The organism is Halobacillus karajensis, assembly GCF_900108515.1.
Classification (GTDB): Bacteria; Bacillota; Bacilli; order Bacillales; family Halobacillaceae; genus Halobacillus; species Halobacillus karajensis.
The window spans coordinates 57,672-173,014 of sequence record NZ_FNWW01000002.1; the positions used below are offsets into that span (position 1 = coordinate 57,672).

At 40.4% G+C, this 115,343-nt stretch carries 108 protein-coding genes, 1 other RNA gene, 4 pseudogenes, 2 riboswitches and 4 other annotated features (2 of these 119 cut by a window edge); of the genes and pseudogenes, 96 read left to right on the top strand and 17 right to left on the bottom strand.

Annotated elements, in window-relative coordinates:
* From clpX to BLW54_RS05275, 6 genes are all read left to right on the top strand, one after another.
* Positions 1–273: the 3' portion of an ATP-dependent protease ATP-binding subunit ClpX gene (clpX, locus tag BLW54_RS05250; protein WP_035509465.1), read on the top strand. 1,005 nt of this gene lie to the left of the window's left edge; only the last 273 of its 1,278 coding nucleotides appear in the window; the start codon falls outside the window, past its left edge; its stop codon occupies positions 271–273.
* A gap of 274 nt (positions 274–547) precedes the next feature.
* Positions 548–2,878, top strand: coding sequence for an endopeptidase La (lon, locus tag BLW54_RS05255; RefSeq protein ID WP_035509462.1), 2,331 nt, complete (start codon positions 548–550; stop codon positions 2,876–2,878).
* Positions 2,868–3,458 carry a ribosome biogenesis GTP-binding protein YihA/YsxC gene (gene yihA, locus BLW54_RS05260; RefSeq protein ID WP_035509460.1) on the top strand — a complete coding sequence of 197 codons (591 nt, stop codon included), beginning with the start codon at positions 2,868–2,870 and terminating at the stop codon, positions 3,456–3,458. Before lon ends, yihA begins: the two co-directional genes overlap by 11 nt.
* Positions 3,459–3,852: 394 nt before the next feature.
* On the top strand, positions 3,853–4,683 hold the full coding sequence (locus BLW54_RS05265; protein ID WP_035509458.1) for a transporter substrate-binding domain-containing protein: 831 nt from the start codon (positions 3,853–3,855) through the stop codon (positions 4,681–4,683).
* Between the two features lie 82 nt (positions 4,684–4,765).
* On the top strand, positions 4,766–5,431 hold the full coding sequence (locus BLW54_RS05270) for an amino acid ABC transporter permease (protein ID WP_139254108.1): 666 nt from the start codon (positions 4,766–4,768) through the stop codon (positions 5,429–5,431).
* Between the two features lie 30 nt (positions 5,432–5,461).
* Positions 5,462–6,184 carry an amino acid ABC transporter ATP-binding protein gene (locus BLW54_RS05275; protein WP_167358791.1) on the top strand — a complete coding sequence of 241 codons (723 nt, stop codon included), beginning with the start codon at positions 5,462–5,464 and terminating at the stop codon, positions 6,182–6,184.
* 104 nt (positions 6,185–6,288) lie between these two features.
* Here the strand turns inward: BLW54_RS05275 and BLW54_RS05280 are convergent, their stop codons facing one another.
* A complete protein-coding gene (locus tag BLW54_RS05280) occupies positions 6,289–6,768 on the bottom strand; it encodes a LiaF transmembrane domain-containing protein (RefSeq protein WP_035509456.1) in 480 nt (159 codons plus the stop codon).
* Between the two features lie 252 nt (positions 6,769–7,020).
* Between BLW54_RS05280 and hemA the strand changes: the two genes are divergently transcribed.
* The 7 genes from hemA to BLW54_RS05315 all read left to right on the top strand — a co-directional run bounded on the left by hemA (position 7,021) and on the right by BLW54_RS05315 (position 14,508).
* Positions 7,021–8,394: a glutamyl-tRNA reductase gene (hemA, locus tag BLW54_RS05285; protein WP_035509454.1), complete on the top strand. Its 1,374-nt coding sequence runs from the start codon at positions 7,021–7,023 to the stop codon at positions 8,392–8,394.
* A 12-nt stretch (positions 8,395–8,406) separates the two neighbouring features.
* On the top strand, positions 8,407–9,225 hold the full coding sequence (locus tag BLW54_RS05290) for a cytochrome c biogenesis protein (RefSeq protein WP_035509453.1): 819 nt from the start codon (positions 8,407–8,409) through the stop codon (positions 9,223–9,225).
* An 18-nt stretch (positions 9,226–9,243) separates the two neighbouring features.
* Entirely contained in the window at positions 9,244–10,173 is a 930-nt protein-coding gene (gene hemC, locus BLW54_RS05295; protein WP_035509451.1) for a hydroxymethylbilane synthase, read from the top strand.
* Positions 10,173–10,946, top strand: coding sequence for a uroporphyrinogen-III synthase (locus BLW54_RS05300; RefSeq protein WP_035509450.1), 774 nt, complete (start codon positions 10,173–10,175; stop codon positions 10,944–10,946). Before hemC ends, BLW54_RS05300 begins: the two co-directional genes overlap by 1 nt.
* A 2-nt stretch (positions 10,947–10,948) precedes the next feature.
* Entirely contained in the window at positions 10,949–11,926 is a 978-nt protein-coding gene (gene hemB, locus BLW54_RS05305) for a porphobilinogen synthase (RefSeq protein WP_035509448.1), read from the top strand.
* A 31-nt stretch (positions 11,927–11,957) separates the two neighbouring features.
* Complete coding sequence (hemL, locus tag BLW54_RS05310) at positions 11,958–13,244, top strand: glutamate-1-semialdehyde 2,1-aminomutase (protein WP_035509446.1); 1,287 nt, start codon at positions 11,958–11,960, stop codon at positions 13,242–13,244.
* 265 nt (positions 13,245–13,509) lie between these two features.
* Positions 13,510–14,508: a LysM peptidoglycan-binding domain-containing protein gene (locus BLW54_RS05315; protein WP_035509444.1), complete on the top strand. Its 999-nt coding sequence runs from the start codon at positions 13,510–13,512 to the stop codon at positions 14,506–14,508.
* On the opposite strand, the gene BLW54_RS05320 is transcribed toward BLW54_RS05315, so the two are convergent.
* Positions 14,505–14,693 carry a YszA family small membrane protein gene (locus BLW54_RS05320; RefSeq protein ID WP_035509441.1) on the bottom strand — a complete coding sequence of 63 codons (189 nt, stop codon included), beginning with the start codon at positions 14,691–14,693 and terminating at the stop codon, positions 14,505–14,507. The genes BLW54_RS05315 and BLW54_RS05320 overlap by 4 nt on opposite strands.
* A 135-nt stretch (positions 14,694–14,828) precedes the next feature.
* Positions 14,829–15,055, top strand: a binding site (T-box leader).
* A gap of 55 nt (positions 15,056–15,110) precedes the next feature.
* Between BLW54_RS05320 and BLW54_RS05325 the strand changes: the two genes are divergently transcribed.
* The 11 genes and pseudogenes from BLW54_RS05325 to BLW54_RS05375 all read left to right on the top strand — a co-directional run.
* Positions 15,111–17,753, top strand: coding sequence for a valine--tRNA ligase (locus tag BLW54_RS05325; RefSeq protein WP_035509439.1), 2,643 nt, complete (start codon positions 15,111–15,113; stop codon positions 17,751–17,753).
* Between the two features lie 57 nt (positions 17,754–17,810).
* On the top strand, positions 17,811–19,091 hold the full coding sequence (locus tag BLW54_RS05330; RefSeq protein WP_074733410.1) for a bifunctional folylpolyglutamate synthase/dihydrofolate synthase: 1,281 nt from the start codon (positions 17,811–17,813) through the stop codon (positions 19,089–19,091).
* 609 nt (positions 19,092–19,700) lie between these two features.
* Complete coding sequence (locus tag BLW54_RS05335; protein WP_074733411.1) at positions 19,701–20,459, top strand: prepilin peptidase; 759 nt, start codon at positions 19,701–19,703, stop codon at positions 20,457–20,459.
* Between the two features lie 255 nt (positions 20,460–20,714).
* Positions 20,715–21,527: an SPOR domain-containing protein gene (locus BLW54_RS05340; RefSeq protein WP_035509430.1), complete on the top strand. Its 813-nt coding sequence runs from the start codon at positions 20,715–20,717 to the stop codon at positions 21,525–21,527.
* 163 nt (positions 21,528–21,690) lie between these two features.
* Positions 21,691–22,257 (top strand): Maf family protein, encoded by a 567-nt coding sequence (locus tag BLW54_RS05345; protein ID WP_035509428.1) that lies wholly within the window; start codon positions 21,691–21,693, stop codon positions 22,255–22,257.
* Positions 22,258–22,289: 32 nt separating this feature from the next.
* Positions 22,290–22,874 carry a RadC family protein gene (radC, locus tag BLW54_RS05350; protein WP_035509814.1) on the top strand — a complete coding sequence of 195 codons (585 nt, stop codon included), beginning with the start codon at positions 22,290–22,292 and terminating at the stop codon, positions 22,872–22,874.
* 544 nt (positions 22,875–23,418) lie between these two features.
* Positions 23,419–24,849, top strand: coding sequence for a reverse transcriptase/maturase family protein (locus BLW54_RS05355; RefSeq protein ID WP_051744263.1), 1,431 nt, complete (start codon positions 23,419–23,421; stop codon positions 24,847–24,849).
* A 233-nt stretch (positions 24,850–25,082) separates the two neighbouring features.
* Positions 25,083–25,223, top strand: a pseudogene (locus BLW54_RS05360) (JAB domain-containing protein); the annotation flags it as partial.
* A 322-nt stretch (positions 25,224–25,545) separates the two neighbouring features.
* Positions 25,546–26,376, top strand: a complete 831-nt coding sequence (locus tag BLW54_RS05365) for a glycerophosphodiester phosphodiesterase (protein WP_035509426.1) — start codon at positions 25,546–25,548, stop codon at positions 26,374–26,376.
* A 241-nt stretch (positions 26,377–26,617) separates the two neighbouring features.
* On the top strand, positions 26,618–27,094 hold the full coding sequence (locus tag BLW54_RS05370; RefSeq protein ID WP_035509423.1) for an SRPBCC family protein: 477 nt from the start codon (positions 26,618–26,620) through the stop codon (positions 27,092–27,094).
* Positions 27,095–27,419: 325 nt separating this feature from the next.
* Positions 27,420–27,834, top strand: a pseudogene (locus BLW54_RS05375) (GrpB family protein); the annotation flags it as partial.
* A gap of 520 nt (positions 27,835–28,354) precedes the next feature.
* Here BLW54_RS05375 and BLW54_RS05380 read toward each other — a convergent pair.
* The 4 genes and pseudogenes from BLW54_RS05380 to BLW54_RS21130 form a co-directional block, all read right to left on the bottom strand.
* Positions 28,355–29,959 carry an ABC transporter permease gene (locus BLW54_RS05380; protein WP_035509421.1) on the bottom strand — a complete coding sequence of 535 codons (1,605 nt, stop codon included), beginning with the start codon at positions 29,957–29,959 and terminating at the stop codon, positions 28,355–28,357.
* Complete coding sequence (locus BLW54_RS05385; protein WP_035509419.1) at positions 29,959–30,876, bottom strand: ABC transporter ATP-binding protein; 918 nt, start codon at positions 30,874–30,876, stop codon at positions 29,959–29,961. The genes BLW54_RS05380 and BLW54_RS05385 overlap by 1 nt, the downstream gene beginning before the upstream one ends.
* 18 nt (positions 30,877–30,894) lie before the next feature.
* Entirely contained in the window at positions 30,895–31,320 is a 426-nt protein-coding gene (locus tag BLW54_RS05390) for a TetR/AcrR family transcriptional regulator (protein WP_244153482.1), read from the bottom strand.
* 18 nt (positions 31,321–31,338) lie between these two features.
* Positions 31,339–31,503 (bottom strand): annotated as a pseudogene (locus tag BLW54_RS21130) (TetR/AcrR family transcriptional regulator); the annotation flags it as partial.
* A gap of 768 nt (positions 31,504–32,271) precedes the next feature.
* A riboswitch (TPP riboswitch) is annotated at positions 32,272–32,386 on the top strand.
* Positions 32,387–32,524: 138 nt separating this feature from the next.
* Between BLW54_RS21130 and thiC the strand changes: the two are divergent.
* The 7 genes from thiC (at position 32,525) to BLW54_RS05430 (ending at position 39,660) form a co-directional block, all read left to right on the top strand.
* The gene (gene thiC, locus BLW54_RS05395) at positions 32,525–34,309 is read left to right on the top strand and encodes a phosphomethylpyrimidine synthase ThiC (protein WP_035509415.1); all 1,785 of its coding nucleotides are present in this window, start codon (positions 32,525–32,527) and stop codon (positions 34,307–34,309) included.
* Between the two features lie 300 nt (positions 34,310–34,609).
* Positions 34,610–35,272, top strand: a complete 663-nt coding sequence (locus BLW54_RS05405; protein ID WP_035509414.1) for an HAD family hydrolase — start codon at positions 34,610–34,612, stop codon at positions 35,270–35,272.
* Between the two features lie 479 nt (positions 35,273–35,751).
* Positions 35,752–35,862, top strand: a riboswitch (TPP riboswitch).
* Positions 35,863–35,961: 99 nt separating this feature from the next.
* A complete protein-coding gene (locus BLW54_RS05410; protein WP_035509412.1) occupies positions 35,962–36,564 on the top strand; it encodes a thiamine phosphate synthase in 603 nt (200 codons plus the stop codon).
* Entirely contained in the window at positions 36,557–37,690 is a 1,134-nt protein-coding gene (thiO, locus tag BLW54_RS05415) for a glycine oxidase ThiO (RefSeq protein WP_035509411.1), read from the top strand. Before BLW54_RS05410 ends, thiO begins: the two co-directional genes overlap by 8 nt.
* Positions 37,674–37,877 (top strand): sulfur carrier protein ThiS, encoded by a 204-nt coding sequence (thiS, locus tag BLW54_RS05420; RefSeq protein ID WP_035509409.1) that lies wholly within the window; start codon positions 37,674–37,676, stop codon positions 37,875–37,877. The genes thiO and thiS overlap by 17 nt, the downstream gene beginning before the upstream one ends.
* A complete protein-coding gene (locus tag BLW54_RS05425; RefSeq protein WP_139254110.1) occupies positions 37,874–38,641 on the top strand; it encodes a thiazole synthase in 768 nt (255 codons plus the stop codon). Before thiS ends, BLW54_RS05425 begins: the two co-directional genes overlap by 4 nt.
* A gap of 2 nt (positions 38,642–38,643) precedes the next feature.
* Complete coding sequence (locus BLW54_RS05430; RefSeq protein WP_035509407.1) at positions 38,644–39,660, top strand: ThiF family adenylyltransferase; 1,017 nt, start codon at positions 38,644–38,646, stop codon at positions 39,658–39,660.
* A 408-nt stretch (positions 39,661–40,068) separates the two neighbouring features.
* On the opposite strand, the gene BLW54_RS05435 is transcribed toward BLW54_RS05430, so the two are convergent.
* Together BLW54_RS05435 and BLW54_RS05440 are read right to left on the bottom strand one after the other, a co-directional pair.
* Positions 40,069–40,794, bottom strand: a complete 726-nt coding sequence (locus BLW54_RS05435) for a DUF421 domain-containing protein (RefSeq protein ID WP_035509406.1) — start codon at positions 40,792–40,794, stop codon at positions 40,069–40,071.
* A gap of 85 nt (positions 40,795–40,879) precedes the next feature.
* The gene (locus BLW54_RS05440) at positions 40,880–41,554 is read right to left on the bottom strand and encodes a YetF domain-containing protein (RefSeq protein ID WP_035509405.1); all 675 of its coding nucleotides are present in this window, start codon (positions 41,552–41,554) and stop codon (positions 40,880–40,882) included.
* 321 nt (positions 41,555–41,875) lie between these two features.
* Here BLW54_RS05440 and BLW54_RS05445 point away from each other — a divergent pair, with 321 nt between their 5' ends.
* The 5 genes from BLW54_RS05445 (at position 41,876) to BLW54_RS05465 (ending at position 46,733) form a co-directional block, all read left to right on the top strand.
* Entirely contained in the window at positions 41,876–42,511 is a 636-nt protein-coding gene (locus BLW54_RS05445) for a GNAT family N-acetyltransferase (RefSeq protein ID WP_051744265.1), read from the top strand.
* On the top strand, positions 42,511–43,473 hold the full coding sequence (locus BLW54_RS05450; protein ID WP_035509403.1) for an alpha/beta hydrolase: 963 nt from the start codon (positions 42,511–42,513) through the stop codon (positions 43,471–43,473). The genes BLW54_RS05445 and BLW54_RS05450 overlap by 1 nt, the downstream gene beginning before the upstream one ends.
* A gap of 390 nt (positions 43,474–43,863) precedes the next feature.
* Positions 43,864–44,436, top strand: coding sequence for a YkoP family protein (locus BLW54_RS05455; RefSeq protein WP_035509401.1), 573 nt, complete (start codon positions 43,864–43,866; stop codon positions 44,434–44,436).
* 366 nt (positions 44,437–44,802) lie between these two features.
* Complete coding sequence (locus BLW54_RS05460) at positions 44,803–45,597, top strand: mechanosensitive ion channel family protein (protein ID WP_035509398.1); 795 nt, start codon at positions 44,803–44,805, stop codon at positions 45,595–45,597.
* Positions 45,598–45,905: 308 nt separating this feature from the next.
* A complete protein-coding gene (locus BLW54_RS05465; RefSeq protein ID WP_035509396.1) occupies positions 45,906–46,733 on the top strand; it encodes an oxidoreductase in 828 nt (275 codons plus the stop codon).
* Between the two features lie 200 nt (positions 46,734–46,933).
* Here BLW54_RS05465 and BLW54_RS05470 read toward each other — a convergent pair whose 3' ends face one another.
* On the bottom strand, positions 46,934–48,499 hold the full coding sequence (locus BLW54_RS05470; protein ID WP_035509394.1) for an alpha-amylase family glycosyl hydrolase: 1,566 nt from the start codon (positions 48,497–48,499) through the stop codon (positions 46,934–46,936).
* 508 nt (positions 48,500–49,007) lie between these two features.
* Here BLW54_RS05470 and BLW54_RS05475 point away from each other — a divergent pair.
* The 8 genes from BLW54_RS05475 to BLW54_RS05510 all read left to right on the top strand — a co-directional run bounded on the left by BLW54_RS05475 (position 49,008) and on the right by BLW54_RS05510 (position 57,595).
* The gene (locus BLW54_RS05475) at positions 49,008–49,667 is read left to right on the top strand and encodes a helix-turn-helix transcriptional regulator (protein ID WP_035509392.1); all 660 of its coding nucleotides are present in this window, start codon (positions 49,008–49,010) and stop codon (positions 49,665–49,667) included.
* 184 nt (positions 49,668–49,851) lie between these two features.
* The gene (locus tag BLW54_RS05480; RefSeq protein ID WP_035509391.1) at positions 49,852–51,336 is read left to right on the top strand and encodes a sodium:solute symporter family protein; all 1,485 of its coding nucleotides are present in this window, start codon (positions 49,852–49,854) and stop codon (positions 51,334–51,336) included.
* A gap of 14 nt (positions 51,337–51,350) precedes the next feature.
* Positions 51,351–52,442, top strand: coding sequence for an alanine racemase (locus BLW54_RS05485; RefSeq protein WP_035509388.1), 1,092 nt, complete (start codon positions 51,351–51,353; stop codon positions 52,440–52,442).
* Between the two features lie 12 nt (positions 52,443–52,454).
* Positions 52,455–54,068 (top strand): N-acyl-D-amino-acid deacylase family protein, encoded by a 1,614-nt coding sequence (locus tag BLW54_RS05490; protein WP_035509387.1) that lies wholly within the window; start codon positions 52,455–52,457, stop codon positions 54,066–54,068.
* 5 nt (positions 54,069–54,073) lie between these two features.
* Positions 54,074–54,535, top strand: coding sequence for a RidA family protein (locus BLW54_RS05495; RefSeq protein ID WP_035509384.1), 462 nt, complete (start codon positions 54,074–54,076; stop codon positions 54,533–54,535).
* Between the two features lie 1,114 nt (positions 54,536–55,649).
* On the top strand, positions 55,650–55,934 hold the full coding sequence (locus BLW54_RS05500) for a DUF1292 domain-containing protein (protein ID WP_035509382.1): 285 nt from the start codon (positions 55,650–55,652) through the stop codon (positions 55,932–55,934).
* A gap of 250 nt (positions 55,935–56,184) precedes the next feature.
* A complete protein-coding gene (locus tag BLW54_RS05505) occupies positions 56,185–56,919 on the top strand; it encodes a gamma-glutamyl-gamma-aminobutyrate hydrolase family protein (RefSeq protein WP_035509380.1) in 735 nt (244 codons plus the stop codon).
* 43 nt (positions 56,920–56,962) lie between these two features.
* Positions 56,963–57,595 (top strand): hypothetical protein, encoded by a 633-nt coding sequence (locus BLW54_RS05510; protein ID WP_035509377.1) that lies wholly within the window; start codon positions 56,963–56,965, stop codon positions 57,593–57,595.
* Between the two features lie 509 nt (positions 57,596–58,104).
* Here the strand turns inward: BLW54_RS05510 and BLW54_RS05515 are convergent.
* Entirely contained in the window at positions 58,105–58,869 is a 765-nt protein-coding gene (locus BLW54_RS05515) for an alpha/beta fold hydrolase (RefSeq protein ID WP_074733413.1), read from the bottom strand.
* Positions 58,870–59,348: 479 nt separating this feature from the next.
* Here BLW54_RS05515 and BLW54_RS05520 point away from each other — a divergent pair, with 479 nt between their 5' ends.
* Positions 59,349–59,534, top strand: a complete 186-nt coding sequence (locus tag BLW54_RS05520; protein WP_035509376.1) for a small acid-soluble spore protein H — start codon at positions 59,349–59,351, stop codon at positions 59,532–59,534.
* Positions 59,535–59,782: 248 nt separating this feature from the next.
* Here the strand turns inward: BLW54_RS05520 and BLW54_RS05530 are convergent, their stop codons facing one another.
* On the bottom strand, positions 59,783–59,980 hold the full coding sequence (locus BLW54_RS05530; protein ID WP_035509375.1) for a hypothetical protein: 198 nt from the start codon (positions 59,978–59,980) through the stop codon (positions 59,783–59,785).
* A gap of 175 nt (positions 59,981–60,155) precedes the next feature.
* Complete coding sequence (locus BLW54_RS05535; RefSeq protein ID WP_081866952.1) at positions 60,156–61,634, bottom strand: aldehyde dehydrogenase family protein; 1,479 nt, start codon at positions 61,632–61,634, stop codon at positions 60,156–60,158.
* A 529-nt stretch (positions 61,635–62,163) separates the two neighbouring features.
* On the opposite strand from BLW54_RS05535, the pseudogene BLW54_RS21380 reads away from it, so the two are divergent.
* The 29 genes and pseudogenes from BLW54_RS21380 to yajC form a co-directional block, all read left to right on the top strand.
* Positions 62,164–62,366, top strand: a pseudogene (locus BLW54_RS21380) (4-aminobutyrate--2-oxoglutarate transaminase); the annotation flags it as partial.
* 233 nt (positions 62,367–62,599) lie between these two features.
* Complete coding sequence (locus BLW54_RS05540; protein ID WP_074733414.1) at positions 62,600–63,991, top strand: APC family permease; 1,392 nt, start codon at positions 62,600–62,602, stop codon at positions 63,989–63,991.
* A 307-nt stretch (positions 63,992–64,298) separates the two neighbouring features.
* On the top strand, positions 64,299–65,339 hold the full coding sequence (locus BLW54_RS05545) for a rod shape-determining protein (RefSeq protein ID WP_035509372.1): 1,041 nt from the start codon (positions 64,299–64,301) through the stop codon (positions 65,337–65,339).
* An 11-nt stretch (positions 65,340–65,350) separates the two neighbouring features.
* Positions 65,351–66,232 (top strand): rod shape-determining protein MreC, encoded by an 882-nt coding sequence (gene mreC / locus BLW54_RS05550; protein ID WP_035509370.1) that lies wholly within the window; start codon positions 65,351–65,353, stop codon positions 66,230–66,232.
* Entirely contained in the window at positions 66,229–66,756 is a 528-nt protein-coding gene (gene mreD / locus BLW54_RS05555; RefSeq protein WP_051744267.1) for a rod shape-determining protein MreD, read from the top strand. Before mreC ends, mreD begins: the two co-directional genes overlap by 4 nt.
* A gap of 36 nt (positions 66,757–66,792) precedes the next feature.
* Positions 66,793–67,479: a septum site-determining protein MinC gene (minC, locus tag BLW54_RS05560; protein WP_035509365.1), complete on the top strand. Its 687-nt coding sequence runs from the start codon at positions 66,793–66,795 to the stop codon at positions 67,477–67,479.
* Positions 67,472–68,269, top strand: a complete 798-nt coding sequence (gene minD, locus BLW54_RS05565; RefSeq protein ID WP_035509364.1) for a septum site-determining protein MinD — start codon at positions 67,472–67,474, stop codon at positions 68,267–68,269. Before minC ends, minD begins: the two co-directional genes overlap by 8 nt.
* A gap of 113 nt (positions 68,270–68,382) precedes the next feature.
* The gene (locus tag BLW54_RS05570) at positions 68,383–69,150 is read left to right on the top strand and encodes a M23 family metallopeptidase (RefSeq protein WP_035509363.1); all 768 of its coding nucleotides are present in this window, start codon (positions 68,383–68,385) and stop codon (positions 69,148–69,150) included.
* Positions 69,137–69,994, top strand: a complete 858-nt coding sequence (locus BLW54_RS05575; protein WP_035509360.1) for a site-2 protease family protein — start codon at positions 69,137–69,139, stop codon at positions 69,992–69,994. Before BLW54_RS05570 ends, BLW54_RS05575 begins: the two co-directional genes overlap by 14 nt.
* Before the next feature lie 11 nt (positions 69,995–70,005).
* Positions 70,006–71,430, top strand: coding sequence for a ribonuclease E/G (locus tag BLW54_RS05580; protein ID WP_035509359.1), 1,425 nt, complete (start codon positions 70,006–70,008; stop codon positions 71,428–71,430).
* Between the two features lie 36 nt (positions 71,431–71,466).
* Positions 71,467–71,539, top strand: a sequence feature (ribosomal protein L21 leader region).
* Positions 71,540–71,552: 13 nt separating this feature from the next.
* Positions 71,553–71,861: a 50S ribosomal protein L21 gene (gene rplU, locus BLW54_RS05585; RefSeq protein WP_035509357.1), complete on the top strand. Its 309-nt coding sequence runs from the start codon at positions 71,553–71,555 to the stop codon at positions 71,859–71,861.
* Between the two features lie 12 nt (positions 71,862–71,873).
* Positions 71,874–72,203 (top strand): ribosomal-processing cysteine protease Prp, encoded by a 330-nt coding sequence (locus BLW54_RS05590; RefSeq protein WP_035509354.1) that lies wholly within the window; start codon positions 71,874–71,876, stop codon positions 72,201–72,203.
* A gap of 14 nt (positions 72,204–72,217) precedes the next feature.
* Positions 72,218–72,508 carry a 50S ribosomal protein L27 gene (rpmA, locus tag BLW54_RS05595; RefSeq protein WP_035509352.1) on the top strand — a complete coding sequence of 97 codons (291 nt, stop codon included), beginning with the start codon at positions 72,218–72,220 and terminating at the stop codon, positions 72,506–72,508.
* A gap of 255 nt (positions 72,509–72,763) precedes the next feature.
* On the top strand, positions 72,764–73,282 hold the full coding sequence (locus tag BLW54_RS05600; protein ID WP_244153484.1) for a Spo0B domain-containing protein: 519 nt from the start codon (positions 72,764–72,766) through the stop codon (positions 73,280–73,282).
* A 14-nt stretch (positions 73,283–73,296) separates the two neighbouring features.
* Positions 73,297–74,580, top strand: a complete 1,284-nt coding sequence (gene obgE / locus BLW54_RS05605; RefSeq protein ID WP_035509348.1) for a GTPase ObgE — start codon at positions 73,297–73,299, stop codon at positions 74,578–74,580.
* A 15-nt stretch (positions 74,581–74,595) separates the two neighbouring features.
* Positions 74,596–75,045 (top strand): transcriptional regulator ThrR, encoded by a 450-nt coding sequence (thrR, locus tag BLW54_RS05610; RefSeq protein WP_035509347.1) that lies wholly within the window; start codon positions 74,596–74,598, stop codon positions 75,043–75,045.
* A 13-nt stretch (positions 75,046–75,058) separates the two neighbouring features.
* Positions 75,059–75,934, top strand: coding sequence for a prephenate dehydratase (pheA, locus tag BLW54_RS05615; RefSeq protein ID WP_035509345.1), 876 nt, complete (start codon positions 75,059–75,061; stop codon positions 75,932–75,934).
* A 171-nt stretch (positions 75,935–76,105) separates the two neighbouring features.
* A complete protein-coding gene (safA, locus tag BLW54_RS21135) occupies positions 76,106–77,146 on the top strand; it encodes a SafA/ExsA family spore coat assembly protein (protein ID WP_074733415.1) in 1,041 nt (346 codons plus the stop codon).
* Positions 77,136–78,095 carry an aminoglycoside phosphotransferase family protein gene (locus BLW54_RS05625; protein WP_035509340.1) on the top strand — a complete coding sequence of 320 codons (960 nt, stop codon included), beginning with the start codon at positions 77,136–77,138 and terminating at the stop codon, positions 78,093–78,095. The genes safA and BLW54_RS05625 overlap by 11 nt, the downstream gene beginning before the upstream one ends.
* Before the next feature lie 34 nt (positions 78,096–78,129).
* Positions 78,130–78,867, top strand: coding sequence for an NAD(+) synthase (gene nadE, locus BLW54_RS05630; protein WP_035509338.1), 738 nt, complete (start codon positions 78,130–78,132; stop codon positions 78,865–78,867).
* 70 nt (positions 78,868–78,937) lie between these two features.
* Complete coding sequence (locus BLW54_RS05635) at positions 78,938–79,486, top strand: YhcN/YlaJ family sporulation lipoprotein (protein WP_035509337.1); 549 nt, start codon at positions 78,938–78,940, stop codon at positions 79,484–79,486.
* A gap of 99 nt (positions 79,487–79,585) precedes the next feature.
* Positions 79,586–80,338 (top strand): YebC/PmpR family DNA-binding transcriptional regulator, encoded by a 753-nt coding sequence (locus BLW54_RS05640; protein ID WP_035509334.1) that lies wholly within the window; start codon positions 79,586–79,588, stop codon positions 80,336–80,338.
* Positions 80,339–80,418: 80 nt separating this feature from the next.
* Positions 80,419–80,982 carry a BofC C-terminal domain-containing protein gene (locus BLW54_RS05645; RefSeq protein WP_035509331.1) on the top strand — a complete coding sequence of 188 codons (564 nt, stop codon included), beginning with the start codon at positions 80,419–80,421 and terminating at the stop codon, positions 80,980–80,982.
* A 140-nt stretch (positions 80,983–81,122) separates the two neighbouring features.
* Complete coding sequence (gene ruvA, locus BLW54_RS05650; RefSeq protein ID WP_035509329.1) at positions 81,123–81,740, top strand: Holliday junction branch migration protein RuvA; 618 nt, start codon at positions 81,123–81,125, stop codon at positions 81,738–81,740.
* Between the two features lie 18 nt (positions 81,741–81,758).
* The gene (gene ruvB / locus BLW54_RS05655; protein ID WP_035509806.1) at positions 81,759–82,760 is read left to right on the top strand and encodes a Holliday junction branch migration DNA helicase RuvB; all 1,002 of its coding nucleotides are present in this window, start codon (positions 81,759–81,761) and stop codon (positions 82,758–82,760) included.
* Positions 82,757–82,954, top strand: a complete 198-nt coding sequence (locus tag BLW54_RS05660) for a DUF2905 domain-containing protein (protein WP_035509327.1) — start codon at positions 82,757–82,759, stop codon at positions 82,952–82,954. The genes ruvB and BLW54_RS05660 overlap by 4 nt, the downstream gene beginning before the upstream one ends.
* Positions 82,955–82,985: 31 nt before the next feature.
* The gene (queA, locus tag BLW54_RS05665; protein WP_035509326.1) at positions 82,986–84,011 is read left to right on the top strand and encodes a tRNA preQ1(34) S-adenosylmethionine ribosyltransferase-isomerase QueA; all 1,026 of its coding nucleotides are present in this window, start codon (positions 82,986–82,988) and stop codon (positions 84,009–84,011) included.
* Positions 84,012–84,045: 34 nt separating this feature from the next.
* Positions 84,046–85,182: a tRNA guanosine(34) transglycosylase Tgt gene (gene tgt, locus BLW54_RS05670; protein ID WP_074733416.1), complete on the top strand. Its 1,137-nt coding sequence runs from the start codon at positions 84,046–84,048 to the stop codon at positions 85,180–85,182.
* Positions 85,183–85,197: 15 nt separating this feature from the next.
* On the top strand, positions 85,198–85,455 hold the full coding sequence (gene yajC / locus BLW54_RS05675) for a preprotein translocase subunit YajC (protein WP_035509322.1): 258 nt from the start codon (positions 85,198–85,200) through the stop codon (positions 85,453–85,455).
* A 55-nt stretch (positions 85,456–85,510) separates the two neighbouring features.
* Here yajC and BLW54_RS05680 read toward each other — a convergent pair whose 3' ends face one another.
* The gene (locus BLW54_RS05680) at positions 85,511–85,897 is read right to left on the bottom strand and encodes a TIGR04086 family membrane protein (protein WP_035509320.1); all 387 of its coding nucleotides are present in this window, start codon (positions 85,895–85,897) and stop codon (positions 85,511–85,513) included.
* 125 nt (positions 85,898–86,022) lie between these two features.
* On the opposite strand from BLW54_RS05680, the gene BLW54_RS05685 reads away from it, so the two are divergent.
* Positions 86,023–87,312, top strand: a complete 1,290-nt coding sequence (locus BLW54_RS05685; protein ID WP_035509317.1) for an ArsB/NhaD family transporter — start codon at positions 86,023–86,025, stop codon at positions 87,310–87,312.
* A 129-nt stretch (positions 87,313–87,441) separates the two neighbouring features.
* Complete coding sequence (locus tag BLW54_RS05690; RefSeq protein WP_081866996.1) at positions 87,442–88,023, top strand: DUF421 domain-containing protein; 582 nt, start codon at positions 87,442–87,444, stop codon at positions 88,021–88,023.
* A gap of 21 nt (positions 88,024–88,044) precedes the next feature.
* Here the strand turns inward: BLW54_RS05690 and spoVB are convergent, their stop codons facing one another.
* Positions 88,045–89,601 carry a stage V sporulation protein B gene (gene spoVB / locus BLW54_RS05695; protein WP_035509313.1) on the bottom strand — a complete coding sequence of 519 codons (1,557 nt, stop codon included), beginning with the start codon at positions 89,599–89,601 and terminating at the stop codon, positions 88,045–88,047.
* A gap of 115 nt (positions 89,602–89,716) precedes the next feature.
* On the opposite strand from spoVB, the gene BLW54_RS05700 reads away from it, so the two are divergent.
* From BLW54_RS05700 to dtd, 7 genes are all read left to right on the top strand, one after another.
* On the top strand, positions 89,717–90,010 hold the full coding sequence (locus BLW54_RS05700) for a post-transcriptional regulator (protein ID WP_035509312.1): 294 nt from the start codon (positions 89,717–89,719) through the stop codon (positions 90,008–90,010).
* 172 nt (positions 90,011–90,182) lie between these two features.
* Complete coding sequence (gene secDF / locus BLW54_RS05705) at positions 90,183–92,462, top strand: protein translocase subunit SecDF (protein ID WP_035509310.1); 2,280 nt, start codon at positions 90,183–90,185, stop codon at positions 92,460–92,462.
* 127 nt (positions 92,463–92,589) lie between these two features.
* Complete coding sequence (locus BLW54_RS05710; protein ID WP_035509309.1) at positions 92,590–92,922, top strand: LapA family protein; 333 nt, start codon at positions 92,590–92,592, stop codon at positions 92,920–92,922.
* 56 nt (positions 92,923–92,978) lie between these two features.
* Complete coding sequence (gene recJ, locus BLW54_RS05715) at positions 92,979–95,306, top strand: single-stranded-DNA-specific exonuclease RecJ (protein ID WP_035509307.1); 2,328 nt, start codon at positions 92,979–92,981, stop codon at positions 95,304–95,306.
* Positions 95,296–95,808 carry an adenine phosphoribosyltransferase gene (locus BLW54_RS05720; RefSeq protein ID WP_035509302.1) on the top strand — a complete coding sequence of 171 codons (513 nt, stop codon included), beginning with the start codon at positions 95,296–95,298 and terminating at the stop codon, positions 95,806–95,808. The genes recJ and BLW54_RS05720 overlap by 11 nt, the downstream gene beginning before the upstream one ends.
* Before the next feature lie 137 nt (positions 95,809–95,945).
* On the top strand, positions 95,946–98,150 hold the full coding sequence (locus BLW54_RS05725) for a RelA/SpoT family protein (RefSeq protein ID WP_035509300.1): 2,205 nt from the start codon (positions 95,946–95,948) through the stop codon (positions 98,148–98,150).
* Positions 98,151–98,170: 20 nt separating this feature from the next.
* Entirely contained in the window at positions 98,171–98,617 is a 447-nt protein-coding gene (dtd, locus tag BLW54_RS05730) for a D-aminoacyl-tRNA deacylase (protein ID WP_035509298.1), read from the top strand.
* Positions 98,618–98,723: 106 nt separating this feature from the next.
* Here dtd and BLW54_RS05735 read toward each other — a convergent pair whose 3' ends face one another.
* On the bottom strand, positions 98,724–100,235 hold the full coding sequence (locus BLW54_RS05735; protein ID WP_035509296.1) for an N-acetylmuramoyl-L-alanine amidase family protein: 1,512 nt from the start codon (positions 100,233–100,235) through the stop codon (positions 98,724–98,726).
* 159 nt (positions 100,236–100,394) lie between these two features.
* Positions 100,395–100,612: a binding site (T-box leader), on the top strand.
* 69 nt (positions 100,613–100,681) lie between these two features.
* On the opposite strand from BLW54_RS05735, the gene hisS reads away from it, so the two are divergent.
* From hisS to ssrS, 3 genes are all read left to right on the top strand, one after another.
* Complete coding sequence (hisS, locus tag BLW54_RS05740; protein ID WP_035509295.1) at positions 100,682–101,962, top strand: histidine--tRNA ligase; 1,281 nt, start codon at positions 100,682–100,684, stop codon at positions 101,960–101,962.
* A gap of 1 nt (position 101,963) precedes the next feature.
* The gene (gene aspS / locus BLW54_RS05745; protein WP_035509293.1) at positions 101,964–103,745 is read left to right on the top strand and encodes an aspartate--tRNA ligase; all 1,782 of its coding nucleotides are present in this window, start codon (positions 101,964–101,966) and stop codon (positions 103,743–103,745) included.
* Between the two features lie 66 nt (positions 103,746–103,811).
* A non-coding RNA gene (gene ssrS, locus BLW54_RS05750) (6S RNA) lies at positions 103,812–104,004 on the top strand.
* Between the two features lie 224 nt (positions 104,005–104,228).
* Here ssrS and BLW54_RS05755 read toward each other — a convergent pair.
* Together BLW54_RS05755 and BLW54_RS05760 are read right to left on the bottom strand one after the other, a co-directional pair.
* Positions 104,229–104,876 (bottom strand): RsfA family transcriptional regulator, encoded by a 648-nt coding sequence (locus BLW54_RS05755; protein WP_035509291.1) that lies wholly within the window; start codon positions 104,874–104,876, stop codon positions 104,229–104,231.
* An 83-nt stretch (positions 104,877–104,959) separates the two neighbouring features.
* Positions 104,960–106,237 (bottom strand): replication-associated recombination protein A, encoded by a 1,278-nt coding sequence (locus BLW54_RS05760; RefSeq protein ID WP_035509288.1) that lies wholly within the window; start codon positions 106,235–106,237, stop codon positions 104,960–104,962.
* A gap of 118 nt (positions 106,238–106,355) precedes the next feature.
* Here BLW54_RS05760 and BLW54_RS05765 point away from each other — a divergent pair, with 118 nt between their 5' ends.
* The 10 genes from BLW54_RS05765 to alaS all read left to right on the top strand — a co-directional run.
* A complete protein-coding gene (locus BLW54_RS05765) occupies positions 106,356–107,039 on the top strand; it encodes a YczE/YyaS/YitT family protein (RefSeq protein WP_074733417.1) in 684 nt (227 codons plus the stop codon).
* Positions 106,993–107,412: a cysteine metabolism transcriptional regulator CymR gene (cymR, locus tag BLW54_RS05770; protein WP_035509285.1), complete on the top strand. Its 420-nt coding sequence runs from the start codon at positions 106,993–106,995 to the stop codon at positions 107,410–107,412. The genes BLW54_RS05765 and cymR overlap by 47 nt, the downstream gene beginning before the upstream one ends.
* 18 nt (positions 107,413–107,430) lie before the next feature.
* Positions 107,431–108,570: a cysteine desulfurase family protein gene (locus BLW54_RS05775; RefSeq protein WP_035509282.1), complete on the top strand. Its 1,140-nt coding sequence runs from the start codon at positions 107,431–107,433 to the stop codon at positions 108,568–108,570.
* A 17-nt stretch (positions 108,571–108,587) separates the two neighbouring features.
* Positions 108,588–109,700, top strand: a complete 1,113-nt coding sequence (gene mnmA, locus BLW54_RS05780; RefSeq protein ID WP_035509280.1) for a tRNA 2-thiouridine(34) synthase MnmA — start codon at positions 108,588–108,590, stop codon at positions 109,698–109,700.
* Positions 109,701–109,786: 86 nt separating this feature from the next.
* Positions 109,787–110,446 (top strand): tetratricopeptide repeat protein, encoded by a 660-nt coding sequence (locus BLW54_RS05785; protein ID WP_035509278.1) that lies wholly within the window; start codon positions 109,787–109,789, stop codon positions 110,444–110,446.
* Positions 110,447–110,461: 15 nt separating this feature from the next.
* Positions 110,462–112,786 carry an SF1B family DNA helicase RecD2 gene (gene recD2 / locus BLW54_RS05790; protein WP_035509276.1) on the top strand — a complete coding sequence of 775 codons (2,325 nt, stop codon included), beginning with the start codon at positions 110,462–110,464 and terminating at the stop codon, positions 112,784–112,786.
* 23 nt (positions 112,787–112,809) lie between these two features.
* Positions 112,810–113,622: a TIM barrel protein gene (locus tag BLW54_RS05795; RefSeq protein ID WP_035509274.1), complete on the top strand. Its 813-nt coding sequence runs from the start codon at positions 112,810–112,812 to the stop codon at positions 113,620–113,622.
* Between the two features lie 54 nt (positions 113,623–113,676).
* A complete protein-coding gene (locus BLW54_RS20635; RefSeq protein WP_089652618.1) occupies positions 113,677–113,853 on the top strand; it encodes a YrzR-like zinc ribbon domain in 177 nt (58 codons plus the stop codon).
* A 6-nt stretch (positions 113,854–113,859) separates the two neighbouring features.
* Complete coding sequence (locus BLW54_RS05800) at positions 113,860–114,927, top strand: AI-2E family transporter (protein ID WP_035509272.1); 1,068 nt, start codon at positions 113,860–113,862, stop codon at positions 114,925–114,927.
* Between the two features lie 44 nt (positions 114,928–114,971).
* Positions 114,972–115,181, top strand: a binding site (T-box leader).
* Positions 115,182–115,264: 83 nt separating this feature from the next.
* On the top strand, positions 115,265–115,343 hold the 5' portion of the coding sequence (gene alaS, locus BLW54_RS05805) for an alanine--tRNA ligase (RefSeq protein ID WP_035509270.1). 2,558 nt of this gene lie beyond the right edge of the window; only the first 79 of its 2,637 coding nucleotides appear in the window; its start codon is at positions 115,265–115,267; its stop codon lies beyond the right edge, outside the window.

Genomic DNA, 115,343 nt, shown 5'->3' on the forward strand with positions numbered 1-115,343 from the left:
CAAATCGACCATGTCGAATTAGAAATGGAAGAAGATGCTTTGCGTGAGATCGCGCGACTGGCTATTGAACGTAAAACAGGTGCCCGTGGTCTTCGTTCCATCATCGAAGGTATTATGCTAGATGTGATGTATGAACTTCCGTCTCGTGATGATATTGAGAAGTGTATTATTACTCAAGAGACAGTTACGGCTGAAAATGGTCGTCCAAAACTAATTTTGACAGACGGCACTGTTGAAGATGAGAATAAACAGTCTCCTAAAGAGAGTGCGTAATAATCTTTAAGGAATATTCAAGAAGCCGTGCTACGAGATCATGTAGCGCGGCTTTTGTTATATTAAGAAGATAGCAGCTTAACTAAGAGTTCCCCTGCTACATAAGCATGAAAGGCTGTTTTCTGTTCATAATATGAGTAGCATAGGAAGATCCCCTTGGCAGCTTCTGTTAAGGGATTTCGGTGTTGGTATCATTTGGTGCCGTTTCGTTTACTTTCCAAGTATATTTATATATGATTAGAATACGTAGCTGCATTTATCGGAGGTGCAAGAAATGACAGACAAACAGAGAAAAAAGATACCTCTACTTCCTCTTAGAGGGTTGCTGGTATACCCTTCCATGGTCTTACATCTTGATGTTGGCCGTGAGAAATCAGTTCAAGCATTAGAGCAATCCATGATGGTTGACAATGAAATTTTTCTCGTATCACAAAAAGAAGTCAACATTGACGAACCATCTAAGGATGATTTGTATGATATGGGAACAATCGCACGTGTTAAACAGATGGTTAAGTTGCCAAATGGAACAAACCGTGTATTAGTAGAAGGTTTGTATAGGGCACAAATAGAAAATGTGACGGATGATGATGATTTTTATCATGCGGATATCTTAACAATCGAAGATGAGCATGTAGAAAAGAATGAAGAAGAAGCTCTCATGCGCACATTAATGGATCAATTCGAGAAATTTGTGAAAGTTTCCAAAAAGGTAACCCAGGAAACATTTAATACCGTGTCTGATATTGATGAGCCAAGTCACATGGCTGATATCATTGCTTCTCATTTGCCTATTAAATTAAAAGAGAAACAAGCGGTGTTAGAAACAGCAAATGTAAAAGATCGACTTCAAAAACTCGTGGATATGATTGGTAATGAGCGTGAAGTTCTGCAAATTGAGCAGAAAATCGGGAAAAGAGTTAAAAAATCCATGGAAAAAACGCAGAAGGAATACTATTTGCGTGAACAGATGAAAGCCATCCAAAATGAACTTGGTGATAAAGACGGGAAATCTGGTGAAGTAGCCCAACTCAAAGAAAAAATCGAACAGGCTCAAATGCCAGAGCGTGTAGAAGAAGTAGCGTATAAGGAGCTCGGCCGCTATGAGAAGGTTCCGCAAAGCTCTGCTGAGAGCTCTGTGATTCGTAATTATATTGAATGGCTTGTCTCTTTACCTTGGTCGAAAGAGACCGAAGATAATTTAGATGTTAATCGCGCAGAAAAGATTCTCGATGAGGATCACTATGGACTGGAAAAGGTGAAAGAACGTGTGCTGGAATATTTAGCCGTTCAGAAGCTGACTCAAACTATTAAAGGTCCAATCCTATGTTTGGCAGGCCCGCCAGGTGTAGGGAAAACCTCACTGGCAAAATCGATTGCGCGGTCCATCAATCGTAAGTTTGTCAGGGTGTCCTTAGGTGGCATTCGTGATGAAGCGGAAATACGGGGGCACCGACGGACGTATATCGGTGCGATGCCGGGGCGGATTATACAAGGAATGAAGCGGGCTGAAACAGTTAATCCTGTTTTTCTCCTTGATGAAATTGATAAAATGGCCAGCGATTTTAGAGGGGATCCCTCGTCGGCTATGCTGGAGGTACTAGATCCGGAACAGAATGGTACATTCAGCGACCACTTTATTGAAGAACATTATGATCTGTCCAAAGTAATGTTTGTAGCTACAGCAAATAATGTCTCCAATATACCTGGCCCTTTACGTGATAGAATGGAAATTATCACAATCGCAGGTTATACAGAAGTTGAGAAAGTGCATATTTCTAAAGAACATCTTTTACCTAAGCAAATCAAAGAAAATGGCTTAAAAAAAGGTCAGCTTCAACTTCGAGATGACGCCCTTCTTAAATTAATCCGTCGATACACAAGGGAAGCTGGTGTACGTGGATTGGAGCGTGTATTGGCGAGTTTATGTCGAAAAGCTGCCAAAATAATTGTTTCCGGAGAAAAGCAGCGTGTTGTAGTGACAGAGAAACAGTTGGAAGAGCTTCTGGGACGTCCAAAATTCCGCTATGGCCGTGCAGAGCTGGAAGATCAAATTGGAGCAGCTACGGGGCTGGCTTATACGACTGCCGGTGGCGACACTTTATCAATTGAGGTTTCAATTTATCCAGGTAAAGGAAACTTGACGTTAACTGGAAAATTAGGAGACGTGATGAAAGAATCTGCCCAGGCAGCTTTCAGTTACATTCGATCACGAGCAAGCGAACTTCATATTGACCCTGAGTTTGTAGAGAAGAATGATATTCACGTTCACGTACCCGAAGGCGCTACACCTAAAGACGGGCCATCAGCTGGTATAACTATGGCCACAGCGCTGGTTTCGGCATTAACAGGACGTCCTGTACGTAAAGAAGTAGGGATGACGGGTGAAATCACCTTAAGAGGGCGTGTGCTCCCTATCGGAGGTTTGAAAGAAAAATCACTAAGTGCGCATCGCGCGGGACTTACGAAGATTATCATCCCTGACCAAAACGAAAAAGATTTGGAAGATATTCCGGACAGCATTAAGGAAGGATTAACGTTCGTTCCTGTGAAGCATTTGGATGAAGTCTTAGAACAAGCATTAACGGAGGCAGTACATGAAGGTTAATTCTGCAGATATCGTCATCAGTGCGGCGAGTAAAAAGCAATACCCGAAAGAACCCATGCCTGAAATCGCATTGGCAGGGAGATCTAATGTTGGGAAATCATCGTTTATTAACAAGATGATTCAACGTAAAAACTTGGCTAGAACTTCCTCAAAGCCGGGGAAAACGCAAACACTAAATTTTTATATTATAAATGAACGATTTCATTTCGTCGATGTTCCCGGTTATGGCTATGCGAAAGTTTCAAAGAAAGAGCGTGCCAAGTGGGGAGAAATGATGGAAGAGTATTTTGCTGAACGTGAACAATTGAAGGCGACAGCATTGATTATTGATATTCGTCATAAACCTACAGAGGATGATCAGTTAATGTATGATTATTTAAAGCATTTTGATCTTCCAGTGATGGTTATAGCCACGAAGCTTGATAAAATAAAAAAAGGCCAACGTAAGAAGCAATTAAAAATGATTCAGGATGTTTTGGAAATGGAAGAGGAAGATGCATTGATTCCTTTTTCATCTGAAACAGGGGAAGGCAAGGATTTAGCATGGAGGACGATGCTTTCCCATTTGGGTTTAAAATAAGGCGAAACCACTTCTCAAATAAGAGGAGTGGTTTTTATTTTTGTCTAGCTTATTTGAATAATAGAAGTTTCAATCTTTATAGAAGGGGACGACCATCCCGGGAGTTCCTCCCCTATCATTTTGTGACCAAAATTTTGAGGGCGGTTTAAGTAGATGAAGGGTGATCCAGATCATCTTCGGTTCTTATTATTGTGTGAATTTTCATTATGTTAAAGCAATTCAACGCATTTATACGAAAAATTATCTATTTTATCGGTCAACCTTTCAAGGGGCTGATTTTAGCTAGTAATCATCCTTTTTTAATTTTGGGAATTGTTAGATAAATAGATATAATTTAAAGTATCGCCTATATTACAGAAAGATGACAAATTGTTGAAGGGGAGGATTTTTGGTTATGAAAAAGTATTTACTTTTGATTGCTCTGAGTACCATCATGCTAATTACACTTGCTGCATGTGGCAGCAGTGAAGAAAGTGAAGGCACATCAGGAGATAGTAATGAAAGTGATTCCAATGATTCAGCAGAGGAAACAGAATATGACCTGGTAGAAGAGGGGAAATTTACGTTTGCGGCTTCCGGTGAATTCCGCCCGTTCAGTATGACCGATGCCAGTGGGGAAATGACAGGATTTGATATTGATGTTGCTCATGCCATCGCCGAAGAGCTTGGGTTGGAGCCAAATCCTCAGAAACAGAAATTCGCAAGTATTGTGGAGGGTGTAAAGACAAATCGTTTTGATGCAGCGGTTGCTAGTCATACGATAACAGAAGAGCGCCAACAAGAAGTAGATTTTTCTACTCCTTATTATTATTCCGGCGCACAAATTTTCACTCGTCCGGACAGTGATGTTGAAACATTAGAAGATCTTGAGGGATTAGAAGTTGCTCTTTCTAAAGGGTCTACGTATAGTACGTATGCTGAAGAAGTAACCGATAATATTAAAACGTATGATAGTGATGTTGTAGCCTTACAATCTCTTGCGAAAGGTCGTCATGATGCTGTAATTACAGACTTTCTTACTGGTAAAGAAGCTTCTGGGGAAGGGCTGGAAATTGAAGCGAAAGAAATGATTGAACGCAGTGAACAAGCTGTGGCTGTATCTAAAGAGAACGAAGCTTTGCTTGAAGAAATCAATGCAGCTCTAGAAACACTTCGTGAAGATGGAACCCTTGCTGAAATTAGTGAAGAGTACTTCGGAGAAGATATCACGACCCTGCCGGAGTAATAAATTTTCAGTAAATAACCGAAGTCAAAAAGAGTGCGCAATGAGCGTACTCTTTTTGACATTATAGAGGAGTTGAGATGAATTGTATTTGTATTCTGCAAACTTTTGGACAGCACTTATTGATAGCAGAGGAATCTTTTTTGAAGCGGCTCAAATGACGCTTGCTCTTACAGCGGTTTCTATACTAATTGCCATTTTCATCGGCCTTTTGTTCGCTTTTATGAAAATTTCTAAAATCAAACCACTGGAATGGCTTGCAAATATTTATATATATGTAGTAAGGGGAACCCCTTTAATTGTACAGATTTTTGTCTTTTATTATGGGTTAACAGAGATTTGGATGATTAGCGGTTTTTGGTCAGTTGCCCTTGGGCTCGCATTTCACAATGGGGCTTATATTGCAGAGATTTTCCGGGGGGCGATTCAGTCAATTGGAAAAGGCCAGACGGAAGCTGGGCGTTCACTTGGAATGAGTGGAAATTTAACCATGCGCCGGGTTATTTTGCCGCAAGCATTCAGACGTGCATTGCCTCCTTTAGGGAATCAGTTTATTATTGGTTTGAAAGATTCATCTTTGGCTGCCTTTATTGGCGTTTCGGAGATCTTTGCGGTTGCAACCACGCAAGGGGCCAATACGTTCGACTACATGACCTGGTTACTCGTAAGTGCGGTATGGTATTTAATTCTCGTCTTCCTACTGACTCTTGTTGTCAGTGCAATAGAGAAAAAAATGGCTGTGAGTGACTAACAGAGGAGGAAACACAAATTGTCAGATAAAATGATCGAAGTAAATAAATTAAATAAGTCTTTTGGTGATCTTCATGTATTGAAAGATATTGATTTTCAAGTAGAAGAAAGTGAAGTAGTTGTATTGATTGGAGCTAGTGGGTCAGGGAAAAGTACGATGCTTCGCTGTTTGAATTTCCTTGAAATGAAAAACAGCGGAGAGGTTTATATTAAAGGAAAGCAAATCGACCCCAAAAAAGATAATTTAAACCAAGTTCGTCAGCAGGTAGGAATGGTGTTTCAACATTTTAACCTCTTCCCTCATATGACTGTTCTGGGAAATGTGATTGAAGCGCCAACCCAAGTTAAGGGTGTCTCTAAAGCCCAGGCGAAAAAAGATGGTCAAGAGCTTTTAGAGAAAGTTGGCCTCGGAAACAAGGCGAATGACTATCCTTCAAGGCTTTCGGGCGGGCAAAAACAGAGAGTGGCTATTGCTAGGGCACTTGCTATGAAACCCGAAATCATGCTTTTTGATGAACCGACATCAGCTCTTGACCCTGAACTCGTTGGTGAAGTTCTTGCCACGATGAAGGACCTGGCACAAGAAGGGATGACAATGGTGGTTGTGACCCATGAAATGGGCTTTGCCCGAGAAGTAGCGGATCGAGTAGTCTATATGCACGACGGGAAAATTGTTGAAACAGGAGCACCTAAAGATCTTTTTGAAAATCCTAAAGAAGAACGAACGCAAGCATTCTTGAGTTCCATTTTATAGACTTTCATAAACTTCAGATTCTGAAAAAAGCACCCTGTAAAGCAGAACAATAAAATGTTTGCTTTACAGGGTGCTTGTGTATGGAGATTAAGAAGAAAATTCTGTTATTTTTTATTCAATAAATAGACTCCGAAAATAATGAGGACAAGCGGCCAAAAGCGCTCGATCAACAGGAAAATTTCCTGTATCCATTGAAACCAATCTGGATTTGTAGGAGCAAACAGGGCAAAAAGCCCGATCCCTAACAAGGACAGAGCTGGAACTAACCCTTTTTTCGCTTTTTTATAATGAAAAAGAAATGCTGCCCCTATAATGATCAGGTAGATCCCCCAATGGTCTTCCCAAAAAGGCATATGCTTGATGGCTAAAAAGTGAAAGCCAAACCCGGCGATTATGATACCGGTAAACAATGTAGAATGATCTTTTGCCCAATAGCTATGTAACAAAAAAGCCAAGCCAATAATAGATACAAGCGCGGGCCATGAGTAAAAAGGGGCCAGTTCGGGTATATTGAGATGGCGTATAAAAAAATAAATACCGATTCCAATTAATAAAAAGCCTACTAAAGAATTTTGTTTGTTCAAGACGATCTCATCCTTTTCTATCTTATATAATGTCGGATCCTTGCGATTAACGGTGGGTTTTGGTATATTACAAACGGATTATAATTTAGATTTCTTATAAATAAGCCGTTGTGATTTTTATTTTGAACGTAATCTTATCCTATCATAAGGATTCAAAATCTGTTCATAATTCGAATGAAAAATGAACGGGTTTTTGTGCTATAATAACGGATATGTGATTAGATATGAACGTTTAATGGGGGTAGAAATGAAATGCACATTTTAGCTGTCGGTCTTAATTACAAAACAGCCCCTGTGGAAATCCGCGAGAAGCTCACATTTTCTGAGAATCAACTTACAGAAGCGATGCAGCACCTTAATACTCAAAAAAGTGTTCTGGAGAATGTGATTATTTCTACATGCAATCGGACGGAAATATATGCAGTGGTGGATCAAATTCATACGGGGCGCTATTATATTAAACAGTTTTTAGCTGAATGGTTTGATGTGGCCAAAGAGGAATTTTCTCCATTTCTTTCCATTTATGAAACAGACGGGGCCATCGAGCACCTTTTACGTGTGACATCAGGGCTTGATTCCATGGTGCTTGGAGAAACACAAATTCTTGGGCAGATGAAGCAGTCTTTTTTACAGGCGCAGGAAGCAGGTACAACAGGAACAATTTTCAATCAATTGTTTAGACAGGCTGTTACCATGGCCAAAAAAGCTCATAAGGAAACTGAAATAGGGGAAAACGCAGTCTCTGTAAGTTATGCTGCTGTTGAACTTGCACGTAAAATTTTCGGTGACCTTGTCCATAAGCATATTGTCATTTTAGGTGCTGGTAAAATGGGGGAACTGGCTGCGAAAAACCTTCACGGTTCTGGTGTACGGAAAGTGTCAGTCGTCAACCGCACCTTATCTAAGGCTCAAACTGTAGCAGCTCAGTTTAATGGTCAAGCGCGGACGATGGACGAGCTGGACACGATATTAGCAGATGCGGATATCGTTATCAGTTCAACAGGAGCTACAGAATACGTCATTACGAAAGAAAAGATGGAACCCATCCACAAATCGCGGAAAGGGAAGCCGTTATTTTTTGTAGACATCGCTGTTCCAAGAGATTTGGACCCCGCAATGGAAACGTTGGAAAGTGTATTTTTATATGATATTGACGATCTTCAAGGCATCGTGGATGCCAATCTGGCCCTTCGCAAACAAGCGGCGGAAGAAATTGAAGTTATGATTGAAGCAGAAATCGTTGCCTTTAAACAGTGGTTGCAGACAATTGGTGTGGTACCTGTTATTTCTGCCCTCCGTTCAAAAGCTCTTCATATTCAGGCAGAAACTATGAAAAGTATTGAACGAAAAATGCCTGAGTTGTCTGATCGTGAACGTAAGGTATTGAACAAACATACCAAAAGTATTATTAATCAAATGTTGAAAGAGCCGATCTCTCAGGCCAAAGAAATGGCGGCACAACCTGACTCAGAGGAAACGCTCCAACTATTCACGCAAATTTTCGGTATTGAAGAGCAGGTTAAGAAAGAAGCGGAAGAACAAGAAAAAAAGAACAGCGCTAAGGTGAAGCACAGTTCAGAGGCACATGACCAGGTCTCTATCATCAGCCCTGTAGCCCACTCATAAGGTGGAAGTTAAATGCTTGAATTCAAATGGGTGTACGAACTTATCCTATTCCTTTATGGACTTAGTCTTGTTGGATACTTCATCGACTTTGTACAAAATAACCGGAAGGCAAACGTAACCGCCTTCTGGTTACTTAGTATGGTCTGGGTTTTACAGACATTTTTCTTGTTAACCCAAGTGTTTATAAAAGAAGATTTTCCGATCATGACCGTTTATGACGGATTATATTTTTATACTTGGATTCTCGTAACGTTTTCACTCATTATCAACCGACTGTTCAGGATGGATTTTCTCGTGTTTTTCACTAATGTGGTCGGCTTTTTGATTATGATTATTCATTTATCGACCAGGGCTCAAACCGTGCTCGAAAACCGTGGAGTAGCTCTTGTTGATGAACTCCTCGTTATTCATATTAGTTTAGCTATTATTTCATATGGATTTTTCACCTTATCCTTTATATTTTCTATCATGTATTTACTTCAGTATCGATTGTTAAAGAAAAAAAGATGGGATGCGAAACTATTCCGATTGGGCGATCTGACGAAGCTTGATCACTTCTCATATGTGGCCATCATTCTAGGCGTTCCTCTTTTATTAATAGCTATTATTCTCGGAGTTGTCTGGGGATATGTCTCGACAGCCACTTTTTACTGGTATGATTCTAAAACATTAGGTTCACTGCTCGTTTTAGTTGTTTACGTTGTTTATTTAACTTTGAGGGTAGTAAAAGGTTATCAAGGGAGAACGATATCAATCTTCAACGCAGGAGCCTTTCTGTTTCTACTGATTAATTTCTTTTTATTTGGATCTTTATCTAACTTTCATTTTTAGTGACGAGGAGGAAATGTTGTGAGAAAAATCGTAATTGGCTCACGCAAAAGTAACTTAGCTATTACTCAAACAGAGTGGGTGATCGACCAGTTGAAGCAGATTGATTCATCCTATGATTTTGAGATAAAGCGGATTTCCACGAAAGGAGATCGTATTGTGGACGTTACACTTTCTAAAGTTGGCGGGAAAGGACTTTTCATCAAAGAGATTGAACAGGCTATGTATGATGGTGAAATAGATATGGCTGTCCACAGTATGAAAGATATGCCTGCTGTTGTTGCCGAAGGCTTAATGGTAGCAGCCGTTCCAATTCGTGAGGATCACAGGGATGCCTTTGTTTCAAATGGGAATGTAAGCCTTAAGGATCTCCCTGAAGGAGCTGTAATTGGAACAAGCAGTCTAAGACGTGGATCTCAAATTAAAGCTGTTCGTCCAGATGTTGAGATTAAATGGATTCGCGGAAATATCGACACACGCCTTCGCAAATTGAAGGATGAAGACTATGATGCCATTGTGCTTGCAGCAGCTGGACTGAAACGCATGGGATGGGATGATGATGTGGTCACAGAATACTTGGAGCCTGAGGTATGTGTTCCAGCGGTCGGACAAGGCGCCCTCGCCATTCAATGTCGGGAAAATGATTCAGAGCTACGAGGCTTTCTTGAGAAGTTAAACCATGAATATACGGAAACTACAGTGGCATGTGAACGGAAGTTTCTCCATGATTTAAATGGCGGGTGTCAAGTTCCAATTGGTGGTTATGCTTACCGTAAAGGTGAAGAAATTGTATTGACCGCTTTGGTTGGTACACCTGATGGTCAGACGATTCTGCATGAAACGGTGGCAGGAACAGATCCAATTGAAGTTGGAAAAGAAGCTGCTGACCGTTTGAAAGCCCGGGGGGCACAGGAGATTGTTGATCATGCTAAAGAGGAGTATGACCAGTAATGATAGCATTGCAAGGGAAACGTATTCTCGTTACGAGAAGCAAGTCCCAAGCGAATCCATTGATTAAGAAAATAGAAGAGGAAGGCGGAGTGCCTTATCACACTCCCCTTCTGAACTTTCAATTGAATGCCTCAGAATCACATGAGGGTATTCTTAACAGACTTCACGACTATTCTTGGGTGTTTCTAACTAGCGCCAATGGCGTGAAGTTTTTTTTCAAGCTTTTAAAAAGAAAAAATGTCTCACTTCCTAAAGGTTTGAAGTTTGCGATTGTCGGATCTAAAACAGAGCGTGCTTTAAAAAGATTTGGTTATCAAGCAGACTTTATCCCATCAAGGTATAGGGCTTCTACAATGGGAGAGGAGTTTTTTGATATCCATCCTGATCCAGGGATGATTCTCTACATACGAGGCAACCGTTCACGTGATGTATTACCCGATATATTTAAAGATAAGGGTGTATTTTTCCAATCCATGACCGTATATGATACGCTACTGGTGAAAGAGACAAAGGATGATATCATCCAATGGGTGGAGGAGCATAGCTTGGACGCCTTAACCTTTACGAGTCCATCCATTGTCCATGCCTACATGATTATAGTAAAAGACATCAAAGAAAAAGGTCTTGATATCCCTTGCTTCTGTATAGGACCAACTACTGCAAAAACTGCAAAAGAACATGGGTTCCGTCACATTCATGTGCCTGATCAATATACCATGAACCATATGTTCAACCAGATGATTCACTATTTTTCTAATGAAGGGAAAAGATAAGGATGAAAGATATTCAATTCAAACGTCACCGTCGCCTGCGGCGGACGGAATCCATAAGAGCGCTTGTTAGAGAGACATACCTGCGTACAGAAGATTTAATCTATCCGATTTTTGTCGTCGAAGGAGAGAAAATAAAGAATCCAGTAGCCTCCATGCCTGGAGTCCATCAAGTTTCTCTTGATTATTTAACGGAAGAGATGGAAGAACTCGTAAACTTGGGTATAAAATCTGTTATTGTATTTGGTGTACCTGCAGAGAAAGATGATGTTGGAAGCCAAGCGTACCATGAAGAGGGGATCGTGCAACGGGCAATTCGTCAAATTAAAGAAGAAGTTCCTTCTTTGGCTGTGATTGCAGATACTTGTCTTTGTCAATTTACCGATCATGGTCATTGCGGTATTGTTCGTGATGGAGATATAGCAAATGATGAGTCCCTTACTTATATTACAAAAACAGCTGTTACCCAGGCAGAAGCAGGGGCAGATGTAATTGCCCCATCCAATATGATGGATGGTTTTGTTGCAGCTATTCGCCGCGGTCTGGATGAAGCGGGTTACAGTCATATCCCTGTTATGTCCTACGCTGTGAAATATGCTTCTTCTTTTTATGGTCCTTTCCGTGATGCAGCGCATAGTTCTCCGCAATTTGGAGATCGACGAGCTTATCAAATGGACCCTTCCAACCGTCTTGAGGCTCTAAGGGAAGCGGAGTCTGATGTAGAAGAAGGAGCAGATTTTCTCATTGTAAAACCGGCCTTATCCTACTTGGATATTATAAGAGAAGTTAAAGATAGATTTCATTTACCGCTTGTCGCTTATAATGTCAGCGGAGAATATTCAATGATCAAGGCTGCGGCACAAAACGGTTGGGTGAATGAAGAAGAAATCGTTCTTGAAAAATTGACTTCGATGAAGCGAGCAGGTGCAGACCTTATTATTACTTATTTTGCTAAAGATGCAGCTAAATGGCTGAACCAATAGTCAGAGGTGAATGATAGAAAGGGTGTCGGTAATGAAAAAATATGAACAGTCTCAACAAGCATATAAGGAGGCAGTCAATTTAATGCCAGGGGGAGTGAATTCACCTGTACGAGCGTTTAAATCCGTTAATATGGATCCGATTTTCATGGAAAAAGGAGAAGGCTCGAAACTGTATGATATGGATGGGAACTCTTACATCGATTATGTACTGAGCTTCGGACCTTTGATTCTCGGACATGCCGATGAACAAGTAACGAAAGCACTTACTGAAGTGACAGCTAACGGTACAAGTTTTGGTGCTCCTACAAAAGTCGAGAATCAATTGGCAGCGCTCGTTAAAGAACGCGTCCCATCAATTGAAATGCTTCGTATGGTTAATTCTGGAACAGAAGCAACCATGAGTGCCTTGCGAGTTGCCCGTGGTTATACAGGGCGGGACAAGATTCTGAAATTTGAAGGAAACTATCATGGTCATGGGGATTCATTATTAATTAAAGCTGGATCTGGGGTAGCTACATTAGGGTTGCCAGATTCCCCGGGTGTACCTGAATCCATTGCTCAGAATACAATTACCGTCCCATATAATGACTTGGAGAGCGTAAAGTATGTATTTGAGCAGTTTGGCGATGATCTGGCTGCAGTTATTATTGAGCCGGTTTCTGGCAATATGGGTGTCGTTCCGCCCAATGAAGGATTCTTGCAGGAGTTAAGAACTTTGACTGAGAATAATGGCACAGTTCTTATCTTTGATGAAGTGATGACAGGCTTCCGGGTTGGTTACCATAGTGCACAAGGACATTTTGGTGTGACACCTGATATGACTTGTCTAGGGAAAGTTATTGGCGGTGGTCTTCCTGTTGGCGCGTATGGTGGAAAGCGAGACATTATGGAACGAGTAGCCCCTGTTGGTGATATCTACCAAGCAGGTACTCTCTCAGGAAACCCACTTGCAATGACAGCAGGGTTTGAAACAATTTCTGCCATGACTAAAGAGGCGTATGCGTCCATTAATAAAAAGGTAGATCGTCTAATAGAAGGCTACTTAAATGCAGCTGAAACACATGGAATTCCATTGACCGTTAATCGTGCCGGTTCCATGGTTGGTTTCTTCTTTACGAATGAACCTGTCACGAATTTTGAAACGGCCAATCAATCAGACCTAGAATTGTTCACACGTTACTTTCAAGGAATGATCCAAGAAGGGATTTATTTGCCACCATCTCAGTTTGAAGGATTGTTTTTATCTGTTAAACATACGGATGAAGATATTGAGAAAACCATTCAAGCTGCTGATCGAGTTTTCTCTAAAATTAAATAAAAAAGATGAAGCGCATGAGCCTTTCTCATGCGCTTTTGTTATTGATTAGGAGATTTTAAAATCATTTCCTGAGAAATGATTGGATTCACTCCCTGGCGTTTTAACACCATCGATAAGAATTTCCACTTGATGTCTGTAACCCACTTTTAGGAGAAGCCATGTTCTCTTGCTGCTGTACGTCCGTGTTTCTCCATGTATAATACCCTAACTCCCGCATAAGGTGTTAGTAGAGAATAGTGTTTAACCTTAGGGAGGGGACCAAACTTTGCAGAATAAACAAAATGTATTTTCTTTTTATTTAGATGAATCCATATGGTTTAAGGAAGGACAGGGCGTACGTGAATTACTTGGTATATCTTTGGAGCCAGAGATCACTATTGAAGAACTTGGCGATGAAGTAAAGATGAAAGGGACTGTGGATCTTGCTGGGGAGTATATTCCAACTGGGTCCGAGGATGCTCAAGACGAAAGCCCTTTATCTCCGTCTATGCGTGTTATGGATCAAGTCGAGCCTTCAGACGACGGTTTGCATACTTTCTCTCACGCTTTCCCTGTAGATATAACCGTTCCTCTGGAGAGAATATCCAGTTTAGAAGATGTTTTGATTGATATTGAAAGCTTTGATTATGAGCTCCCGGCCAACCGTCAGCTTCGCCTTCATGCCCATGTAAATATTAATGGTGTAGAAGAAAAACAGCAAGAAGCATCAAATGAGCCTGCATTCGATGAGACGGCTCAGGTGGGACCTGTTAATTTTCCAGAACAAGGAGATCCAAAAGAATCTCCTGTTTTCCCTGAGAGAGAGGTACCGATCTTTCGACTTGATGATGATAATAATGAGAATGATGAGCAGAATGAAAAATCAGAAGATGATGGGCGATGGTTTTATAAGAAATCGCAGAGTTTTCCTGAGTTTTTTGGTCAGGAACAGGAGGTTAAAAAACTCCCTGAGGAACCTTCGTATGACAGCAGCGTGAATTGGGGTGATGTTAGCGTGGATGATGTAGAAGAATCAAATGGAGAACAGTCCAGCGACGAGAGTGCACAGGCCCCTGGAGGCATGGACGGAATCAAACAAATATTTAAACACTTGTTCCCAAATAGAGAAGACACGTACACACAAATGAAAATGTATATTGCCCAGGAAGAAGAAACGCTTTCGTCAATTGCGGAAAAGTATGATGTCTCTGTGAAACAATTAGAACGAGTTAATGATTATAAAGATGATGTCTCTCCTGGGCAGATCGTCTATATACCGAATTAAATCCATTTATATTTAAAAGCAAGAAAGATACCCAGGACTAAACCGAGGAGGAAAATGTCTAAGGTGGTCGGGAAAATAATTGTTCTTATGGCTTGGAAAATCACAATGGGAAGCATGGATTTTTCAATGACATTAAGCCACGTTCTACACCAAGGAGGCAGTCGGTAACGATAGAGACGGCTCATGATGTCACCTCTCTTCTATAGGATAGGATGAAGGGGAGCTCCTGAAAATGAACCAGGGGCTTTCGCTTTTTTTTTTGGACATAGTTGACTAAACACGTCTTTTCTATATACAATATGTAATATAGTCTATATACGTGAAATGCTTAGATAGGGAAGAGTACATGAACAAATCCTTCAGAGAGGAAAACATTTGCTGAGAGTTTTCTAGGAACCCTGTTAATGGAAGGTCCCCCTTGATGCAGCTTCTTTGAACTTTAAGTAGGAGAAGCCGGTTAGAAGCCGTTATTTATTTTGAGTGTACAGGAATGTCTTCCTGTAAATTAAGGTGGTACCACGGAAAATAATCCCTTTTCGTCCTTTGTTGGATGGAAAGGGATTTTATTTTTAGATAAAGTGAATAGAAGGAGGAAGATCGAAATGGATCAAAAAGATCTTTCGATGCCTACAAAGTATGATCCGGCAGCTGTTGAAAAAGACCGGTATCAGTACTGGGTAGATGGTAAATTTTTTGAAGCAACAGGGGATAAAAATAAGGAACCCTATACAATTGTTATTCCACCTCCAAACGTTACGGGTAAGCTGCACCTAGGACACGCATGGGATACGACTCTGCAGGATATACTTACTCGCGTGAAGCGAATGCAGGGGTATGATGTGCTGTGGCTTCCAGGAATGGATCATGCGGGAATTGCTACACAAGCGAAAGTAGACGCTAAACTGCGTGAAGAAGGGCTGTCACGTCATGATTTAGGACGTGAAAAATTTCTAGATAAAGCTTGGGAATGGAAACACGAATATGCTAAATTCATTCGAGCTCAGTGGGAAAAGCTTGGCTTAGGACTCGATTACTCCCGGGAACGTTTTACCCTTGATAATGGACTTTCTGATGCGGTTAAAGAAGTTTTTGTAACATTATATGAAAAAGGTTTAATTTACCGTGGTGAATATATAATAAACTGGGACCCGGCAACACAGACGGCTTTATCAGATATTGAAGTAGAATATAAGGACGTACAGGGTGCGTTTTACCATATGCGTTACCCATTAAAGGATGAAGAAGGTACTATTGAAATCGCCACCACCCGTCCGGAGACAATGCTGGGGGATTCAGCTGTTGCTGTTCATCCAGAAGATGAACGATACAAGCACCTGATCGGTAAAAAAGTTATCCTTCCAATTGTGGGCAGAGAAATCGAAATTGTGGCTGATGACTATGTCGATATGGAATTTGGTTCTGGCGCTGTAAAAATCACTCCTGCCCATGACCCGAACGACTTTGAGATTGGAAACCGTCATGATCTTGCCCGCATTCTTGTTATGAATGAAGATGGGACGATGAATGAAAATGCAGGTCAATATAAAGATATGGACCGTTTTGAATGTCGTAAACAGATTGTTAAAGACCTTCAAGAGGAAGGAGTTCTTTTTGAAATTGAAGAGCATATGCATTCCGTCGGTCATTCTGAACGAAGCGGCGCGGTAGTAGAGCCCTATCTATCCACACAATGGTTTGTGGATATGAAACCATTGGCAGAGGCCTCCATTGATTTACAAAAAGGGGACAATCAAGTCCAATTCGTTCCTGATCGCTTTGAAAAACCTTACTTACACTGGATGGAAAACACAAGAGATTGGTGTATTTCCCGGCAACTATGGTGGGGGCACCGGATTCCTGCTTGGTACCATAAAGAGACAGGAGAAGTATATGTAGGCAAAGAAGCACCGAAAGACTCTGAAAACTGGAAACAGGAGGAGGATGTGCTTGATACATGGTTCTCATCTGCTCTATGGCCTTTTTCTACAATGGGCTGGCCGGATGAAGAAAGCGATGATTATAAACGCTATTTTCCAACTAACGTACTCGTTACTGGATATGACATCATTGGTTTCTGGGTAAGCCGGATGATCTTCCAATCTCTTGAATTCACAAATGAGCGGCCGTTTAAAGATGTTCTCATCCACGGTTTGGTCCGCGATGCTGATGGACGTAAGATGAGTAAATCCCTTGGTAACGGTGTTGATCCAATGGATGTGATTGATAAGTACGGGGCAGACTCTCTGCGTTACTTCTTATCCACAGGTTCTTCTCCGGGACAGGATTTGCGTTTCCATTGGGAAAAAGTAGAGTCAACATGGAACTTTGCCAACAAGATATGGAATGCCTCCCGTTTCGCTCTCATGAATATGGGAGACTTGAAGTATGAGGATATTGATATTAGTGGAGAGAAATCTGTGGCTGATCTGTGGATTTTGACTCGTCTGAACCAAACAATTGAACAAGTAACTACGAATATTGATAGATATGAATTTGGAGAAGCAGGTCGTCATCTTTACAATTTCATTTGGGATGATTTCTGTGACTGGTATATTGAAATGGCAAAATTACCGTTATATGGGGATGATGAAGCGAGGATTCATACCACACGATCGGTCCTAGCCTATACATTAGATCAAACCATGCGTATGCTTCATCCATTTATGCCATTCATTACAGAAGAAATTTGGCAGCATCTCCCACATGAAGGAGAGTCTATTACACAGGCATCTTGGCCGGTTGTAAAAGAGCACTTCCATAATGAACAAGCGGTCGAGGAAATGAACCGCTTAGTATCCATCATCCGTTCTGTTCGAAACATCCGGGCGGAAGTTGATACACCAATGTCTAAGGAAATCCAATTGTTAATTCAAACGAAAGATGAAGAGGTAGTCAATGAACTTGAAAAGAACCGTCATTACCTTGAGAGGTTTTGCAATCCAAGCGAATTGACGATTGCAGAAAAATTGAAAGTCCCTGAAAAAGCAATGTCTGCAGTAGTGACAGGAGCAGAATTGTACCTTCCACTGGCCGGTTTAATCAATATTGAAGATGAAATTAAACGCCTTGAAAACGAATGGAAGAAGTGGGATCAAGAAGTAACGCGTGTTCAGAAGAAGCTGGCTAATGAAGGTTTTGTAAATAAAGCGCCTGAACATGTAGTTGAGGAAGAACGTAAGAAAGAAACGGATTATCTTGATAAGCGCTCCAAAGTGGAAGAGCGGATTAAAGAGTTAAAAGCATAAAGTGTGAAGGAGGGTATTCTACGGAGTACTCTCCTTTTTTGAAAAGAGGGAAAAGAAATGAATTACGAAGAAGCTATTAACTGGATTCACTCTAGAGAGAAATTCAAAGTGAAACCTGGGTTGAAACGTATGGATTGGATGATGGAACGTCTGAACCACCCGGAAAGGAAAATTAACGCTGTTCATATCGCAGGGACAAATGGAAAAGGATCCACTGTCTCATTTCTCAGACATATCCTAGAGAAACAAGGGTTATCAGTAGGTACATTCACTTCTCCTTATATAAAAAAATTTAATGAACGTATCAGTATAAATGGAGAGCCTATCGATGATGAAGTTATGGCTGATCTTGTGAGCAGAATTAAACCATTGGCTGAAGAATTAAGCTATACCCCATTAGGAGAACCGACTGAATTTGAATTGATCACCGCGATGGCTATGATCTATTTTTCAGAAAGCCGGTTGGATTTTGTCTTGCTAGAAACAGGACTTGGAGGTAAGTATGATTCAACTAACATTATCACCCCTGTTCTTTCGATTATTACGAATATTGGTCATGACCATATGAACATTCTTGGTTCCACTGTTGAAGAGATTGCCGAGGAGAAGGCCGGCATTATTAAGGATACAATTCCTGTTATTACAGGAGTTCACCAGATGGAAGCAAAGAGGGTAATTAGTGATAAGTCTAAAGAATGTGATGCAGAAATATATGTGTTAGGAAAAGACTTTAATATTCAGCATAAACGTAGTAGCGAAGAAGGAGAAGTATTTACTTTTTCCAATCCTGAATTTCAGTCTTCAGAACTTTTAAGCAGGATGAAAGGCAAGCATCAAGTGGAGAATTCTTCTATAGCCATTCAAGCTTCTGAAGTTTTGAATGCTAGGGGAACCGAAATGGATCGACGTTTATATGGAGAAGGGATAGCCAGCACCGTTTGGCCGGCAAGGTTTGAAGAAGTAAGGAAAACACCTTTAACGATTATAGATGGCGCTCATAATGAAGAGGGCACGCAAGCACTTGTAGATACGGTGAAGCGTCATTATGGAGATAGGAAAATTGTTCTCGTTTATGCGGCTTTGGAAGATAAACCTGTAAGTAAAATGATGGGGCAGTTGGAAGAAATCGTGGATATTGCTTATATGACTACTTTTGATTTTCCTAGAGCTTTAAAGGCAGAGGATCTTGCTGGATATTCAAATATAAGGAAGACATTTGCTATGGAAGATTATCAAGCAGCCATCATTGAAGCCTCGCGTGTTGTTGGAAATGATGGACTCTTACTTATTACAGGATCTCTTTACTTTATATCAGAAGCAAGAAAATATTTTGAATAAAATGGAAAACGTGGTAATATATTAACGGTCTAAACATTTTCACGGTCACAAAGTATCGATAGGAGGTAGGTCATTAGACCGGGGTGGCAGGATGATGAACCAAAAGAAATTGCCAGGATGTATGGTGTGGACAATTGCTTTGCCTCTAGGTTTTATTTTCTGATTTCAAGGGCCACCCCTGTAGTTAAGAGAATTTATCGTCATGGATTAGTTGAGCGATGTGTTCTTCTTTTCCGTTGCATCTTACGACCACATATCGAATTTGGCTACATAATCTTGGGCCTTGTGAAGAGGCCCCTGGATTTAATTCATCAGGATGACCGCTGACCGAGTAAAAGGAAAAGATAGAGTGGCTGGCTATAGAGAAATGAATCGAGTCTTATTTGCAAGGATTGCTTTATTGTTGAGCTGTCTTTAGTCCGTTGCTGACGTAGAAGTCTTAAAGTAACAATATTATTATTTGGCCACCATTTGTCTAGGACATCTTGTTTATTCTACTGAAATAAAAGAAGGGAGGAAGTCCAGGTTTTTGTGAAGAGAAATTATCGATCATACTTCAGCGGCCACTTACTGAATTTCTTTTCAATTCTAATAAAAGGAGAAAAATAGATGAACATTATTATTTCCATGTATGTTTTCTTTACGGGCACGATTTTAGGCTCCTTTTACAACGTTGTAGGGCTGCGATTACCTAAAAACCTCCCTTTCGCGATCTCCAGATCCTATTGTCCCCATTGTTTAACCCTTCTCCAAGCTAGAGATTTAATCCCTTTGCTATCTTATTTTCTATCCAGAGGCAAATGCAGACACTGTGCCAAGAATATATCCTATACTTATCTACTCGTTGAATTTCTGACAGGTATCCTGTTTTTATTAGCGTACTTAAGATTGGGGTTATCTTCCGTATTTATAGGGGCTTGTTCTCTTATATCCCTAGCTGTGATTGTATCTGTCAGCGATTTGAAATACATGGTCATTCCAAATCGGCTTTTACTATTTTTTGGTTTGTTTTTTGTGGTTTATCGTTTTATTTATCCTCTAAACCCTTGGTACGATTCTATTTTAGGGGCGGTTACAGGTTTTGGATTGATTTTCCTCATTATTTTTATCAGTAAGGGAGGCATCGGGGCAGGAGATATGAAGCTCTTAGGTACATTAGGGATTCTTTTAGGAATGAACCTTACTCTATTGACATTCTTTTTAGCAGTAATTTTAGGTACGGTCATTAGTTTTAGTTTACTCATTTTTAAGGTAATTGGTAGAAAAGACCCCTTCCCTTTTGGTCCATCGATTGTAGGCGGATCAATGGTTAGTTATCTTTTTGGGAATTCTATGCTGACCTTTTATTTTGAAGCCTTTTATTTTTAAATAAGAAAATTGTATATGAGATTTAGGGAAATATTACATTTTATGTTCGGAGTATTATATTCAAAGAGTTTTCTGTTTTTCTCATCCTTATGGGATGGTGATCTGAAGAAAATAGCGAGTGGAATAAACTTAGAAAGAAGTAAAAGGAGATCAGCCCTATAGCTGAAATTGTCGAAGTGGTACTGACAAATTTCTGCGTTGTTTTTAACCCACCTGTGATAGGGTTGGGACAAACCTTGCAGGAGTGATTAATCCATGGATTCCAAAAACAAAATCTCAATTTCATTCCGTAATGAAGATCAACAGGAAACAAAAAACGAAGTTGTCCGTACCCAGAAGGAACAAGCGGCTGCGGTGGAGGAAGATAAAAAAGGGGACCGCCATGAAACTCGAGTATATCAAATTCCTCTTAAAAAAATGAAGCGATTTTCATCACCGGTAAGACCTTTCCTCGCTACGGCATTAACTGCTTTGATTATTAGTTTAGGTCTGGGATTTCTACTGTTGCGTATGTTTGTATCTTTAACTGATCAAACAGATGCCAGTAGTCAAACTTCCCAAGTAACGGGGGACCCAGTTAATTCTGAAGCTACAGCTAGTAACAATGATGAACAGGGTACTGAATTACCGAGTGGGACCCCTCAAACTTTGGATAGTTATATTGTTCAAGCGGGGGCTTTTTCCACTGAAGGTAAAGCAAAGGAGTGGCGTAGTAAATTGACCGCTTTGCTCGTTCCTTCCGTTATTTGGCAGCGAGACGGTCAATATTTTTTGTTTGTCGGAAGTGCGAATAGTAAAAAGGAAGCTAATGTAATTGCTGATCGATTGGCGGAAAAAAGTATAGAAACATATGTGAAGCCATTTGCTGTAACAATTGAAAAAGAAGTACCGGAGGAATTGATCACATCCTTACAATCACATGAGCTGGGAAAATTGTCAGAGAACGAGAGACAGGGCTTCATTGAAAAAGTGGGAAATGACACAACTCTCGGTAAGGTATTGACAGATTGGGAGTCCCAGGATGATTCCAATATTAATTGGCTTAAAGTTGCTCAATCACTTGAATAAGGAGAATGGGAGCATGTTCAAGGTGAAAAAGGGGATTCCTATTAGGAATGCTCCTTTTTTTAATGTTTTTTCTATTATAAAATTTATTTTTACTATACTCTTTAATTCTGTGAATTCTAGTAATATAAAGATAACCCCATGTATGGAAAGGATGTTGCCAAGAATGAAACGCTTAATTTTAGGTTCTCAGTCTCCAAGAAGAAAGGATCTGTTGCATCTAGCAGGGTATGATTTTGAAGTCCGCCCATCTAGAGCAGAAGAAATAATGGAGAAGACGCTGTCTCCGGATGAAGCTGTACTTTATTTGGCAAGGTTTAAAGCAGAAGCCATTTCCTTAAAGGAGAATGAAGTGTTGCTCACCTCTGATACGGTGGTGGTTCAAGATAATGAGATCCTTGGAAAACCTGCAGACCTTCAAGAAGCAAGAAATCACTTAAAACGCTTGAGTGGAAGGACGCACCAAGTTTATACAGGGGTGTGTATAAGCACGGTGGAAGAACAAAAAGAATTTTTTGTCCTTACTGACGTGACCTTTTTTCCATTAACAGATGATGAAATTGACGATTATATCGAGACAGGGGAGGTTTGGGATAAGGCCGGATCTTATGGTATTCAAGGAAAGGGAGCCCTCTTTGTGGAGAAGATCCATGGAGATTATTATAGTGTGGTAGGGCTTCCGCTAGCACGTGTAGTACGAGAACTTAAGACGTTTGGTATTGTTGGCAGTTGATTCCTTTTGCCATGGGGATTTGGAAGGAAAGGATGCGAATTAAACCATTGAATCAAACCAGTATAATGATTAAAGATGTCCCAATGCAGGATCGACCTAGGGAGCGCCTGATTGAACTGGGGGCTTCCCAGTTATCAAATCAGGAACTTTTATCTATTTTATTGGGAAGTGGTACGAAACGGGAATCAGTTATGGAACTGTCCAATCGCTTACTTGTTCATTTTGAAGGAATTATGCTGCTAAAGGATGCAACCGTGGAAGAATTGACGGCGATCAGAGGAATTGGGACAGCAAAAGCCGTGTTACTCTTGGCTGCGATCGAAATGGGCAAGCGTATGCAAAAAATGAAACCTGTAGAACGTTACATGATCCGCAGTCCGGAAGACGGAGCAGATTTTATTATGGAAGAAATGAGAGATTTAAAGCAGGAGCATTTTATTTGCTTGTTTTTGAATACAAAAAATCAAGTCCTCCATCGACAAACCATATTTATTGGAAGCCTGAATGCTTCTATCGTCCATCCCCGTGAAGTGTACAGGGAAGCCGTTAAACGGTCCGCTGCCTCCATCATTTGTGCCCACAATCACCCGTCAGGAGTGCGCCTGCAAGGTGCGTAATTTTAGTGATTATAATCTAGAACTCCTTACACTGTTCTATGGTCACCATCTTACCTTGAGGGGAAACCCATATAGGGAAAAAAGCATGATGAGAAAAGGAGAAGAGACGACAACGCTATCTAATGTCGAGTCCGTTCTTCAGACCAAGTGATGCATGGTAAAAGCTATACTGCTTGAATCCTAGACGAATGAGCGATAGGTGCGCCATAGTCTACGATAGCTAATAGGCAATGAGAGCAAAATGGGAGACACTTCATTATTAGTGTCTGTTGGGAATCTCCTGATCCCTGCCCATAGTAGGGTTTGTTCTTCACTCCTCAAGTTGAGGAAACCGTCGAAAGGGATACCTAAACATCACGTAACTAAAATTATGTCATAATGCAGGGATTACCTAAAATCAATAGCTATAGCTATAATGCCGAAATCTATAGATATTGCTTATGGTAACGGAGTCTCCATAGTACCCAACGTTTGCTTGTAATGAGTGGAGCAGGGGGAAGGGAGACAGGTTGATGCTGACGCCAATGAGAAAGGAGTCATGAATATGGCAACAAATCCATTTCAACAATTGGACGTTATAAGGAACGCTTCTCAAAATGGTAAAACGATAACAGATTGCTATCGACTTATGTATAAAAAGGAATTATGGATGGAAGCCCATGCACAGTTATATCCGAATGGACGAAACCCGACCAATAAAAATGAAAAAATAAAAAATAATTTTCGTTTGCAAAAAATGAATGAATGGATTGAACAACTTAAGGGTGGGGTGTTTCGCTTTGATCCTATAAGAAGGGTTTCAAAAGCAAATGGAAAAGCAAACCTTTTAGAGAACACCGACTTTAAAGATAAAATCGTACAGGAAGTAATGAGAATGGTTTTGGAGAGTATATATGAACCTGTTTTTTCGAATCATTCCCATGGATGGAGAGAACAGAAAAACTGTCACACGGCACTATCTCAAATCAAGAATACGTGGAGAGGCTTCACATGGTGTATAAAAGGAGATCTAAATACATCCCCCGTCCATTTCAACCCTTCTGAATTATTAAACCTCCTATCAAAGAAGATCGATGACCACCGTTTTCTTTTACTTATGCATAATGCTCTGTCTAGTGGTGTGTTAGAGGAGCGGGCTTATCATCACACCTATAGTGACAAATCAAAGAAGGGTGAATTTTCATCTTTATTAGCTAATATCTACCTTCATGAATTTGATTTATTCATGGAACAGCACATGAAAGGAGGATTCATAGAAACAATAGTTCCTCTTAAGCTTAACCTGAATGTCCCTCTAAGTTGTCCCTCTAAAACTAATTCTGATTCAAGAATGAATTATGTTCGTTTTGAAGATGAATTTTTAATCGGATTAGCTGGTTCCAAAGACAATGCATTAAAGATAAAGAAAATGGTGAAGAGGTTTCTAAATCAAAAACTCCATCTTGAATTAAATGAGGAGAAGATACACATTACCCACCTGCAAAATCCAATCCCTTTTTTAGGGTACGAATGTTGCAGGCAAGAGGAGAAAAGCAGAAGGGTTTCATTGAATAGCCACTCGATGAAACAGAGAACTCACTTAGAAGCTATTCTATTGAGAATTCCCAAAAAGAAAATGAGGGAATTTGTGAGATTGAATGGATATGGCCATCTGGATAATTTTAAAATTATGCATCGAGCCAATCTCGTGAACCATACTGAATCAGAAATTCTGTCCACTTATAATGCTGAACTACGTAAAATGGCAAACTACTATAAGCTAGCGAGTAATTACCATCATTTAGAACGGGTGTTTCATTTAGCAGAGAGTAGTTTTCTTAAAACGATTGCCCACAAGCGTAAAAGCACCTCAATGAAGGTTGCTTCAAATATGAGGGTACCCAAACAAGGAGTTTTGAGTATAGTCACCAAAGATAAAAGCGGGAATGAAAAACTCCATCATTTTTTGAAATTAAAGGATTTACCTAACGGCTAAAGCAACCCGGGTCTAGGTCAGGTAAAATGAATTTTCAAAAAAGATAGTTAGTTCTATCGGTGGAATAGAAAGACAATGATCCAGTGTGTTCAGTGATCGTACCTACCATGAGAAGGCAGATTCCGATTAGTCAACTGGCGAGCCGTATACGCTGAAAGGTGTACGTACGGTTCTGAGGGGGAGACATGAAACCTACTTTGGTTACAAGGAAAGGCGCCTGTTCTCTACCCTACGATCCGACCCCATCCCAGGAAGATATTCAAGTCACACGCAGATTAAAGGAATGTGGGAAAATGATCGGCATTGAATTACTAGACCATCTGGTCATCGGAGATCGTCGATTTATCAGCCTTAAAGAAAAAGGATATCTGTAAGACCCTCCTTTTTCTATGAAAATGAGGGGGTTATAAATCTCACTATTTTTTATTGTTGGGAAATCAGCAACTTACTAGACACAACGATAACCTAAGGATTTCATATAGAAATACTAATTTGGAGTCTTCCACACAGTGGCACTTATCTGAAGAAAGGTAAGTGCCATTTTTTGATGAATTGGGTAGTAGAGTTGAAAAAGCAAGAGAGAAGATTGTATGTTATTAATGCAATTTTCATTCATTTACAAAAATCTACATACTTAGTTAACATTTCTTTTCTATACTTAATGTGAATACATATTGTAGATAGGAGATGGAGAAAATGAGCAAAAAATTAGTATTAGGTGTAGGGATAGCTTTTTCGGTGTTGATTAGTCCTTTTAGTCAGGTGTTTGCTGATGATCTAACAGGAGGCGAAAGAAAACAGGTGGATAATGTAGCACACCGTGGTGCAGCAGGTTATGCACCTGAAAATACAATCGCTGGTTTTGATCTTGCCGTCGATATGAAAGCAGACTATATTGAGATCGATGTTCAAAAAAGTAAGGATGGGGAATTAGTAGTGATCCATGATACAACAGTGGATCGTACTACTGATGGAACAGGCAAGGTAGGGGATTTAACATTGAAACAGCTTAAAAGCCTTGATGCCGGTAGTTGGAAAGACGAAAAATTCGCAGGAGAACCAATCCCCACGTTTGAAGAGATTCTTGACCGTTACTATGGAAAAGTTGGAATTTTAATAGAATTAAAGGCCCCACAACTTTACCCTGGTATTGAAGAACAAGTGGCAGAAGCTTTAAAAAAACGAAATCTCGATAAGCCACAAAACGAAAAAATTATTATTCAATCATTTAACTTCAAATCTATGAAAAAAATGAACAAGCTTCTTCCGGAAGTTCCAATCGGTGTATTGACTTCCAACCATACGGATACAACAACGGAGGCTTTACAGGAATTTTCTACTTATGCGGATTGGTTTAACCCGAATTATGGAAACGTTTCAAAAGAATTGGTTAACCAAGTTCATTCTCTTGATATGCAAATTGGATCATGGACGGTACGTAGTCAAGAAGCAGCAGACCTTCTATTCGAAATGGAAGTTGACGCGATTATTTCTGATTATCCGGATTATGTAGATCCTAGAAACTAAAATTATTGGAAGAGAGTTAAAAAAAGGAGTAGTTGCTACTCCTTTTTTTGTTTTGATTTATGGTTGTAAAAGAAAAAAAGGGTTGCTACAGCAACCCTTTTCTCTTATACGCATAAAAGGATAACAAGTTTGCTTAAGTGATTGATATTAATTCATTCATTTGAAATAATTGTAATCAGTAATAAGGATGAATGATGAATAAAAAGGTTCAACGGATGTAAAAGAAGGAGGACATTGAACAATGAATAAATATGGAACACTACATGAGACAAATGGCCGTTATACTTTAAGATATAAACGCTTCTTCTCCTATAAATCCGAGGATGTTTTCCGTGTTCTTACGAATCCTAGCTATTTCTCTCAATGGTACCCTTTTGCAACAGGGAAGATGGACCTCAGGTTAGGAGGTAAGATTGCCTTTGATGACGGTGAAGGGTCGACATATGAGGGTATTATAACTGGATTAATAGAGCCTCATACATTTGAATTCCGTGAGGTTGATGATTTAATAAAAATCTCATTCCTAGAGGAGGAAGAAGGATGTCAAATGATCTTCACCCACACTTTTGACGATAAGGAAGTGGTGATGTATGTTGCTGCAGGTTGGCATAGATGTCTTGATGCATTTGAGCAGATCGTTAATGGGCAACCCGTTGAATGGGAAGATAATTCAGCTGAGTTAAGAGAATTATATAGGGAAGTATTTGATCTGAATTAGTTCATAATTTTTGTATAGCTATGGTTAAGAAATACTAAAAAATCATACTTTCAAAAGAGGTTGCATAAAGAAGGGGAGCCTCATATTAGAGTATATAATTAATTTATGGTACGTACTAAGACAGTGGGTTATTTAAACTCTCTTAATTTAGTGGTCTGGATGCGAGTATCTATTTTTATACCCTCTTCTTTTTGCTTTTAAAGAAATGAATGGAACAATACTTGAATAAAAAATAGAAACCTTCTGTGTTCCTGTTGAACTTGGAAGGCTTTTTATATAACCTTTTAAGCTGACGAGCAGTCTTTTTTCAGAAAGGTGTGGTCCTATGAGAAAAGTCGAAGTACACTCACACAATCAAAAGTGGTCTTTAAAGTTTGCAGAAGAAGTTGAAAAACTTACATTCATTTTCGGATCTGAAATTGTAGATATCCATCATATTGGAAGTACATCCATTCAAGGTCTAAAAGCCAAGCCAATAATAGACATCATGCCTGTAGTTAGAGACATAGAACTTGTTGACAAGTACAACCAGGCGATGCGGGACATTGGATATGAACCCAAAGGTGAAAATGGAATACCTGAACGAAGGTATTTCCAAAAAGGTGGTGACAAACGGTCTCATCATGTACATTTTTATCAGTTCTGATATAACAAGACACTTGGCTTTTCGTGATTATCTAAGAAAACACACTGTTGAAAAGAAGAAATACGGGGAACTAAAAGAAAAGCTAGCGAAGCAGTATCCCTATGATGTTGAGTCATACATAAATGGTAAGGAAAAACTGGTTAAAGAGATAGAAGGGGAAGCATTGAACTGGTTTAAAGAGAATTCTCCTGAGTAGTAAATAAATTAATTTATTCAGTGCAATTTCCTTCAGTTTTATGGGGGGGGGGTTCTATTACTGGCTTCCAGTCTAATGAGGATTGAATGAGATGGTTCCACGTTTGGTGTGGTGGAGGTGTAACCGAGAGGGAAGTCCCATCCTCGGAATTGAAAGTCGTTATGAATAATGTTTTTTATACTAGGAAAGCGCAACAATAATCAAATGCATTTATCATCATGAAGTAACTCTTTAAATAAAACACAGTGGCAAAACGCTTCGGACCTTTAATTACCCTCTCCATCTTAGCTGCCAAGGATATCCTTGGCAGCTAGATGAGGAATAAAAGGATACAGTATTAACCACTGATTTTTCAACAATGACTATTTCCCAGCCTACTCTCTGGTAGTGCTGGCGATGATTTAGACGATCGCTTTAATTATTGGCTTTCCAAATCGCGCTTTCGGAAGCCAATAAATCCTAGGATGATAAGAACCACGGACACTGCATTTAGTAAGAAAAGAGGCAAAAAGGTTATGTCTTCTAAAGGGGCTTGCGGAATATGACCGAAGGGAGAAAGATTCCCTATCCATTCCGGAAATTGCATCAATCCCCCTAAATAAAGAACAAAAAATGAATAAACCAGATACACCCAAATCATCGCTGTAAGTTTTGGAAATAAACCAATCAAAAATACAGTAAGGCCGATCATGGTGAATAGAGCCGGGTAGTACGCCAACACTGCTTCATAAATGGTCCATAACTCAAATCCATCTTCCATTACAGTGGCGCTGGCGCCCCACAGGCCAAGAGCACTAAGGGACAGCATGACAAAGCCGACAATGAGTGATAACAAGAGATAGCCCCCTAATAGGCGGGGGCGGGAGACCGCTCTTCCTAATAAATGCTCAATCCGGTCCTTATTCTCTTCGCCACGAAGTTTGGTCATCGCCATGATCGTGGGAACGGCAGATATAATCGCTATGATTATAATTAACATGGGGATAAACTGCTCCGTCAACGACACGTCAGCTGTAGGCTGCAACATTTGTTGCATCATTTCATTACCTTCAAAAAAAGATTCCATATCACCCAAAACTGATCCATAGGAAGCACCCACCACAAAAATTCCCAATGCCCAGCAGAACATCCCAGTTCGTTGAAGACGAAAGGCAAGGCCAAGCGGACTAAGCAGGAATCGGGAGGCATGCTTTTTTCCTGGTTTGGAAGGAAGGAATCCTCTTTCTAAGTCACGGATCGAATGCAAATAGTTCGCAAATATAAACAAAAGCAGAGAAATACCGATCATTAATAAAACAGGGCTCCAGTTATTTGCGGAATACGCCTCCGTCTTGGTTACCCAACCCAGAGGAGACAACCAGGAAAGGGCTTCATTGCTTATATCCGTCACCGCCCTGAAGAGATAGGTAAAAAGCAGGATAGCGACAGACAATCCAATCGTACCGCGAGAGCTTTCGGATAATTGAGCAAAAATCGCGGTTACCCCTGCAAACACCAGCCCGGTTCCGCCCAGTCCGGCCCCATAAAGCAAGGAACCTTCCAGATTCATGCTATCTATACCCAAAATATATAACCCTATTCCGGTCACCAACGACAATGTTAGACATATACCGATTAGCATGAGGATCGAAGCATTTAAATACGAAAGACGTCCCGCAGGCAAGGACCGTATCATTTCTACACGTCCGTCTTCTTCATCCAATCGTGTATGAAGGGTCATAAGCAATATGCTCATCAATCCAGCAACTAGTGCTGTCATTAGCAACATTTGGTGGGTGGTCATTGCACCAACCGTGTAGTTTTCCAAATCTCCCGGTCCGACCATAGCGGTCATGGCAGGATTCTTCATCGTATCCGCCATCCCGTCCCTCTCCTGCTGTGATTCATAAAGCCCATTAAAGGCATTTGGCACCACGAGAGTGAAGAAGGTAAGACCGATCAGCCACAAAATAATTCTCATACGATCAATTCGAAGAATGAATCGGGTAAGTGTGCCCATCTTGGCTAGTGAATGCTGTGCCATCAGTCAGCACCTCCTGTACCTGCATTGGTCCCTTCCTTTGTCATTTCATAATGGCGCATGAATAAATCTTCCAATGTTGGTGGCGCACTTTCAAGCTTTACAACTCCGAATTCACTGATATACCGTATGGCATTACCTAGTTCTTCTGTATCCACTTGAAAAGTTACCCCTTGTTTTGTTTCCACAATTTCATGGACCCCTTTTACATCACTTAATGAAAGGATCGGTTTTTTTGTTTCCACAAGAAGTTGGGTCCGTGTTAAGTGGCGGAGTTCATCAAGTGAACCTTTTTCGATAATCTTGCCCTGGCGGATAATGCCCACTCTGTCACACAACTTTTCTACTTCTGATAAGATATGGCTGGAGAGCAAAACACTTTTTCCCTGGTTTTTAACTTCTATCACACATTCTTGGAATACTTGTTCCATCAATGGATCTAACCCGGAGGTTGGTTCGTCTAAAATATAAAGATCGGCATCAGAGGAAAAAGCCGCAATCAACGCAACCTTCTGTCGGTTTCCTTTTGAATAGGTGCGGCATTTTTTCGTGGGATCGAAATCGAATTTCCGGATCAGTTCTTCACGTCTGTTCTGGTTATTTTTCCCGCGCAATTTCATAAACAGGTCAATCACTTCTCCACCTGTTAAATTTGGCCATAAATTCGCATCGCCAGGGACGTACGCAATACGTTTGTGGATTTCTACAGCATCTTCCCAGACATCTTTCCCGAAAATTTTTGCTTCCCCGCTTGTGGCTTTCAGAATCCCAAGCAGTACACGGATGGTGGTGGATTTTCCAGCGCCATTGGGACCAATAAACCCGAACACTTCACCTTTGCGCACTTCAAACTCTACCCCATTTAACGCTGTGAATTTACCAAATCGTTTAGTCAGGTTCTCCACTTTTAATAAACTCATAACCCTTCCCCCTTTTACCTAGTAAAAACACTTCTTCAACAGTTCTGAGTATCTCTCCCATTCTTGGATCTGTTCGATCCCCACATCCTCAAACGAATCCAATTTATCTACTTCTCTTTCTGCAAAACCAATCATGGTCCAATTGATGACATCCATTGCTTTTTCTACGTCAATGTCCGAGCGGAATTTGGAGAAATCGATATTTTCATATACTTTTTCCAGGCCGCTTCCAAACATCCTATCCTTTTTTTGTTCAATTTCTGATTTCACTTCCAGAGACTCTTCATTTCCTAAAGATTTAAGAAAATCAAATACTTGAGGGTATGTTTGCTGGGTTTCCAATTTCAGGATCCCAATATCTCCAATTCTTTTGAAAATGTCTGTTTCTTCAAGATTTATTTCTTTATACATCTCTTCAAGGATCGCAGCTGCATGATCAAGCAAAAACAAATACAATCCCTTTTTGCTTTTAAAGTAATTAAACAAAGAACCCTTAGAAATGTTTGCTGTGATTACGATTTCATTGGTAGACGCTCTTTCGAAACCAGTACGGACGAATTCTTTTAACGCTGCGTTTATAATATCTTCCTGTTTTTCCTGGTGCAGACTATAAAATTTAGAATAAATCTTTACTCCCTCCTCTCCTCAAAGTAGCATGAATACTTTCAGATGACCAATTTGGTCATCTTTTACCACTTGAGTATAAACCTTATGACCATTTTGGTCAAATTCATTTTTGTAGTGATTATGATGAGTTTTTACACTATCCGTAATCGTTCGGAAAAGGGGGGAAACGAGAGTGTTAAAACACTTTAGGAATGACTATATGCTTCGCTGGTTAATTTTCTTTTCTTATCTTACAAGCATTGAAAACCTTTCACTATAATTATGCAAATTACATTAAAATCATTAAGAACCTCTAAAGGGGGGAAGCACTAGTATCGGTGTTAAAAACGTTGAATTATAGGGTGTTCAAATTCATGGAAATTGAGTTTTCGTTTAAGATTTTCAAGTGGATTAGAAAATGAAAAGGTTAGGGGGGCAAAAGGAGAATCTTCGATCAAGGATTTGGATATGGGCGCATTCTTAAATGAGATTTTGGGGCTATTCAGCTATTGGAAAGAAAGTAAGTAAGAATGCTTTACAATAAGGAGGGAGTTAGTGAAGATACCTCGATTTTGAGTCAATAAAATAGGGGGATGATTTAATTTAGAAGACGAATAAATGAATCTCAATAAACGGGATCTAAAATAAAAAATACTCTAAAGTATATCTCCTTCAAGTCTTCTAGTTTAAAGGGGATGAACGAAAATATATTTTTTGGAAAAGAAAAAATTCTCAAAATTAGGTATTGGCTCTTTTTTGTTTTTCATATATACTGGAGTCAAATTGAATAGTCATAACTAGGGGAGCCCAATGAGCTGGGCTGAGAAGGAAACGCTTTGAAGTTTCCTGACTCTTCGGACCTGATCTGGATCATGCCAGCGTAGGGAAGTTAGAATAATCACCAATATTAACAATCCTTCTGTATACATATAAGCCGGGTCCAACCATAATTCAATGGACCCGGCTTTTTATGTGCTTCTATAACCAATTCCGCTTGGCATGATTTGTCTTGTCCTTAACTCAAAAAAAGGAGAGATGTAACATGTCACAACCTTCATTAAACAAAGAACACATTTCTATCATGTCCAGTTTTTCGGGAAGTCAAAAAGTATATGTACAAGGTTCAAGGACGGACATTAAAGTTCCCATGCGTGAGATCAGCTTGAGTCCAACCTCTGGTACATTCGGTGATGAGGAAAACCCTCCATTACGAGTGTATGACACAAGTGGTCCATATACAGACCCTGATTGTGCTATTGATATTACCAAAGGGCTTCCTCCTTTGAGAAACGTATGGATTCAAGAGCGAGGGGATGTAGAAAAATATGAAAAGCGAAAAATCAAGCCTGAAGATAATGGATATAAAAGGGAAGAGGATTCTCGTGCGAACAATAAAGTGTTCCCTGACTTAAATCGTAAACCATTACGAGCGAAAAAGGGGGGGAATGTAACCCAGCTTCATTATGCTAAACAGGGAATCATTACCCCCGAAATGGAATTTATAGCCATAAGAGAACATATGGAACCGGAATTTGTTCGAGATGAGGTGGCCAAAGGTCGTGCTATTATCCCTTGTAATATTAATCACCCAGAAACAGAGCCGATGATCATCGGACGTCACTTTCACGTGAAAATTAATGCGAATATTGGGAATTCAGCGGTTTCTTCTTCTATTGAGCAGGAAGTAGAAAAAATGACATGGGCCACCCGGTGGGGCGCAGATAATATCATGGACTTGTCAACGGGCAAAGACATTCACACAACAAGGGAGTGGATTATACGAAATTCCTCTGTTCCGGTAGGCACAGTTCCGATCTATCAAGCATTAGAGAAAGTCAATGGGATAGCCGAGGATCTTACATGGGAGGTCTACCGCGATACGCTGATTGAACAGGCTGAGCAGGGAGTGGATTATTTCACAATCCATGCCGGAGTCCTATTGCGATATGTACCTCTGACCGCCGAGCGTTTAACTGGCATTGTATCTCGAGGCGGATCCATTATGGCACAATGGTGTTTGTATCACCACCAAGAAAGCTTTCTTTATACTCATTTTGAAGAGATTTGCGAGATTATGAAGACCTATGACATTTCTATCTCTCTTGGAGATGGGTTACGCCCTGGTTCCATAGCTGATGCCAATGATGAGGCTCAGTTTGCTGAATTGGAAACCCTTGGAGAACTAACAAAAATAGCATGGGAACATGATGTTCAAGTGATGGTTGAAGGACCAGGCCATGTACCTATGCATTTGATAAAAGAAAACATGGATAAGCAAGTAGAGTTGTGTAAGGAAGCACCATTCTACACGCTTGGACCGCTAACCACTGATGTGGCCCCTGGTTATGATCACATTACTTCGGCGATTGGGGCAGCAATGATTGGCTGGTATGGGACAGCGATGCTTTGTTATGTTACACCAAAGGAACATTTAGGTTTACCGAACAGGGATGATGTCCGCGAAGGAGTCATTACGTATAAAATCGCAGCCCATGCAGCAGATTTGGCGAAAGGACACCCAGGTGCCCAGAATCGGGATGATGCTTTATCAAAAGCACGTTTTGAATTCCGTTGGAGAGATCAGTTTAATTTATCTTTAGACCCTGAAAGAGCCTTGGAATATCACGATGAGACTCTGCCTGCAGAGGGAGCAAAAACAGCTCACTTCTGTTCCATGTGCGGTCCTAAATTCTGTAGTATGAGAATTTCTCAAGATATCCGTAACTATGCCCAAGATAATGAATTATTTACGAAAGAGGAAATAGAAAAAGGGATGAAGAAAAAAGCCTTAGAGTTTATAAAATCTGGAGGGAATATCTATCAATAGCTTATATGAAAGAGAACACAAGAAGACCGTTCAAAACATTCAGGAGGAAATCAATCAAACAAACCATCACCTTACTTTTTTGAAGAATGAACTAAAAGAGCTCCAGGAAAGTTGTCAACATCAATATAAAGCATATAAAAATTACAAGAAATGCGTAAGATGTAACAAATCAGAAGCACTGTATTACTAATTGAAAAACTGGCTCCGTTAGCGAGCCGGTTTTTTCATAAAAGCAAAGGTCTTTTTAGAATCACGCTTGTTATGATGGCATTTAAGAATGGCACTTTAGGGGGAAGTGATATGATTAAAGCATTTATTTTTGATTTAGATGGAACTTTATTGAACCGGGATGAATCGGTAAAGAGTTTTATAGCTGAACAGTATGAGCGATTGTATGAGACACTTAAACATCTACCGAGAGAGACATACATACAAAGGTTTATTGAACTAGATCATCGAGGATATGTTTGGAAGTACAAGGTGTATAGACAGTTAGTAGACGAATTTGATATTCAGAGGATGACGGGGGATGAGCTACTACACGATTATTTAAATAACTTCAAAGAAAATTGTATACCATTCCCTAAGCTCTTGGAGATACTTGAAGAATTGAAAAAAAATAACTTTCTGATTGGGATAATTACCAATGGAAAAGGACAATTTCAAATGAATAACATTAAAGCTTTGAAGATAGACAAATACGCAGATACTATTCTTATATCAGAGTGGGAAGGGGTTAAAAAGCCTGATCCAACAATATTTAGAAGGGCAGCAGAGAGGCTTAAGGTGGATCCGGAAAATTGTGTATTTATAGGAGATCATCCAGAGAATGATGTGAAAGCCGCACAAAATGTTGGAATGGTAGGCATTTGGAAAAGGGATTATCAATGGAGTGAAGGAGCAATAGGAGCAGACTATACCATTGATGATTTAGAAGAAATACTAAAAATAATCAACCGATAAATTTTTAGTAGGCTATCTTGATATTGATCTTCAAGTATGGGGACGAATATTTTGAGTAATGTTCATGTGGAGTTCTAAAAAAAAGGTGGACTATTTGGAGGACTCCACAATAGGTGGAGTCCTTAACCAAATATGGTCATTTTCTACATGTTCTCACTAAATTGGTTAGAAATGTGAGAAGGATGGTCATTAAAAATTGTAATACATTACTTCTCTAGTGTAAACATGCTTTAAATAATTAAAGAGCGTTTGAGGTCACCATGTATCAAATCTTCATCCATAAAAAATGGTGCAGGGCAAACCCGTCCGTATCTCGAGGGCGAGATAAAAGGTTCCAGGCGGAGCTTCTCCATTTTTCTTATTGAAGTGAATGTCACTATGCTGAAAGATAAATAAGAGCTTTTTTGTGAAAAATTTGAAAGGGATGTGGACTAAATCGAATAAGTCGTGTAAAGTATAGACAAATGCAAACTGAATAGGGTGTACACTAGGGGTGCCATTATGAAATGGCTGAGATCAAAGTATTACTTTGAGACTCTTTGAACCTGAACTGGCTTAATACCAGCGGAGGAAAGTGACAGGACTTATAGCAATATAGGTGTATTTTCAATAGTTAACTCGTAGATCCATGCCACTTTCCATTTGAGGAGAGTGGCATTTTTTTATTCATTTTAAAGGTTGTGCTTTTTATGAAACTTATAGCTGTAACAAATGGGGAAATGTGTGAAAAGCAACTGGTGGAGGTGATCATCGAAATCTCTCCAGAAGTTGATGCTATTATTTTGCGAGAAAAACAACTCGTTCCGAAAGCTTACTTGTCATTAGTAAAGCAATTAATAGAGCGAGGGGTGGATCGTCGAAAACTTTGGATTCATGACCGGTCAGATCTAGCTTGTATGACAGGCATTCACAACCTCCATTTACCAGAGAAAGGTCTTCCGGTTAGGGAGGTGAAGGGTTCCTTTCCATGGTTAAATGTTGGTGTTTCCGTGCATTCCTTGGAATTTGCCAAACAGGCAGAAGAACAGGGAGCGGACTATATCATGTTCGGCCATATTTTTTCAACGCTCAGTAAAAAAGGATCACCACCGCAAGGGATACAAAAATTAGCGGAAGTAACGGACGCATTAACGATTCCAGTTGTGGCTATTGGGGGGATCACGGAAGAAAATATACATAACATACGATCGACTAGCGTAAGTGCCATCGCCGTCATGTCAGGAATATTCGATGCGGAATCACCTATAGCTGCAGTAAAAAAACTGAGAAGGGAGATGGGACATAGTGAGTGAAAGACAAAACGTCTTAATCATAGGTGGTGGGATTATTGGTCATTCCATATCCTATTACTTAAATAAAAGCGGTGTTTCAGCTATGGTCATCGATAAACAAGAGAGCGGAAGAAAAGCAACAAGAGCAGCAGCTGGAATGCTCGGTGTCCATTCGGAAAATGCCCAAGCGAATGTTTTTTACAAGTTTTGTGAGAGAAGCAGAGAGCTCTATCAATCATTAAGCCAGGAGTTATTCCGTTTGACTTCCATAAACATCGGACTTTCTCGGACAGGGATGATCGAGGTGGCTTTATGTGAAGAAGAGAAGAACAAGTTACGAGACAAGAAAGCGTTCTTTCCTGAACTGGAGTGGTTAGAGGGTGAAAAATTAAGCGAAAAGATTCCATCTTTAAATGGAAGTGGGGCTGTGGGGCTGCATATGGAGAAGGACGGGCATGTTGAGCCCACTCATGTTTGTGAAGCATTTAAACGAGCCGCTCTCCATTTTGGAGGGAAATTGATAGAAGACCACTCGGTATGGGGGATCGAGAAAAATGAGCAAGGTTATTCGATTCAATTAGGTAACGAGACACTTTTAGTTGACCGTGTTGTCGTTGCTGCTGGTGCAGAGAGCGGCCCATGGTTTGAAGCCACCGGGCTGGTGGATCCTATGGTACCGACGAAAGGGGAGTACATTTCGATCAAACCAAAGAAAAATATTTGGGACGAGACATTATTCTTTCGTGATTTCTATATTGTTCCTAAGCCAGATGGTCGATGTGTGATTGGGGCTACAACAAAGCCATATGATAGGGGTCATTTTCCAACGGCAGGTGGATTGTCGGAATTACTGAACCATGTTTTTTCTGTCTTTCCCACTCTCCAAAGCGAACCTCTTCAAGACTGCGGGGCAGGCATAAGGCCCGGTACGAAGGATGGCTTTCCGATTATTGGAGAACATCCAACCATGGCTGGGCTTTATTTTGCAACGGGACATTATCGCAACGGGGTTCTTCTTGCCCCAGCTACGGGAGAGTTGATGAAAGATCTTATCCTCGATAAAAAGGTAGATTCTTCGATAACAGGGCTATTATCACCTAATCGCTTAGTTAGGAAAGGAGAGCATTCTTATGAACATTCAAATTAATGGCCGAAGTGTTGATTTATCTGATAAGGAAACGACTATCGCTGATCTTCTTGAGAGTTATCGCATTCGAAATAAAATCGCAGTCGTTGAACGCAATAAAGAAATCATTCATAAGGCAGATTATGAAAATACGAAATTATCACATGGAGATACATTAGAAATTATTCATTTTGTAGGAGGAGGATAATGATGTTGAAAATAGGTGGTAAGACTTTTCAATCACGATTAATGCTGGGGACGGGGAAGTATCCGACTTTTGAAATCCAAAAAGAAGCGGTCCAAGCATCGGATACGGAGATTCTTACTTTTACGGTACGGAGAATGAATATCTTCGATCCTGAAGAACCGAATTTATTGGAAGCACTAGATTTGAATAAGTATTCCTTGCTTCCAAATACAGCTGGAGCTAAGACTGCGGAAGAAGCTGTGCGGATGGCACGATTAGCAAGGGCGTCCGGCTTATGTGACATGATCAAAGTGGAAGTAATCGGATGTGAAAAAACACTTCTTCCTGATCCTTTTGAAACGATGAAAGCATCTGTTCAACTGTTGGAAGAAGGGTTTACCGTCCTTGCTTATACTTCAGATGATGTTGTCTTGGCGAAGCGTTTAGAGGAACATGGCGTTCATGCCATAATGCCTGGAGCTTCTCCAATTGGTTCAGGACAAGGAATTGTAAATCCTTTGAACCTACAATTCATTGTTGAGCAAGCTAAAATTCCAGTTATTGTTGATGCGGGGGTAGGAGCTCCAAAAGATGCTGCCTATGCAATGGAAATCGGGGCAGACGGTGTCTTATTAAATACAGCAGTCTCAGCTGCTGAAGACCCAGTAAAGATGGCAAAAGCAATGAGGTTAGCCGTCGAGGCCGGTCGGTTAGGATATGAAGCCGGACGCATCCCGAGGAAAAACTTCGGGACTAAAAGCAGTCCAGAGAGTGGGATGATCTAACGATGTCGGAACGCTATTCTCGTCAAGAACGATTTGCTCCAATAGGGAAAGAGGGGCAGGCAGCATTAATGGATAAACACGCCTTTATTGTTGGAGCGGGTGCATTAGGCAGCGCCAATGCGGAGATGCTGGCGAGAGCTGGAGTAGGGAATATCACGATTATTGACAGGGATTATATTGAATGGAGCAACCTTGGAAGACAGCAGCTTTATACCGAGGAGGATGCTGCTTCCATGCGGACGAAGGCTAAAGCAGCTGAACAAAAATTGAAATCCATTAATTCTAGTATAAGGGTTCGTGGAATGATACAAGAATTTAATGCGGAAAATGCCGAAGATCTACTGGAAGGTGTCGACATCCTCATCGATGGTACCGATAACTTTCGTACTCGTTTGGTCATCAATGATGCTACATCTAAACGAAGGGTGCCTTGGGTGTATGGGGGGTGTCTGCAAAGCTACGGGCTGGTTCTTTCGATTATTCCAGGGGAGACACCGTGTCTCCAATGTTTAATAGATTATATTCCAGATCAAGGCGGGACGTGCGATACGGTTGGAATTATCGGGCCTGCTGTACAAACGACGGCTGCCTATCAAACGGCGGAATGCTTGAAGTTTCTAACTGGACATCCGATGTCACCTGAAATGGTTTCTTTTGATGTATGGGGGCGAAACTATTCTTCGATTAATGTAAGTAAGCTCATCGATACAGCTTGTCCCTCCTGCTCCAAGGAGGCTGTTTATCCTTACTTGAACAAAGAAAAAGGTTTGAAGTCAGATCGTTTGTGTGGGAGGAATACCGTGCACATCAGACCTGCACATTCTATAAATCTTTCCTTCCCATTGTTGACCAAAGACTTAGAAACTATTACTTCAAAGGTAAAAGAGAGCGGAGAAATCCTTTCGTTTCAGATCGAAGAGAAAAGGTTTGTGGTCTTCAAGGATGGACGGACACTGATCCATGGAACGGACGACGTGAAAGAGGCTAAAGAGCTATATCAACGCTATATTAAAGCTTAGGAATGACTATCTGAAAACCTGCACGGGTGCAGCTGACTTTGGACCAGTAAAGCGGAAGAGGTTTGCCCCTGATTGACCTGATCTAGAACATACGAGCGTAGGGGAATAATTCGAGAGTCAGAGGATTTTTCCTATGCTTTTGCTCGCTCCTTTTTAACCAGGAGCGAGTATTTTTATTTCGCTGACATGGATTTTCCCTTGTGATCCAGAAATGGCCTTAAATTTCCTCTTTACTAACATTCGCCTTTTGTTGTGAAATCAACCCGGAGTTCTAATGGTTGGTTTAAATAAAGGGTTTTGATAGTCCAGGGGACTGTAACCGGCTTATAAAACGATGTGTGTGGATAGGCCAATTTTAAAAGGGACCCTCCACATCAAATGGTTTAAGAAATAGACATTTTAAACAAGTCAGTGTTTTATTGGTGGAAGAGTTAAATCGCTTTCATCTTTCAAAGAGAATTGTAACTCAAGGTTATGATTGATTGAAGCAAAAAAAACATGCTTTATATCGATGATGTCCCGCTGTGATAATTGTTGTTTTATCCAATCTTCGTTAAGATTAAAGTGATGTAGAACACTTGAATAAATTTCACCTTCTACAATAACAGGGTAAGAAATCGCAGATGTTGTTTTTGAAATTTTCATGTCTTCTAATGTAACGGAGTTTTTCTGTGCTTTTTTTAATACGCTTATCTCCCCATTTGCTTCTATAATGGCTATTTCTACTTCATTAATATCAAAAACATCTTTTTCCCTAAGCATTTGAAGGATATTGTCTATTGAATAACGAATTTTTTTTAGATTATGGTTAAGGAATTTTCCATTTTGGATAATAATCGTTGGTTCAAATGTGAGTAATCTCCCAATTGTTCTATTTGAAATTTTCCATTTTGCCACAACCCGTTGCAGAATACCGATACCTACTATAGCAATAGCAGTTGGGAGATGTTTAATGCCAGGATCTGCAATATCTGCTCCAACAACAGCTCCTAAGGTGACGATAATTAAAAAGTCAAATATAGGCAATTCCCCAATGGCTCGCTTTCCCATAAATAGGGTTATAAACAATAGCAAGGGTAAAATAGTAAGAATTCTCCCAAGAACCAAAAGTATCTCTTTCATAAATTCAACCATTTCTCATACCACTTCCTGAACTATATAATTTTATGAAAATGTTTTTGAATATACTTAGCTAGGGGTATTTGGGTAAGGAACTGGTTTATAAGGAATAACCAATATCCCCATCATTTTCCAACCATTCAGCGAAAAGAACATCTTCGACTTGATGAACGCCATTGGCTAATAACTGGTTTTTGAGCCAATCATCATTTTTATTTATTTCCTTTAAGTTTTCTTGGATTACTTCTCCGTCGCTAATTAGTGCCACGGGAAGATAAACAGGTTGATTAGGCATGTTAAAATCTTCTAAGGTTGTTTTTTGATAGCGTGATTTTTTTAAAACACTTATCGACCCATTCGGTTCAATCAATGCAAAGGCTACTTCCCGAATGGAAAAAATTTCACTTTGACGAAGTAAACTTTGCAGCTGATTAATATTCATTCGACACTTTTTTAACTGTCCAAAGTCAATCTGTCCATTTCTAATAACTACAGAAGGCGGCCCTTCCAATCGTTGCCTTAATAAAAGAAATTTTTGGTCAAGATATTCTACTAGAAATAGTAACCCTCCCCATATGATGGTGGTGAAAAAAATATAAAAAATAGGAATACTTTTTTCATAAATCGCGTTCCCTAATAATTCACTCAAGACAATGGCAGATATAAAGTGAAAGGGATTAAATTGGTCGATTAATTTTCTTCCTACTATTCTTATTAGAAAAAATAACAGGAAGAATCCAATAATCAACTTAATAAAGATTTGTGTTAATTCCACTTTTTTCCCTCCCAGCTAATACTTATAACTCAAAAATAGTACACTATCATCTTTTCCAAGACTTAAGCTATGAATACCATTCATAATAAATAAAATCTGAATTTATCATCCTATGTAAGGATGACGGAATAATTCAAAAGTGAAATAGTAGGTTTCAAATAAAAGAACAAGTGTTTTCAGAGGGATAAGGTTCATCTACTTCTGGAAAATAATCTAGTTATAAACTTATAGGTTTATGTTGCCTTTCAGCGATTTCTTTTCTATAATCATAGGTAAATGATAATGATAATTGTTATCAATTAATGGTTAGGGGGAAAAGAAATGTCTGATCCGATTTCATATACAGAACTGAAGATGACGGAGCAAGGAAAAGAAGGGCGGTTTTCATTCCGACCGCTGGATGCTAATAAGGATGTGGAACTGCTTTATTCTTGGATGCATCAAAAACATATCGCGCCATTCTGGAAGCTCGATGTGCCTAAGCCTGAACTGGAGAGTTGGGTGCACCGATCGGTAAATGCGGAACATAAGGATTGTTATATAGGTACATACAATGGGGAGACTGTTTGCTACCTCATTGCCTACAACATAGAAAAAGATCCGATTAAAGAGTATTATCATTATCAACCAGGGGATTTAGGTATGCATTTATTAATAGGTCCCCGGTCCACATTAAATAAAGAAAATGGACTGTCCCTCATCCGGGCGATGATTTTCTTCTTATTTGATCGTTATGGAGCGAAAAGAATCATTGGTGAGCCGGACAGAAGGAACCGGGTCATTATTCCGATTTTGAAACAGGTAGGAGGTTCAATTTTGGGGCGTATTCATCTGCCGAACAAAGAAGCGTCATTAATTGTCGGGGAGAAAGGGTTGTTTGAAAGATCGCTCCAGGATCAGGACGTCGAGATAGAGGTTGTAAATAGAATGGTTACACCAGAAGGGCGATACGTGTGATGGGGGTGGATCGACAAGTATTGGCATTACTAAAAAATATCGAAGAAAAGATGATTGAACTCGAGCATCCTCCGTTAGATCATCTGACTCCAGAACAATCACGGAATTTCTATCAGGAGGCGAGGACGCACTTCAAAGAGCTTCCTGTCGAAGGGGTTTCGGTTACGGATACCTATTTTCGGGGGAGATCCGGTAATGAGGTGCCGGTACGCCTATATACCCCTGAAGGGGAGGGTACACATCCTGCGGTCGTTTACTTTCACGGGGGCGGCTGGGTGTTCGGAGATATCGAAAGCTCTGACAACGTCTGCCGATATCTATCTCGTTACGCTCACACAGTCGTCGTCTCGGTTGGCTACCGTTTAGCGCCAGAATATAAATACCCGGCGGCGTTTTATGACGCCATCGATTCGATTGCCTGGATTTCCTCCCAATTCGCGAAATGGAATATCGATCCGGAGCGCCTTGCGGTAGCTGGAGAAAGCTCTGGGGGAAATCTTGCCGCAGCATCGGCGATCTATTTCTTAGATAAGGAAGACGTGGAAATCTCCCATCAATTCCTGATTACTCCCGTCCTTGATTATAACCTCAACACTCTCTCCTACAAGGCGGATTACAGATACAACTTGACGAAGGAAAAAATGGAATGGTTCTTCGGTCATTATTTGAACGATTATGGGGAAGGGGACGAAGTGTTCGTTTCGCCGCTCCGCCTGCGAAAAGTGGACAGACTTCCACGGACGCTGCTCGTGACGGCGGAATATGACCCGCTCCGGGAAGAGGCCTTTTCTTTTGCCGAACGACTGAAGGGGGCCGGAGTGGTTGTAGATCACCTGCATTATGAAGATCTTGTTCACAGCTTCATCAGTATGCTTGGAGTCGTCAGCCGTTCGAAGGAAGCAATGCAAGAAATGGCGCTTGCATTAAAAGAAGCTTTACACGCGGATATGGTGCATCTGTGATACAAGGTTTCATTTTAAGCAAAGGTAAACGATCTTCAATAGAATATTCATATCCCTGTGGTAAACCATAACCATGATCCATGTTATAACGTATGGTCATTATTCTAATGGAGCAACTGAATAGGGAATATCATCATTACTGGAGTCTTTTTTCAGTTATGTAAAAATGGTTGTTTTTATACATAATGAGAGGTATAGGTATATCCCTGGAGTCCATTCGCTTCCCCAATTAGTGACATTGCAATTAGGGCATTGAGAACATGGGGCTAAGAAAATCGTTTCCCTGTAATTACCATTATATTTTGGAGGAGATCAACCAAAATAGAATCATACGGATGAAAAGAGAAACTATCTGTTCTTAATAATTGGTAATGTAAAAGGGGATTTAGAATGAGAATAAGACTTTACTTTATAGCTTTGTGGAAAATCGTGGACCCGATTTATTTTTCCTGTACTCGTTTGCAACACCTTGGAAACAAGCGTAATCACCCCTCTATTTTCCGAGTGCGACTTACGTGTTATAAAGGACGGGATGTTACTTTATCTGATGGCACCGTGATTAAGAAGAATGATGTTTTGCTTAAAATACATCTTCACAACGCTCGCTTATTACATGAGTTCCGGGAAATGGATAGCGATTTGAAAAAAGCGATGATTCTTTATAAAAAAGTAAAAGAATCATTTCCACATCTTGCCTGTTATCTTGAGCAGCATCGAGACGTAAAAGATATTAAAGGTATAATTGGAATAAGCGTGTTAAATAAAGGCTGCGAGCGATTAGGCTTTGATTCGTATACGATTTCAAGCCCATGGTATAAATGGTTTAAACAACTGGCTCACTATCCGATCTATTTACTTTCCACACCAAAGCCTTATGCGATTTGGAAAAAAAGACCTTCACCGAAATACTTATTTATGTCAAAAGACCGTTTGTTGAACAAATATGGAACATCCATAGGATAGAGGTTGGGATAGAAATAGGTCACTGTTATTTTTAGGAGTAAAATAACCAATTTTAAAAACCAATGAATGCAGTGGGATGGAACAGGAATAAACTTCCGTTAAAAAATTCAGGTTGTTTATCATTACATCCACTCCAAAAAATGTAATGATATCTTTGATTCGAATTAGAATATTGGGATCATTGATTCATTACTTTTCTATTTTATTGAAAAATACAATTGGTATTAAACATTTTATGGTTTCTATAAGACAAGGGTAAGTCTTTTTTATCATTTTGATAGATGGTCGATCAACTGGAAAATTATCTGTTAAAATATGAAAGGTTCCTATAAGAACGAACTTTATTTGAAAGAGAGGAAGGAATAAATGGAATGGTTTGATATGGTACTACCGATTATTAAGAGTGTTTTGCTCGCCGTTGTTGTACTCATTGTTGGTCTTATTGTTGTTAAAGGGATTACAAACTTCATTGGTAAAAGAATTCAACGCTCTGAAATGGATCATACTTTGAAACCCTTTTTAGTATCTGCGAGTGGTACGATACTAAAAATCTTACTCGTTTTGTCTGTCATACGGATTTTAGGTGTAGATATTACTTCGTTTGTGGCTATTATTGCTGCAGCAGGTTTTGCTATCGGATTAGCATTTCAGGGTTCTTTAGCTAACTTCGCTGGGGGTGTCTTGTTATTAACTTTACGTCCTTTTAGAGTAGGTGATTACATAGAAGGTGCTGGGTATAGTGGGACGGTGAACGCGATCCAAATTCTTTACACAGAACTCACTACTCCAGACAATAAGGTGATTTATATCCCAAATGGTAATTTATCAAATACAGGAATTGTAAACTATTCTGTTAAAGATACAAGACGTGTTGATTTTCAATTTGGCACAGGCTATGAAGCAGATACAAATCATGTACTTGCTACATTAAACGATATCGTTCGCAAACACTCTTTAACACTTGACGATCCAGAGCCATTTGTACGTCTCTCCGCTCACGGAGACAGTGCCGTCGTTTATACGGTAAGAGTATGGGTGAATGCTGAAGATTACTGGACCGTCCATTTTGACATTCTGGAAGAAGTTAAGAAGAGGTTCGACGAGGAAGAAATTTCAATGCCATACCCGCAAATGGATGTTCATGTAAGTCCACAATCCTAATAGTAACGGATCCCATCGTAATGCTACGATGGGATTTTTATAAAAAGCCTTTTTATTACGGAGAATTTAGATGATTATCTTAAAACTTCCTTATTAAAAATAACAACCCAATTCTTCCGTGGATGACCTTGATGATTTAATAGAGATTCATTCTTTTTATGGAGATCCGGAAAGGGGAAGAAAAGATTAGAGCCTTTAAAAAAGAAGTAAGATATTGGGATATGATCCCGTTTAATAAACCGTCCATTTATAGTATGCTTTAAGACAAATTGATTAAATCTGCGAATGATTTGAAAGGATGGCGTTTTATGGCAGAATCAAAAGTTTGGTTTATTACAGGGTGTTCTACTGGATTTGGGCGTGAAATTGCTAAAAAAGTTATTTTAGAAGGCTATAAAGTCGTGGTTACTGCTAGGAACATGGCTCAAATAGAAAATTTGAGTCCGGATAATGAAAATGTGTTGGTACTTAAATTAGATGTGACAGATAAAAATCAAGTTAGAGAAGCAGTCAATCAAACGATCGTTAAATTTGGTCGTATAGATGTACTAGTAAACAATGCGGGAATTGGTTATTTCAGCTCTGTCGAAGAAAGCATCGAAGAAGAAACTAGAAAGATGTTTGAGATAAATTTCTGGGGATTGATGAATGTTACAAATGAGGTCTTGCCTCATTTTAGAAGTCAAAAATCTGGGCACATTATTAATCTCTCATCTATTAGTGGCTTAGCATCTTCCCCAGCAGTGGGGTACTATAACGCAACTAAATATGCGGTCGAAGGGATTTCAGAGAGTCTTGCAGAAGAAGTTGCTGTTGCAGGGATAAAAGTAACCCTTATTGAACCGAGTTCATTTCGTACAGATTGGGCTGGACGTTCAGCAAATCGTACCCAGACTACAATTTCAGAGTATAAGGGAACAGTTGGAAAAAGAATAGATCAACCAAGTGGTCAAGAAGCAGGGGATCCAAAAAAACTAGCTGATTCTGTCCTTGCTGTGGCTGAATCTGAAAAACCGCCTTTACGTTTATTACTTGGCGGGGATGCTTACGAAATAGCTACTAAGAAATTTACCACATTGTTAAATGAAATAGAAGATTGGAAGGAAACCACCATCAGTGCTGATTTTAAAGAATAACCTAAAGGTAGTGGATGTTGACATTGCAAATTAAACAAGTTAATGAGTCAATCTTTTGGGATAGTCGGTCAGATGGAAGTTCGATTACCAGCCTATTGTTGAGTTGATTAGATTTTCAAAGATAGAGAAAAACCTCCCACAATTTCATTGGACTTTTGGGAGGTTTTCTTGAAAATGATTATGGAATAAACGATGATCTTTTATTTTGCTTCTAGTAGTACAGTCGTATAGGCTGGAACTTTAAGGGTGGTTCGAGCTTTCTTTGTACCCTTTTCACTGGAAAATACTACTTTATCCTTTTTGCTCACTGAGATTTCAGCCTTTTGGGACGAAATATTGTGGTATACTTTCACTGATTTCCCTTGGTAATTTCGTGAATAAGCAATTACCTGTGAGGTAGCGATATTCAACGGCTCAAGGTTTCCTTTTTCTAATTCTACATGATCCTGCCGTACTCTAATGAGCTCACGATAATGATTAAGTAAGGAGTTTTTATTTTTATCCTGTGCTTCTACAGATTGCCCGTCTCCTCCTGTATTATAAATCGGTTTTTCCCAACTTGTTTGTCCAGGACCATCTCCTTCATACCACCGGAATGGTTCACGAATAAGTTCATCAGGTTTCTCGCCAGTCATCCCGATTTCTTCTCCATAGTAGATGAAAGGATTGCCTGGAAGAGTTAAAAGGATTGACGCAGCAGTTTTTGCTTTATTCGCGTTTCCATTCAATTCACTCATGACGCGATTTTGGTCATGATTCGTTAAGAAAGTAGCATCAATTTTGTCGGGATTATACTCCCGGTATAACTCCTCTGTTGATACTGCGGCATCCACAACACCAAGATCTTCCCCGCCCTGAACAGAGTTTACAATGGTTTGTGCTAAATCAAAATTAAATGTAGAATCTAAGGATTGATAATAAGGTGCTACGACTTCAGGTTCGTCCCATACTTCTCCGACTAAATAAGCATTTGGGTTTGTTTCTTTCATGGAATTCCGAAATTCATTCCACCATTCTATATTTTTCCTTGCTCCTTCCTCCGTTTCACCTTCAAAAATATGCATAGCTGCATCTAAACGGAAACCATCAGCGCCTTGATTGAGCCAAAATCTACCAATATCCTTTATTTCCTCACGAACTTCTGGGTTATCGAAATTTAAATCCGGCATTCCATGCCAGAAAGTTCCGTAAAAATACCCTTCACCATTTGGGTTTTTATGCCATACTTGCTGACCCCAAGGTCCCTTTTCGTCGAGATTGGTGTCCTCATTCGCCCAGACATAATAATTCCGATATTTACTGTTTTTATCTGAACTGGCTTGTTTAAACCAGGGATGCTCACTGCTGGTGTGGTTTATAACTAAATCCATGATCACTTTCGTTCCGAGTTTCTCAGCTTCTTTTGCAAGTTTGTGAAAATCTTGGAGGGTTCCATATTCAGGAGCAATGCTATAGTAATCTGTTACATCATATTTATGGTAGCTTGGGGAAGGGTTGATCGGCATCAACCACATGCCATCAACCTGCAAGTCTTTCTTGGTATGGGGGTTGCCATCATTCAAATAATTCAACTTTTTGGTAATCCCGTTTAAATCCCCATGTCCATCCTCATTTGAATCATAAAAAGAATTTACATAAATTTCGTAAAAGACTCCGTTTAAGTTATCTTTTGATACACTTTGTTTGGGCTCCGCTTGGACAACTGAAGAAAGGCTTGCTGCCATTACAAAGGAGGCAGCTGTAGCTGACCATTTCTTTTTGCTCATATTATCAAATCCTTTTTTTGAAAATGTGCAATCGGTTGCGCAACCTAATTACAAATGTATTATATCTTTTAGTGTAAACGATATCAAGTAATACTCAGAAAATTGATTCTATTATATTTTTGAAAGGGTGTATATTCATTATTGAGGTATAACTATGTTTGGGAATTATTTATCTATCGCATTTAGTTTTCACTATTATGCTATTCAATCCATGATGAATGCCAGGTCACAGTTAAAGTGAAGAATAAAAGTAAAGTAGTGAGAGGTAAAATGATCCACCTGATGGTGGATGGTGTGTAAGCAGCTGAAGAAAGAGATCTGACATGACTTCACCATACCAAAGAAGAGACTCTCTTAGAAGCTAAAGGATAAATAACACGTAAGAAACAAAGAGTATTTCAAACAAATTTTTATTTAGTAAAACAAATTTTTTGTTGACAAAATGATCTAATTCGTCTTAAAGTTTATACTATACAAAATTTTCAAAAAACAAAAGGTGGGTGACAACTTGGGACATATTCATGAGGAGCTAGACTTTTTAAAATCATTTATAAAGGGGATAGCTAATCATTTTGGAGAAAATTGTGAAACCGTTTTATTAGATGTATCCAATCCAGAGAAATATGGGAGTGGACTGATAGTTGCAATTGAAAACGGGCATATAACTGGTCGTAAAGTTGGAGATACCGGCACTAATTTGGGGTTAGAAATATTAAGAGGAACGGATAGTGAAGGAGACAAACATAATTACTTGACACAAACCAAAGATGGGAAAATGCTGAGGTCGACGACTATGTATATTCGTAATTCAAAAAATATACCTATTGGTTGTGTTTGTATTAATTTAGATATAACAGACCTAGTAATGGCTGAAAACACTCTAAGACAATTCACAAAGATAGATGATATCAATACTGAGGTTAAAGAAGTTTTCGTGAATAATGTAAATGATGTATTAGATGTGTTAATTCAAGAAGCACAAGAACATGTTGGTAAACCTGTTGCTCATATGACTAAAGAGGAAAAAATGAAAGGGATCCAATACTTGGATGAAAAAGGAGCTTTTTTGATAAAAAAAGCAGGAGATACGATTTGTACCTATTTTGGGATTTCAAAGTATACATTATATAACTATCTTGAAAAATCCAGAGGTGGAGTAACTAAATAGAAACCATCGCTTTTAGTCTTTCTAGGAATTTTACACAATCTATTTAAATGGTTTCTAAATTTCTTTCCCCCTTAAACTTACAGCATGAATAAATATATAACCCCCTGAATGATTTTGCCACCAAGATAATATTTTTTGTGTGTAGTATTACTATAAGAAAAATATTAAAGGAGAGGTATAATAAATGGGCGAAGCACAGTTAATTTATTTCTTAGTGTTTCTTGGTTTTCTTCTTGCTATGATAGCTGTTGGAATTATTGTGAGTAGAAATGTTAATAGTGGTGAGGACTTCCTGATGGGCGGCCGCGGCTTGACTACACCATTATTAATTGGAACTACTCTAGCTACATTAGTAGGGACTGGATCAAGTATGGGAGCTGTAGGTTATGGGTTTGCTAATGGATGGGCGGGAGCTCTTTATGGTATAGGTGGATCTATTGGAATGTTTCTCTTACTAGTATTGTTTGCAGATGTAAGAAAATATAACTTTATGACCTTCTCTGAAGAATTAAGCTTTTATTATGGGGCAAATAAATTTGTCAAAGGCTTAACTTCTATTATTCTATATATGGCATGTATTGGTTGGCTAGGAGCTCATATTATTGGCGGGAGCTTATACTTAAGTTGGATTACAGGTCTTGATCCAATTTTATCTAAAGTGATAGTTGCCGTGGGTTTCGGTTTATACACGCTTATTGGAGGTTATTTAGCTGTTGTTTACACAGATGTGATCCAAGGGGCAATTTTATTTTTAGGATTTATTCTATTGACTGCGCTCTCGATTATAAAAATCGGAGGTTTTGGCGAATTAAATACAAATGTTACTCCGGGGATGAGCTCCTTCTTAGGAATGGGGCAAATAGGAGTTATTCCTGCCATATCCTTAGCGATAGTTATTGCAGTTGGAGTACTGGCTACCCCATCCTATCGTCATCGAATTTATTCTAGCAAAAATGAAGGAACTATAAGAAAAGGATTTTTAATTACAGGTATACTTTTTGCATTATTTTCTTTGTTCCCTGCCATTGTAGGGATGTCTGCAAGTCTCCTTAACCCTGAACTGGAATCAGGTTATGCATTTCCTTATTTAGCTACAGAAGTATTTCCTCTCTGGATTGGAGCTGTTGTTCTTATCGCAGGACTTAGCGCCACCATGTCATCTGGAAGTTCTGACTTCATTGCTGCAGTAACCATTCTCCTTAGAGATGTGTTTGAAGTTTTTACAGGAAGACTTCCGAAAAAAGAAAGCATGGTTTTCTCATCAAGAATCTCACTCGTGTTAACTCTACTACTAGCATTATTTTTCACACTATTTACGAACAATATAATAACGTATATCTCCAACTTTGTTTCTACTGTCATGTCAGGTTTATTCGTAGCGGCTCTTTTAGGGAAGTTTTGGGACAGGGCGAATTGGCAAGGTGGTATAGCAAGCTTGATTGGCGGATCTGCAACTTCATTTATTATTTTAAACAATGAAGGGATGATGGCTTTTTGGGGAAACCCTATCATCCCTTCAGTTATAGTTGCATGGCTAGCAAATATCCTTGTTAGTTTATTAACTCCAGCTCAGAAAATATCCAAAGAAGATGCGCTTCGCTTACTAGAAGAAGAAAGAACCAGGGTGGACGAGGGGACGATTATTCCAGATAAAAAACATGTTCAATAGAAGGAGGAAAATATATGGATCAAACACCTTATATAGTAATAGATGAAAAAATTTTAGTTAAAAATATCAGAAAAATGTCAAGATTGGCAATAATGAACAAGGTTAATTTAAGGCCACATATTAAAACACATAAGATACCTCATATCGCTAAATTACAGTTGGCAGAAGGAGCGGTAGGGATTACCGTAGCAAAAATATCAGAGGCTAAGGTAATGGCTAGTTATGGTATTAATGATATTTTTATCGCTTATCCAATAGTCAGTGGGGCAAAAGCGAGAGAAATTTGTGTCTTAAATAAGAAGATTTCTAAATTAATAGTTGGTGTAGATAGTATCGATGGTGCCAGAGTACTGAATGAATATGCTAATAAATACAATCAGACCATAAAAGTCCGCCTAGAAATTGATACGGGTTTGGAACGGACTGGGGTGGGTTTCCAAGAAGCTTTAGTTTTGGCAAAAACAATAAATCAACTAGAATTTCTTTCGTTAGAAGGGATATTTACTTTTAAAGGTCCTGTCTATAAAGGGAAAGCAACAAAAGATGTCCAAAAGGCTGGTAGAGAAGAAGGAGAGCTTATGGTAGAAGTAGCTACTAAGTTAAGGAATGCTGGAATAAGGGTGGAGGACATCAGTGTAGGTTCTACTCCAACCGCATCCTCGGCTGCCACCGTGGATGGTATTACAGAAATTCGCCCAGGAACATATGTATTTAATGATGCCATGCAAGTTAATTTAGGAGTTAGTGAATGGGGAGACTGTGCGGCAAAGGTGGTTAGTACGGTAGTAAGTCGACCATCTGATAAACGTGCTGTGATTGATGGGGGCAGCAAAACATTTGCAACAGATGTGCAACCGAATTGTGCTCCGCTTTATTTGCTGGGGTTTGGTTCTATACAACAATATCCTAAAGCTCAATTTGCTCGAATGAATGAAGAACATGGAGTAATAATGACCAATGGTTCTACTCTTAAAATAGGGGAAAAGCTTAGTATTATTCCAAACCACATTTGTAGCACTATTAATCTTCATAACTATGTCTATTTGAAGAGGGGAGAAAATGATTACGAAAAACTTACAGTAGAAGCAAGAGGCATGGTCCAGTGAGGAGGTATTGTGATGCTAGATACGGTAATTAAGAATGGGAAGGTCGTAGATGGAACAGGAAATCCTTGGTTTTATGGGAACGTTGGGATTAAGGAGGGGCGAATTGTAGCTGTTGGGCCTAACATTTCAGATGATGCAAAAGAAACGATTGATATTAAAGGAAAAATTGTGTCTCCAGGGTTTATTGACGGACATTGCCATTCTGATCTTATGATTCTTGATTTTCCGGAAAGTGAAATTAAACTTCAACAAGGGGTTACGACAGAAGTTGTGGGAAATTGTGGTCTCGCTCCTGTACCCGTTAATCCTTTACACAAAGTAGCACTTCAAACTTATGTAGAACCAGTTTTGGGGAAAGCCAACAAAGATTGGAAATGGGAAACGATAAGTGAGTACTTTAATGAGCTTGATAAAAGTCTTATTTCAGAAAATGTTGCTTCTTACGTTGCTCATGGTTCACTACGTATTGCTGTAATGGGATTTGATAATAGACCACCAACGAAAGAAGAAATGGAAGAGATGAAGTACATCTTAGAAGAAGGAATGAAGGCTGGGGCCATTGGGCTTTCTATTGGACTTTTATATTCTCCAGGAAGCTATTCAACGAAAGAAGAGCTTGCAGAATTATGTCAAGTTGTAGCCAAATATAATGGAGTATTCTCGACGCATATCAGAGGAGAAGGCAATAATCTAATCCCTTCCATTAAAGAGGTTATATGGATAGCTAATAAAGCAAATGTTCCTCTTCATATTAGTCACTTAAAAGCAGCTGGTAAACGAAACTGGGGAAAAGTGATAGAGGCTATGGAAATAATAGAAAATGCTCGAAGTAACGGAATGGATGTAACTTGTGATGTTTATCCTTATTCAGCTGGATCTACGATGCTTACTACCCTACTACCTCCATGGTCTTTAGAGGGGGGGATTTCTTCCGTATTGTCTAAATTAAAAGACCCTATAGAGAGAAATAGAATTAAGCAGGAACTAATTCATGAACAAGAGGGTTGGGACAACCTCGTAGCATCAACTGGATGGGATAGTGTTATTGTATCTTCAGTAAACTCAATTAACTTAAAGAAGTATGAAGGGAAATCAATCCTTGAAATTAGTCAGGGAAATGGAAAATCTCCCGTTGACCAAGCTTTTGATTTATTAACTGAGGCGAATGGAAACATTGGAATAGTTTTTTTCCATATGGATGAAAAAGATATTCAGCAAGTTATGCATTATCCTAACTCTTTAATAGCTTCAGATAGTTTAACCTGTTATTCAGGTAAACCTCATCCAAGACTTTATGGGACTTTCCCAAGGGTGTTTTCAAAATATGTGAAACAAGATAAAGTTCTCTCCATTGAAGAAGCGATTAGGAAAATGACATCATTTCCAGCTAAAAGGTTCGGGCTAGGGAGACGAGGATTATTAACGGAGGGGTATGCTGCCGATCTAGTCGTATTTGATTTTGAAGAAATAACTGACAAAGCTACCTATGAATTTCCCGAAGTTTATCCAGAAGGAATAGAATATGTTTTTGTGAATGGAAAACTTACCACAAAAGCGAAGAATCATACTTCTCAAAAGTGTGGGTGTTTTATTAAACAATCAAGTTCCACTATTCCTGTGAGGTGAAAAAAATGATCAATGTAGAAGAAAAAATTAAAGAATTAGGTATTGTTATTCCTGAAGCCCCCAAACCAGGTGCTGTTTATGTGCCTGCTAAAACTGTAGGGAAATTAGTTTATACATCTGGGCAGGATTGCAGAGTAAATGGCAAACTTCTCTATGAAGGGAAACTTGGCAGCGACCTTACAGTAAAACAAGGTTATGAGGCAGCTCAACAGACCATGATTAACTGTTTAGCAGTACTAAAAGCAGAGATAGGAAATTTAAGTAGAATAAAACAAGTAATAAAGCTTCTTGCTTTCGTAAACTCAGCTCCCGGGTTTGTAGAACAACCTTATGTAATCAATGGAGCGTCTGAATTGTTAGAAGATATTCTTGGTGATAAAGGTAAGCATGCGCGATCAGCTATTGCTTCAAATGAACTGCCATTTAATACACCAGTTGAGATTGAAATGATCGTGGAAATTGAATGATCGTTTTTAAGAAGGGAAATAGCTATTCAAGAAATCAATTATTGAATGACAGGATTTTGACTGGATTTACTGATAATCTTTTTACCCCTATACTAATACAGTAAAGTAGGACAACCAATAATATAGGGGTTTTACATCTTATCTTCTAGTTTTTATTTAATACAGAGAATGAACGGCATGGTGTGATAACATCTAAAAGCTTTTCAGGACCAGGGCTGATTGGATTTTAAAATTAAATATATAATTAAGAAGCCCTTCAAAAGTTCTATGGACTTTTGAAGGGCTTCTTTTTATCTGGAGGAGATTCTTAGATTTAAAAATGATCTAAGAATGGTTAACTAAATCTTTATTCTTTTCATAAAGGACTTTTTGCTTTTTTTGTGCGACTGTTTGTGTACGATGAATAACTCTCGAATTATAAAAGGCTCCCCATTCTTGATTATCATTTCTACACTCCAAAACTCTAAGTTATATACAAATGATTATCCATTATTATTCGGGAATTTGAAACCGTTGTTTAGGGATTATAGCCCGTTACTCACCCAAGCGAGTTATTTTTAAGTACTAGTTCTGCTGGAATTATGGGGCCCTGTCATGAGCTATAATCTGGCCGTTGGGATATCTGGGCATCCAGGACTTTTAACGTGTTCCTATACTGCATTAAGCAATGTAAACGCCAGAATAAAGTAGTGTCCTGGAAAGAAGATATGGGAAACGGTGTCAACGGTATCTTCTTCGATAGCCAAATTGCCTGTTCACCTGACTGTATCAACTTCTTCGGGAATAACATTCCTACATTATACTCGCCCGTATCTGTGATCATACCTTCATCGTTTTCATCGTTAGGGTATTCACATAAGTAGGATGTACATGTAATGATAGTGAAGATAACACTTCGCCCCTTATACCTATCATCAATTTCTCTTATCTATTGGAGACTTTTGGATTACAGTCATGGCGTTTGATCACTTTTCAGCAAGTGTTGTAATTTAGCCATGAATAAAAAAAGACGATGAATGAAAAGATAGGATGGGCGTGACTATACTCCACCAAGGAACTATTCCGAAAAGTAACTAAAGATCACGATAATTCTGACAATAAAGGAGGGTACAGGATGTCATTAGAAAAAGAAGAACGAATTATTATCCCTGACGAGAATGGAGAAGAACACTTATTTGAAGTATTGTTCACATTTGATTTAGGTCAAACAGAAGAAACCTATGTTTCAGTAGTCCCTGCCGAACAAAAAGAAGACGAGGACGTAGAAGTATTCACTTTCCGTTATGAGGAAAAAGTGAATGATGAGGATGATCTTGCCATATACCATATCGAATCCGATGAAGAGTGGGAATTGGTCGATGAAAAGCTGAACACTCTAACAAAAGAGAACTCTATTTAAGGATAAAAAGCTTACGGTTTCTAATCCGTAAGCTTTTTTTATCTTTCCAATCACAAGTACTAATTCCTTTATTGAAATTATGTTTTTACTACTATTCCTTCCTTAAGAGAATTAGTATATTTCCCATAGGGTTCTACCAAAATAAAAAGCAGTTGGATACTCAAGGTTGGGTAACATTTTTTATGCTTTAAAAGTCGATAATAAGAAAGGATATCCTGGTACCGTTTAAACGAAGGAAGGTGATGATCAAATGAAAAAGGTAACTAGACCTGTAATCGGGATTACCAGCTCGACGGTTAACCACAATAACATTCCGAGCATTAATCTACACGAGAAGTATATTCGTTCTGTAATCCAAGCAGGGGGGATCCCTGCTGTCATTCCAACAGGGACGGAAGAAGGGATGGCGGAAGTGTGGAGCTCCATCTGTAGTGGTATTATTTTAAGTAGTGGGGAAGATGTTGATCCGAATTCATACCAAGCAGAACCCGATCCAAAGATACAAAAAACCAATGGAAAACGTGACAAATTGGAAATTGAACTAGTGAAGAATGCACAAAAACAGACCAAACCGATCTTGGCCATTTGCAGAGGTATGACCATGTTAAATGCAGCCTTAGGAGGAACGGTTATACAAGACATTGAAACGCATAAATCTAATACAATCAACCATTATCAAAAGGCGGCGAGACCTGAGCCTACGCATGAAGTTCAGATTGATAATCAGAGTCGGTTATATCAAATTTTCAATTGTTCAAAGATTCGAGTGAATAGCATGCATCACCAGGCCATTGACCAACTTGCCCCTCATCTTAAACCAGTAGCCTTCGCTCCAGATGGTGTGATTGAAGCTGTCGAGGGAGTTAACGAAACCTCACTGTTGTGGGGAATCCAATGGCATCCTGAAGAAATGGCTAGTGAAGATCCACGTATGGTGCAACTATTTAAAGAGTTTGTAGCTGAGTGTACAAATAAGATACAGTAATATATTACTGAGGGAAACACTTAAATTTGTGAGGATGGTGAGGATGTTGGAATTAGAAAAGGTGAACTATGTATGGTATGCAAGTTATGGTTCTAATTTAAATAGAGATCGATTTTTATGTTACATAAAAGGAGGTAAGCCTGAGGGCTCTGGAAAAGTGGAAGTAGGCTGTAAAGACCCAACTCTACCCATTGAGGAAGCAACCTATATCATGCATTATCCTTTATATTTTGCAATGGAATCTGGTCGTTGGCAACAACAAGGTGTGGGATTTATAGGGTTAAAACAGGATAATAAGCACCGTACTTATAGTAGAAAGTATTTAATAACTATAGAGCAATTTATGGATGTCGTTAAACAAGAAAATAACGGTGCTGCATTGGATATCGATTTACATGAAATTATGGATCAGGGGTACAAGACAATAAAAGATTCATGGTATGGAACCATTTTATACTTAGGTAATGAGGGTGGATATCCCGTCCTCACTTTTACAGCTGATTGGGATTTAGACGTTCCATTTAATCAACCGTCGAAAGAGTACCTAAGTATGATCATTCACGGTTTAAAATCGACATTAGGGCTGGAAAATAAGGAGGTCATCGATTATCTCAGCTCAAAACCAGGAATAGATGGTTATTATAGAAAGGCCGATATTGAACAGTTAATTAAATAAATAGCAGACCCATGGTTCTTCTATTATGGCCAAAAGTGGCTGGGTCCGGGGGGAGAACCTATAGTGAACCGCATATTGTATTTGGTATGTCAAAAGCTGCGAATGTATTGACTCGAAGATACCCATGTACTATGATCAGAAACATTTATTCTGGAAGTAACAATGGTAGTCCCAAGAATGCAATGTTAAATAATGATGACTTCATAGAGTAAAGAAACGAGCCATACTAACCTCTGTAAAAAATGATATATTATCTCACCCTTGATCGAGGGCGCTTTCACATACAGGAAGGCGTCCTTTCCTGTTCGTATGGCTATTTACATCAATTTACTCTCTCGCGTAAGAAGAAAGAGTGTTATTTGGTGCACATCCACATTTTCCAATTGCATCTGTTAGGTGTAACTAATAGAGGTTTCAACTTTAATGATAGGAACCCCCCTCAACTTTTCCTTACATATGGATGCAGTGCCTATTCTGGTAAAGAGGGAATACTGCTTGGAGCAACTACATTATACATATTTTAAAAAACTAAATAGTGCATGATTAAATGAACGATAACTTTTGATTGGTATTTGGTGAAAAGATTTGCTGACCAGTGCGCTTTCCATTTGCGGAACTTGCCGTTTATAAAGCTCTACATACGGCCGAGTATGGCTGAATTGACCATATAATAGAAACAATGGACAATGAAGGTTGTGCAAACGATGGGTACACCTATAGTTCATGCTTTGTTTATAAAAATCGTAAGCGCTTTGGGGATGTGCTTGTAAACATTCATCAAGAAGCATGCGTTGGTCTTCTTTCGTGACTTTATGAGACCTCGCTAAAAGTTTGCTTAAAAGCTCCCTTTTTCCGGTACGTACTAGTGCCATACCGAGTTGGTATTGCTTTTTTAAAATAAATGTACTTACTTGCGGAAATCCCCCTGAAAGCACGAGCGCCTTGACACGCTCAGGATGTGTTAGCGCAAAATCTTGAGCAATTGAACCTCCTGCTGAATAACCCACAATGGTAACTTGATCAATCCCCAGCGCATCTAGAAAAGCTGATAAATCGGCGGTAAGGCGGGAAATAGTCACCTTTTCACAACTAATTCCACTTCTGCCATGACCCTGGATATCATATGTAATTACCCGAAAATGGTCCGAAAGTTCATGCTGGTACTTGAAGACGTTATGCCCCATATGCGGCGGATGGATAAATACAACTGGAGAGTCTGTTCCCGAGGACTCGTAGTACGTCGACAACGACGAGGAAATCTTTACAATTGGCATGATATCTTTCCCTCCTATTAGAGATTAATGTGTATGAGTTCTGCCTCTCTCTTCTTTTACTCTCCCTGTTCTATGAGGTCGGGAACTAATGACGTTCCTGTTGATTCACTTAATACTTCCAGCTCTTTCATTAATAAATACGACTCAATGTTCCGGTCTGACAAAATACATTCCAAGATAAATCGAACACAAAAATACCGCCTTTCCATATTTCCTAAGGATAATATCGATATACTTAGGTTGCTCCAGATAAGAAAAACGATAAGGTAAAATATTTTCCAATCCTAATAGTCCTCTTTATTGTCATCAACTGAAATTGACGGTGGATCCAACTTTTTTGATCCTTTCGATGATAATCACTGCTTGCACCTCCTTCAAATCATAACCTTCATAGTAATCACTGGATAATCTAAATCCGTCTTTAAGAATATTGAAGATTTTGTTGTAAACATTATATATAGAAAGGAGATGATCTATCCATGAACAAACAACGGGCACAAGAAATTGCTGCTTCACCCATTATGGCTAACGTAACTTATAAAAGTAGCCCCATCTATATTCAACATGTAGATGAAAAGAACGAATCAGCTAGGGTATTTCCCCTAGATCAACCAGAGGATGAACAAGATGTTTCTTTAAACGACTTAATAGAGGAGAATCAATAGAGCTCAACTAGTGAAACAAAAACAAATGCAACAAGTGAAACAGGCAATGTGAGTCCCTTTTTTTAGGGGACTTAATTGGTCTATATCCGGTAAGGCATCGGGTTTTGATCCCGTGATCTTTGGTTCGTGTCCATCTAGACCAACCATTTAACTATTTCACTTAAAAGGGAATTAATAACCATCATTTAAGGGAGTGCGAGACGGGGATACGGCTGGAGTTGATAATTTACAAGCTTATTTCAAAAGTTTTATTCATACAAGGGATGATATGGGCCTTCTAATAAGAGTGGATATGTGGTCGTTGACGAAATTGTTGAACCCATTCGTAAATAAACACCGATAATATAGGCAATTTCGACCCTTATATTTGAGTATTTCGTTTGTCCAGGGAATGGAGGGTATTCTTTAAACTGTCCTTCAATCTTGGCTTTAGCGATTCGTAACATCGTCCTTCTACCTTCAAAAAGGTCCTTGCTAAAAGGACCTTTTTATATCCATCCATTGGTAAGTAACGTACTGAATCCCCAGATAGCGCCAGGCTAGTGCTCCTGAGCCTCTTCTTTGTATATTTCCAGAACTCCACATAGACCTTTTATGACTTCTCTCCCCCGTAGGTTAATTTTATTCAGGGATATAAGGCAAATCCAGCTCTTTAGGGATATTGATTACATGGGTATCGGTATACGCAAGAAGCCCTTCTTTGCCATATTCACGTCCTATTCCAGACTGTTTCACTCCGCCGAATGGGAATCGTACATCGAGTCCTTGAACGGCAGCGGTATTGATCATCGTCGTACCAGCCTGAATATGTTTCGCGATTTTTATCGCATGTTCTTCATTTCCCCATACCGAACTAGTCAGGCCAAAAATGCTATCGTTTGCAAGCCTGATGGCATGTTCATCATCATCAAAAGGTAAAATGGGAACGGTTGGACCAAATTGTTCTTTTACGACAATTGGATCATCCTGCTTTGCACCTAAGACGACCGTCGGCTGCATAAAGTAACCCTTCTCATATAGATCCTGATCCAGAATTTCACCTAATCGAACAATTTTGGCGCCTTTACTTTCGACGTCATCAATCAAACCTTGTACAAACTCAATTTGTTTTTCGTTATTGACAGGACCGATCGTGACGTTCTTGTTAAAAGGATCTCCTACTCTTATCCATTTGTTCGCTGCCTCTATATATTTTTCAACAAAAGGCTCATAAATAGATTTATCTACGTAAATCCTCTTTGCAATCATACAGATTTGTCCTGCTGTAAGAAAGTTAGAGATGACTAAACGTCTCATGGCTTTTTCGTCATTGACATCAAAATCATTTAAGACAAGCGCAGCATCATTTCCTCCTAACTCTAGGGTCATATGTTTAATTGTCTCTGCTGCTGCTTTCATAATATGTTTTGCCGTTTCTGTTCCACCAGTAAAAGCAATCTTTGCTACCTTGGGGTTCGACGTTAATTCTACGCCTACATCCGACTCCCCATGGATAAGGTTCAATACTCCTGGCGGGAATTCAGCTGCAATCATCTCCACTACTTTACTTACAGCAAGCGGTGCTAATGGACTCGGTTTCAAAACCATTGTATTCCCTGCTAAGAGGGCTGGCGCAATCTTTATGGTGGAAAGGGATATCGGATAATTCCAAGGGGTAATAGCAGACACAACACCGATCGCATCTTTGGAGATGATGGTTTTCCCATTATCGTGTTCCTGCACATCATTCTTCAAAACCTCTTTTACGTTATTGCACGCATATTCCATCCACATTAAGGAAACAGCAATTTCCCCTTCAGAATCATAAAGCGGCTTTCCATGCTCTCTGGATAACAATTCTGCAACCTCCGGGGTCGCCTCTTTGATTCTTTGAATCGCCTTTCTCATCCGCTCTATCCGTTCATCCATAGGTGTTTCCCGCCATGTCGAAAACGTATCATGGGCAGCATCAATGGCCTTGATCGTCTCCTCTACCGTGTTCACTGGGGCATACCCAACTATTTGATCTGGGTGTGTAGGGTTTTCACGTGGGGATTGTTTCTCTGCCTTATGCATTTCCCCATTTATAATGGCATCAATGGTAATAGGCGTGTCAGACATAAATTTCATCCTTCCTCTAATGGAACAATTTGTTTTAGTGTGGTTCTCTTGTAAGTGATTTATTCAAGTCCGGCTAGTCTAGGGGGGAAGTAAAAACCAGCCTCTCATAAAGGGAGAATTTTATGGGGGGATTTCTATTCATTATCATATAAGCTTTATCTTAACTGCAGGATATGGCAGGAAAAGAAAGGAGTTCAGCATAGAATTCATTGGAGATCTTGGATATTTGTTTTTAAAGGGTGTTCAATCTGATAGAGGGAAATGATGATAGTTGGATATTCCAGAGTCAGTTCTATCGAGTGAAATTTGGATACATCAGATCAAGGGATTAAAAGGGTATGGTCCCTAAAGTAGAGGAAGAGTTTTTCGTCAATGAAAGACTCTTTTTGCACAAAAAAAGAAATCCTTTCCAAATTATTGAATAATAACTAAATTCAGAAAATTGTATGGATTTTATAATTCTTTTACGATAAGATAACAGTATGTTTATATTGTATACAATTCAGAAATACAATGGTTCGGGTTCACCATGAGTTTTGTGAATTCCTTCTATGGACGTACGTTGACAATGTCGATGACAATTAAAACTCATATAAATATGAATTCGGATTAATTCGCTCCTGAGGTTTATAAGGCGCTCAATTCTCTTATTCCTACCGCCGTCCAAAAGGGATGAACGCGGATGACTACATAGATTTCATGATTGACCAGTTTCAGAATTTCTTAATTTCTTATTGAAAGAAGTGGCCCCGGAAAAAATAGCGGCTGTCTGATTGAAAAAAAGCACAATCTAATGAACTTCTCGTCCTAGGAACCGGCGTATATGGCAACGTTATCCGTTTCTTATTACCTATTGGCATTACGATGAAGAACTTCAGGAAGACTTTAACATTTTGAAGAATTCCATGAGATCTGTTTGGAATGAAAAAGTAGAATTTTCAGTATAAAAACAGGGGGATTTTCAGATGGAGGAAAAGAAGTTAAAGAAGGTTTTATCAAAGTTCGATCTATTATTTCTTGCCCTCGGAGCCATGCTCGGATGGGGCTGGGTTGTCCTTTCTGGTACTTGGATTACGGAGGCGGGCTCGTTCGGTGCCGTTATCGCCTTTACCATTGGCGGCTTTCTTGTGGTTTGTGTGGGCTTGAATTATGCGGAACTTTCTTCTGCAATGCCTAAAGTGGGTGGGGAACATGAATATGTTCACAGGGCTTTAGGAAAAAAGTTTTCGTTCGTCGCATCTTGGGCGATTACCCTCGGCTATGTGTCTGTAGCGACGTTTGAAGCTGTCGCTCTACCAACCGTCATAGACTACTTATTACCTGAATACCAGGCAGGTTATTTATGGACGATTGCTGGCTGGGATGTTCACTTGAATTGGGTCTTGATCGGTTCTGTAGGAGCACTGATTATAACGTTCATTAACTATATCGGGTTGAAACAGGCGGCCGTATTACAAACAATTTTCACCTTGATGATCGTTTCCGTGGGGCTCGTCTTGATTTTTGGCTCCTCCTTCCTTGGCGACCCGGGGAATCTGTCACCAGCCTTTGTCGGAGGCATGGGGGGAATTATGACGATCTTGGTCATGGTACCCTTTTTGTTTGTCGGTTTTGACGTCATTCCGCAAGTGGCTGAAGAAGCGAACTTGCCTCCCCAGAAAATTGGGGCTTTTTTGATCGTCTCTGTCGTCACTGCGGTTGTGTTTTACCTAGCGATTACTTTAGGTGTAGGATTAGGACTAAGTCCTAGACAGCTGTCCAGTGCAGAACTTGCCTCTGCGGATGCGATGGGCGCACTTTTCAATTCCGATACCTTTGCTAAAATTCTCATTCTAGGTGGAGTAGCCGGGATCATAACAAGCTGGAACTCGTTTATCATTGGAGGCAGTCGTGTCCTTTACGCAATGGCGAAATCCGGGATGGTTCCCGCCTGGTTCGGTTACTTGCACCCAAAGTATCATACACCATCGAATTCGATTCTATTTATTGGATTCCTCTCTATGTTAGCGCCGCTGCTTGGGCGTTCGGCACTTGTATGGATTGTAGATGCTGGTGGACTAGGTATTGTTGTCGCTTATTTTTTAGTTGCCCTTTCTTTTCTTATTTTAAGAAAAAAAGAGCCAAACATGGAGAGACCATTCCGTGCGGCAAAATCCCCGATCTTCGGCTGCTTGGCATTTGTATTGAGTTTAGGGTTCATCGTACTATATTTGCCAGGAATGCCGGCGGCTCTTATCTGGCCATATGAATGGGTAATGGTAGCAGGTTGGACATTGATTGGTGCTTATTTCTTTATTCAAATGAACCGCGGAACGTATGAGAGTAGAACACCTGCCACTCAAAAGAAAGCTTTATAGAAAGGTTACCTATGAAGCTATTAATGAATGGAAAGTAGACGAGAGATGAAAAAGTGATCGAGGTTACCATTCCATACAATAAGGAAGTCGGGATACTGTCCCGGATGCTGATCTTATGAAAAAGTTGAACATATGATATCTGTAACACTATCTATTTTTATGTATTTTTCGTATAATTGAATAGATGAAAAAGAAAAGCGCCATTTTATAGGGATTTCTTATAAACTGGCGCTTCTTCTAATCATGAATTTATTTGGATGCCTAACCCCCGCTGGGATGTAAGCGGGTTTTAGAAAGGAAGATATTATTGGGGATTTTTGGATTCTCTCAAGATTTAGGAATTGATTTAGGCACTGCGAACACATTAGTTTTTTTGAAAAGTAAAGGGGTTATTGTAAGAGAGCCCTCCGTGGTTGCCAAGAATGCCCAAACGGGTGATATCGAGGCGGTAGGAAACGATGCCAGAAATATGATAGGACGTACGCCGGGGTACATAAATGTCATCCGTCCTATGAAGGATGGCGTCATTGCTGATTATGATACAACAGCTCAAATGATGAAGTATTATATAAAGAAGGCGTTAAAAAATAGGTCATCTTTTGCTAGTAAACCGAATGTTATGGTCTGTGTACCTTCAGGAATCACGATGGTGGAAGAGCGTGCTGTCATTGATGCGACGAAACAGGCAGGAGCTAAAGAAGCATACCCAATTGCAGAACCTTTTGCTGCAGCTATCGGTGCAGGTCTGCCTGTATGGGAGCCGACAGGAAGCATGGTTGTTGACATTGGTGGAGGCACGACGGAAGTGGCCATTATTTCACTTGGTGGAATTGTCACAAGCCAGTCTATTCGGGTTGCAGGAGATGAAATGGATGATAATATTATCCAGCACATCCGCAAAAAGTATAATCTTATGATTGGTGAACGCACGGCTGAAGAAGTGAAAATGGAACTTGGCGGTGCAGGAGAAATCCCGGATATTGATGAAATGGAGATTCGGGGGCGTGATTTATTGAGCGGATTGCCGAAGACCATTACGATCAAAAGTAACGAAATTGTTGGTGCTATGAAGGATACAATTGATTCGATTATCGAAACGGTTAAGAACACTCTTGAAAAAACACCCCCAGAACTAGCTGCAGATATTATGGAACGCGGGATCGTCCTTACTGGGGGCGGCGCGCTGCTCAGGAACATCGATACAGTCATCAGTGAAGAAACGAATATGCCAGTATTTATCGCCGACAATCCTCTTGATTGTGTGGCAATTGGAACAGGAAAGTCGTTGGAATATATCCACCACTTCCGTTCACAACCGAATGTAGCAAGTCGAGCAAAAATGGAGTAGTCTAACTGGTTATGCCTTCATTATTCCGTAGAAAAAGACTGATGGTTGTATTAGTGGGGTTCATAGTACTTGTAGCGCTGATTGGCTTTTCGATTCGTGACCGTGATTCGTTGAGCACACCAGAAAAATTCCTGCAGGATTCGATCGGTTGGGTGCAGACCGTTTTTCATAAACCGGTCAGTCTTGTAGACAATACCATTGAAAACGTGAAAGACATGTTTGGAGTCTATGAACAAAATGAGGTATTGAAAGCCCGTCTCTCTGAATACAAAGGGGTCATTCAGGAGAATCAAAGGCTTAAAAGTGAAATAGAAGAGCTGAAGAATACAATGGATAAGACAGACAGTCTGAGCGACTATTCTCCTATCCAGGCTACTGTCATCGCCAGAAGTTCTGACCGTTGGTTCGAACAGATGACGATTAATAAAGGGGAAGAACATGGGGTTGAAAAAGACATGGCTGTCATGACTAGCGACGGTCTGGTTGGGAAAGTCAAATCGGTAGGGGCTTTTCACTCTACGGTTCAGCTTTTAAGTGGTTTCGATCGTTCAAATAAAATATCCGCCTGGGTGGTTAGAGAAGGTGAAGATGAAGCGTTTGGACTAATAGAAGGGTATGATGACGAGTCTGGCCGTCTCCTATTAGAAGGGATCAAGCTTGATGAAGAGCTTAGCCCTGGAGACACGGTCATATCCTCAGGGTTAGGCGGCGTTTTTCCTAGTAATTTAAGAATTGGTACTGTAGAAGAGGTTGTTAATGATCAATTTGGCTTAACACAGACGGCTTATGTTGAACCTTTTGCAGACATGTTTGACATCAGCCATGTCATGGTAGTCGATCGGACAGCGGAAACGATTGAATCTGAAATGGATCAGGAGGAAGACGCATCATGAGCCGTTATTTCATTGCGCTTCTTTGTTTGTTTTTTTTAATTATGCAAGGAATGGCGATGAGCCTGCTCCCTGCAAACCTCGTCTATTCTGATTTGCTGATGACTCCTCACTGGATCTTAATCTTCCTTTTGATTATTGCGATTTTTTATGACAGCGATGATACCTACCACGCCGTCTGGTATGGCCTTGTTTTTGGATTGTTGATTGATGTAGTGTACACGGGAGTATTGGGTGTTTATATGATCACCTACACTCTTATTATTTACACGGTGCATGGACTGAATAAATGGCTCCACGCAAACTTTTTTGCAGCTTCTTTATTAGCGATTATTGGTGTCGCTTTAGCTGATACGATGTTGTACATCATTTACTCATTTGTCCAAATCACTACCATGTCTTGGGGGGAATATGCTCTGTTAAGGTTGTTACCTACATTGGCAGCTAATATGATATTCTTTATTATCTTATATCCACTAGTGAAAGAAAAAGTCCATGATTGGGCTGAAGAAGTAAGCAGTCTATGAAAAGTTGGAAATGTCTAAGGTTTGAGGTGAAAGCCTATGGCTGGTAGTACACAGAAAGTAATGATTAAAGGAACGAGGGACGGGCTTACGTTAAGGCTTGATGATCAATGTTCGTTCCAATCTATATTACGAGAATTACAAGAACAATTATCAATGAATGGTTTAACAGATGAACACCCGATGATTCGTGTTACTATTCAGCTCGGAAATCGTTATTTAAATGACGAACAAAAAGAAGAGCTCGCAGCTGTTATCCGTGAGAAACAAAAGCTTGTCGTAGACAGGATAGAATCGGATGTCCTTACAAAAAAGGAAGCCCTGGAGTGGAAAGAAAACACAGAAATAAACCCTATAGCTAAAACTGTACGTTCAGGTCAGCTAATTGAGGTTAAAGGTGACCTTCTCCTGATAGGGGATGTGAACCCAGGCGGACAAGTTCAGGCTACGGGGAACATCTTTGTTATGGGCAGTCTGCGCGGTATTGCTCATGCAGGATATGACGGTGATACCAATGCTGTCATAGCAGCTTCTTATATGCAGCCAAGTCAATTAAGAATCGCTGATCAATTGAGCCGGTCACCTGATTATGAATCAGAAGGCGTATATATGGAATGTGGATATATCGATGACTCATTAGAAAAGATTCTAATGGACCGCATGCAAGAAGTGATAAAAAAGAGACCGGATCTCGTTAGTTTTGAAAGGAGAATGATCAATGGGTGAAGCGATAGTTATTACCTCTGGAAAAGGGGGGGTTGGAAAGACAACCACAACCGCTAATCTGGGGACCGCTTTGGCCTTGCAGAAAAAGAAAGTTTGTCTCGTTGATACGGATATCGGTCTCCGGAATCTGGATGTTGTGATGGGGCTTGAAAATCGCATTATCTACGATATTGTAGATGTGGTTAACGAGCGTTGCAAGACAAAGCAGGCATTAATTACGGACAAGCGCTTTGATTGCCTCCATTTATTGCCGGCAGCGCAAACATCTGATAAATCGGAGGTTACTCCTGAGGCTGTTAAAGCAATTGTAGAGGAACTGAAACAAGATTACGACTACATCGTTATCGATTGCCCAGCAGGTATTGAGCAAGGGTATAAAAATGCCGTGGCTGGGGCGGATAAGGCGATTGTTATTACCACCCCGGAGAAATCGAGTGTGCGTGATGCGGATCGTATTATTGGGCTATTAGAACAAGAAGAGATGGAATCTCCAAAGCTTGTCATTAACCGTATCCGAAATCATATGATGAAAAACGGTGACATGCTCGATGTTGATGAAATCGTTAATATTTTGTCGATTGACTTATTGGGGATTGTTATCGATGATGATGCGGTCATCAAAGCATCGAACAGTGGAGAACCTATAGCGCTTAAACCGAATTCGAAAGCATCTATAGCCTATCGGAACATTGCCAGAAGAATTCTGGGTGAAACCGTACCGCTTATGAAACTTGATGATCAACAGGGAGTCTTGGCTAAAGTGAAGAAGTTTTTCGGCATACGCTCATAATTATCTATTAACTTACCTGTCACTCAACGTGGCAGGTTTTTTATTTTGGATTAATAAACCGGCTCCTTGTCCCATAGACTGATAGAAAAAGAGGAGAAGAGAGGGGTTTTTTTGTGAAGAAGAATATACGTGATGTTCGTAAGAATATAGCTGATCGCAAAAAAAGAAAAATGCATCATAAAGGGACTAGTCCTCCAAGGGCTTTTTCACCACCACAGGATGAAGAAATACATGGGTTTCCCCCTTTGGTTACTAGTCCTGGTGATAAAGGTATAAAGCAGAATTCCCAAGGGAAGGGGACGAGCCATATAGGTATCCAAATACTCTTTGCTGCCTTATTGTTTGCGGTAGTGGCTCTAGGGAAGAATTCGGATGTAGCCCTTGTTAAAGCCCCGGGAGACTGGGCTGTAAGTCAAATGCAAGAGGAATTTCCTTTCGCGAAAGTGACAGCATGGTATAGTGATCGTTTTGGTGAACCTTTGGAAGTTATTCAACCACTGGAGGAGAATGGACAAGAACCCCTTGCCATGCCTGTAAATGGAACGGTAACAACTCCGTTTCAAAATGATGGAAAAGGAATCGTTCTGACTACAGAAGATGGGTCACCAGTAAAAGCTGTTCGGGAAGGAACGGTCATTTTTGCAGGGAATGACCCTGATTCTGGAAAAACGGTGGTTTTACAACACAACGATGGCTCAAAGACTACCTATGGTTATTTATCCACCATTGATGTTCACCTATATGAGCATGTTCAATCACAGAAGGACCTTGGTTCGGTAAAAGCAGAAGAGGGGCAGCAGGCTGAATTTTTCTTCGCTATTGAAAAAGACAATACCTTCTTAGATCCTGCACAAGTAATTAAGGTGAATGAAGGTCCTTAAACTTTATCACATGATCCATATCCACCCCCTCTTCTTCTTGCTCGCTCTTTCTGCATTTTTGACTGGAGCGATCTATGAATTTATCATTCTTTTTTCCATCGTGATTGTTCATGAGTTAGGACATTTTTTGACAGCCAAGCATTATAACTGGCGGGTTGAGAAAATGGAGATATGGTTGTTCGGAGGAGCGGTAGTGAGTGATGAGCATAATACGAGGCCCTTCCGTGAGCAACTTCATGTTATTCTTGCTGGCCCTTTACAACATGTTTGGATATTTGCTTTCTTACTGATGATTCAAATGTTTTTTGGATCTCATAGCCTTCTAGCAACAGCCTTACATTATAACGGGCTTATTTTACTCTTCAATTTACTGCCTATTTGGCCATTAGATGGTGGGAAATTGCTGTTTTATCTTCTTAATCGCTGGTTTGCTTTTAGAAGGAGTCTTATTTTATCTCTCACTCTCTCCCTTTTATGTATGTTCACTGCTTTAAGCTGGCTTTTCCTTGAAGACAGGTGGACGCTTGCAACAATTCTCCTTACCTCTTTTTTACTTATTGAAAATGGATTGGAATGGAAACGCAGGTCATATACGATGATGCGGTACCTCCTTTATTGCGCGTATCAGAACAGAAAAGAGTTGCATACGAAGTATGTCCCTGTACATCAAGATACACTTGTTCGTGATTTGTTGAAAAATATTCACTCCAATCGCCGTCATAAGTATGTATTGAAACAGACAACCCCATTCTATATAGTAGATGAACAAGAGTGTCTACAAGCTTTCTTTGAAAGAAAGGAGCCCGAGCTACGGGTGAGAGACATTCCTGAAGTCGCAATATAATGAGGGGTTCGATGAGGAAAATACACATACATACAAAGACAACGGAAAAGACGGGATTGGTGATTGAAAATGGAGAGGTCCATGAATATGTGTTCGACCGGCCCGGAGCAAAAAAGCTTGCGGGTTCCATTTTTTTAGGTAGGGTAGAACAGCTCGATCATGGTTTGGGAGCAGCCTTTATTGATATTGGAGAAAAACGAAATGCTTTTTTGAGAAAAGAATCCATTCCATGGTGTGAAGGGAAAATCAATTCGGCTATTAAGGTCGGAGAAAAAATAGTTGTCCAGGTAACGAAGGAGCCCCTTGGAGATAAAGGCGCACAGGTGACCGCTGATATTACGTTTCCAGGGTTATACACGGTTTTTCAACCTTTTGGTTTCGGCAAACTGTCGATATCAAGAAAGTTAAACGTTGAAAAAGGAGCAGAACTTGAAATTTTGCTGCAAAAGGAACTATTGGAACCTGAAGGGGGGATTGTTCGAACGGCTGCCGGATATGTGGATGACGATATTATAATGGAGGAATTTCGATTATTAAGGCGTGAATGGCAACAGCTTGAAAAGAAAAGGAATGATAAACCTTCACTTCTTTGGAAGGATCGGCTTCTTCCTGATCAGTTAATCCGTAAATTTCCCGTTCCATCGATTCAAGAAATAGTGATGGGTGACGTCATGGAATCAAACAATTTAAAAGAAAAATTCCCATCTTTAGCCTCACGGATTGATTGGAAAAAAGATATAGAACAGGACTTCCCTGTTTCTGTTTCCCATCTTCAGATGCAACTCGCTGACCCTGTCGTCCATATGGAAAATGGGGTTAACCTCGTTATTGAAGAAACAGAGGCTATGACGGTGATTGATGTAAATAGTCATAAGGTCAAAGGGAAATCATTTATAAACTCCCAGGCTTTAGAAGTGAACCTTCTTGCCGCCAATGAAATCCAAAGACAAATCCGCTTAAGAAAGCTCTCGGGGATGATCCTTATTGATTTCATTTCAATGAAGGATGAAAGAAAAGAAAAAAAGCTTCTATCCGAGATGAGAAAACTCGTGAAAAAAGATCCTGTAAAAACAACGGTTTTAGGGATGACAAGACTTGGATTAATAGAAATGACGAGAAGGAGGGAAGGAAAAAGCCTTCCATCTTTGCTTACACATTCAAGTGTTTCATTCACTCTTGAAACAATGGTCTATAGGCTTGAACGGGAGCTTCTCACGAGAAGAGACGCAGAAGCGATTTTAATAGGGGTTCACCCTGATTTATTCAATCGTAAAAAACAATTGCTTTCTGTACCGATTTCTAGTAAAATTCCACAGGAGCTGTTTGTTAGGCAGGATGTTGACATTTCTGACTACCAAATAGAGCTTGAAGGGTCCTTAGACATGATCCGGGAAGCTATTCAGCATCGCGGATATTATGTTGACAACTTGTTTTGATCTGTGGTAACATTGTTTTGTTATTCTAGTAGCACTCCGTTGCTACAACCGCACAGAACAGGTTTTAAAACCGATTCCCGGTACCTGAATGGCGAGTCTGAGTATATTGAGGAGGTGCAAGTATGTACGCAATTATCGAAACTGGCGGTAAGCAAGTGAAAGTAGAACAAGGCCAGGAAATCTATGTTGAAAAAATGGATGTAGAAGCTGGTGAATCTGTCACATTTGACAAAGTTCTATTCGTAGGTGGAGACAACACAAAAGTGGGAGCTCCTTACGTTGACGGCGCTTCTGTAACAGCTAAAGTTGAAAAACAAGGCCTTCAGAAGAAATTGACTGTCTTCAAATACAAGCCTAAGAAAAACTACAAGCGTAAACAAGGTCATCGTCAGCCGTACACGAAACTTGTTGTTGACGCGATCAACGTATAAGGTTTATTACGGATGATACATGTATCGATGTTTCGCTCACAAGGACAAATTACAGGGTTCGAGATTTCCGGACATGCAGAGAGTGGCCCGTATGGTCATGATCTCGTATGTGCAGCTGTATCCGCTGTGTCATTCGGAGCTGTCAATGCCATTGTAACTCTTTGTGGTTTCGAACCTGATGTCGAACAAGGCGGTGAAGGTGGTTATTTGAAAATCACATTGCCTCGGGACCTGGATGAATTGATTCATTCAAAAACCCAAACCTTGCTTGCAGGCATGCAGGTCTCATTAGAAACGATTGAACAAGAATACGATCAATATATAAAAATATCCCAACGATAAGGAGGTGAAGACTCATGCTACGTCTTGATTTGCAGTTTTTCGCCCAAAAGAAGGGTGTAGGTAGTACAAAAAACGGTCGTGATTCCGAGTCTAAACGTCTTGGAGCTAAACGTGCAGACGGACAACAAGCAACTGCTGGTTCTATCCTTTACCGTCAACGCGGTACGAAGGTTTACCCTGGTGCGAATGTTGGCCGTGGTGGTGACGACACATTGTTCGCAAAAGTGGATGGTGTTGTTAAATTCGAACGTTACGGACGTAACCGTAAAAAAGTCAGCGTTTATCCTGTAGCACAGGAAGCGTAATCGAATAATTCCATCAGGAAAAAGCCGCGCTTTGCGTTTCGCAGAAGCGCGGCTTTTCTATATTCTCAACTTTCAAAAGTAAATGATCAACTAACTAAGCCCCGGTATCAGAAACTTCTATCACCCAACATTTTTAATGGAATGGTACCTATTTGTATCCTTAGATGTTGAAGGGTGCAGTTTCTCATAGAATGTTTTTGTTTCCTTGGATTTTTGCTATACTTTTTATTATTATGGGTGAACGAGGGAGCTGAAATGATGGAAGAGAAAGAGATCATTGCGCTACTCAGGCATAAGCGTCATGACTGGATGAATCAAATTCAATTGATCCAAGGTTATGCATCACTTGGAAAGCAGGCACCTTTATTATCGCAAATTAAAGAAGTGATAGAGGAAGCAGAAGAGGAACGCAAATTGTTAAATAGCGGTGCCGATGAATTTTCTCTTTGGCTATTGACATTTAATTGGGTACATAAGGCTTACCGAATTCGGTATTACTTGAGAAATGAAGTTGATTTATCCCGTCATGATATTCAATTGAAGGCTTATGGAAAACGGATGATTGAAATCATGGATGGACATATTGGAAATGAAGAACTTTATGAAGGAAGGTTAACCATCTATGTTGGCGGTCAGGATACGCTTGGACTTAGCTGGGAATGGGAAGGATATTTCCAAGAACCTGAAGGGTTGAAAGAGAAGCTTAATGATCAAGGCTTCATCGCAACGATTTTTGAAAGTAAAGAACTTTCTATTGAAATGACGATAGAATGAAGAGGTGATTAGACATGTTTGTCGATCAGGTTAAAGTATTTGTTAAAGGTGGAGACGGCGGGAATGGTCTTGTAGCGTACCGTCGTGAAAAGTATGTTCCCCGAGGAGGCCCGGCAGGCGGTGACGGTGGAAATGGCGGGGATGTCATTTTTGAAGTGGATGAAGGCCTTAATACATTAATGGATTTTCGCTACCAGCACCATTTTAAAGGGGCTAGAGGGGAAAATGGCATGAATCAGAAACAACATGGTAAAAATGCTGAACCTCTAATTGTGAGCGTCCCACCTGGAACAACAGTTAAAGAAGCCGAAACGGATAAAGTAATTGCAGATTTAACGGAGCATAAGCAAAGGTCAGTTATCGCCAAAGGGGGGCGTGGTGGACGTGGGAATGCTCGTTTCGCTACTCCGAGAAACCCAGCTCCTGAAATTGCTGAAAATGGTGAACCAGGGGAAGAGCTTGATGTAGTTGTGGAATTGAAATTATTGGCAGATGTTGGCTTAGTTGGGTTTCCAAGTGTCGGAAAGTCAACATTCCTATCAGTAGTAACGGCTGCGAAACCAAAAATCGCTGATTATCACTTCACAACACTTTCCCCAAACTTAGGGGTAGTTGAAAGTCAGGATCACCGTAGCTTTGTCATGGCCGATTTACCGGGGCTAATCGAAGGTGCACATGAGGGGGTAGGTCTGGGTCACCAGTTCCTTCGCCATGTTGAAAGAACTCGTTTGCTTTTGCATGTTATTGATATGTCTGGAATGGAAGGGCGTGACCCATATGAGGATTATGTCACCATCAATAATGAATTATCTTCGTATGATAAACGTCTGGAAAACCGGCCTCAAATAATTGTCGCAAATAAAATGGATATGCCCGAATCAAAGGAGAACCTGGAACTGTTTAAAGAACAGCTCGGGGATAATGATGCAGCGATTTATCCAATTTCTACGGTCACACGAGATGGTCTGGATGAATTATTGTATGCGGTAGCAGATAGACTTGAAGAAATACCGAAGCAGGAAGAACAAATCGAGGAAGTAGATGAACGGGTCATCTACAAATTTGAAAAAGAAGATGCGCCATTTAAAGTCACGCGTGCTGATGATGGGGCCTACGTCCTGTATGGAGAGAAAATAGAGTCTCTATTCAGAAGAACCGATTTCACAAGAGATCAATCCATTAATCGTTTTGCACGTCAAATGCGAGGCATGGGTGTAGATGAAGCGCTCAGAAAGCGTGGGGCGAAAGATGGCGATACAGTTCGCTTGCTTGATTATGAATTTGAATTTGTTGATTAGAGGGGAGAGTTTTTCATGGCGGATTATAATGAAAAATTTTATTTAGTCCGTAGCGATATCCTTCCCGAAGCTATGATGAAAACAATTGAAGCAAAAGAATTATTAGAGCGGGGCAAAGTGGAATCGATTTTTGAGGCCGTTCAGCAAGTGGGTTTGTCCCGTAGTGCGTTTTACAAATATAGGGATGCCGTTTTTCCCTTTCAAGCGATGGTAAAAGAACAGATGATAACATTGTTCTTTCATCTGGAAGATCGAAAAGGGACGCTGTCGAATTTGTTAATGACTGTGGCTAAGTCAGGTTGTAATGTTTTAACCATTCATCAGACAATTCCTCTTCAGGGGAAAGCCAATGTTACTCTTTCTTTGAACACATCAGGGATGGAGAACAGCATAGAAAAATTACTGCAGCAATTGCATAAATTAGATTTTGTAGATCGTGTAGAAATTTTAAGCACGGGAGCTTAATGGAGGGGAAAACATGTCGGAACAACGGATTGGATATTTAGGACCAAAAGGGACTTTTACAAAAATGGCGGTTGATGCTTTATTTGAAGAAGGGATGTTCGTTGGTTATGAGAATATTCCTGCATGTCTGGATGCTGTAGAATCAGGCGAGATTAGCACGGCTGTTGTACCCATTGAAAACGCAATTGAAGGGTCTGTTCATTTGACAATTGACTATTTTGTTCATCAAGTAAATCAGTCAATTATTGCAGAACTCACAGTTCCTATTAAACAGCACCTCTTGGTTCATTCGAATCATCACGAAGAGGAGATCAAGAAAGTTTATTCACACAGTCATGCTATTGCGCAATGTCATCAGTACTTGCACAATCATTTTCCGAACGCTGACTTGGAATATACGAATTCAACGGGTAAGGCGGCAGAAATCGTGGCTAGTGAAGGTCCGGGAGTAGCAGCGATAGCTAATCACTTAGCTGCCGAGCAAAACGGACTGAAATTTATCGATACAGATATTCATGATTATGATAATAACCACACTCGATTTGCGGTTATACAGAAAGTCCCAACCACTTTGAAAGTGAAAGACCATCCAATCACCAAGCATAAAACGACAGTGATGGTGACATTGCCAAAAGACTATGTAGGAGCACTTCATCAGGTTTTAGCTGCTTTTGCATGGAGGAAAATGAATTTATCTAAAATTGAATCCAGGCCGTTGAAGACAGGGCTAGGTAACTATTTTTTCTTAATAGATGTTGACCAGCCTTATGATCAGGTATTATTCCCAGGCGTGCAAGCCGAACTGGAAGCGTTGGGCTGCCAATTAAAGGTGCTCGGAACATACCCGAGTTACCAAGTTGATGTGCCGTCTCCTGTTCAAAAAGCTTGACCCCCAAAAACCCCTGAATCCCTTATTTAATAGGGATTCAGGGGTTTGTTTATATTTTTATCGAAAATATTATAGGCTTTTTCATCAATGTTTTGGCTTGGGTTGCATAGAGTATTATGAAGCTATTATTGTCTTATTGTTTTTTAGAATTACAGGAAGGGAGTTGCAGATGTGAGAATTCACATTGTACAAAAAGGAGATACACTTTGGAACATTGCCAAGAAGTATGGGGTCGACTTTGATCAGTTGAAATCCATGAATACCCAGCTTTCCAATCCTGATATGATTATGCCGGGTATGAAAATCAAAGTCCCTCAAGGTAAAAAGCAAGTGAAAAAAGAAGCTCCTAAGAAAGAAGCACCTAAACAAACAGCGCCTGCTCCTAAGAAAGAAGCACCTATTCAACAGCCGTATAAAGATACGTCACCTAAACCAATTCCATCCATTAAAGAAGATGAAAAGAAACCAGTACCCAAAGGGCCTATGGAAAAACCGATGAAGCCAATGCAGCCGATTAATATGAATATGCCGATTACGATGCCAAGTATTGATCAGCAAATGCAGAATTATTATACGACTTTCCATTTACCACAAATGCCGATGCCCCAAAAGGAAGAGGAAGCGGAGCCTGAAGAGTCCCCGAAAGAAGAGGTAAAAGGGACAGAGATGGCCCCGATGCAACAACCGCAAATGCCTTATAGCCCTCCAATGCAACCAAAACTAGTGCATACAGATTTTTATTGCTGCCCGCCTCATCCAGTAATGATGCCGATGCACATGCCAATGCATCAGCAGCCAATGCCAATGCAGCAACCTATGCAGCAACCTATGCAGCAGCCAATGCCAATGCAACAGCCAATGCACATGATGGACGATGAATCAGAGGATGATTTGGTCCAAGGCATGCAAGCAGCGGGAGATTGCGGTTGTGGAGGAGGAAAGCAGGAGCCGCAGGGACATGGACCCATGATGGGGCCATGGGGACACCCTCACCACCATCACGGATACCAACAACCATGGCAGCAAGCTCCTTACGGAGGGATGCAGCCACCGATGGGATATGGAACTCAACAACCTCCACACATGGGATGGGGTCAACCACACCAAGGCTGGGGTCAGCCATCCCCTCAGCAGATGGGCCAGTGGAACCCGCAGCAAATGGACCAAGGGTTTCAGCAGCCTTGGAGGGACGATGATGTAGATGAAAGCTGAACATCGAATGGGCGATTCATACACGGATCGCCTTTTTCAATGGATGCAAATGGAAGAAGAGTTACCAATTGAGTATGAACGGACGATTAAGCCTAAAGTTTATAAAGTACGCTATAAAGGGCGCCCTTTTATCCTGAAGGGATACCGTAGAATACATGTCATTGAACAACAAATCGAGTTTTTTGAGCATTGGAATTATGCCGGCAAAGTGGCGGCAAAACCAATTCCTTTTTACGATCGAGTTTATACAAAGAGTAAGCTCGGATGTGAGTGGGCATTATTTGAGCGGGTAGAGGGAAGGCATGCGGATTTTTCTCGGCACCGTGATCGGAAACAAGCAATACGTATTCTCCACCATTTTCACCGGACAACAAAAGGGATTGCGGTACTCTCGATCCCTAAAGATCCGCTTTATATAAAGTGGGAAAGGCGTTTAGAACAATTTGAAAATACAAAAGATATTTTTACTGATTTAAGACAAAGAGAGATGTTCAATGAAATACGTACATGTATGAGTAAACGTCTGGAGGAATTTACTGATCACCCATGGGGAGAGGTGGAGGAAAGGGCCTGGGAAAATCATGAATGGCTTCACGGGGATGTCGCTCATCACAATTTTATGATTGATGGAGAGAAAAGAATTAAGATGATTGACTTCGACCTTTTGCACACAGGGCCCCACCTTTATGATTACATCCAGCTGGCTCAGCGCTTTCTCCCTTATGTTGAGCTAAGAAGGTCAACGCTGTTACAATATTTTACTCATCTTAAAGAGAGGGACATATGGTGGAAAGGGGTGTTGGTTCCGGCCGATATCTTAAGAGAGTGGTTATATGGTTATAGGCAGAGTATCAGAGAAGAAGCCTCGATGACACGCCAAATGAGAAAGCTGGAGAAATCTTGGGAGAACCGCAAGAAGTTTGTCCGTTATGCTGAACATATGCTATGATTATAAATCATAGTGTGAAAGGATGAACAATCCAGTGGAACAAAAAGTTGAAAAACTCGTCACATGGCTACAGGAGCAAGTCAAACAAGCAAATGTTGAAGGGCTGCTAGTTGGGGTCAGTGGTGGAATTGACTCGGCAGTAGTAGCTAACTTGATTAAAAGAGCATGCCCTGAAAATTCTTTGGGCGTTATTATGCCTTGTAAAAGTCAGTCAGAAGACCAATCTCATGCGAAGAGTGTGGTAGAAGCATGTGACCTTCCTGTAACAACGGTAGATCTTACAAAAACACATGAAGTAATGTTTGCGACCATTAAGCAGCAACTGAAAGAAGCTGGTACGTTTGATGAAGAACAAGAAAAACTGGCCGATGCGAATTTGCGTGCTCGCTTAAGAATGAGTACATTATATACGATTGCAACAAATCATCAATACTTAGTTGTAGGAACAGATAATGCAGCAGAATGGTATACTGGATACTTCACGAAGTTTGGGGATGGCGGCGTTGACCTAGTTCCACTTGTTAATCTGACTAAAGGTGAAGTGAGAGAAATGGCTGAATACTTGGATGTTCCTGACGAGGTCATCCATAAACAGCCAAGTGCAGGTTTATGGGAAGGGCAGACAGATGAAAATGAGATGGGAACGAGTTATGCTATGATTGATCGACATTTGAAAGGGGAAGAAATCCCTGAAGAAGATCGGAGAATCATTGAATCTCTGCACCAAAGATCTGCTCATAAACGTCAACTGCCACCTGCTCCTCCCAAATAAACTGGCGAATATTGACAGACTAAAACATTCTTCTTGCACCCATAGTAAGGGTAAAAAGGAGAATGTTTTTATGTGGAAAATAATAAGTATCATGATGTTAGCTTCTTTGCTGATGATTGCTTGTCAGCCAGAGGAAGTTCCTGAATCAAAGGAAGAAGACTCTCCCTATGAACCGCTGGGATATGCGGAAGATGGAGGCACAGAGCGGAGGGGGAATATTCCAATAGGAAAAGATAGTTATTTTAAACGTACAGCCGAAGAGGAACATAGAAAATCCAAGTACAACGAAACAAACCGATCTCACGATAATGATTTTAATAATGAAGATGCAATGGCTGTGGTCGATAAGGTGAATGAGTTAAAAGAGGTCACTACTACCCAGGCTTTTTCCACTGATGATCATATGTATGTGGCTGTTATGATTAACCCTTATGATCTTCGAGATGACTCCATACCTAAGAAAATCGAAGAGAAAGTAAGGGAAGTGTCCGATAAAAAACTGACGGTTTATACCAATAATAATGATTGGGATAATATGAAGAACTTTAACTCACGAGTTAATTCTTCGGAGGCTCCTGAGCGCTTGAAAGAAAGGGTTCGTGAATTCTTTAATCAGTGATAATAAAGCTTACTTTTAAGAGTTAAGGGGATTATGATATATTAAAAAGTATTGAAGTACATTATATACAAAGATTTGCTTGGGAGAGGAGAATGTCCAATGGCTGGCCATTCAAAATGGAGTAATATCAAGCACCGAAAAGGTGCTCAAGATGCGAAACGCGGGAAACTCTTCATGAAGCTTGCTCGTGAAATTTTTATGGCGGCGAAACAAGGAGGGGGCGATCAAGATACGAATCCAGCCCTTCGTTTAGCTGTAGATAAAGCAAGGTCCAATAATATGCCAAAAGATAATATTGATCGTGCTATTAAGAAAGCGACAGGAGATCTTGATGGCGTCAATTATGAAGAATACACCTATGAAGGTTATGGTCCCGGCGGGGTGGCTGTTATGGTTAAAGTGTTGACAGATAATAAAAACCGTACAGCTGCCGACGTCCGTCATGCCTTTAATAAAAATGAAGGTAATCTAGGGGAGAATGGCTGTGTAGCGTTCATGTTCAATCGCTCTGGTTATCTTGTCATCGATCGGTCCACCACGGATGCTGATGAAGAAGAAATGATGCTTGAAGCTATTGAAGCAGGAGCAGAGGAAATGGAAACGACGGAAGAACAGTTTGAGATTTACACCAATCCTGAATCGTTTTCTGAGGTTAAGGAAGTTTTAGAAAGCCGTGGTTATGAGTTCAAAACTAGTGAAGTAACTATGATCCCTGAAACTTATACGGAGCTCGAAGAAGAAGGTGTAGAAAAAATGTTGAAATTAATTGACATGCTTGAAGACAATGACGATGTTCAAGAAGTCTATCACAACCTTGATGCGGATGAATCGATTCTGGAGAATTTATCGTAAATCCCCTATTCCTATGATAATAACTTCTGTTCCTGGACACACTAGGTGCAGAAGTTATTTTAATTAGGGGGGAACCTGTCATGAATCGATGGGCATTGATTGTTGGTTTAGCGATCGGATTTGCCATGATCAGCTGGACGATCATTGATCAGACTCCACCGAAAACCGTCAAAGATATTACATCCCAGCGTACCATACAAGTAAAAGAAGAAAATACTGTGAAAACACTAGTGAAACCCGAACCTTTGAAACTGACGGTAATTTTGAAGGAGCATTATATAGATGGAGTAACGGAAACGACCAAAAAAGAGGAAACCATTTGGTCGATGATGGATTTTTGGGCTTCCTATGAGGAATGGACGCTTGAAGATCAACAGATGGACAGGGTAGTTTTTCAAAGAAAAGTGGAAGATATCTCCCCATTGACGAAACAACAAGGGTATTTCGGATTGACGGATGATGGCGAGTTAGCTGTATTCCAAGGGATGCCTAATGAAGGCAAAGTCATAGAGTCTTTTAAACCTGTTCCGATTAAGCCGTTAGAGTCGAAACGAGAAAGCGAGCTTAAGGATGGAATCAAAATTAAAAATTACCGTCATTTTGAACAAGTCGTCCGGCAATATTCTGAACAAGATGAAGTGTAAAATGGGAAGAAACAGCCGCAGGGTAATGTGGCTGTTTTCTTCAATTTATGGGGAAACGGCTTTTGTTTCCAATGGGCGAACATGTGCTTGTATGTTACAATAGGAAGGATAGCAATAAAGGGTGGAGAGGGATTCTTACGATGATTAGTTATGTGAAAGGACAATTAATGACACTCGATGAGGGGTCAATTACGATAGAAATAAGTGGGATCGGATATGAGGTGTTATGTGCCAATCCATTTCATTTTCAAGACTTTTTAAATAAGGAAGTGAAAGTACATACCTATCACTATATTAGGGAAGATAACCAGAGTTTATATGGATTTAAGAAAAAAGAGGACAAACAACTATTTGCGCAATTACTAAATGTCTCTGGGATTGGGCCAAAAGGGGCCTTAGCAATTCTTGGAACAGTAAGTGTACCTGAATTTGTATCAGCAATTGAACAAGAAGATGATAAATACTTAACCAAGTTCCCTGGTGTCGGTAAAAAAACAGCACGACAGATGATTCTTGATCTAAAAGGGAAGTTGGTTGTGTGGCTTCCTGATGAAGAGAATGAAGATACAATTTTCTATCAGGAAGATATCACGTCAAAACAGAAGCGAGCTTTATTGGATGATGCGATGGAAGCACTGAAGGCTTTGGGTTATACAGACAAAGAAGTGAAAATTGTTCGCAGCGAGCTTGAAAAAGCAAATCACAGCAAAGTAGATGATTATGTAAGACGTGGCCTTCAATTATTAATGAAATCTTAAAGGGAGGAGGGATGAATGGTGGAAGATCGCATGATATCAGGGGAACAGCAGGAGGCAGATCAAGAAATAGAGCTTAGTTTAAGACCTGAAACGCTGAAGCAGTATATTGGGCAGGATCAAGTGAAAAATAACCTGCAAATCTTTATTGAAGCAGCGAAAATGCGAAATGAGCCACTTGATCATGCATTACTGTATGGTCCGCCAGGCCTCGGGAAGACAACCCTTGCGTCTATTATTGCGAATGAAATGGGTGTTCAGTTCCGTACGACAGCAGGCCCAGCTATAGAAAGAGCTGGTGATTTAGCGGCCATACTTTCTTCCTTAGAGCCTGGAGATGTTCTTTTTATTGATGAAATTCATCGCCTGCCTCGTTCTGTGGAAGAAGTTCTTTATCCAGCGATGGAAGATTTTTGTCTTGATATCGTGGTTGGATCAGGACCAAGTGCCCGCTCCGTACGACTTGATCTCCCCCCTTTCACGTTAGTAGGGGCTACTACAAGAGCAGGATTGCTTTCCGCCCCGTTGCGAGACCGTTTCGGGGTACATAGTCGATTGGATTACTATGATACAAAAGCCCTCTGCTCGATTGTTGAACGGACAGCAGAGATTTTCTCCGTAGAAATTGATTATGAAGCAGCCATAGAAGTGGCTCGTCGTTCTCGTGGTACGCCAAGAATTGCGAATCGCTTATTGAAGAGGGTTCGTGATATTGCCCAGGTAAAAGGGGAAACAGTGATCAGTAAAGAAACGACTCAGGAAGCACTTGAAATGCTGCAAGTCGATGTAGAAGGATTAGATTTTATCGACCATAAATTACTAAAAGGAATTATGGACAGCTTTCAAGGAGGCCCAGTTGGGTTAGACACCATCGCTGCAACCATTGGTGAGGAATCACAGACAATAGAAGACGTATATGAGCCCTTTCTATTACAAATTGGTTATATTCAACGAACACCAAGGGGCAGAGTAGTGACGCCAAGAGCTTATGCCCACTTTAATAGGGAGGTGCCTGGCTCTTGACGGGCTTCGGGAAAATCTTTATTGTAATAGGGATTGTGTTTATATTGGTCGGTGTATTATGGAGCCTTTTTGGTAAACTACCTGGTGACGTCAGTTTTAAGAAAGGGAATGTCACTTTTTATTTTCCGATCATGACTTCGATCATTGTAAGCATTATCCTTTCATTGTTTTTTTATTTCATCAGGAAATTTTGATTTATTATACATTGCAGAATAGGGGATTCACATGGATATTAAGCAATATGACTTTGAATTGCCGGAAGAGCTGATTGCTCAAGTTCCATTAGAGGATCGGACATCCTCACGCCTCATGATTTGTGATCGTCAGGAACAAACGATTGAGCACCGGCACTTTTCTCAGATTACCGATTACTTAGTAGAAGGAGACTGCCTCGTACTGAATGATACGAAGGTTTTGCCAGCCCGACTTTATGGATCGAAAGAAGGGACTGGAGGGAAAGTTGAAGTTTTGCTTCTTCATCAAACAAAAGAAGACGAGTGGGAGGTTTTGGTTAAACCTGCCAAGAAAGTCAAAATTGGGACGAAAATAGTTTTCGGAGAAGGGAAGCTTGTGGCCGAATGTACGGATCTACAAGACCATGGCGGGCGTAAAGTGAGATTCGAGTATGAAGGTATTTTTCTTGAAGTGTTAGAGTCATTGGGAGAAATGCCCTTACCACCTTATATAAAGGAACAGCTTTCAGATAGAGATCGATACCAGACAGTCTATGCTAAAGAAGAAGGATCAGCTGCAGCTCCAACGGCCGGTTTGCACTTTACTAATGAATTACTAGATGAACTGCAGAATAGAGGCGTGGAGATTGCCTATTTAACCTTGCATGTCGGGCTGGGTACTTTCCGACCGGTCAACGTGGATCAGATCGAGGAACACGATATGCACGCGGAGTTCTATCAGCTGAATGAGGATACAGCCACTCAGTTAAACGCAGTCAAAGACAGAGGCAGTCGAATCATTTCTGTGGGCACCACTTCCACACGGACGCTTGAAACAATCATTCGTGATCATGGTATCTTTAAAGAAGCTAAGGGCTGGACGGATATCTTCATTTATCCCCCACAACAGTTAAAAGCGATTGATGGATTGATTACAAACTTCCATTTACCGAAGTCCACCTTAATCATGCTAGTTAGTGCATTTGCTGGACGTGACTTTATTTTAGAAGCCTATCAGGAAGCTGTAAAAGAAAGGTATCGATTTTTCAGCTTCGGAGACGCGATGTTCATTAAGTGAGTTTTTAGGTCAAGAGTAAGAAAGGATAGAAATAATGGCAATCACATATGAATTAATCAAAACATGTAAACAAACAGGAGCACGTCTTGGGAAGGTTCATACTCCCCACGGATCTTTTGAGACACCCATGTTCATGCCTGTCGGGACGTTAGCAACAGTAAAAACGATGAGTCCTGATGAGCTGGAGCGAATGGGAGCACAAATTATCCTCTCAAACACCTATCATTTATGGCTTCGCCCTGGTGAAGACATTGTCGAAGAAGCGGGTGGTCTTCACGAATTTATGAATTGGAATGGATCGATCCTTACTGATTCTGGAGGATTTCAAGTCTTTAGTTTAAGTGATCTCCGGAAGATAGAAGAGGAAGGAGTCCATTTTCGCAATCATATCAGTGGAGAAAAACTTTTCCTTTCCCCTGAAAAAGCGATGCATATCCAAAACTCTCTTGGGGCAGATATTATGATGGCTTTTGATGAGTGCCCTCCTTATCCTGCTGAGCATAAGTATATGAAGGATTCAGTAGAACGTACGAGCCGTTGGGCAGAACGCTGCTTGGAGGCTCATCAACGCCCTCATAACCAAGGTTTGTTCGGTATTATTCAAGGAGGAGAGTATGAGGATTTGCGTCGTCAAAGTGCGCAAGACTTAACATCTATGGACTTTCCGGGATATGCAGTCGGCGGGCTTTCCGTCGGGGAACCAAAGGATGTCATGAACCGTGTGCTTGAATTTACGACTCCTTTCTTGCCAGACCAAAAACCACGTTACCTTATGGGAGTTGGCTCACCAGATTCGTTGATTGATGGCAGTATACGGGGGATTGACATGTTTGATTGTGTCCTTCCTACAAGGATTGCAAGAAACGGCACACTGATGACATCAGAGGGAAGGCTTGTCGTCCGTAATGCTAAATACGCACGTGACTTCCGGCCAATTGATGAAAATTGTGACTGCTATACATGCCGTAATTACAGCAGGGCATACATTCGTCATTTGGTTAAAGCGAATGAAACATTTGGTTTCAGACTTACGACTTATCATAATCTTTATTTTCTGTTAAAATTAATGGGGCGAGTGCGTGAAGCCATTAGAGAAGATCGACTCGGTGACTTTAGAGAAGAATTCTTTGAAATGTATGGGTTCAACAAACCAAACGCAAAGAACTTTTAGAAAGGGGGAACATAAATGGATACATTAGTGGGGTTATTACCGATAATTCTAATGTTTGTCATTTTCTATTTCCTATTGATTCGTCCACAGCAAAAGAAACAGAAACAAGTACAACAAATGCAGTCGGATCTTCAAAAGGGTGATAGAGTTATAACCATTGGAGGATTACACGGAACGATTCATGCTATAGATGAGGGTACACTTGTGATTACTGTACAAGATGGTACTCAAATGAAATTCGATCGTTCTTCTGTACGCGAAAAATTGAGCTAATTGGAAACGCAATCCCGCTACATAAATGGTAGCGGGATTTTTCGCACTTAGGAATTTATCTTTTCGCTGTCCCCCTCCGTGGCAGGTTCACCCCAATCATTCCACCAAGCCAGGCGGCAAGAAGTAATCCCCCGAAATAACTTAGCTGAGGCAGGGAAACCCATGCGTTCTCAAATATAACTTGGAATAAGATCATGGCACTAACAAAAATCAGACCGGTCATTCCTCCAGATAGCCACCCCTTTTGTTCCCCTTTATAAGCAGCCAGCATTCCTCCGATGGCAAGAATGCTGATTCCGGCAACTAAAGCCATTTGATTAAGGGTCTCATACTCCATCCCCGTAAATTTGAGGAGGGCCGCTAATACTCCCGCAAATACAATCATCAAAATAAGAATAGACCCGATACCGTATCCCAAAACTCCTGATATTAACTTTTTCATCTCATCCCTCCTTAATTAGCTTGTCACTTAAACTATATGCATGAAATCTCTATAGATAGAAGTAGATATTTTCCGAAGGACTTGAATATGTATAAGTAAAGTCCGTCCAAAAAAGGGGAAGATCTATGTCAACTGTACTTGCATTACTTATTTTCGTAGCTAGCTATGTACTGATTATGACAGAAAAGTTGAATCGGGCACTAGTTGCTATTGCAGGTGGAGTCCTTTTATTGATGACTAAAGTTTACGAGTGGGAACAAGCTTTTGGATTCATTGATTGGGAGACAGTCGCGCTACTCTTCTCAATGATGGTGCTCGTTTCTATAACGAAGAAGACTGGAATATTTACGTTTATGGCTATCTGGTTGGCCCAGCTTGTGAAGGGGCGACCTGTACCGCTGTTAATCGTAACGGCTCTTTTCACTGCTGTGGGATCTGCTTTTTTGGATAATGTCACTACCGTACTATTATTTGTTCCTGTGTTACTATCCCTTGTAGAACGCTTAAAACTTCCTGCATTTCCGTATTTAATCCTGACTATTTTTAGTTCAAATATTGGAGGGACGGCTACATTGATCGGAGATCCCCCCAATATAATGATTGGACAGGCCGTTGATCATTTCAGCTTTGTCTCTTTTCTTTATCATTTAGGACCGGTGGTAGTTATCATTTTCTTCCTCGTTACCACTGGGGTGATTCTGTTATTCCGCAAAGGGTTGACCTACGATAAAGAATTAGCTGAAAATTTGATGAAAATGGACGCTAAAGAGCACTTGAAAATAACTCCACTACTTATTCAGTCCATCTCTGTCATGCTTCTGACCATCCTCGGATTTATGATGCATCCTATTGTTCACATGGATATTACTACGATAGCAGTCAGTGGGGCACTATTGTTATTGTTTTTGTCAGAGAAAGAATTGGACGTAGAACATGTCTTTCAGGAAGTTGAATGGGTGACATTGTTTTTCTTTATGGGATTATTTATGCTTGTGGGTGGATTAGAAACGGTGGGAATAATCGATGAGTTAGCCAGAGGAATGGTTTGGATCTCAGGTGGAGATATGCCTGTAACCTCTATGGTGATGTTATGGAGCGCGGGGATCCTTTCTGGGATTGTCGATAATATCCCTTTTGTTGCTGCGATGATTCCGGTGGTGCAAGAGCTGCAAGGATACGGGATGATGAACGTGGATCCTGTTTGGTGGTCATTGGCCCTTGGAGCATGCCTTGGAGGAAATGGCACGCTCGTTGGTGCTTCTGCCAATGTAGTAGTAGCCGGACTTGCTGCCAGCCATAATAAGCCTATCCCTTTCTTGAAGTTCTCTCTATATGGATTCCCTGTGTTAATTTTGTCGTTAATCATTGCGACTATTTATGTGTGGCTTCGGTATTTACTCCCATTTCTATCATAAAACAGTAAAATTAGGTGATGTTAACTAGAGGGAAACCTTTAGGAAAGGTCGTGGCTCTGAGTGCTTGTACTTAGTATTATCTTTCGTACACTCATCACCTACTTTATAATTTTGCTTGTTTTTCGTTTTATGGGAAAAAGGGAGATTGGGGAACTAAGCGTAATGGACTTGGTTGTTTTCATTATGCTTGCTGAAATTGCGGTCTTCCTTATCGAGCAGCCTGACAAGGAAATTTGGAAAGCAGTCGTACCCATGGGAGTTCTCCTCGCTATTCAAATTGGAAGTGCCGTGATTTCACTTAAAAATCAACGTTTTAGAAATTGGTTTGATGGCAGACCGTCAATTATCATCAAGCATGGCAAAGTGGATGAACATGAAATGAGAAAACAGAGATATAATTTTAATGACCTTCTGTTACAACTACGAGAACATGGGATCCAACAGGTGGGGGATGTAGCGTATGCCATCCTTGAGCCATCCGGTAAACTTTCTGTATTTGAAAGAAACGACGACGGGAGCTCCGGCTATGCTGTCGTTTTAATTGCGGACGGCGAGGTGCAATATAGCGGACTTCACACCATTCGGAAAAACAAACAATGGTTAATGAACGAAGTCCGTAAACGGGGGTTTCATTCATTACGGGAGGTTTCTTTATGTACGATAAACGAAGAAGGAAACATCCAGATGGATAAAAACAATGAGATCACATAAAAAATAACCGCGTGGATGCGGTTATTTTTTATGAATGATTCGATTCCAAGGAATGAGTTTCCATTCTTCTTTCGTGATTAACTTAAAAGAAAAAAGTAACAAAATGTATAGAATGGAGAGAACAATTCCCATCGTCAGTAACTGTGAGAGCGGTTTACTTTCAAGAAGCCAGCTGTGCTTCCAGGTGAACCCAACCCCTCCAATAACTCCAATTACCATAGCGAATTTAAAAAACATCTGTAAGGGAAAGGTGATCACTTTATATTTCATAAGAACACTCAAGTGTAATAATGTTACAACAACAACGCCGACTACAATGGCGATGGCAACCCCATGGATACCAAACTCCGGCCGAGAACTTAAGGCCACAAGTACAATGAATTTAATGACAGCTCCGAGTAATGTGTTCCACATAGCCGGTCGCGCTAGATCCAATGCTTGTAAGGTTGACTGCAAAGGCGTTTGGATATAATGAAGCAAAAAGAAAGGGGCCATGAACTGTAGCATGAAAGAAGCATGACTTGTCCCATAAACGGTTGTAAGAATAACGGCAGGGAAAATCATAAAAATAATGGTAATGAGTCCGCCCGAGGCGATGGATAATCGGATGGATTGCATTATGCGGTAGTGAATAGTATCAGATTTCCCCTTTGCGGCAGCCTCACTAATGGATGGAACAAGAGCTATAGAAAGGGCATGGGTCAAAAATGTCGGTAAAAACAGCAATGGTAAGACATATCCAGTTAATTCTCCGTATTGTTTAGTGGAATCAACGGCTGCTATGCCGGCGATGGCTAAACTTTGAGCTACAAGTATGGGTTCAAAAAAATACGTCAAGGATCCGATAAAACGGCTGCCTGTTGTAGGGAGAGCGATGGTCATCAATTCATTCAGGGTTCTCTTTCCCTCGCTGATATGTTTAGCCCAAGATTTTCGTAAACGAAAGCTTTTGTGAAGGTTGAATTGTCTCAACATATACAATAACGAGATGAACTCACCTAATACTGCTGAGGCCATAGCTCCGGCCGCTGCATATTGCACACCATAAGGATAGAGCATTTTGGTGAGCAGGATGACGGAACCAATCCGGACGACTTGCTCAATCACTTGCGAAAGAGCTTGAGGTTTCATGTTTTGCCGGCCCTGAAAATAACCACGTATGACTGAGGATATCGCTATAATGGGAATGATAGGTGTGACAGCCAATAATGGATACAAGGCTCTTGCATCTGTTAAGAAATACGTGGCGACAACAGGGGCGAGTAGGAATAGTCCTATTGTAAATAGAATGCTTAATGTACCTGTAATAGCCAGGGATACTAACAGGATGCGTTTAATTTTACTTTCATTCCCTGTGGCCTCAGCTTCCGATACACGTTTGGAAATAGCCACAGGTAGACCGAATTGAGTGATGGTAATAGCTAGAATTAGGGTAGGTAAAGCCATCATATAAAGACCTACACCTTCGGGGCCCATGACTCGTGCCACGACTATTCTGTTGATAAATCCTAACAAACGAGTGACAAGACCAGCAGCAACTAAAATCAGAGCACCATGCAGAAATGTTTGTTTTGACATATAATTGATCCGCCTTCTCAAAGAAATGAATTTCCGCTACAATGAAGTATATGCATAGATATGGACAAGGCATGACCCCGTTTTAGAAATCCATTGTGTGAGGAGCATTGTTAATATGGATCATATAAAATCCGTTACAAGCTGGAGAAAAGAACTTGGTGTTGTGTTACAAAGCAAAGCAGAGGAGTTTCACTTACTCGGCTATGATCGTGCAACAGCAGATGAAGTGTGGGATTGTCTTTTGAAAAAGGTCTGGAATGGAACACCGGATAAAAAGCTTCACCAAATTGTTCAGGATATTCTTCATTTACAAAGTCATACCTACACAAGCTATTTGACTTCGGAGGCTTATCAAAATGATGATTTGCTTGATTCTATTGAAGCTCTGAAAGGACCTTCGGAATATTAAGAATAAATAATCGTCCCGTTCCGTTCATGCTCTTAAAGGAGTCTATTGTTGCGAAAGTTTGAAAAAGTAGTAGAATAATTACGGGGATTATCATTGATGTCACTTTAAACTTTATACATACCAGCCGATGAATCATTGCATGTGTTCATAGATAAAGGAGGAACAGAACAGTATGGTGAAACGAGGGCGGATCGTCGCCTTTTTTATCGTGGTTTTATTGCTTGCCACTATGATAGGGACGACTATTAAAGGTGTTACTAAAGATATTAATTTAGGATTGGATCTGCAGGGTGGCTTTGAAATCTTGTATGATGTTGAACCATTAGATGAAAATCAGGAAGTCAATGAGAAAGTTCTCGAAGCCACCGCACGTTCTTTAACAGAGCGTGTAGATACACTTGGGATTAGTGAAACAAACATCACAATCGAAGATGGTGGACGTATTCGTGTTCAACTTGCGGGGGTAGAAGACCAACAAACGGCCCGAGAGCTATTGTCGACCACCGCTGAACTTTCCTTTCGTGGAACAGATGGAAAATTGTATATGGATGGGTCAGATTTAGTTGAAGGAAGTGCTCAACAATCTTATCATCCAGACACGAATGAACCAGTGGTCACACTAAAGGTGAAGAGTGCATCTAAGTTTTATGATGTTTCTCAAGAAATTTACAATACTCCAAATGATCCGAATACTCCGTATCCAGACGATCTTCTTGTTATTTGGCTTGATTATAATGAAGATACAACATTTGCTGAAGAGTGGGGAAAAGAAGATCCTGCTTATATTTCAGCACCAGGGTTCTCTGATGGTCCGGTGCGAAATAATTCGGTCATGATCAGTGGGGACTTTAGCGTAGAATCAGCTAAACAACTGGCAGATATTTTGAACGCAGGGTCTTTGCCTGTAAATCTTGAAGAGACCTATTCCACCTCTGTAGGAGCGCAGTTTGGTGAACAGGCAATGAATAAGACGATCTTTGCAGGGTACATTGGTATTGCTGCTATTTTCTTATTTATGATCGCGTACTACAGGTTTCCGGGGATTATCGCTACCCTTACATTAAGTGTTTATATTTATTTAATCCTTGTCGTGTTCGAATGGATGAATGGCGTCTTGACCTTACCGGGTATTGCTGCCTTGATTTTAGGAGTCGGTATGGCGGTCGATGCGAACATTATTACTTACGAGCGTATCAAGGAAGAACTGAAGTCAGGGAAATCACTGCTTTCTGCATATAAAGCAGGAAACAAACGTTCACTTTCTACAATCCTTGATGCCAACATTACGACATTAATCGCTGCAACTGTATTGTTTATTTTTGGTACAAGCTCAGTAAAAGGTTTTGCAACGATGTTGATTGTGAGTATACTCGTAAGTTTTATAACTGCTGTGTACGGTACTCGTTTATTTATGAATTTATGGGTAAAGAGTCGCTTCTTAAACAAACGACCAAAATGGTTTGGAGTGAAACCTGACGATATTCATGATATCGCTGAAGGAGAGGAAGTAGAAGCGGAATTTATGAAACGCAAGTTCGATTTTGTTCAATTTAGAAAGCGTTTCTTTACGATTTCCATAGCTCTTGTGGTAGCTGGAATAATCGCCCTCACTTTCTTCCGTCTTAATCTTGGAATTGACTTCACCAGTGGTTCGAGGGTATCCATCTTATCGGATGGGGGAATCAGTTCAGAACAAGTGGAAGAGACGATGCAGCAGGAGTTCGATGTTAATCCAAAACAGGTCATCATCTCTGGGGAAAATAACGAAATTGCCGTTGCCCGTTTCGATGATGAATTAAGCAAAAATAAAATTGGAGAAATCCAAAGCTATTATGAAGAAGAATATGGCAATACGCCCAATGTCAGTACCGTGTCGCCAATAGTCGGGCAAGAACTTGCTAAGAATGCTGCATTGGCCGTTCTATATGCATCGATCGGAATCATTATCTATGTGACGATTCGATTTGAAATCTTCTTTGCAATAACAGCGATAATTGCCTTGTTGCATGATGCATTTTTCATTCTTGCATTCTTCAGTATAACGAGGCTGGAATTCGATATCACTATTATTGCCGCCATCCTTACGATAGTCGGCTATTCGGTCAATGATACGATTGTTACCTTTGATCGAATTCGTGAAAACTTGAAAATGAAGAAAAAAGTCAAATCTTTCAAAGAGTTGGCTGGAATTGTTAACAAGAGTTTAATGCAGACTCTGGCTCGTAGTTTCAATACGGTTATTACCGTTATTTTTGCCGCAGCCATGCTGTTGTTCTTCGGTGCTTCATCGATTACCAACTTCTCATTCGCGCTGGTTATAGGCTTGTTAGCAGGTACGTACTCCTCCCTGTTCATTGCCTCACAACTATGGTTGGTATGGCGTGGCCGCACGATTAAAGAAAAACCTATAAATTACGTGAAAAAGAAAAGAACAGACGGTCCCCAAGTGTAAAGTTACTTGGAGGATGCTTTTGGAAAGACCTTTCTCTCTAAGAGGAAGGTCTTTTTGATTATTGAATCGTGTTTCGGGGTATATCAAATAAGAGAAGCACACAATATAGAAAGGGAGTGTTTGGAAAATGAAAGGACAAAACTACTTGATCCTAGCCTTCATCTTCGCATTATTGATTGCCGTCTTTGCCGTAATTAATGTGGATCCTGTGCAAGTAAACTATTTATTCGGATCCGGGGAGGCTCCGTTGATTCTTGTGATCCTTATTTCTGTTCTATTAGGAAGTCTAGCTACCGCATCTGCAGGAGCCTTACGCTATTTTAGGTTAAAAAAAGAAAACAATCGGTTAAAGGCGATGGCCGCGCCATCTCAACAGAATTCCCCTGATCCAAAAGAAGACAAATTGGAGGAAAACAAGGAGTATTCAGAACAGAAACGCTCATCCTCAAATGTCACTTAATTGCGTTTGCTCCCCCTGGTCCGCTCTTGTATAATAGATGGGTCAGGGGTGAACTTATGATACAAAGTAAGATGAAATGGAAATTTACATATAGAGACCCAGAGGAAAGTAATATTGGCTTACCAGGAGTGACACCGTTAACACAGCAACTCTTAGAAAAGAGAGGCATAATGGATCCGGCAGCTGCGGATAGTTTCTTAAATCCGACAATAGAGCAATTGCACGATCCGATGCTCATGGACGGAATGCAGCGTGCGGTCACACGTGTGAACGATGCGATTGCTTCTGAGGAACCTATCTTAGTTTTTGGGGACTATGATGCAGATGGAGTGACCTCCACTTCCGTCATGGTTGAGGCCTTAAGAAAAGCGGGTGCTCTTTGTGACTTTTATATTCCTAACCGTTTTACAGAAGGATATGGACCGAACAAAGAAGCTTTCCAATTTGCTTTTGATTCTGGATATACGTTGATTATTACGGTGGATACAGGAATAGCAGCAATTGAAGAGGCAGCATTTGCAAAAGAACTGGGGATAGATTTGATTATTACAGATCACCACGAAGTCCAAGAAGTTCTTCCTGATGCTTATAGTATTATTCATCCGAAGACTTCAGCGAATTATCCTTTTCAGGAATTGGCCGGAGTAGGAGTAGCCTTTAAATTCGCCCAGTCTCTCTTAGGTCGTTTTCCTAAGGAGTTCTTGGATCTTGTAGTCATTGGTACTATTGCTGATCTTGTTCCACTAAAAGGAGAAAATAGAGTCCTAGCTGCCATAGGGCTGAAGGCGATCTCGCGTTCAACTAGGCCTGGAATCCAGGCTTTGAGAAAAGTGTGTAACATTGACGGGGAAATGAATGAAGAAACAATAGGGTTTAGCATTGGGCCAAGGCTTAACGCTGTGGGCCGCTTGCAGGATGCTGGGCCTGCAGTAGATCTTTTGCTTTCTGAAAACCAGGAAGAAGCAGAACAAATAGCTCTCTTTATTAATCAGTTGAATCAGGAACGTCAAAAAATTGTAACTGCTATTGCGAAAGAAGCTGAAGAAATGGTTTGCTGCAAGGATGGAGAAGCTGAAAATGTCCTCGTTGTGGCAAAAGAAGGTTGGAACCCGGGTGTCCTTGGGATCGTCGCCTCTAAGCTTGTGCGCCAGTTCGATCGTCCGGCAATAGTCTTAGCCATAGATGAAGAAAAGGGAGAAGCTAAAGGTTCTGCACGTAGTATTGATGCGTTTGATCTATTTTCTAATTGTATGGAAGTACGTCACCGATTTAAACATTTCGGAGGGCATGCACAGGCTGCTGGGATGACATTGGATATTAACCAAGTGGATGGCTTGAGGGAGGATCTAATTCAATTAGCTCAAGAAAAATTATCGGAAGAAGATTATCAACAAGTATTGGATGTTGAAACTACCGTTGATTTAACAGATATTACCCTTAAACAAATTGAAGAAGTCAACCAGCTTCGACCGTTTGGAATGGGCAATCCTAAACCACTGTTTCATCTAAAACACACCCCAAAAGAAGTACGGTTAATAGGGAGTAAAAAAAATCACTTGAAGTTTCAATTCCAAAGTGAACAAACTCGAGTCGATGGAATCGCATTTGGGATGGGAGACCTTTACCAACAAATATCTCCACATGCTGCTTTGGATGTTGTTGGGGAGCTCGGGATCAATGAATGGAATGGTCGTAAGAATGTACAAGTGATGATTAAAGATCTAAGTGTGAAAGAATGGCAGTTGTTTGACCATCGCGGTTCCACCCATATTGAAAAGAACATTATGATACCTCCTGAGGAAGCGTTTGTTGCTGTCGGCTTTCAAGGTGAAACCCAGGCGCCGTGTAATCTTCCTGTCGTTCAGGCCGATTCGGTTACACAAGGAGATTCTTACGATGGAGTGCTCCTTATTGATTTACCTGGGAGAGTCTCAGAGATGAGAGACCTGTTAACAAAGATAAAAGGGCAGAAAATTTTTGTTTGTTATCATCTAAAGGAGAGTACTTTTCTAAAAACCTGGCCATCAAGAGACCACTTTAAATGGTTTTATGGTATGCTATTGAAGCGTGGAAGTTTCAACCTTCATAAAGAAGCGGATTTACTTGCTAAACGTAAAGGTTGGGACAGATCCATGGTGGAATTTATTTCTGAGGTGTTTTTTGAACTCGACTTTGTTAAAATGGAAGACGGGATTATTACAGTTGAATCCGAACCTTCACAAAAAGATTTGCAGGAATCTTCGCTTTATCGTGAACGGGAAGAGCAACTTCAAATGGAACGAACCCTTTATTATTCCACATATAATGAATTGAAGAGTTGGTTTGATCAATATGTAAACCAACCCGTTAAGCACGTCAAGGAGGAAGTAGTGAATGGATTATAAAGAGCACATTGCGATCGTTGAAGATTGGCCGAAAGAAGGAGTGCAGTTCAAGGATATCACTCCGCTAATGGATAACGGTCCGGCATTTAAAGCAGCGGTTGATGAAATTGTTGAATATGCTAAAGACAAAGAAATAGATATTGTTGTAGGACCAGAGGCACGGGGATTCATCGTTGGATGTCCGGTTTCCTATGCCTTGGAAATCGGCTTTGCCCCCGTTCGTAAAGAAGGGAAGTTACCACGTGAAACCATTAAAGTGGATTATGGACTCGAATACGGGAAAGACGTATTAACGATTCATAAAGATGCAATTAAACCTGGTCAACGTGTGTTGATTATTGATGACCTTCTTGCCACAGGTGGTACAATTGAGGCGACAATTGATCTTGTTGAACAGTTGGGTGGAGAAGTAGCAGGTTGTGCTTTTTTAATTGAACTCACATATCTTGATGGTCGCAGTAAACTGGATGGACATGATGTCCTTACTTTAATGCAATATTAATGGAAAGAGTGCCCTCTTTTGGGGCGCTCTTTGTTTTACAATTTTAATGTGGGCTGTTCCCTTTACAAGAAGAGTCCTTTTTTTGATAATGAGAAGCAAATATGCTTTGAAAGTTTTAAAGAAACTAGGGTGATTGAATGGCGAAAGATACAGTTCTAACTGCTGAAGAAGTCATAGAACAAGCAAGTCAGTATTTGGACCAGTCAGATCTGGCGTTTATTCGTCGAGCGTATGATTTTGCTGAAAAGGCTCATAGCAACCAATTCCGAAAATCAGGAGAACCTTACATCATCCATCCGATTCAGGTAGCCGGTATTCTTGTGAATTTAGAGATGGACCCAGAAACAATTGCCGGTGGCTTCCTTCATGATGTGGTCGAAGATACGGACGTGACGTTGGACGAGATTGAAGAAGCATTTAATGAAGAAGTGTCGATGCTGGTTGATGGGGTTACAAAATTAGGTAAGATTAAATATAAATCTAAAGAGGCTCAACAGGCTGAAAATCACAGGAAAATGTTTGTTGCTATGGCAAAGGATATGCGCGTAATATTGATTAAATTAGCGGATCGGCTTCATAATATGCGTACTTTAAAGCACCTTCCGGCTGAAAAACAACGTCGTATATCTAATGAAACGCTCGAAATATTCGCTCCGTTAGCTCATCGACTTGGAATATCAACGATCAAATGGGAACTGGAAGATACAGCTCTTCGATATTTAAATCCACAACAATACTACCGGATTGTTCACCTAATGAAACAAAAAAGGAATGAACGGGAGCATTATATTGAAGAAGTCATTCAGGAAATCCGTGATCAATTAACGGAAGTTAATATTGATGCAGACCTGAACGGAAGGCCGAAGCACTTATACAGTATTTACCGAAAAATGGTGCTTCAGAATAAACAGTTCAATGAAATCTATGACTTGTTAGCCGTTAGAATTACGGTGAACAGTATCAAAGATTGTTATGCCGTGCTTGGGATTATCCACACTTGTTGGAAACCGATGCCGGGACGTTTTAAAGATTATATAGCTATGCCGAAGCCAAATTTGTACCAATCTCTGCATACGACAGTTATCGGACCAAAAGGCGATCCATTAGAAGTTCAAATTCGCACGCATGAAATGCATGAAATTGCTGAATATGGAATAGCTGCCCATTGGGCGTATAAAGAAGGTAAGCAAACGGCCTCAGAACAGTCTTTTGAGGAAAAGCTGACATGGTTCCGTGAAATCCTGGAATGGCAAAGCGAGACCCATGATGCAGAAGAGTTTATGGAGTCTCTAAAGGTTGATCTCTTTTCGGATATGGTGTATGTATTTACACCTAAGGGAGACGTTATCGAGCTTCCTTCTGGCTCTGTACCTGTCGATTTCGCTTATCGAATTCATACAGAGGTCGGAAATCAGACCATTGGTGCCAAAGTGAATGGAAAGATGGAGCCGCTTGATTATGAATTGAAAACCGGTGATATTGTCGATATCATGACATCCAAACATGCCTATGGACCTTCGAAAGACTGGATCAAGCTGGCGCAGACTTCCCAGGCGAAGAATAAGATTAAACAATTCTTTAAAAAGCAGCAAAAAGATGAGAACATCTCGAAAGGGAAGGAACTTGTAGAACGCGAGATTCGTAATTTTGGAATTCAGCCCAAAGAGGTTTATACGACAGAGAACTTGAAGCGTGTATCTGAAAAGTTTAACTTTTCTAATGAAGAAGATATGTTTGCTGCTGTAGGGTATCAAGGAATTACAGCTGCGCAGATTGCTACACGATTGACGGAGAAAATTAGAAAGCAAAGGCAGCAGGAGCAGGATCTGGAGCAGACATTGGCTGATGTAAATACTACAGAAATTAAAACTCCGCCTAAGACAGGTAAAAAGGATTCAGGTGTGCGTGTAGAAGGAGTAGATAATCTACTTGTCCGCCTTTCTAAATGTTGTAATCCTGTACCGGGGGATGAAATTGTAGGGTATATTACAAAAGGACGAGGAGTATCTGTTCACAGGAGCGATTGTCCGAATGTCCATACAGATGAAGCTCAAACACGGCTGCTTCCTGTCCAATGGGAGACATCTGTGACGGACTCAAAACAGTACCATGTGGACTTGGAAATCTGGGGCTATGATCGGAGAGGCCTATTGAACGAAGTACTCCAGGCTGTTAATGAAACGAAAACAAATATTACCGCTGTATCCGGAAAGTCGGATCGGAATAAGATGGCAACCATTCATATTACCATCTTAATTCAAAATACGAACCATCTACGAAAAATTGTCGAACGAATTAAACAAATACAAGAAGTATACACAGTGCGACGTGTAATGCAATAAGAGTCAAAGGGGAATCTATGATGAAAGCAGTTGTCCAGAGAGCTGTAAATGCTTCTGTTACGGTGGAAGAAGAGTCAGTAGGCGCTATTGACAGTGGTCTCGTCGTATTGCTTGGTGTAACCCATGAGGATACGGAAGAAGATGCACGTTATTTAGCAAAAAAGATCCCATATCTACGCATTTTTGAGGATGAAGAAGGAAAGATGAATCACTCATTGGTTGATTTGGGTGGACATATGTTATCGATTTCGCAATTTACTTTGTACGGGGACTGCCGTAAAGGTCGCCGTCCTAACTTTATGCAAGCAGCTAAGCCTGATGTAGCAGAAGACCTCTATAAAACTTTTAATCATATGGTAGAGGATGAAGGGGTTAAAGTAGAGACAGGCGAATTTGGGGCAATGATGAATGTTCAGTTAACAAATGCGGGGCCGGTAACATTAATTATTGATAGTAAGGAACGTTAATCAATCTTATACTCATTGGAGTACAGAGAGTAACGACAAAAATAAGAGAAAGGACAGGCTGTCGAGGTTTTCGACAGCCTGTCCTTTTGTTTTTACCGAAAATTGGTTAGTTAAAATGCTTAATCAAGCCTTCAGTAATTCCCTGACTGGCCTTTGTTTGATAGGAATTCGTCTTAATGATTTGTTCTTCACGGGCATCAGAGATGAAACCAAGCTCCAACAAGACGGCTGGTTTACTGTTTTCTCTGATGACATGAAAGTTTCCTTTTTGGATACCACGGTTTTTCATTCCTGTAAGAGTAGTTATAGATGATTGCAGGGATGTGGCAAGTGCCTTATCTTTAACATTGTAATAATAACTACTAATTCCTCTTGCTGGAATGGACAACGGTGTTGAATTGTAATGAAGGCTTATAAACACATCAGCATCTGAGTGGTTAGAATGATAAGAACGAACCGACAATGACATATAATGATCTTCTGTTCTGGTCATTAATACTTTGGCACCTTTACTTTCCAATTCTTTTTTCAAATTAAAAGCTGTTTCCAAAGTGAGAGTCTTTTCATAACTGCCGCTTCTGCCTAAAGCCCCCGGATCACGTCCCCCGTGACCTGCATCGATCATAATTGTTTTTCCTTTGAGTGAATTTGTTTGGGCTGGCGCAGAAGTTGAATTTTCTTGTGCATGCTCTTCAACAATCCAACCTGCCACATACATCTCATTTCCGTTATTGGAAACTTTGTACCATTGCCCTTCTTTAGAAACGATGTCAAAGCGATCTCCCTTATTCCCTCTTCCTACAATCTTATCATTTGTAGATGGTCCAGCCCTTAAATTTGTACCGTTATAGTTTAATGATACATAGTTTTTCTGTTTAGTATGACCCTCAGTGGTGGTAGGAGTCTCTTCTTCGTTGCTTACTTCGTTTACCAACCATCCAGCAACCCAGCCGGTTTTGCCAGAAGTATACTTAATCTCATACCAGCGGTCTTTTTTAGCTATGTATTCGTAAACTTGGCCTTTTTGGACTTGGGTAAGAAGTCGTCCTTTTGTCGAATTCTGGCTTCTCACATTAAGGACATCTGTTCCGACCTTGACCTTTCCGTTAACGGAGGAAGAAGAACTTTCCTTCTTTTTGTGAGGTTCATTCTTTGGGTGTTGGGGAGATAAATAGTCTCTGTGTACCCAGCCATTTGTGTTTCCTTTCTGAATACGATACCATTTCCCGTCTGTTTCTGTCGGTTTTACTTGATCACCTTTCATCAGGTAACCTTTAATTTTCCCATCAAGACCAGGGGATGAACGAATTCTCAGGTAGTCATAATTGGAGTATTGCGTACCTTTAGAGGTTCCTGCTGTCTCAACTTCCGTCAACCATTTAGCAACCCAGCCGTTGTCGTTGTTTCTTTTAATTTTAAGCCAATTATCTTTTTCCTCTAAAATCGTGTAGGTGGCACCAGTATGCACTTTTCCGATTGCCTCATGATTTTTACTCGGCCCTGTTCTTACATTCAAATGATCCACCTGGACAACAGCTTCATCTGCTGCCACAGGAGGGGCATTCATAAAGGTCAGAAGCCCGACAATGAGAATGAATAAAACGATTCCTTGTTTCAATTAAGACACACCTCCTTATAGATTCACATTTCATTATTCGACAAAAACTTGGTATGTCCTTCCTTAAGAGGAACGATTTATCTAATTTAATTGTTAGCATAAACTTGACATAGGGTAAACGGAAATTATATGATAATAATCAATTCTAAAATGAATCGAACACAACCATTGAGGAAAAAAGTAATCAGAGCCCATGCGAACAGAGAACGAATGCCTTAGGCTGAAAGCATTCCAACGTTATGTTCTGATGAAAGACGTTTCTTAGGTTCTACATCGAAATGAGAGTAGGTGTAGACGTACACAGGCGTTAACTGTTTTGAGTGGGGGCATTTAGAGGTCCCAATCAGGGTGGCAACGCGGGTAATCCCGTCCCTTTTCCGATTAAGGAAAAGGGACGGGATTTTTTGTGGTAAAAAATGGTTTATTTTAAGTAGGAGGAGATGTAGATGAGTATCAATGCCCCTCGTGGCACGCAGGATATCCTGCCGGGCACATCAGAAAAGTGGCAGTACGTTGAACAACAATTAGCAGACCTGTGCCGCCGCTATAATTATAAAGAAATTCGCACCCCAATCTTTGAACATACAGAACTTTTTCAACGGGGAGTAGGGGACAGTACAGATATCGTTCAAAAAGAAATGTACACGTTTGAAGATCGTGGGGGACGGAGTATAACTCTAAGACCGGAAGGGACTGCCTCAGTAGTCCGTTCTTATGTCCAAAATAAAGTATTTGGCTTACCGAACCAGCCCACGAAATATTTTTATATGGGACCTATGTTCCGATATGAACGGCCGCAACAAGGAAGAATGCGTCAGTTTGTTCAATTTGGTATTGAAGCCCTGGGAAGTGATGATCCAGCGATAGATGCTGAAGTTCTTTCCCTTGCGTTAAATTCTTATCAAGAACTTGGTTTAAAATCATTGAAGTTAGTATTGAACAGTCTTGGGGACAAAGAAAGCAGGGAGGCGCACAGGGATGCGTTGGTTCGTCACTTTGATCCTTACCGGGAAGAGTTATGCCAAGATTGTCAGGTTCGTCTTGATCAAAATCCTCTGCGTGTCCTTGATTGTAAAAAAGACCGGAAACATCCAGCGATGGAGACAGCACCATCAATCCTTGAATATTTGAACGATTATTCCAAGGATTACTTTGAGAAGGTTAAACAGTATCTGGATGTTATGGGGATTGAATATGTAGTAGACCCGAATCTCGTCCGAGGCCTTGATTACTATAACCACACAGCTTTTGAAATAATGAGTGAAGCGGAAGGTTTTGGTGCGATCACCACATTGAGTGGCGGTGGACGTTATACCGGTTTAGTTAAAGAGGTAGGGGGTCCTGAAACGTCTGGGATCGGTTTCGCTATGAGTATCGAACGTCTTCTGATGGCTCTTGAAGCGGAAAATGTAACTCTTCCGGTTGATGAAGGTCTGGACTGTTATTGCGTCGTTATGGGTGAGGAAGCAGAACGTGCCGCAGTAAAATTGACCGATCAATTGCGGCGAGCAGGAATTCAAGTGGATAAGGATTACTTAGGAAAAAAAATGAAGGCTCAGTTCAAAGCAGCAGACCGCCTGGGCAGTAAGTATGTGTTGGTTCTTGGCGATCAAGAGCTTGAGAATGGAGTTATAAACGTTAAAGATATGGCCTCCGGAGAGCAGAAGGAAGTCGCTCTGGATGAAATCATTGAATATATGAAGGAAAAAATAGCAGGAGGGGAATAAAATGGAACGAACGACATGTGGATCGTTACGTAAGAATCATTTAGAACAAGAAGTTATATTAAAAGGCTGGGTACAAAAACGCCGTGATCTTGGCGGTCTTATCTTTATTGACCTTAGAGACCGTTCTGGTTTGGTGCAAGTCGTATTTAACCCTGAAACATCAGGGGAGGCTCTGAAGACAGCAGAAAAAGTAAGAAGTGAATATGTCATTGAAGTAAAAGGATATGTAGTGGCCCGTGATGCTCAAACTATCAACCCTAATCTGGGAACAGGAGAGATTGAAGTGGCGGCCCATGAGATGTCTATTCTTAACAAGGCGAAGACGCCTCCATTTATGATTGAGGAACAGTCTGAAGTATCGGAAGACCTTCGTCTCAAATATCGTTATTTGGACTTAAGAAGAAAAGAAATGCAAGAAACATTTAAATTACGCCACAATACCACTCAGGCTATTCGCAACTTTTTAAATGAAGAAGAGTTTCTGGACATGGAGACACCAATGCTGACGAAAAGTACACCGGAAGGAGCACGTGACTATCTCGTACCAAGTCGTGTCCATGAGGGGGAATTTTATGCCTTGCCTCAATCACCTCAGCTTTTTAAACAGTTGTTAATGATGTCCGGGTTTGAGAAGTATTACCAAATTGTTCGTTGCTTCCGTGATGAGGATTTGCGAGCAGATCGTCAACCGGAATTTACTCAAGTCGATATTGAAACATCGTTCTATTCTAAAGAAGATATTATGGCAATGACCGAGCGTATGATGCAGCGTGTAATGAAAGAAGTGAAGGAGCAGGAAATAGCAATCCCTTTCCCACGCATGCCTTATGATGAAGCGATGGAGCGGTTTGGTTCCGATAAACCAGATACACGTTACTCGTTGGAATTGGTGAACATTTCAAACGAAGTAAAGGATTCAGGTTTCAAAGTCTTCAGTGGTGCTGTTTCCTCAGGTGGTCAGGTTAGTGCGATTAATGTTGAAGGAAAAGCAGATGAGTTTTCACGGAAAGACATTGATAAAATGACAGAAGACGTCAAAGTATATGGAGCAAAAGGTTTAGCTTGGCTTAAAGTAAAAGATGGAGAATTTAACGGACCGATTGCCAAGTTTTTCTCGGAAGAAGAGACAGCTTTACTTAAGGAAAAATTGGCAGCAAAAGATGGAGACTTGCTGCTATTCGTAGCCGATAAAACCTCTGTGGTCCAAGACAGTTTAGGGGCTCTGCGGCAGAAGCTTGCCCGCCGTTTAGATTTAATTGATGAATCTAAGTACAATTTCCTTTGGGTGACGGATTGGCCATTGTTTGAGTATGATGAAGAAGAAGGACGGTACCATGCTGCTCACCATCCATTCACTATGCCTGCTGATGGAAGTATGGATGAATTAAAAAAGAATCCGAAAGATGTTCGGGCGGAAGCCTATGACATTGTCTTAAATGGTTATGAACTTGGTGGAGGCTCTTTACGTATTTTCCAAAAAGAAATGCAGCAGGAAATGTTTGAAGTGCTTGGATTTAGTTCAGAAGAAGCCAATGACCAATTCGGATTTCTGTTGGAGGCACTGGAATACGGAACTCCCCCGCACGGCGGAATTGCTTTTGGTTTAGATCGGCTTGTCATGCTTCTTGCAGGACGGACGAACCTAAGAGATACAATTTTATTCCCGAAAACAGCGTCCGCTCAAGACCCAATGACGGATGCTCCTGGACCGGTCAGCGACTCACAGCTTGATGAGCTTCATCTTCAATTAAAGCGATCTAGTCAATCAGACTCAGAAAAATAAAAGTGAAGGTTAATTGTTGATTCCCTCATTTTTATATGCTAAGATGGCATTACAAAATTAAAGAAATCAATCCTGATGTGTACGTTGTTCTAATGTACGTTTTGACCGAACATTTTTGAAACGGGAGCCTGGAGTTTTCACATGGAATGCATGCCTCTTAACCATCATTGATGGGAGGACGCAAGAAATGTGAAACAGGGCACCCACCTGCCTAGAGCGGGTTCAAAACTCATGATGCAACGGCACAATTGGGATTGGTTTTTTTAATTCTTTTTTTATTTATAAGAAATAGAGAAAAGAGAACATAAAAAGGAGTTTCCTGAACAGGAAACTCCTTTTTATGTTTATCTAGGAATTTATAAGCGATTGCATAGTGAAAAAGCATCTCCCTTGAAGCCTTAAGATAAACATCTCTGTCACCAAAAGCATGAGAGGCATGTCTTAAGCATGTCAGACGAAGGAGAGCGCCCTGAGTATTTACTCTTATCGGGCGACGTTCTCTAGGTTCCCGTTCTTTTCCATACGGAATTGCGGTTTATAAGCATCTGATTCATCAAACATGACCATTTTTCTTGCTCGGTCCATAATCTGAATGAGTGCTTGATAGTCTTCTGTCATAGACTCCAATTTGCTTTTTAGTTCTTGGTTTTGCGACGCAAGCTTTTTGTTTTGCTGTTCTAGCTCAGACAACCGGTCTGAATCGGTAGTCTCTGCTTTTAAATGGGTTAAATAGGAAATGACATCTTCTAATTCTATTTCTTGTTGATGGTTATCCCTTTTCACGTTATGAACGTCCGCCGTCATAGGTTCAGGAAGTAAGAAATCCTCTTCTTCTTCTTCAGGCTGATAGAGAACAGGTGCTTGTTTTCGTTGATAAGCAGGCTGCTGGTTCGCTTCTTTCCTCTTTTTCTCTTTGCGCTGTTTTTTAGCTAACTCAACAGCTTGTTCATATTTTTGACGTACTTCTGCGTTCCATCTAAAGCCACAAGCAGCGGAAGTACGGTTCAGAATGTCCCCTACTTCATCGAACGCTTTCAATTGTGTACTTCCTTCACGAATGTGACGGAGTACTGTTTCGGCTAATAAAAGATCGTCTTCATGAGACCAAGCATCTTGTCTTACTTTAGGCATATTCACCACTCCTAATTTAATCTTTGAAGATAATAGTTTGTCAGATTTAGTAGTAGTGTAGCCAAGAAGGCGGGGATTTATACTTAAGTAGACTTTTGCTTTCTAATTTTGCTATAAACCTGTTCTAAGGCTTGTTCAAATTTCCCAGTCCGTTTCGGCTCGTAATAGGTACGCGATTTAATGGAGTCTGGTAAATATTGTTGATCCACCCATGCATTTTCATAGTTGTGCGGGTATTTGTAATCTAATCCCCTTCCTAATGTTTCGGCCCCTTTATAATGAGAGTCTTTTAAATGTGCAGGTACTTCCCCGCTTTTTCCATTTCGAATGTCAGATAATGCAGCATCCAGTGCTTTGTATGCACTATTGGATTTTGGGGATAAAGCAAGTTCTGTTACGGCAACCGCCAAAGGAATACGTGCTTCTGGAAAGCCGATTCTTTCTGCAGCTTCGACAGCTGAAAGTGTCCGAGGGCCAGCTTGTGGATTCGCAAGACCAATGTCTTCATAGGCAATGACTACTAATCTTCTAGCAATACTATCGAGGTCTCCTGCTTCAATAAGCCGCCCCAAATAGTGAAGAGAAGCATTCACATCGCTCCCTCGTATGGATTTTTGAAAAGCTGAAAGTACATCATAGTGGGCATCCCCGTCTTTATCGTGAGTAAAACTCTTCTTCTGCATACATTCTTCGGCGACGTGTAGATCAATCTTTACCACACCTTCTTCATCAGCAGGTGTTGAAAAAGCGGCTAACTCCAAACCGTTTAATACGGAACGTAAGTCACCGTTGGAGGACTGAGCAAAGTGATTAAGTGCCTCCTCAGTTAGTTGTATGGACATAGCCCCTAATCCTTTGTCGGGATCATTTAAGGCGCGAAGGATGGCCTCTTTCATGTTTTCCGATGTTAACCGGTATAACTCAAATAAGTGACACCTGCTTCTAATAGCAGGGTTTATAGAATGGTAAGGGTTACTTGTGGTACATCCGATCATAGTCAGGCGGTTGCTTTCTAAATGGGGAAGAAGGAAATCCTGCTTCGCTTTATCAAGCCTGTGTACTTCGTCTAGAATTAGAACAAGCCGCCCATGCATTTTGGCTTCCTCTACAGCAATTTCCATATCTTTTTTCTTGTCTGTTACTGCATTCAACGTTTTGTGTGGGAGGTTTAGACTTTTGGCAAGGGCTGTTGCCATAGAGGTTTTTCCTGTGCCGGGAGGGCCAAACAAGATCATTGATGCTAGGCGCTCAGCCTTAATCATACGATAAATGGTTTTGCCTTCGGCTACTAAATGGGATTGTCCGATTATTTCTTCTATATTGGAAGGTCGCAAACGAAAAGCGAGTGGTTGCTGACTCATTAATCATTCTCCTTTTGCAGGTTATGAATGTAAGCGTAGAATGATTTTCGTTAAAATGCAAGAGACTTGCCATTCATGCTATAATAGCGTTTGGTATAATAGAGAGAGGAGGATGACAATGAGTTACTTCATTAAGGAAAAGCATAGAAATCTCCTTCGTTGGAGCTTTTTCTTTATCGGATTAGTCATCCTAGGTCTAGGCATTTCAATGACGATGCAGGTGAAAGAATTCGGGATTGGTCCGTGGGATGTCTTTCACTATGGTTTGTTTCTGCAATTTGGTCTGACTGTAGGAACCTGGTCGATCATAGCCGGCCTGTTGATCGTTACTGTAAGTTCGGTTATTCAAAAAACATGGCCCCAAGTGGGGACACTATTGAATATGGTCCTCATTGGTTTATTTATTGACTTTTTTAATTGGATTCTTCCAGAACCTGAAACCTTAATTATGCAATTCATCATTTTTATAGCAGGAACATTTGTCATTGCGCTTGGAATTGGTATTTATGTCGCACCTGACATTGGTGCAGGTCCACGTGACAGCTTGATGCTGTTGATTACGAAAGCCACAGGATGGAAAGTGGCTTCTGTTAGAAACGGAATTGAAATCATCGTAGCCATATTAGGGTTTGCCCTTGGGGGCCCTGTAGGAGCAGGTACGGTATTCACCGCCTTGTTTTTAGGTACATTTGTAGGGTATACGTTACCCCAGGCGAAATTATGGCTACAGTATTTAATAATGAAGGGTGACTTGTATGAAGATATCTACCAAAGGCCGTTACGGGCTAACCATCATGATTGAACTGGCAAGGAAATTCGGTGATGGCCCCATTTCCTTGAAGCAGATAGCAAGAGATAATGATTTATCTGAACATTATTTGGAGCAGCTGATAGCTCCATTAAGAAATGCGAGTCTTGTTAAAAGTGTTCGCGGTGCTTATGGAGGTTATATGCTGACAAAAGCGCCACATGAAATTACAGCAGGGGACGTCATTCGTGTGTTGGAAGGCCCTATTACTCCTGTTGAAGGAATTGAAGATGAAGAACCAGCTAAACAAGCACTATGGAAAAGAGTTAGAGATGCTGTTAAGGACGTATTAGATACAACAACCCTGGAAGATTTAAAAGACCATGTCGACGATCAAACCCAGGATGCGTACATGTTTTACATTTAAAGAGTTGGAGGTTCAAAAATGAAATCAATTTACTTGGACCATGCAGCAACTTCACCGGTCCATCCAAATGTCATTGCCGAAATGATGCCTGTATATAAGGAAGTTTTCGGCAACCCTTCAAGTGTGCATCAATTTGGAAGAAAAGCGCGACGGATTCTGGACGAAGGTCGTAGGAGAATTGCCTATGGGATTGGAGCGAATGAGAAAGAAATCGTATTTACGAGTGGAGGAACGGAGGCCGATAATTTAGCCATTATCGGGACAGCTCGTGCGAATATTTCTAAAGGCAAGCATATCATTACCACTACGATTGAACATCATGCTACATTACATGCAGTCGAATATTTGGAGTCTCAGGGATTTGAGGTCACTTACCTCCCTGTAAATGAAAATGGACGCATTCATGTGACGGATGTCAAAGATGCCTTGCGTGAAGATACCATTCTTGTTTCTATTATGATGGTCAATAATGAAACGGGAGTTATGCAGCCTATTAATGAAGTGGCTGAATTACTACAAGGACATCAAGCCTATTTCCATTCCGATATTGTTCAAGCTTATGGCCTTATGGATATAAATGTAACCAGCCTCGGTGTGGATTTGATGGCAGTCTCTAGCCATAAGATCAACGGACCAAAAGGGATAGGTTTTTTATACATCCGTGAGGGCACAATATTAGAATCCCTGCAATATGGCGGTGAACAAGAAAGGAAAAGAAGGGCTGGTACGGAAAATATACCAGCGGTTAAAGGATTGCAGACAGCTGTTGAAATCATCGAAGCCGAACGTTCGACTTATAAAGAAAAATATCTTCATTATAAGGAATTATTTTTGCAAAAACTAAAAGAGGAAGAAGTTCCTTTTGAAGTGAACGGGTCTGAAGAAAGTACAATCGAATCAATTGTAAACATCAGTTTCCCAGGGATGAATGTGGAGACGTTATTAACGAACTTTGATCTGTCGGGAATTGCAGCTTCAAGTGGAAGTGCATGCACAGCAGGTTCTGTCGAGCCGTCCCATGTCCTCTCAGCGATGTTCGGTTCCGAGCATCCGAAAACAACGAATTCGGTCCGTTTCAGCTTTGGATTTGCTAATAATGAAGAGGATATAGTAGAAGCAGCTACAAGAGTCAGTCAAGTCATTAAACGACTGACTTGATAAAGGAAGGTGAAAAAATGAAAGATCCTAAAGATACACGTGTCGTCGTTGGAATGAGTGGGGGTGTCGATTCATCAGTCGCAGCTCTTCTTCTGAAGGAGCAAGGTTATGATGTTGTCGGTATATTCATGAAAAACTGGGATGACACAGATGAATTTGGAGTTTGTACAGCGACGGAAGACTATGAAGATGTGATCCGTGTATGTAATCAGTTGGATATTCCATACTTTGCGGTTAACTTTGAAAAACAATACTGGGACAAAGTCTTCACTTATTTCCTTGATGAGTATAAAAAAGGAAGAACTCCTAATCCTGATGTGATGTGTAATAAAGAAATTAAATTTAAGGCGTTCATGGATCACGCGATGTCCTTGGGAGCTGATTATTTAGCTACTGGTCACTATGCACAAGTGCGTGTGCATGAAGGCACTTATGAAATGCTGCGTGCTGTAGATCATAACAAAGACCAAACATACTTCTTAAACCAATTGTCACAGGAAGTTCTTTCAAAAGTCATGTTTCCTCTTGGGCATTTGGAGAAAAAAGAAGTGCGTGCCATTGCTGAAGAACACGGACTTGCGACAGCGAAGAAAAAAGACTCGACCGGTATTTGTTTTATTGGTGAACGTAATTTTAAAGAATTCCTTAGTGAATATTTACCTGCGCAACCGGGCAACATGGAAACTCTTGATGGTGAAATCAAAGGTGAACATGATGGTTTAATGTATTACACTCTTGGTCAACGCCAGGGACTTGGTATCGGCGGTGCGGGAGATCCGTGGTTTGTCGTTGGAAAAAACGTAGCAGACAACATTCTTTATGTAGGGCAAGGGTTCCATCATGACGCCCTTTACTCTGATGGTTTAATTGCATCGGAAGCCAGTTGGACTAGAGGAGAAGTACCGACAAAGCCATTCAAATGTACAGCTAAATTCCGTTACCGTCAGGAAGATAGCGGTGTAACGGTTTACCCGTTGGAAGATGGTCAATGGAAGGTTATGTTTGATGAACCAGAGCGGGCCATCACCCCGGGGCAAGCAGTTGTATTATATGATGGTGAGGTATGTCTTGGCGGCGCCACGATCGATACCGTTTTGAAAGATCATGAAGCCATCAATTATGTAGGATAGGTACACAAAAGTCATGTCCGTAGAAAAAGGACATGACTTTTTTATGGGGCATAAGCCTGTTCAATAAATGAAAGGGGAGATTTAGGATGGATAAATTAAAGCAAGGAATTGAACAAATGCAAAATCACAATTATGAAGAGGCTGCTAAACTATTTACAGAAGCTATTGAAGAAAATCCTAAAGAGCCTGTGGGTTATATCAATTTTGGTAATCTATTGACTCATATGAACGATTATGAGCGGGCAGAACGATTTTTTAACCGGGCTATTGAAATTGATAATACAGCCGCAACTGCATACTACGGGTTAGGAAATGTATTTTATGAGCAAGAAAAATATACTAAAGCCCAAGAACAGTTTATCCAGGCGGTACAACAGGGGTTGGATGAAGCGGATGTTCACTTTATGTTAGGGATGACATTTATTCATCAAGAATACGTGAAGCTGGCGCTCCCTTACCTTTTGAGAGCGGCCGAGCTGGCCCCGGATGATGTAGATATTCAATTTCAATATGGGCTTTGCCTTGCTCAAAATGGTCAGATTGATCAGGCTGAACAAGTCATGTCCGGTGTGCTACAATTAGAGTCACAGCATAGTGACGCCCATTACAACCTTGGAGTAGTTGCTCTTCACAAGGAGAAAGCAACTAAAGCACTTGAGCATTTTTCTAAAGCATTGGAAATTAATCCTGAACATATGTTGGCAGCTCATGCTAAAGGCCAAGTAGAACAAGCTTTAAACGAGTAGAGGAGAACGATGGTCATGACTCAACAATCGCTCTTTCATGAATCGAAGGAACAACGCCCTTTTGTCAAAGGGGAATTAAGCAGGATGATTTTTCATAATGAGTCCGAACATTTTTCGATTGCTTCCATTAAAGTTAAAGAAACAAATGAAGACTTCAACGAAAAAACCCTTGTCATTAAAGGACATTTTTCTCCGTTGGAAGAGGGGGAGACCTATATCTTCCATGGGGAATTTAAGAATCATAAGAAATTTGGACGGCAATATGAAGTGGAAATGTACAACAGGGTATTGCCTGAAACCAAAGATGGACTGGTCCTTTATTTATCCAGTGACCTTTTTCATGGTATTGGAAAAAAGACAGCTGAACGGATTGTTAATGAGCTTGGGGAGCAATCGATCACCAAAATTCTTGAAGATCGCCATGTGCTGGATGCTGTGCCGAAGTTACCAAAGGAAAAAGCTGATCAGCTTTATAACTCATTAAAAGAGCATCAAGGGTTCGAACATGTGATGATTCACTTATCTCAATATGGGTTTGGCCTGAAATTGTCACAAAAAATTTATGAAGCTTTCCAAGATCAAACGATGGCGATTATTGAGGAGGACCCTTATCAACTTGTTTTTCATGTCGAGGGATTCGGTTTTCATCGAGCGGATGAAATGGCTAGATTTCAAAATCTAGCTCATGACCATCCAACAAGGATTAGAGCGGCATGTTTATATATGATGCAAAAAAGTATGAACTCTGGTCATGTTTATTTACCAACGGAAGAGTGTCTTATTCAAGTCGAACAGCTCTTAAATCAAGGAATAGAACAGGCGATAACCTATAAAGAATTGTCAGAGCAGCTCATTCATCTTGGGGAAGAACGTTTAGTTTATATTGAAGAAGATAGAATTTACCTTCCTTCTTTATATTTTGCAGAAAACGGTTTTTGCAATCACGTAGACCGAATTCAAGAAAAGAATGTCGAGGTTGAACATACGCAAGCGGACTTAATGAAAATTATCGGAGATTTAGAAGAAGAGGAAGCGATGAGTTATGGAGAAGATCAATTTAATGCCATTGAAAAAGCTCTACACTCGAAGTTGATGATTTTAACGGGAGGTCCGGGCACAGGAAAAACGACTGTCATTAAGGGGATTATTCATTCGTATGCTGAACTGAATGATGTCTCTATTGATCCGGAAGAGTATGATAGTGATAAACCTTTTCCGTTTGTTTTGGCAGCTCCGACAGGGAGAGCGGCCAAAAGAATGACGGAGTCCACAGGATTGCCGGCAAGTACGATCCACCGTCTACTCGGGTGGGATGGACATGATTCGTTTGAACGTAATCAAAACAATCCTTTGGAAGGCAATGTGCTGATTGTGGATGAATTCTCCATGGTCGATATTTGGCTCGCTAACCAATTATTCAGGGCTATCCCAGATGGTATGCAGGTGCTTCTCGTTGGGGATGAAGATCAACTTCCTTCCGTAGGTCCTGGACAAGTGCTTGCTGATCTTCTAGCTTCGGGAAAGCTTCCCTCAATTAAACTGACAGAAGTATATCGTCAAAAAGAGGGCTCTAAAATTATTCAGCTGGCACATGAAATTAAGAATGATGCCTGTACAATGGCTTCGCTTGGAAAAGATCATGATTTCAGCTTTATACCAGCCAAAGAACATCAGCTGAGTGATCTAGTCACAAACATAGTTCAAAAAGCAAAAGAAAAAGGAAATGAGTTAAAAGATATCCAGGTGCTTGCTCCGATGTATCGGACAGATGTAGGCATTCATAAACTGAACGAAAGTATTCAGCAGGTGTTAAACCCTAAAAGTAAGCAAAAACGTGATTTGAAACATTTTGAAGTGACATACCGAAAAGGGGATAAAGTCATTCAACTTGTAAATCAGCCTGAAGATGGGGTTTACAATGGGGACATAGGGGAAATTGTAGCGATTTTCCGCGCTGAAGAAAACATAGATGGAGTTGAACAAGTCGTAGTCGATTTTGAAGGTAAAGAAGTGGTATATCCAAAAAAAGATTTGAACAACATTATGCATGCTTATTGTACGTCCATTCATAAATCACAAGGAAGTGAATTTTCAATCGTCATTCTTCCAGTTGTACGCAGTTACCGTCGTATGTTAAGGAAAAATTTGCTTTATACTGCTATTACTAGATCGAAACAGTCATTAATTATCTGTGGAGACAGGGAAGCCTTTCTTAGTGGTGTAGGGACGACCGATACTGATACGAGGTACACGAGGTTGAAAGAGAAGTTGAACGAGGAGCCCTCTAAAGAGATTGAACCGGAAGAGGAAGAACAACTTTCTCCTTATGATTTTATGTAGAAGATGGAGGAGGCTAATCGGTCATGGCACACAGGTTAGGGATGTCAGGAAGTACAATTCTATCCAACTATAAACGATTTCATGAACTTTTTAACCAAGGGCTGCCCCATATAGAAATAGGTGAATTTGAAGATAAGCAAGCTTATTCCTCCTTTTTAAATATGGCACACGATCATACTATCACTTTTGGGATTCATGTTCCTCATTTCAGACACAATAGTAAGTATGATCTTATAGAAAAAGTAAAAGTAGCACCGGCGATTGCTAGGAAAATGTTCGAAGCAGAAGTAGCGGAAGCGGTGCAGTCGGGGGCTACTTATATTCTGGTCCACTTTCCATATTTTAAAGGAAAGGCGAAGTCCACCCATGAAAAGATCGAGGAGGGGCTTCAATTTTTACATAATCTTCAGGAGTCGTATGGAGTTACAATCGTATGTGAACCAAAGCTTGGGCACCATCAATCATCTGCGGGAATTCAGTATTTAAAGGATTTCCCAATGGAAGTATGGGGGAAATATGGGTTAAGTATATGTATAGACATTGGTGATTATATGGTGGCTGCGGGGAGGGAGTGGAAGGATTACATCTCTCCTTTGCTTCCATTTACCAAGGTCGTACATATGCATAATGTTCAATATATAGAAAATCACTATATTTGGGTACCTATCCACCCTGATCCGGTTATCCAAGGGGCAGCATATGATATGCAGCCATGTCTGGAATTACTTGCTGAAGGAAAGGATAAGTATTTTATTTTTGAGCATACTCCTCATTCACATCCCTCAGAAGAGATAGTTCAAGAAGGAATCTCTTGGGTAAAAGACATCATCAAGTAATGTATGAATCTTATTTTCATGGACATACTAGTTGGTAAAAAAGGAGTATGTCCGATGAGATGCCCGAACTGCAACAATAAAAACCTTGGCAAGATTGGCAATGAGCAATACTATTGTTGGAATTGTTGCCTTGAATTAACGATAGAAGATGGAAAAATGAATATTAACCAAATCGAGGAAGATGGTAGTTTAAGCTCACTGAATGACATTTTTTACCAACAAGGATCTTGATGATCTATGAGTGATCGCTCCTCGAAATGGTTGCGGAGATTCACCATCTTTTTTATTATCTTACTTTCTCTCTTACTACTAGCCTGGTTATTTCCTTATTATGACCACGTGTTGGTTATTACAGGGAAGGTGGTTTTGCCTTTCCTCCTTGCACTTGTATTAGCATTATTGCTACACCCGCTTGTGCATAGTTTGGAAGATATGGGTTTATCAAGAACGATTAGTATTCTGCTCATCTTTGTCCTCTTTTTTTCATTGACGGCTTTTGGTTTGTACAAAGGTATTCCTCGTTTGCTTGATCAACTTAAACTATTGAATGAGCATTTGCCGCTCTTGATGGAATCCTATCAGGATTGGACAAAGGAGTTGTATGCTCAAACCGAAAAACTGCCTGACGGTCTTCATCATCAAGTGGATGAACGTTTTGCAAGTTTTGAAGAATGGATAAGCGGTAAGGTTTTGGCGATTCTTGCCGGTCTCACACGTGTTTTCAATATGATCGTTCTGCTTGCTGTGGTTCCCGTAATGACGTTTTATTTTCTGAAAGATTACAAGGGTATTGGAAAATCAACGTTGAATTTATTCCCATGTAGATTTCATGAGGAAGCCAAGCGGCTTGTAAGAGAATTAAACCATTCGTTAGGCGGCTATATCCGAGGACAGTTGTTGATCAGCCTATTTGTTGGGGTATTAGCAACAGCTGGTTTCTGGTTTATTGATCTCCCCTATCCGCTTGTATTAGGATTAATTGCAGGTCTTACAAATATTATTCCGTATTTCGGTCCATTGCTCGGGGCAGGACCTGCTTTAATCGTTTCCTTGACGGTCAGTATAAACACAATGATCTTTACATTACTCATCATTTTGGTGATTCAAGTCATTGAAGGGAATTTGTTATCCCCTTATATAATGGGGAGGAGCATTCATATCCACCCATTGTTTATTATTTTGGCCTTATTGGTTGGGGGAGAAATAGCGGGAATACCTGGACTTATTCTAGCCGTACCTGTCTTAACTTGTTTGAAAGTGATTGTAGAAGAAATTCGGGCAGGAAGGCTGAATATTGACAGATGATCGACAGTTATCTATAATTACGCTTATCAAAGACTATTTGGACGAAGAACACGTTGAAGGAAGAAAGTAAGCAGTTCTATCATGTTCAGAGAGATGCGTTCTAGGCTGAAAGACGCATTACATGAAGATTGTTGAAAGCTGTTCCGGAGTGCGGTTAATTCCCGCCGTAGTTATGCCACGTTATAGGCATCTGAGCTGATAGACATCATGTCTATAAACAGGGTGGTACCGCGGAATCAAAACCCGTCCCTGCCGATTTGGCAGAGACGGGTTTTTTTGTTCTTTCTTCGTCCTGTACGGTCTCTATTCCTGTATTTCACTAAGGAGGTTATTCATAATGAAATCATTAACATCAGCAGATATTCGCCAAATGTTCCTTGACTTTTTTAAAGAAAAGGGGCATACAGTCGAACCAA

Bases quoted from the DNA above. Each gene is read 5' to 3' on its own strand.
- thiC (WP_035509415.1), top strand. From the start codon at position 32,525: ATGTCACAACCTTCATTAAACAAAGAACACATTTCTATCATGTCCAGT.
- BLW54_RS05430 (WP_035509407.1), top strand. From the start codon at position 38,644: ATGTCGGAACGCTATTCTCGTCAAGAACGATTTGCTCCAATAGGGAAA.
- BLW54_RS05335 (WP_074733411.1), top strand. From the start codon at position 19,701: ATGAACATTATTATTTCCATGTATGTTTTCTTTACGGGCACGATTTTA.
- BLW54_RS05535 (WP_081866952.1), bottom strand. From the start codon at position 61,634: ATGTCTGACACGCCTATTACCATTGATGCCATTATAAATGGGGAAATG.
- BLW54_RS05720 (WP_035509302.1), top strand. From the start codon at position 95,296: ATGGATTATAAAGAGCACATTGCGATCGTTGAAGATTGGCCGAAAGAA.
- BLW54_RS05760 (WP_035509288.1), bottom strand. From the start codon at position 106,237: ATGAGTCAGCAACCACTCGCTTTTCGTTTGCGACCTTCCAATATAGAA.
- BLW54_RS05290 (WP_035509453.1), top strand. From the start codon at position 8,407: ATGCTTGAATTCAAATGGGTGTACGAACTTATCCTATTCCTTTATGGA.
- BLW54_RS05785 (WP_035509278.1), top strand. From the start codon at position 109,787: ATGGATAAATTAAAGCAAGGAATTGAACAAATGCAAAATCACAATTAT.
- BLW54_RS05520 (WP_035509376.1), top strand. From the start codon at position 59,349: ATGAACAAACAACGGGCACAAGAAATTGCTGCTTCACCCATTATGGCT.
- BLW54_RS05320 (WP_035509441.1), bottom strand. From the start codon at position 14,693: ATGAGCCGTCTCTATCGTTACCGACTGCCTCCTTGGTGTAGAACGTGG.
- BLW54_RS05765 (WP_074733417.1), top strand. From the start codon at position 106,356: ATGAGTTACTTCATTAAGGAAAAGCATAGAAATCTCCTTCGTTGGAGC.
- BLW54_RS05725 (WP_035509300.1), top strand. From the start codon at position 95,946: ATGGCGAAAGATACAGTTCTAACTGCTGAAGAAGTCATAGAACAAGCA.
- secDF (WP_035509310.1), top strand. From the start codon at position 90,183: ATGGTGAAACGAGGGCGGATCGTCGCCTTTTTTATCGTGGTTTTATTG.
- radC (WP_035509814.1), top strand. From the start codon at position 22,290: ATGCGAATTAAACCATTGAATCAAACCAGTATAATGATTAAAGATGTC.
- BLW54_RS05580 (WP_035509359.1), top strand. From the start codon at position 70,006: ATGAGGAAAATACACATACATACAAAGACAACGGAAAAGACGGGATTG.
- BLW54_RS05800 (WP_035509272.1), top strand. From the start codon at position 113,860: ATGAGTGATCGCTCCTCGAAATGGTTGCGGAGATTCACCATCTTTTTT.
- BLW54_RS05515 (WP_074733413.1), bottom strand. From the start codon at position 58,869: ATGCCAATTGTAAAGATTTCCTCGTCGTTGTCGACGTACTACGAGTCC.
- BLW54_RS05380 (WP_035509421.1), bottom strand. From the start codon at position 29,959: ATGGCACAGCATTCACTAGCCAAGATGGGCACACTTACCCGATTCATT.
- BLW54_RS05710 (WP_035509309.1), top strand. From the start codon at position 92,590: ATGAAAGGACAAAACTACTTGATCCTAGCCTTCATCTTCGCATTATTG.
- recD2 (WP_035509276.1), top strand. From the start codon at position 110,462: ATGACTCAACAATCGCTCTTTCATGAATCGAAGGAACAACGCCCTTTT.
- minD (WP_035509364.1), top strand. From the start codon at position 67,472: ATGGGTGAAGCGATAGTTATTACCTCTGGAAAAGGGGGGGTTGGAAAG.
- BLW54_RS05600 (WP_244153484.1), top strand. From the start codon at position 72,764: ATGATGGAAGAGAAAGAGATCATTGCGCTACTCAGGCATAAGCGTCAT.
- recJ (WP_035509307.1), top strand. From the start codon at position 92,979: ATGATACAAAGTAAGATGAAATGGAAATTTACATATAGAGACCCAGAG.
- BLW54_RS05445 (WP_051744265.1), top strand. From the start codon at position 41,876: ATGTCTGATCCGATTTCATATACAGAACTGAAGATGACGGAGCAAGGA.
- yajC (WP_035509322.1), top strand. From the start codon at position 85,198: ATGGATACATTAGTGGGGTTATTACCGATAATTCTAATGTTTGTCATT.
- BLW54_RS05405 (WP_035509414.1), top strand. From the start codon at position 34,610: ATGATTAAAGCATTTATTTTTGATTTAGATGGAACTTTATTGAACCGG.
- hisS (WP_035509295.1), top strand. From the start codon at position 100,682: ATGAGTATCAATGCCCCTCGTGGCACGCAGGATATCCTGCCGGGCACA.
- BLW54_RS05480 (WP_035509391.1), top strand. From the start codon at position 49,852: ATGGGCGAAGCACAGTTAATTTATTTCTTAGTGTTTCTTGGTTTTCTT.
- thiS (WP_035509409.1), top strand. From the start codon at position 37,674: ATGAACATTCAAATTAATGGCCGAAGTGTTGATTTATCTGATAAGGAA.
- hemA (WP_035509454.1), top strand. From the start codon at position 7,021: ATGCACATTTTAGCTGTCGGTCTTAATTACAAAACAGCCCCTGTGGAA.
- dtd (WP_035509298.1), top strand. From the start codon at position 98,171: ATGAAAGCAGTTGTCCAGAGAGCTGTAAATGCTTCTGTTACGGTGGAA.
- rpmA (WP_035509352.1), top strand. From the start codon at position 72,218: ATGCTACGTCTTGATTTGCAGTTTTTCGCCCAAAAGAAGGGTGTAGGT.
- BLW54_RS05340 (WP_035509430.1), top strand. From the start codon at position 20,715: ATGGATTCCAAAAACAAAATCTCAATTTCATTCCGTAATGAAGATCAA.
- BLW54_RS05410 (WP_035509412.1), top strand. From the start codon at position 35,962: ATGAAACTTATAGCTGTAACAAATGGGGAAATGTGTGAAAAGCAACTG.
- BLW54_RS05495 (WP_035509384.1), top strand. From the start codon at position 54,074: ATGATCAATGTAGAAGAAAAAATTAAAGAATTAGGTATTGTTATTCCT.
- BLW54_RS05300 (WP_035509450.1), top strand. From the start codon at position 10,173: ATGATAGCATTGCAAGGGAAACGTATTCTCGTTACGAGAAGCAAGTCC.
- BLW54_RS05795 (WP_035509274.1), top strand. From the start codon at position 112,810: ATGGCACACAGGTTAGGGATGTCAGGAAGTACAATTCTATCCAACTAT.
- mreC (WP_035509370.1), top strand. From the start codon at position 65,351: ATGCCTTCATTATTCCGTAGAAAAAGACTGATGGTTGTATTAGTGGGG.
- BLW54_RS05365 (WP_035509426.1), top strand. From the start codon at position 25,546: ATGAGCAAAAAATTAGTATTAGGTGTAGGGATAGCTTTTTCGGTGTTG.
- hemL (WP_035509446.1), top strand. From the start codon at position 11,958: ATGAAAAAATATGAACAGTCTCAACAAGCATATAAGGAGGCAGTCAAT.
- BLW54_RS05465 (WP_035509396.1), top strand. From the start codon at position 45,906: ATGGCAGAATCAAAAGTTTGGTTTATTACAGGGTGTTCTACTGGATTT.
- rplU (WP_035509357.1), top strand. From the start codon at position 71,553: ATGTACGCAATTATCGAAACTGGCGGTAAGCAAGTGAAAGTAGAACAA.
- BLW54_RS05325 (WP_035509439.1), top strand. From the start codon at position 15,111: ATGGATCAAAAAGATCTTTCGATGCCTACAAAGTATGATCCGGCAGCT.
- BLW54_RS05450 (WP_035509403.1), top strand. From the start codon at position 42,511: ATGGGGGTGGATCGACAAGTATTGGCATTACTAAAAAATATCGAAGAA.
- yihA (WP_035509460.1), top strand. From the start codon at position 2,868: ATGAAGGTTAATTCTGCAGATATCGTCATCAGTGCGGCGAGTAAAAAG.
- BLW54_RS05590 (WP_035509354.1), top strand. From the start codon at position 71,874: ATGATACATGTATCGATGTTTCGCTCACAAGGACAAATTACAGGGTTC.
- BLW54_RS05700 (WP_035509312.1), top strand. From the start codon at position 89,717: ATGGATCATATAAAATCCGTTACAAGCTGGAGAAAAGAACTTGGTGTT.
- hemB (WP_035509448.1), top strand. From the start codon at position 10,949: ATGAAAGATATTCAATTCAAACGTCACCGTCGCCTGCGGCGGACGGAA.
- BLW54_RS05640 (WP_035509334.1), top strand. From the start codon at position 79,586: ATGGCTGGCCATTCAAAATGGAGTAATATCAAGCACCGAAAAGGTGCT.
- pheA (WP_035509345.1), top strand. From the start codon at position 75,059: ATGTCGGAACAACGGATTGGATATTTAGGACCAAAAGGGACTTTTACA.
- BLW54_RS05530 (WP_035509375.1), bottom strand. From the start codon at position 59,980: ATGTTACGAATCGCTAAAGCCAAGATTGAAGGACAGTTTAAAGAATAC.
- queA (WP_035509326.1), top strand. From the start codon at position 82,986: ATGGATATTAAGCAATATGACTTTGAATTGCCGGAAGAGCTGATTGCT.
- BLW54_RS05510 (WP_035509377.1), top strand. From the start codon at position 56,963: ATGTTGGAATTAGAAAAGGTGAACTATGTATGGTATGCAAGTTATGGT.
- ruvA (WP_035509329.1), top strand. From the start codon at position 81,123: ATGATTAGTTATGTGAAAGGACAATTAATGACACTCGATGAGGGGTCA.
- BLW54_RS05485 (WP_035509388.1), top strand. From the start codon at position 51,351: ATGGATCAAACACCTTATATAGTAATAGATGAAAAAATTTTAGTTAAA.
- mreD (WP_051744267.1), top strand. From the start codon at position 66,229: ATGAGCCGTTATTTCATTGCGCTTCTTTGTTTGTTTTTTTTAATTATG.
- BLW54_RS05685 (WP_035509317.1), top strand. From the start codon at position 86,023: ATGTCAACTGTACTTGCATTACTTATTTTCGTAGCTAGCTATGTACTG.
- BLW54_RS05635 (WP_035509337.1), top strand. From the start codon at position 78,938: ATGTGGAAAATAATAAGTATCATGATGTTAGCTTCTTTGCTGATGATT.
- obgE (WP_035509348.1), top strand. From the start codon at position 73,297: ATGTTTGTCGATCAGGTTAAAGTATTTGTTAAAGGTGGAGACGGCGGG.
- BLW54_RS20635 (WP_089652618.1), top strand. From the start codon at position 113,677: ATGAGATGCCCGAACTGCAACAATAAAAACCTTGGCAAGATTGGCAAT.
- BLW54_RS05330 (WP_074733410.1), top strand. From the start codon at position 17,811: ATGAATTACGAAGAAGCTATTAACTGGATTCACTCTAGAGAGAAATTC.
- BLW54_RS05385 (WP_035509419.1), bottom strand. From the start codon at position 30,876: ATGAGTTTATTAAAAGTGGAGAACCTGACTAAACGATTTGGTAAATTC.
- BLW54_RS05540 (WP_074733414.1), top strand. From the start codon at position 62,600: ATGGAGGAAAAGAAGTTAAAGAAGGTTTTATCAAAGTTCGATCTATTA.
- BLW54_RS05460 (WP_035509398.1), top strand. From the start codon at position 44,803: ATGGAATGGTTTGATATGGTACTACCGATTATTAAGAGTGTTTTGCTC.
- BLW54_RS05275 (WP_167358791.1), top strand. From the start codon at position 5,462: ATGATCGAAGTAAATAAATTAAATAAGTCTTTTGGTGATCTTCATGTA.
- spoVB (WP_035509313.1), bottom strand. From the start codon at position 89,601: ATGTCAAAACAAACATTTCTGCATGGTGCTCTGATTTTAGTTGCTGCT.
- BLW54_RS05455 (WP_035509401.1), top strand. From the start codon at position 43,864: ATGAGAATAAGACTTTACTTTATAGCTTTGTGGAAAATCGTGGACCCG.
- BLW54_RS05355 (WP_051744263.1), top strand. From the start codon at position 23,419: ATGGCAACAAATCCATTTCAACAATTGGACGTTATAAGGAACGCTTCT.
- BLW54_RS05625 (WP_035509340.1), top strand. From the start codon at position 77,136: ATGAAAGCTGAACATCGAATGGGCGATTCATACACGGATCGCCTTTTT.
- BLW54_RS05470 (WP_035509394.1), bottom strand. From the start codon at position 48,499: ATGAGCAAAAAGAAATGGTCAGCTACAGCTGCCTCCTTTGTAATGGCA.
- BLW54_RS05345 (WP_035509428.1), top strand. From the start codon at position 21,691: ATGAAACGCTTAATTTTAGGTTCTCAGTCTCCAAGAAGAAAGGATCTG.
- cymR (WP_035509285.1), top strand. From the start codon at position 106,993: ATGAAGATATCTACCAAAGGCCGTTACGGGCTAACCATCATGATTGAA.
- BLW54_RS05505 (WP_035509380.1), top strand. From the start codon at position 56,185: ATGAAAAAGGTAACTAGACCTGTAATCGGGATTACCAGCTCGACGGTT.
- BLW54_RS05490 (WP_035509387.1), top strand. From the start codon at position 52,455: ATGCTAGATACGGTAATTAAGAATGGGAAGGTCGTAGATGGAACAGGA.
- BLW54_RS05645 (WP_035509331.1), top strand. From the start codon at position 80,419: ATGAATCGATGGGCATTGATTGTTGGTTTAGCGATCGGATTTGCCATG.
- BLW54_RS05680 (WP_035509320.1), bottom strand. From the start codon at position 85,897: ATGAAAAAGTTAATATCAGGAGTTTTGGGATACGGTATCGGGTCTATT.
- tgt (WP_074733416.1), top strand. From the start codon at position 84,046: ATGGCAATCACATATGAATTAATCAAAACATGTAAACAAACAGGAGCA.
- BLW54_RS05755 (WP_035509291.1), bottom strand. From the start codon at position 104,876: ATGCCTAAAGTAAGACAAGATGCTTGGTCTCATGAAGACGATCTTTTA.
- thrR (WP_035509347.1), top strand. From the start codon at position 74,596: ATGGCGGATTATAATGAAAAATTTTATTTAGTCCGTAGCGATATCCTT.
- lon (WP_035509462.1), top strand. From the start codon at position 548: ATGACAGACAAACAGAGAAAAAAGATACCTCTACTTCCTCTTAGAGGG.
- BLW54_RS05370 (WP_035509423.1), top strand. From the start codon at position 26,618: ATGAATAAATATGGAACACTACATGAGACAAATGGCCGTTATACTTTA.
- aspS (WP_035509293.1), top strand. From the start codon at position 101,964: ATGGAACGAACGACATGTGGATCGTTACGTAAGAATCATTTAGAACAA.
- mnmA (WP_035509280.1), top strand. From the start codon at position 108,588: ATGAAAGATCCTAAAGATACACGTGTCGTCGTTGGAATGAGTGGGGGT.
- BLW54_RS05775 (WP_035509282.1), top strand. From the start codon at position 107,431: ATGAAATCAATTTACTTGGACCATGCAGCAACTTCACCGGTCCATCCA.
- minC (WP_035509365.1), top strand. From the start codon at position 66,793: ATGGCTGGTAGTACACAGAAAGTAATGATTAAAGGAACGAGGGACGGG.
- BLW54_RS05265 (WP_035509458.1), top strand. From the start codon at position 3,853: ATGAAAAAGTATTTACTTTTGATTGCTCTGAGTACCATCATGCTAATT.
- BLW54_RS05575 (WP_035509360.1), top strand. From the start codon at position 69,137: ATGAAGGTCCTTAAACTTTATCACATGATCCATATCCACCCCCTCTTC.
- BLW54_RS05500 (WP_035509382.1), top strand. From the start codon at position 55,650: ATGTCATTAGAAAAAGAAGAACGAATTATTATCCCTGACGAGAATGGA.
- BLW54_RS05435 (WP_035509406.1), bottom strand. From the start codon at position 40,794: ATGGTTGAATTTATGAAAGAGATACTTTTGGTTCTTGGGAGAATTCTT.
- BLW54_RS05690 (WP_081866996.1), top strand. From the start codon at position 87,442: ATGGGAAAAAGGGAGATTGGGGAACTAAGCGTAATGGACTTGGTTGTT.